107 protein-coding genes, 3 tRNA genes and 2 other RNA genes (2 of these 112 running past the window's edge) are annotated in these 113970 nt (G+C 67.5%); 73 read left to right on the top strand and 39 right to left on the bottom strand.

Annotated elements, in window-relative coordinates; genetic code table 11:
* On the top strand, positions 1-1504 hold the 3' portion of the coding sequence (gene secA / locus ACT009_RS03465) for a preprotein translocase subunit SecA (protein ID WP_445192985.1). It extends 1241 nt beyond the left edge of the window; only the last 1504 of its 2745 coding nucleotides appear in the window; its start codon lies off the left edge, out of view; the stop codon is at positions 1502-1504.
* A gap of 229 nt (positions 1505-1733) precedes the next feature.
* On the opposite strand, the gene ACT009_RS03460 is transcribed toward secA, so the two are convergent.
* The 5 genes from ACT009_RS03460 to moaA all read right to left on the bottom strand — a co-directional run bounded on the left by ACT009_RS03460 (position 1734) and on the right by moaA (position 4834).
* Positions 1734-2339: a CC0125/CC1285 family lipoprotein gene (locus ACT009_RS03460; RefSeq protein WP_445192984.1), complete on the bottom strand. Its 606-nt coding sequence runs from the start codon at positions 2337-2339 to the stop codon at positions 1734-1736.
* Between the two features lie 137 nt (positions 2340-2476).
* The gene (locus ACT009_RS03455; RefSeq protein WP_445192983.1) at positions 2477-2893 is read right to left on the bottom strand and encodes a secondary thiamine-phosphate synthase enzyme YjbQ; all 417 of its coding nucleotides are present in this window, start codon (positions 2891-2893) and stop codon (positions 2477-2479) included.
* A 28-nt stretch (positions 2894-2921) separates the two neighbouring features.
* Positions 2922-2996, bottom strand: a tRNA-Asn gene (locus tag ACT009_RS03450).
* 51 nt (positions 2997-3047) lie between these two features.
* Positions 3048-3824 (bottom strand): NAD kinase, encoded by a 777-nt coding sequence (locus tag ACT009_RS03445; RefSeq protein WP_445192982.1) that lies wholly within the window; start codon positions 3822-3824, stop codon positions 3048-3050.
* The gene (moaA, locus tag ACT009_RS03440) at positions 3821-4834 is read right to left on the bottom strand and encodes a GTP 3',8-cyclase MoaA (protein WP_445192981.1); all 1014 of its coding nucleotides are present in this window, start codon (positions 4832-4834) and stop codon (positions 3821-3823) included. Before moaA ends, ACT009_RS03445 begins: the two co-directional genes overlap by 4 nt.
* A gap of 79 nt (positions 4835-4913) precedes the next feature.
* Between moaA and ACT009_RS03435 the strand changes: the two genes are divergently transcribed.
* Both ACT009_RS03435 and ACT009_RS03430 read left to right on the top strand, forming a co-directional pair.
* On the top strand, positions 4914-6602 hold the full coding sequence (locus ACT009_RS03435; protein WP_445192980.1) for an EAL domain-containing protein: 1689 nt from the start codon (positions 4914-4916) through the stop codon (positions 6600-6602).
* Positions 6599-7030 carry a YybH family protein gene (locus ACT009_RS03430; protein WP_445192979.1) on the top strand — a complete coding sequence of 144 codons (432 nt, stop codon included), beginning with the start codon at positions 6599-6601 and terminating at the stop codon, positions 7028-7030. The genes ACT009_RS03435 and ACT009_RS03430 overlap by 4 nt, the downstream gene beginning before the upstream one ends.
* A 126-nt stretch (positions 7031-7156) precedes the next feature.
* On the opposite strand, the gene ACT009_RS03425 is transcribed toward ACT009_RS03430, so the two are convergent.
* Both ACT009_RS03425 and ald read right to left on the bottom strand, forming a co-directional pair.
* Entirely contained in the window at positions 7157-7381 is a 225-nt protein-coding gene (locus tag ACT009_RS03425; RefSeq protein WP_445192978.1) for a DUF3072 domain-containing protein, read from the bottom strand.
* 51 nt (positions 7382-7432) lie between these two features.
* Positions 7433-8539, bottom strand: a complete 1107-nt coding sequence (gene ald / locus ACT009_RS03420) for an alanine dehydrogenase (RefSeq protein WP_445192977.1) — start codon at positions 8537-8539, stop codon at positions 7433-7435.
* 191 nt (positions 8540-8730) lie between these two features.
* Here ald and ACT009_RS03415 point away from each other — a divergent pair, with 191 nt between their 5' ends.
* The 4 genes from ACT009_RS03415 (at position 8731) to trxB (ending at position 12391) form a co-directional block, all read left to right on the top strand.
* Entirely contained in the window at positions 8731-10677 is a 1947-nt protein-coding gene (locus ACT009_RS03415; RefSeq protein WP_445192976.1) for a potassium transporter Kup, read from the top strand.
* Positions 10674-11192, top strand: a complete 519-nt coding sequence (locus tag ACT009_RS03410) for a 2'-5' RNA ligase family protein (RefSeq protein ID WP_445192975.1) — start codon at positions 10674-10676, stop codon at positions 11190-11192. Before ACT009_RS03415 ends, ACT009_RS03410 begins: the two co-directional genes overlap by 4 nt.
* Before the next feature lie 57 nt (positions 11193-11249).
* A tRNA-Met gene (locus ACT009_RS03405) sits at positions 11250-11326 on the top strand.
* Positions 11327-11422: 96 nt separating this feature from the next.
* Positions 11423-12391, top strand: coding sequence for a thioredoxin-disulfide reductase (gene trxB / locus ACT009_RS03400; RefSeq protein ID WP_445192974.1), 969 nt, complete (start codon positions 11423-11425; stop codon positions 12389-12391).
* 71 nt (positions 12392-12462) lie between these two features.
* Here the strand turns inward: trxB and ACT009_RS03395 are convergent, their stop codons facing one another.
* Genes ACT009_RS03395 through ACT009_RS03385 form a run of 3 tightly spaced genes read right to left on the bottom strand, consistent with a single transcriptional unit; the run spans position 12463 to position 14216 of the window.
* Entirely contained in the window at positions 12463-13281 is an 819-nt protein-coding gene (locus ACT009_RS03395) for a hydrolase 1, exosortase A system-associated (RefSeq protein ID WP_445192973.1), read from the bottom strand.
* The gene (locus ACT009_RS03390) at positions 13257-13940 is read right to left on the bottom strand and encodes a hypothetical protein (protein WP_445192972.1); all 684 of its coding nucleotides are present in this window, start codon (positions 13938-13940) and stop codon (positions 13257-13259) included. The genes ACT009_RS03395 and ACT009_RS03390 overlap by 25 nt, the downstream gene beginning before the upstream one ends.
* A gap of 3 nt (positions 13941-13943) precedes the next feature.
* On the bottom strand, positions 13944-14216 hold the full coding sequence (locus ACT009_RS03385) for an acyl carrier protein (protein WP_445192971.1): 273 nt from the start codon (positions 14214-14216) through the stop codon (positions 13944-13946).
* An 85-nt stretch (positions 14217-14301) separates the two neighbouring features.
* On the opposite strand from ACT009_RS03385, the gene ACT009_RS03380 reads away from it, so the two are divergent.
* The 11 genes from ACT009_RS03380 to xrtA all read left to right on the top strand — a co-directional run bounded on the left by ACT009_RS03380 (position 14302) and on the right by xrtA (position 27535).
* Positions 14302-15813, top strand: coding sequence for an AMP-binding protein (locus ACT009_RS03380; protein WP_445192970.1), 1512 nt, complete (start codon positions 14302-14304; stop codon positions 15811-15813).
* On the top strand, positions 15810-17039 hold the full coding sequence (locus tag ACT009_RS03375) for a pyridoxal-dependent decarboxylase, exosortase A system-associated (RefSeq protein ID WP_445192969.1): 1230 nt from the start codon (positions 15810-15812) through the stop codon (positions 17037-17039). The genes ACT009_RS03380 and ACT009_RS03375 overlap by 4 nt, the downstream gene beginning before the upstream one ends.
* 85 nt (positions 17040-17124) lie before the next feature.
* The gene (locus ACT009_RS03370) at positions 17125-17769 is read left to right on the top strand and encodes an XrtA/PEP-CTERM system exopolysaccharide export protein (RefSeq protein WP_445192968.1); all 645 of its coding nucleotides are present in this window, start codon (positions 17125-17127) and stop codon (positions 17767-17769) included.
* 11 nt (positions 17770-17780) lie between these two features.
* Positions 17781-19298, top strand: coding sequence for an XrtA system polysaccharide chain length determinant (locus ACT009_RS03365; RefSeq protein ID WP_445192967.1), 1518 nt, complete (start codon positions 17781-17783; stop codon positions 19296-19298).
* Positions 19299-19309: 11 nt separating this feature from the next.
* The gene (locus ACT009_RS03360) at positions 19310-20287 is read left to right on the top strand and encodes an AAA family ATPase (protein WP_445192966.1); all 978 of its coding nucleotides are present in this window, start codon (positions 19310-19312) and stop codon (positions 20285-20287) included.
* Positions 20284-21882, top strand: coding sequence for a hypothetical protein (locus tag ACT009_RS03355; protein ID WP_445192965.1), 1599 nt, complete (start codon positions 20284-20286; stop codon positions 21880-21882). Before ACT009_RS03360 ends, ACT009_RS03355 begins: the two co-directional genes overlap by 4 nt.
* A gap of 15 nt (positions 21883-21897) precedes the next feature.
* The gene (locus ACT009_RS03350) at positions 21898-22914 is read left to right on the top strand and encodes an ExeA family protein (protein WP_445192964.1); all 1017 of its coding nucleotides are present in this window, start codon (positions 21898-21900) and stop codon (positions 22912-22914) included.
* Positions 22904-23761 (top strand): XrtA system polysaccharide deacetylase, encoded by an 858-nt coding sequence (locus ACT009_RS03345; protein ID WP_445192963.1) that lies wholly within the window; start codon positions 22904-22906, stop codon positions 23759-23761. Before ACT009_RS03350 ends, ACT009_RS03345 begins: the two co-directional genes overlap by 11 nt.
* Positions 23762-23763: 2 nt before the next feature.
* The gene (locus ACT009_RS03340; protein ID WP_445192962.1) at positions 23764-24798 is read left to right on the top strand and encodes a FemAB family XrtA/PEP-CTERM system-associated protein; all 1035 of its coding nucleotides are present in this window, start codon (positions 23764-23766) and stop codon (positions 24796-24798) included.
* Positions 24795-25961, top strand: coding sequence for a TIGR03087 family PEP-CTERM/XrtA system glycosyltransferase (locus ACT009_RS03335; protein ID WP_445192961.1), 1167 nt, complete (start codon positions 24795-24797; stop codon positions 25959-25961). Before ACT009_RS03340 ends, ACT009_RS03335 begins: the two co-directional genes overlap by 4 nt.
* On the top strand, positions 25958-27535 hold the full coding sequence (xrtA, locus tag ACT009_RS03330) for an exosortase A (protein ID WP_445192960.1): 1578 nt from the start codon (positions 25958-25960) through the stop codon (positions 27533-27535). The genes ACT009_RS03335 and xrtA overlap by 4 nt, the downstream gene beginning before the upstream one ends.
* On the opposite strand, the gene ACT009_RS03325 is transcribed toward xrtA, so the two are convergent.
* The 5 genes from ACT009_RS03325 to ACT009_RS03305 all read right to left on the bottom strand — a co-directional run bounded on the left by ACT009_RS03325 (position 27479) and on the right by ACT009_RS03305 (position 31654).
* Positions 27479-28471: an alpha/beta hydrolase gene (locus ACT009_RS03325; RefSeq protein ID WP_445192959.1), complete on the bottom strand. Its 993-nt coding sequence runs from the start codon at positions 28469-28471 to the stop codon at positions 27479-27481. The genes xrtA and ACT009_RS03325 overlap by 57 nt on opposite strands.
* Positions 28472-28532: 61 nt before the next feature.
* Positions 28533-28718: a hypothetical protein gene (locus ACT009_RS03320; protein ID WP_375420887.1), complete on the bottom strand. Its 186-nt coding sequence runs from the start codon at positions 28716-28718 to the stop codon at positions 28533-28535.
* Positions 28718-29143, bottom strand: a complete 426-nt coding sequence (locus ACT009_RS03315; RefSeq protein WP_445192958.1) for an MAPEG family protein — start codon at positions 29141-29143, stop codon at positions 28718-28720. Before ACT009_RS03315 ends, ACT009_RS03320 begins: the two co-directional genes overlap by 1 nt.
* A gap of 124 nt (positions 29144-29267) precedes the next feature.
* Positions 29268-30323: a 1,9-bis(guanidino)-5-aza-nonane synthase gene (locus tag ACT009_RS03310; RefSeq protein ID WP_445192957.1), complete on the bottom strand. Its 1056-nt coding sequence runs from the start codon at positions 30321-30323 to the stop codon at positions 29268-29270.
* A gap of 146 nt (positions 30324-30469) precedes the next feature.
* Positions 30470-31654, bottom strand: coding sequence for a type III PLP-dependent enzyme (locus ACT009_RS03305; RefSeq protein WP_445192956.1), 1185 nt, complete (start codon positions 31652-31654; stop codon positions 30470-30472).
* A gap of 136 nt (positions 31655-31790) precedes the next feature.
* On the opposite strand from ACT009_RS03305, the gene ACT009_RS03300 reads away from it, so the two are divergent.
* Both ACT009_RS03300 and ACT009_RS03295 read left to right on the top strand, forming a co-directional pair.
* Positions 31791-32753 carry a threonine ammonia-lyase gene (locus tag ACT009_RS03300; RefSeq protein WP_445192955.1) on the top strand — a complete coding sequence of 321 codons (963 nt, stop codon included), beginning with the start codon at positions 31791-31793 and terminating at the stop codon, positions 32751-32753.
* Complete coding sequence (locus ACT009_RS03295; protein ID WP_445192954.1) at positions 32750-32929, top strand: hypothetical protein; 180 nt, start codon at positions 32750-32752, stop codon at positions 32927-32929. Before ACT009_RS03300 ends, ACT009_RS03295 begins: the two co-directional genes overlap by 4 nt.
* Positions 32930-33128: 199 nt before the next feature.
* Here ACT009_RS03295 and ACT009_RS03290 read toward each other — a convergent pair whose 3' ends face one another.
* Positions 33129-33785, bottom strand: coding sequence for an alpha/beta hydrolase (locus ACT009_RS03290; RefSeq protein WP_445192953.1), 657 nt, complete (start codon positions 33783-33785; stop codon positions 33129-33131).
* An 81-nt stretch (positions 33786-33866) separates the two neighbouring features.
* On the opposite strand from ACT009_RS03290, the gene ACT009_RS03285 reads away from it, so the two are divergent.
* The 6 genes from ACT009_RS03285 (at position 33867) to ACT009_RS03260 (ending at position 38596) form a co-directional block, all read left to right on the top strand.
* On the top strand, positions 33867-34958 hold the full coding sequence (locus tag ACT009_RS03285) for a cysteine desulfurase family protein (RefSeq protein WP_445192952.1): 1092 nt from the start codon (positions 33867-33869) through the stop codon (positions 34956-34958).
* Positions 34955-36037, top strand: a complete 1083-nt coding sequence (locus ACT009_RS03280) for a cysteine desulfurase family protein (protein WP_445192951.1) — start codon at positions 34955-34957, stop codon at positions 36035-36037. The genes ACT009_RS03285 and ACT009_RS03280 overlap by 4 nt, the downstream gene beginning before the upstream one ends.
* Positions 36034-36348, top strand: coding sequence for a 2Fe-2S iron-sulfur cluster-binding protein (locus ACT009_RS03275; protein ID WP_445192950.1), 315 nt, complete (start codon positions 36034-36036; stop codon positions 36346-36348). The genes ACT009_RS03280 and ACT009_RS03275 overlap by 4 nt, the downstream gene beginning before the upstream one ends.
* A 39-nt stretch (positions 36349-36387) precedes the next feature.
* Positions 36388-36485, top strand: an RNA gene (ffs, locus tag ACT009_RS03270) — signal recognition particle sRNA small type.
* Between the two features lie 150 nt (positions 36486-36635).
* Entirely contained in the window at positions 36636-38276 is a 1641-nt protein-coding gene (locus ACT009_RS03265) for a DNA polymerase III subunit gamma/tau (RefSeq protein ID WP_445192949.1), read from the top strand.
* Complete coding sequence (locus ACT009_RS03260; RefSeq protein WP_445192948.1) at positions 38273-38596, top strand: YbaB/EbfC family nucleoid-associated protein; 324 nt, start codon at positions 38273-38275, stop codon at positions 38594-38596. The genes ACT009_RS03265 and ACT009_RS03260 overlap by 4 nt, the downstream gene beginning before the upstream one ends.
* A 434-nt stretch (positions 38597-39030) precedes the next feature.
* Here the strand turns inward: ACT009_RS03260 and mtgA are convergent, their stop codons facing one another.
* The 3 genes from mtgA to ACT009_RS03245 form a co-directional block, all read right to left on the bottom strand.
* The gene (gene mtgA / locus ACT009_RS03255) at positions 39031-39708 is read right to left on the bottom strand and encodes a monofunctional biosynthetic peptidoglycan transglycosylase (protein ID WP_445192947.1); all 678 of its coding nucleotides are present in this window, start codon (positions 39706-39708) and stop codon (positions 39031-39033) included.
* A gap of 42 nt (positions 39709-39750) precedes the next feature.
* A complete protein-coding gene (gene rpoH, locus ACT009_RS03250) occupies positions 39751-40656 on the bottom strand; it encodes an RNA polymerase sigma factor RpoH (protein ID WP_445192946.1) in 906 nt (301 codons plus the stop codon).
* Between the two features lie 61 nt (positions 40657-40717).
* Positions 40718-41665 carry an RluA family pseudouridine synthase gene (locus ACT009_RS03245; protein WP_445192945.1) on the bottom strand — a complete coding sequence of 316 codons (948 nt, stop codon included), beginning with the start codon at positions 41663-41665 and terminating at the stop codon, positions 40718-40720.
* Positions 41666-41682: 17 nt separating this feature from the next.
* Here ACT009_RS03245 and ACT009_RS03240 point away from each other — a divergent pair, with 17 nt between their 5' ends.
* The 10 genes from ACT009_RS03240 to rnpB all read left to right on the top strand — a co-directional run bounded on the left by ACT009_RS03240 (position 41683) and on the right by rnpB (position 49925).
* A complete protein-coding gene (locus ACT009_RS03240; RefSeq protein ID WP_445193999.1) occupies positions 41683-42087 on the top strand; it encodes a M67 family metallopeptidase in 405 nt (134 codons plus the stop codon).
* A gap of 75 nt (positions 42088-42162) precedes the next feature.
* A complete protein-coding gene (locus tag ACT009_RS03235) occupies positions 42163-42807 on the top strand; it encodes a histidine phosphotransferase family protein (RefSeq protein WP_445192944.1) in 645 nt (214 codons plus the stop codon).
* Between the two features lie 53 nt (positions 42808-42860).
* On the top strand, positions 42861-45155 hold the full coding sequence (locus tag ACT009_RS03230) for a chemotaxis protein CheA (protein ID WP_445192943.1): 2295 nt from the start codon (positions 42861-42863) through the stop codon (positions 45153-45155).
* Positions 45155-45580 carry a chemotaxis protein CheW gene (locus tag ACT009_RS03225; protein ID WP_445192942.1) on the top strand — a complete coding sequence of 142 codons (426 nt, stop codon included), beginning with the start codon at positions 45155-45157 and terminating at the stop codon, positions 45578-45580. The genes ACT009_RS03230 and ACT009_RS03225 overlap by 1 nt, the downstream gene beginning before the upstream one ends.
* Positions 45581-45665: 85 nt before the next feature.
* A complete protein-coding gene (locus ACT009_RS03220) occupies positions 45666-46031 on the top strand; it encodes a response regulator (protein ID WP_445192941.1) in 366 nt (121 codons plus the stop codon).
* Between the two features lie 16 nt (positions 46032-46047).
* The gene (locus tag ACT009_RS03215) at positions 46048-47151 is read left to right on the top strand and encodes a chemotaxis protein CheB (protein ID WP_445192940.1); all 1104 of its coding nucleotides are present in this window, start codon (positions 46048-46050) and stop codon (positions 47149-47151) included.
* Complete coding sequence (locus ACT009_RS03210; protein ID WP_445192939.1) at positions 47148-47993, top strand: CheR family methyltransferase; 846 nt, start codon at positions 47148-47150, stop codon at positions 47991-47993. The genes ACT009_RS03215 and ACT009_RS03210 overlap by 4 nt, the downstream gene beginning before the upstream one ends.
* Before the next feature lie 86 nt (positions 47994-48079).
* The gene (locus tag ACT009_RS03205) at positions 48080-48772 is read left to right on the top strand and encodes an N-acetylmuramoyl-L-alanine amidase (RefSeq protein ID WP_445192938.1); all 693 of its coding nucleotides are present in this window, start codon (positions 48080-48082) and stop codon (positions 48770-48772) included.
* A 138-nt stretch (positions 48773-48910) separates the two neighbouring features.
* Entirely contained in the window at positions 48911-49426 is a 516-nt protein-coding gene (locus ACT009_RS03200; protein WP_445192937.1) for a hypothetical protein, read from the top strand.
* 93 nt (positions 49427-49519) lie between these two features.
* Positions 49520-49925, top strand: an RNA gene (rnpB, locus tag ACT009_RS03195) — RNase P RNA component class A.
* A 457-nt stretch (positions 49926-50382) separates the two neighbouring features.
* On the opposite strand, the gene ACT009_RS03190 is transcribed toward rnpB, so the two are convergent.
* Both ACT009_RS03190 and ACT009_RS03185 read right to left on the bottom strand, forming a co-directional pair.
* Entirely contained in the window at positions 50383-51021 is a 639-nt protein-coding gene (locus ACT009_RS03190) for a carbonic anhydrase (RefSeq protein ID WP_445192936.1), read from the bottom strand.
* Complete coding sequence (locus ACT009_RS03185; protein ID WP_445192935.1) at positions 51018-52598, bottom strand: SulP family inorganic anion transporter; 1581 nt, start codon at positions 52596-52598, stop codon at positions 51018-51020. Before ACT009_RS03185 ends, ACT009_RS03190 begins: the two co-directional genes overlap by 4 nt.
* Positions 52599-52793: 195 nt before the next feature.
* On the opposite strand from ACT009_RS03185, the gene ACT009_RS03180 reads away from it, so the two are divergent.
* Together ACT009_RS03180 and ACT009_RS03175 are read left to right on the top strand one after the other, a co-directional pair.
* A complete protein-coding gene (locus ACT009_RS03180; protein ID WP_445192934.1) occupies positions 52794-53333 on the top strand; it encodes a J domain-containing protein in 540 nt (179 codons plus the stop codon).
* Positions 53330-53692 (top strand): (2Fe-2S) ferredoxin domain-containing protein, encoded by a 363-nt coding sequence (locus ACT009_RS03175; protein WP_445192933.1) that lies wholly within the window; start codon positions 53330-53332, stop codon positions 53690-53692. The genes ACT009_RS03180 and ACT009_RS03175 overlap by 4 nt, the downstream gene beginning before the upstream one ends.
* Here ACT009_RS03175 and ACT009_RS03170 read toward each other — a convergent pair.
* The 6 genes from ACT009_RS03170 to ACT009_RS03145 all read right to left on the bottom strand — a co-directional run bounded on the left by ACT009_RS03170 (position 53635) and on the right by ACT009_RS03145 (position 59712).
* Positions 53635-53835, bottom strand: a complete 201-nt coding sequence (locus tag ACT009_RS03170) for a hypothetical protein (RefSeq protein WP_445192932.1) — start codon at positions 53833-53835, stop codon at positions 53635-53637. The genes ACT009_RS03175 and ACT009_RS03170 overlap by 58 nt on opposite strands.
* Before the next feature lie 22 nt (positions 53836-53857).
* Entirely contained in the window at positions 53858-54928 is a 1071-nt protein-coding gene (locus tag ACT009_RS03165; protein WP_445192931.1) for a PA0069 family radical SAM protein, read from the bottom strand.
* Positions 54929-55073: 145 nt separating this feature from the next.
* Positions 55074-56507, bottom strand: coding sequence for a phospholipase D-like domain-containing protein (locus ACT009_RS03160; protein WP_445192930.1), 1434 nt, complete (start codon positions 56505-56507; stop codon positions 55074-55076).
* A 262-nt stretch (positions 56508-56769) separates the two neighbouring features.
* Positions 56770-57297 (bottom strand): molybdenum cofactor biosynthesis protein B, encoded by a 528-nt coding sequence (gene moaB / locus ACT009_RS03155; RefSeq protein WP_445192929.1) that lies wholly within the window; start codon positions 57295-57297, stop codon positions 56770-56772.
* Positions 57287-59071, bottom strand: a complete 1785-nt coding sequence (locus ACT009_RS03150; RefSeq protein ID WP_445193998.1) for a lytic transglycosylase domain-containing protein — start codon at positions 59069-59071, stop codon at positions 57287-57289. Before ACT009_RS03150 ends, moaB begins: the two co-directional genes overlap by 11 nt.
* A 38-nt stretch (positions 59072-59109) precedes the next feature.
* A complete protein-coding gene (locus ACT009_RS03145; protein ID WP_445192928.1) occupies positions 59110-59712 on the bottom strand; it encodes a uracil-DNA glycosylase in 603 nt (200 codons plus the stop codon).
* Between the two features lie 273 nt (positions 59713-59985).
* Here ACT009_RS03145 and ACT009_RS03140 point away from each other — a divergent pair, with 273 nt between their 5' ends.
* From ACT009_RS03140 to ACT009_RS03115, 6 genes are all read left to right on the top strand, one after another.
* A complete protein-coding gene (locus tag ACT009_RS03140) occupies positions 59986-61641 on the top strand; it encodes an electron transfer flavoprotein-ubiquinone oxidoreductase (protein ID WP_445192927.1) in 1656 nt (551 codons plus the stop codon).
* Positions 61642-61666: 25 nt separating this feature from the next.
* Positions 61667-63250: a tetratricopeptide repeat protein gene (locus ACT009_RS03135; RefSeq protein WP_445192926.1), complete on the top strand. Its 1584-nt coding sequence runs from the start codon at positions 61667-61669 to the stop codon at positions 63248-63250.
* Positions 63247-64086 carry a 4-(cytidine 5'-diphospho)-2-C-methyl-D-erythritol kinase gene (locus tag ACT009_RS03130; protein ID WP_445192925.1) on the top strand — a complete coding sequence of 280 codons (840 nt, stop codon included), beginning with the start codon at positions 63247-63249 and terminating at the stop codon, positions 64084-64086. Before ACT009_RS03135 ends, ACT009_RS03130 begins: the two co-directional genes overlap by 4 nt.
* 411 nt (positions 64087-64497) lie before the next feature.
* Positions 64498-65571: a recombinase RecA gene (gene recA / locus ACT009_RS03125; protein ID WP_445192924.1), complete on the top strand. Its 1074-nt coding sequence runs from the start codon at positions 64498-64500 to the stop codon at positions 65569-65571.
* Positions 65572-65978: 407 nt separating this feature from the next.
* Positions 65979-66809 carry a class I SAM-dependent methyltransferase gene (locus tag ACT009_RS03120; protein ID WP_445192923.1) on the top strand — a complete coding sequence of 277 codons (831 nt, stop codon included), beginning with the start codon at positions 65979-65981 and terminating at the stop codon, positions 66807-66809.
* A 22-nt stretch (positions 66810-66831) separates the two neighbouring features.
* Positions 66832-67455: a glutathione S-transferase family protein gene (locus tag ACT009_RS03115; RefSeq protein ID WP_445192922.1), complete on the top strand. Its 624-nt coding sequence runs from the start codon at positions 66832-66834 to the stop codon at positions 67453-67455.
* Here ACT009_RS03115 and ACT009_RS03110 read toward each other — a convergent pair.
* A complete protein-coding gene (locus tag ACT009_RS03110; protein WP_445192921.1) occupies positions 67452-68744 on the bottom strand; it encodes a dicarboxylate/amino acid:cation symporter in 1293 nt (430 codons plus the stop codon). The two genes, ACT009_RS03115 and ACT009_RS03110, sit on opposite strands and share 4 nt — an antisense overlap.
* Before the next feature lie 73 nt (positions 68745-68817).
* Between ACT009_RS03110 and ACT009_RS03105 the strand changes: the two genes are divergently transcribed.
* Together ACT009_RS03105 and alaS are read left to right on the top strand one after the other, a co-directional pair.
* A complete protein-coding gene (locus ACT009_RS03105) occupies positions 68818-70077 on the top strand; it encodes a M24 family metallopeptidase (protein WP_445192920.1) in 1260 nt (419 codons plus the stop codon).
* Positions 70078-70124: 47 nt separating this feature from the next.
* Complete coding sequence (alaS, locus tag ACT009_RS03100; RefSeq protein ID WP_445192919.1) at positions 70125-72767, top strand: alanine--tRNA ligase; 2643 nt, start codon at positions 70125-70127, stop codon at positions 72765-72767.
* 40 nt (positions 72768-72807) lie between these two features.
* On the opposite strand, the gene ACT009_RS03095 is transcribed toward alaS, so the two are convergent.
* The 3 genes from ACT009_RS03095 to ACT009_RS03085 form a co-directional block, all read right to left on the bottom strand.
* Entirely contained in the window at positions 72808-73425 is a 618-nt protein-coding gene (locus tag ACT009_RS03095; RefSeq protein WP_445192918.1) for a hypothetical protein, read from the bottom strand.
* 103 nt (positions 73426-73528) lie between these two features.
* Positions 73529-75310: a cation:proton antiporter domain-containing protein gene (locus ACT009_RS03090; RefSeq protein WP_445192917.1), complete on the bottom strand. Its 1782-nt coding sequence runs from the start codon at positions 75308-75310 to the stop codon at positions 73529-73531.
* Between the two features lie 66 nt (positions 75311-75376).
* Positions 75377-76591 carry an NADP-dependent isocitrate dehydrogenase gene (locus ACT009_RS03085; protein ID WP_445192916.1) on the bottom strand — a complete coding sequence of 405 codons (1215 nt, stop codon included), beginning with the start codon at positions 76589-76591 and terminating at the stop codon, positions 75377-75379.
* A 259-nt stretch (positions 76592-76850) separates the two neighbouring features.
* Between ACT009_RS03085 and ACT009_RS03080 the strand changes: the two genes are divergently transcribed.
* From ACT009_RS03080 to rpmE, 15 genes are all read left to right on the top strand, one after another.
* Positions 76851-77573, top strand: a complete 723-nt coding sequence (locus ACT009_RS03080) for a phosphatidylserine decarboxylase (protein ID WP_445193997.1) — start codon at positions 76851-76853, stop codon at positions 77571-77573.
* Between the two features lie 19 nt (positions 77574-77592).
* On the top strand, positions 77593-78411 hold the full coding sequence (locus ACT009_RS03075) for a CDP-alcohol phosphatidyltransferase family protein (protein ID WP_445192915.1): 819 nt from the start codon (positions 77593-77595) through the stop codon (positions 78409-78411).
* Between the two features lie 56 nt (positions 78412-78467).
* Complete coding sequence (locus ACT009_RS03070) at positions 78468-78644, top strand: hypothetical protein (protein ID WP_445192914.1); 177 nt, start codon at positions 78468-78470, stop codon at positions 78642-78644.
* A 258-nt stretch (positions 78645-78902) separates the two neighbouring features.
* A complete protein-coding gene (gene rpsB / locus ACT009_RS03065) occupies positions 78903-79769 on the top strand; it encodes a 30S ribosomal protein S2 (protein ID WP_445193996.1) in 867 nt (288 codons plus the stop codon).
* A gap of 85 nt (positions 79770-79854) precedes the next feature.
* On the top strand, positions 79855-80793 hold the full coding sequence (tsf, locus tag ACT009_RS03060) for a translation elongation factor Ts (RefSeq protein WP_445192913.1): 939 nt from the start codon (positions 79855-79857) through the stop codon (positions 80791-80793).
* Between the two features lie 199 nt (positions 80794-80992).
* On the top strand, positions 80993-81730 hold the full coding sequence (gene pyrH / locus ACT009_RS03055) for a UMP kinase (RefSeq protein ID WP_445192912.1): 738 nt from the start codon (positions 80993-80995) through the stop codon (positions 81728-81730).
* On the top strand, positions 81717-82274 hold the full coding sequence (gene frr, locus ACT009_RS03050; RefSeq protein WP_445192911.1) for a ribosome recycling factor: 558 nt from the start codon (positions 81717-81719) through the stop codon (positions 82272-82274). The genes pyrH and frr overlap by 14 nt, the downstream gene beginning before the upstream one ends.
* A 40-nt stretch (positions 82275-82314) precedes the next feature.
* Complete coding sequence (locus ACT009_RS03045) at positions 82315-83061, top strand: isoprenyl transferase (protein ID WP_445192910.1); 747 nt, start codon at positions 82315-82317, stop codon at positions 83059-83061.
* Between the two features lie 47 nt (positions 83062-83108).
* Positions 83109-83864 (top strand): phosphatidate cytidylyltransferase, encoded by a 756-nt coding sequence (locus tag ACT009_RS03040; protein WP_445193995.1) that lies wholly within the window; start codon positions 83109-83111, stop codon positions 83862-83864.
* Positions 83861-85018 carry a 1-deoxy-D-xylulose-5-phosphate reductoisomerase gene (locus ACT009_RS03035; protein ID WP_445192909.1) on the top strand — a complete coding sequence of 386 codons (1158 nt, stop codon included), beginning with the start codon at positions 83861-83863 and terminating at the stop codon, positions 85016-85018. The genes ACT009_RS03040 and ACT009_RS03035 overlap by 4 nt, the downstream gene beginning before the upstream one ends.
* The gene (locus ACT009_RS03030) at positions 85015-86148 is read left to right on the top strand and encodes a M50 family metallopeptidase (RefSeq protein WP_445192908.1); all 1134 of its coding nucleotides are present in this window, start codon (positions 85015-85017) and stop codon (positions 86146-86148) included. Before ACT009_RS03035 ends, ACT009_RS03030 begins: the two co-directional genes overlap by 4 nt.
* Before the next feature lie 61 nt (positions 86149-86209).
* Entirely contained in the window at positions 86210-89029 is a 2820-nt protein-coding gene (gene bamA / locus ACT009_RS03025) for an outer membrane protein assembly factor BamA (RefSeq protein ID WP_445193994.1), read from the top strand.
* Entirely contained in the window at positions 89029-89760 is a 732-nt protein-coding gene (locus tag ACT009_RS03020) for an OmpH family outer membrane protein (protein ID WP_445192907.1), read from the top strand. Before bamA ends, ACT009_RS03020 begins: the two co-directional genes overlap by 1 nt.
* A 23-nt stretch (positions 89761-89783) precedes the next feature.
* Positions 89784-90233 (top strand): 3-hydroxyacyl-ACP dehydratase FabZ, encoded by a 450-nt coding sequence (fabZ, locus tag ACT009_RS03015; protein WP_445193993.1) that lies wholly within the window; start codon positions 89784-89786, stop codon positions 90231-90233.
* Positions 90234-90346: 113 nt separating this feature from the next.
* Complete coding sequence (gene rpmE, locus ACT009_RS03010; protein WP_375420682.1) at positions 90347-90580, top strand: 50S ribosomal protein L31; 234 nt, start codon at positions 90347-90349, stop codon at positions 90578-90580.
* 87 nt (positions 90581-90667) lie between these two features.
* Here the strand turns inward: rpmE and ACT009_RS03005 are convergent.
* A tRNA-Ser gene (locus tag ACT009_RS03005) sits at positions 90668-90757 on the bottom strand.
* Between the two features lie 113 nt (positions 90758-90870).
* Here ACT009_RS03005 and ACT009_RS03000 point away from each other — a divergent pair.
* Genes ACT009_RS03000 through ACT009_RS02965 form a run of 8 tightly spaced genes read left to right on the top strand, consistent with a single transcriptional unit; the run spans position 90871 to position 98549 of the window.
* A complete protein-coding gene (locus ACT009_RS03000; protein WP_445192906.1) occupies positions 90871-91914 on the top strand; it encodes a lytic murein transglycosylase in 1044 nt (347 codons plus the stop codon).
* Positions 91898-92629 carry a septal ring lytic transglycosylase RlpA family protein gene (locus tag ACT009_RS02995; protein ID WP_445192905.1) on the top strand — a complete coding sequence of 244 codons (732 nt, stop codon included), beginning with the start codon at positions 91898-91900 and terminating at the stop codon, positions 92627-92629. Before ACT009_RS03000 ends, ACT009_RS02995 begins: the two co-directional genes overlap by 17 nt.
* A 56-nt stretch (positions 92630-92685) precedes the next feature.
* On the top strand, positions 92686-93849 hold the full coding sequence (locus tag ACT009_RS02990; RefSeq protein ID WP_445192904.1) for a D-alanyl-D-alanine carboxypeptidase family protein: 1164 nt from the start codon (positions 92686-92688) through the stop codon (positions 93847-93849).
* A 16-nt stretch (positions 93850-93865) separates the two neighbouring features.
* Positions 93866-94840 (top strand): DNA polymerase III subunit delta', encoded by a 975-nt coding sequence (locus tag ACT009_RS02985; protein ID WP_445192903.1) that lies wholly within the window; start codon positions 93866-93868, stop codon positions 94838-94840.
* A gap of 37 nt (positions 94841-94877) precedes the next feature.
* A complete protein-coding gene (gene metG / locus ACT009_RS02980; protein ID WP_445192902.1) occupies positions 94878-96428 on the top strand; it encodes a methionine--tRNA ligase in 1551 nt (516 codons plus the stop codon).
* Positions 96428-97204, top strand: a complete 777-nt coding sequence (locus ACT009_RS02975; RefSeq protein WP_445193992.1) for a TatD family hydrolase — start codon at positions 96428-96430, stop codon at positions 97202-97204. The genes metG and ACT009_RS02975 overlap by 1 nt, the downstream gene beginning before the upstream one ends.
* Positions 97201-97965, top strand: coding sequence for an MBL fold metallo-hydrolase (locus ACT009_RS02970; RefSeq protein WP_445192901.1), 765 nt, complete (start codon positions 97201-97203; stop codon positions 97963-97965). Before ACT009_RS02975 ends, ACT009_RS02970 begins: the two co-directional genes overlap by 4 nt.
* Complete coding sequence (locus tag ACT009_RS02965) at positions 97962-98549, top strand: retropepsin-like aspartic protease family protein (protein WP_445192900.1); 588 nt, start codon at positions 97962-97964, stop codon at positions 98547-98549. Before ACT009_RS02970 ends, ACT009_RS02965 begins: the two co-directional genes overlap by 4 nt.
* A 128-nt stretch (positions 98550-98677) precedes the next feature.
* Here the strand turns inward: ACT009_RS02965 and ACT009_RS02960 are convergent, their stop codons facing one another.
* The 6 genes from ACT009_RS02960 to ACT009_RS02935 all read right to left on the bottom strand — a co-directional run bounded on the left by ACT009_RS02960 (position 98678) and on the right by ACT009_RS02935 (position 108562).
* Complete coding sequence (locus ACT009_RS02960) at positions 98678-100225, bottom strand: alpha-L-fucosidase (RefSeq protein ID WP_445192899.1); 1548 nt, start codon at positions 100223-100225, stop codon at positions 98678-98680.
* 24 nt (positions 100226-100249) lie between these two features.
* On the bottom strand, positions 100250-101671 hold the full coding sequence (locus ACT009_RS02955) for a family 43 glycosylhydrolase (protein ID WP_445192898.1): 1422 nt from the start codon (positions 101669-101671) through the stop codon (positions 100250-100252).
* Between the two features lie 31 nt (positions 101672-101702).
* A complete protein-coding gene (locus ACT009_RS02950) occupies positions 101703-102686 on the bottom strand; it encodes an arabinan endo-1,5-alpha-L-arabinosidase (protein ID WP_445193991.1) in 984 nt (327 codons plus the stop codon).
* A gap of 84 nt (positions 102687-102770) precedes the next feature.
* The gene (locus ACT009_RS02945) at positions 102771-105464 is read right to left on the bottom strand and encodes a TonB-dependent receptor (protein ID WP_445192897.1); all 2694 of its coding nucleotides are present in this window, start codon (positions 105462-105464) and stop codon (positions 102771-102773) included.
* Between the two features lie 146 nt (positions 105465-105610).
* Positions 105611-107401, bottom strand: a complete 1791-nt coding sequence (locus ACT009_RS02940; RefSeq protein WP_445192896.1) for an IlvD/Edd family dehydratase — start codon at positions 107399-107401, stop codon at positions 105611-105613.
* 12 nt (positions 107402-107413) lie between these two features.
* A complete protein-coding gene (locus ACT009_RS02935) occupies positions 107414-108562 on the bottom strand; it encodes an aldose epimerase family protein (RefSeq protein ID WP_445192895.1) in 1149 nt (382 codons plus the stop codon).
* A 162-nt stretch (positions 108563-108724) separates the two neighbouring features.
* On the opposite strand from ACT009_RS02935, the gene ACT009_RS02930 reads away from it, so the two are divergent.
* Positions 108725-110038 (top strand): sugar MFS transporter, encoded by a 1314-nt coding sequence (locus tag ACT009_RS02930; protein ID WP_445193990.1) that lies wholly within the window; start codon positions 108725-108727, stop codon positions 110036-110038.
* Positions 110039-110230: 192 nt separating this feature from the next.
* Here ACT009_RS02930 and ACT009_RS02925 read toward each other — a convergent pair whose 3' ends face one another.
* Positions 110231-110989 carry a FadR/GntR family transcriptional regulator gene (locus ACT009_RS02925; protein ID WP_445193989.1) on the bottom strand — a complete coding sequence of 253 codons (759 nt, stop codon included), beginning with the start codon at positions 110987-110989 and terminating at the stop codon, positions 110231-110233.
* Positions 110990-111109: 120 nt separating this feature from the next.
* On the opposite strand from ACT009_RS02925, the gene ACT009_RS02920 reads away from it, so the two are divergent.
* The 3 genes in view from ACT009_RS02920 to ACT009_RS02910 are tightly spaced (at most 52 nt apart) and all read left to right on the top strand, a layout consistent with a single transcriptional unit that may run on beyond the window.
* Positions 111110-112627: an aldehyde dehydrogenase (NADP(+)) gene (locus ACT009_RS02920; RefSeq protein ID WP_445192894.1), complete on the top strand. Its 1518-nt coding sequence runs from the start codon at positions 111110-111112 to the stop codon at positions 112625-112627.
* A 52-nt stretch (positions 112628-112679) separates the two neighbouring features.
* Positions 112680-113672 carry an AraD1 family protein gene (gene araD1, locus ACT009_RS02915; protein ID WP_445192893.1) on the top strand — a complete coding sequence of 331 codons (993 nt, stop codon included), beginning with the start codon at positions 112680-112682 and terminating at the stop codon, positions 113670-113672.
* Positions 113669-113970 carry the start of a Gfo/Idh/MocA family protein gene (locus tag ACT009_RS02910; protein ID WP_445192892.1) on the top strand. Its footprint extends 631 nt past the window's final position, so only the first 302 of its 933 coding nucleotides appear in the window; its start codon is at positions 113669-113671; the stop codon falls past the right edge of the window. The genes araD1 and ACT009_RS02910 overlap by 4 nt, the downstream gene beginning before the upstream one ends.

Here is a 113970-nt window from a genome sequence, read left to right as displayed (position 1 = left end):
CTACAAGGACACGCAGGACAAGTTCCGCGCGATCGCCAAGAAGATCCGCCTGCATGCCGAACAGGGCCAGCCGGTGCTGGTCGGTACCGTGTCGATCGAGAAATCCGAGCTGCTGAGCGAGTTTCTCCAGGAGGAGAAGGTCGACCACAAGGTGCTGAACGCGCGCTATCACGAGATGGAGGCGCACATCGTCGCCCAGGCCGGGCGCAAGTCCGCGGTGACGATCGCGACAAACATGGCAGGGCGCGGCACCGACATCCAGCTCGGCGGCAATCTCGAATTCCGGATGCTCGACGAACATCCCGACCTCGTCGCCGGCACGCCCGACTACGAGGCGCGCGCGGCGACGATCCGGACCGAGATCCAGGCCGAAAAGGCCGCGGTGCTCGCATCGGGCGGGCTGTTCGTGCTCGGCACCGAGCGCCACGAGAGTCGGCGCATCGACAACCAGCTGCGTGGGCGTTCGGGGCGGCAGGGCGATCCCGGCCTGTCGCGCTTCTACCTCAGCCTCGACGACGATCTGCTGCGGATCTTCGGGCCGGACACGCTGTTCGCCAAGATGATGCGCAACAATATCGAGGACGGCGAGGCGATCGGCAGCAAGTGGCTGTCGAAGGCGATCGAGACCGCGCAGAAGAAGGTCGAGGCACGCAACTACGACATCCGCAAGCAGGTCGTCGAATATGACGACGTCATGAACGACCAGCGCAAGGTGATCTACGAACAGCGGGCCGACATCATGGATGCGGACGCGGTCGGCGACGTGGTCAGCGACATGCGCGCGGAGACGGTCAACGTCATCGTCGGCGAAGCGTGCCCGCCCAATTCCTATCCCGAGCAATGGGACGTGGCGGGGATGAAGACCCAGCTCGCCGAGATCCTGAACCTCGAGCCGCCGATCGACGACTGGCTGACCGAGGAGGCGATCGACCCCGAGCTGGTCGAGGAACGCGTCCGCACCCTGGCGGACGAGGCGATCGAGTCGAAGGCGTCGGATCTCGACACCGAGACCTGGACCCAGGTCGAGAAATCGATCCTGCTGCAGAATCTCGACCATCACTGGAAGGAGCATCTGGCGACGCTCGATGCGCTACGCCAGGTCGTCCACCTGCGCGCCTATGCGCAAAAGACCCCGATCAACGAATATAAGCAGGAGGCGTTCTCGCTGTTCCAGCGGATGCTCGACGCGATCCGGGTCGACGTGACCAAGACGATCGCGCACGCCCGGTTCCAGATGCAGATGCCGACCGACCTCCCCGAGCTGCCGGACTTCATCACCACGCATTTCGACCCGTTCACCGGCGAGGACAACTCCAACGATATCGACGGCGGAACGCGCGGCGTGGTGCGCAGCCAGCTGCCGCCGCTCCAGATCGCGCAGCCGCAGCCGATCGAGCTCGGGGTGGATCCGGCGGACTGGGAAGGGCGGGTGAACCGCAACGCACCGTGCCCGTGCGGCTCCGGCAACAAGTACAAGCATTGCCATGGGGCGGTAACCGCCTGACGTGAAAAGCCCTCCCCGTGGCGGCGGGGAGGGTCTTGTCGGGGCTGGTAGACTCGAGAGCTTCCGGAGCTACCTCCCCCTCCGTCAGTCCTGCGGACTGCCACCTCCCCCTGGCGGGGGAGGAATTAGATCCTCCCTCGCTTCAGCGGGGGAGGGGGACCGCTCGCGGTAGCGAGTAATGGAGGGGGCCTCTCCGCTGGGCGCAGCGCCCCCCTAAACTATGACCCGCTCAGCCCGCCTTCGGCAGCACCACCGAGGGGCCGATGCTGTCGACGACGGCCTTCGCGTTGAACGCACGGAGGTTGTCCTTCGGGATCGGACCCTTGCGCATCACGATTTCCGCGGTCGCTTCGAAGCGATCGATCGTGCGGACGTCGAAGTCGTTGCCCCAGGGGCCGAAGCCACCGCCGAACCACGGGTCGTAGCTGCGCCAGCCGAAGCCGCGGCCGCGATACCGCCACGCCGGGCCCCAATACCCGCCGAAGCCGCCATAGCCGAAACCGCCGCCGAACCCACCGAAACCGGGGGTCGTGTAGGTCTGGGTCTGGCGATCGGTGTCGCGATCGGCCATCACGAAATAGTCGAAACCGTTCTGCAGCGTCAGCTCGGCGGCGCGGAAGAACAGGTAGCGCTCGACTGTGTCGCGCGACGTGACGCTGTTGCCGGAGAAGCTGACCAGGAAGCGATTGGGCTCGATCTGGCGGTCGCTATATCCGGTACGGGCGAAGCCCTGGCCGGTGGCGGGTCGGTAGGTAGTCTCGGTCGCGCAACCCGCGACCATCAGCGTGCTCGCGGCGAGCGCCGCAACCACAGCCTTGCGGCCAAGATGCATCATCGATTGTCTCCATTCGCAGCGGATGCGGCGAACGTCCGCAGGAGTACCGCTCTTTCCTGGAACGAGCGATGAACAAAAACGCTCCGTCCACGAAAAAGCACGCGCCGACAGATAAGTACCGGACATCGCAAGCAGGTTCAGTCGCCGATCAGGTGCAGCGCCAGACTGCGGCGGTGCGGACGGCGGCGGTGTTCGAACAGGTAGATGCCCTGCCAGGTGCCGAGCGCGGGCATGCCGTCGATCACGGGGATCGTCAGCTGGACGCCGGTGAGCGCGGCGCGCAAGTGGGCGGGCATGTCGTCGGGGCCCTCGTCGTCGTGTTCGTACGCCGGATCCTCGGGCGCGATGCGGGCGAAATACGCCTCCATGTCGGTCCGCACCTCGGGCGCGGCATTCTCCTGGATCAGCAGCGATGCCGAGGTGTGGCGGCAGAAGATCGTCAACAGCCCTTGGTCGATCGCCTGCGTGCGCACCCAGTCGAGGATCGGGCGGGTGACGTCGAGCATGCCCTGGCGACGGGTGTCTACGGCAACGATGTGGGTGGATTGGCGCATGCACCGGACAATGCGCGGTGCGGCGGAATGGCTCCCTGAGTAGGATTCGAACCTACGGCCGCTCGATTAACAGTCGAGAGCTCTACCGCTGAGCTATCAGGGATCGTTGCCGAGGGCGGCTCTATAACTCGCCGGTCGGAGGATGCAAGCATGCTTAGGAGATGAACTGCTCCATGGTGATGCGGTCGTCGAGCGCGTGTTCGGGGTCGAACAACAGCGTGAGCTCGCGCGCGCGGTCCATCGCGATGTCGACCTGGGCGACGTCGCGGATCTCGTGCTGGTCGGCGACCGCGGATACCGGGCGCTTGTCGGGATCGAGCACGCGCCACTGGATGCGTGCCTTGTCGGGCAGGATCGCGCCGCGCCAGCGCCGCGGGCGGAACGGGCTGATCGGAGTCAGCGCGAGCAGGTTGGAGCCGAGCGGCAGGATCGGGCCGTGGGCGGAGAGATTGTACGCGGTCGAGCCGGCCGGGGTGGCGGCGAGGATGCCGTCGCAGGCGAGTTCGGGCAGCACCACCCGGTCGTTGACCATCACTTCGATCTTCGCCGTCTGGCGAGTCTCGCGGAGTACCGAGACCTCGTTGATCGCGGGCATCTGGTGGATACGGCCGTCGATGCCGGTGACCGTCACCAGCAGCGGGGTGACCTTGAACGCCTTGGCGCGCTCGAGCCGGTCCACAAGGCCGTGACGGCGCCATTCATTCATCAGAAAACCGACGGTGCCCAGATTCATGCCGAATACCGGCACCGGTCGGCGGCGGTCGAGCATGGTGTGGAGGGTCTGCAACAGGAAGCCGTCGCCGCCGAGCGCGATGACGACGTCGGCGTCGGCGGGATCGACCCAGTCGGCGGCGTCGGCGAGTTCGGCCGCTGCCGCCTGGGCGGGGGCGGTCGGCGACGCGACCAGCGCGCGCCGTTCGAACTGGCTCATCCGCCGGTGACGCTCATGTGTCGCGCGACCGCGGGGGCGCTGCCCGCCTCGATCCGGAAATCGTGCCGGGCGGGCTTGTTGAACAGCGCGAGATCGATCGCCTCGTCGAGCGCGGCGATGCCGCCGTCGCGCAGCGCGGTCTTGAGATCGACCTGATCGTCATGGCCGAGGCAGGAATAGAGCTTGCCCTCGGTGGTCAGGCGAACGCGATTGCACCCGTCGCAGAAATTGGCGGTGAGCGGAGAGATCAACCCGAGGCGCGTGGCCGTGCCCGCGACCCGCCAGTAGCGCGCCGGACCACCGCTGTCGTGCAGGTCGCGCTTCAGGTCGAACTGTCCGGTTAGCGCATCGAAGACGCGGTGTAGCGGCACGAAGCGATCTATGCGATCCTCGTCGATCGCGCCGAGCGGCATCGTCTCGATCAGCGACAGATCGTGGCCTTGGTCAACGCACCAGGCGAGCATCGGCGCGATCTCGTCCTCGTTAAGCCCACCCAGCGCCACCATGTTGATCTTGACCGCGAGGCCGGCATCCTTCGCCGCGGCGATCCCGCCGAGGACCTGGGCGACGTCACCGTGGCGGGTGATGAAGCGGAAGCGATCGGGGTCACGGCTGTCGAGGCTGACGTTGACCCGGCGAATGCCCGCGTCGGCCATCGCGGGTGCGTAATGCGCGAGCCGGGTGCCGTTGGTCGTCATGGTCAGTTCGTCGAGGCCGTTGCCGACCAGCCGGCCGAGCCGCGTCACCAGATCGCCGACATCGCGTCGGACCAGCGGCTCGCCCCCCGACAGCCGCAGCTTGGTGACCCCGCGCGCGACGAAGCGCTCGGCGATAATCGCGATCTCCTCCAGCGCGAGCAGGGCGGAGCGCGGCAGGAAGGTCATCTTCTCGGCCATGCAGTAGCGGCAGCGCAGGTCGCAGCGGTCGGTGACCGAAATCCGCAGATAGCGGATCGTACGGCCGTGCGAGTCGACCAGCGGCTGGTCCTGAGGAGTGGGTGCGGTGGCCATCGCGTCTGAGCTAGGGGTTGCGGCGCCTGCGAACAAGACCGGAGTGGTATGGCCCTGCCAACGCCGCTAGGCTGCGGTCATGGCAACCGACGTGAACGACATGGAAAACGGCATCGGCCCCCCGTTGCTGATCGTGTCGTTCCGCCAGCGCGACGAGCTGGCGCAGATCGCCGCGGGGGCGGGGTGGCACGCGTCGATCTATGGCGACAATGACGATCTGGAGAAGCGGCTGCTCGACAGCGATGCCGCGGTCGCGCTGGTCGATGCGCGCGGGGCGCTCGATCTCGGGCTCGATGCCGTGCGATCGCTGGGCGGGGTGGTTACGGCGACCGGCGGCGCGCTGCTGGTGATGGTGTCGCGTGGCGATGTCGGCACCATCGACGAGTTCTATCTGGCGGGCGCGACCCACTTCCTCGCCAGCCCGGCGGGGGAGGGCGAACTGATCGCCTCGCTGCGGTTCGCCGCCCGCCATGCCGCGCGGACCGGTGCGGCGATCGACCGCCGCGAGCCGCCCTCGGCCTGGCAGCACGACGGCAATGCGGGGACCGCGCGGCGCTGGTTGGCGACCGCGCTTGCCGATCCCGATCGCCCGGTCTCGGTCCTGCTGCTGGCGCTGTCGCGGCTCGATCTCGTCAACGCGGCCTATGGCCGTCCCGCGGTCGACGCGCTGATCGACGCGGCGGGGCGGCGGCTGCGGATAGCGGTCGAAAGCCGGATCGAGGGGCGTCCGCTGGCGGTGCGCATCAGCGGATCGGAATTCATCGTTGCGGTGGAGGCGGATGCCGAGGAGATCGAGGCGATCTCGGCGGCGATCGACGAGGCGCTGGCACGGCCGTTCCCGGTGGAACAGATGCTCGCGGTGCTCGGCAGCCGGGTCGGCATCGCGACGCGCTCGCCGGCCGACGATGCCGCGGCATTGCTGCACCGCGCGAGCGAGGCGCTGGCCGCCGCACGGGCGAGCGACGGAATGGTGCGAACCGCGACCAAGGCGGGCGTCGCGCCGCTCGATACGTTGGCGATCGACCTCCATCACGCGATCGATCGCGGCGAGATCGACCTGCGCTTCCAGCCGCAGGTGGAGATCGCATCGGGGCGGATCACCGGGGTCGAGGCGCTGGCGCGCTGGGATCATGCGACGCTGGGGCCGCTGGGCGCGGAGACGCTGTTCGCGGCGGCGGACCGCGCCGATCTGGGCATCGCGCTGTCGGATCACATCCAGCGGCTCGCGCTGGCGCGGGCGGCGGCATGGCCGAGGGCGCTGCAGATGCTGCGGCTGTCGCTGAACCTGACCGCGAGCGACGTGACCCGGCCGGGGTTCGCCGCGCTGTTCCTCGGGCGGGTCGACGAGAGCGGCTTTCCGCGTGGTCGGCTGACGGTGGAGATCACCGAGACCGGGCTGATCGAGGATCTGCCCGCCGCCGCGGCTCTGTTCGCGACCTTGCGCGGGGGCGGGTGCCGGGTGGCGATCGACGATTTCGGAACGGGCTATTCGAGCCTGGCCTATCTGAAGGCGTTGCCGCTCGATTACCTGAAGATCGACAAGACGCTCGCCAGCGAGATCGATCAGTCGCCGCGCGACCGCATCGTCGTTCGCGGGGTGATCGAGATGGCGCAGTCGCTGGGGCTGCCGGTGATCGCCGAGGGGGTGGAGACCGACGCGCAGCTGGAGCTGCTCGCGGCGGCAGGCTGCGCTTTCTACCAGGGTTTCCTGCGCGCGCATCCGCTCGACGAGGCGGCGTTGATCGCATTGATGGAGGAAGAGGCATGATCCGCAGCAGCTTGATGATCGCGGCGCTGGTGGCGGCGCCGGTGGCCGCACAGACCACGGCGCCCCAGGCCGCGGTGCAGGCGGCGATGGCGGCGAGCACCGCAGGGTGGAACGCGGGCGATCTCGACCGGTTCGTCGCGGCGTACGCCAACGATGCGATGTACGTGACCAGCAAGGGCGTGGTTCGCGGCAAGGCGGCGATCGCGGAACGCTACCGGCCGAGCTTCACGGCGGGCGGGAACAGCCGCGGCGTTCTAAGTATGCAGATGCTGGCGTTCCGGCGGCTGAGCGACGTGCATCAACTGTTGGTGGCACGCTGGACGCTGACGCCGCCGGGCGCTGGCACGAAGCCGGAGACGGGGCTGACGACGCTGGTGTTCGAGCGTCAGCCTGCGGGCTGGAAGATCATTTCGGATCATAGTTCCTGAGGGCGCTCAAGCTGCTGCCGGCATCGGTGCCTTCGTTTCGACGCGGACCTAGATACGACCACGTCCGTCATCCCCGCCGGCGCGGGGATGACGGTTGTTGTCGGGAAGGCCGAAGCCCTCCCAATCTCAATCGGTCTTCCCGCGCCCGGTCTTCGATTGCAGCTCGTCGATCCGCTTCGAGGCGTCCGCCTTCGATAGCGAGTCGTCGAACTCCTCGTGCGCTTCTTCGCTCAGGGTCTTGAGGTAGCTCGCCTGGGCGCCGGTCATCGCTTCCCCGCCGGTGGTCCAGTCGTCGGGGTCCTTCTCCGCGTTCGAGAAGGGTTCGGTCTTGGGGTTGGCTTGATCGGTCATGTGGCTTTCCTTCGTTCGAGACCACCAACCCCCATGTTCCGTTTGTGTTCCCTAGGCCGCCCAAGCTTCGTACGGCAGGTCGAGATCGTCGGCGACCGCCTTGAAGGCGATCTTGCCCTTGTAGACGTTGAGACCCGCGGCGAGATGCGGGTCGGCGCGCATCGCCGCCTCGGCGCCGAGATTGGCGAGCCGCAGTGCGAAGGGCAGCGTCGCGTTGTTGAGCGCGAAGGCGGAGGTGCGGGCGACCGCGCCGGGCATGTTGGCGACGCAATAATGGATCACGCCATCGACCTCGAACACCGGGTCCTCGTGGGTGGTGGCGTGGCTGGTCTCGAAACAGCCGCCCTGGTCGATCGCGATGTCGACCAGCACCGATCCGCGCTTCATCGTCTTCAGCATCTCGCGCGTGACCAGCTTGGGCGCCGCGGCGCCCGGCACCAGCACCGCGCCGATCACCAGATGCGCGTTCTTCACCGCCGCGGCGATCGCCGCCTTGCTGGCATAGGCGGTCTTGATCTGGCTCGAGAAAAACATGTCGAGCTCGGCCAGCCGATCGTTCGAGATGTCGTAGATGGTGACGTCGGCGCGCATGCCGACTGCCATCTGTGCGGCGTTGACCCCCGAGACGCCCCCGCCGAGGATCGCGACCTTGGCGGGGGCGACGCCGGGAACGCCGCCCAGCAACACGCCGCGGCCACCCTGCTCCTTTTCCAGATAATGCGCCCCGACCTGGATCGACATCCGGCCCGCGACCTCCGACATCGGCTTCAGCAGCGGCAGTCCGCGGCGGTTGTCGGTGACGGTTTCGTACGCGATGCAGGTCGCGCCCGACTTCATCAGCCCCTCCGCCTGCGGCTTGTCCGCGGCGAGGTGGAGATAGGTGAACAGCAGGTGGCGCGATTCGAGCATCGCGATCTCGGCGGCCTGCGGCTCCTTCACCTTCACGATCATGTCCGCCGCGGCGAACACCGCCTTCGCATCGGGCAGGATCGTCGCGCCGGCCGCGACATAGTCGCTATCCTCGAAGTCGATGCCGGCACCCGCCATCGTCTCGACGACGACCTCGTTTCCGGCCGCGACTAGCTCGGCCACCGACGGCGGGGTCAGCCCGACGCGGTATTCGTGGTTCTTGATTTCCTTGGGGACACCGACTCGCATCAATTCTCTCCTCTTGGCTCCCCTGTAATTTCCCGCGGCCCGGCTCGATACCCCCCGGTGCCGACGATGATCGGCCGAGCGGAGCATGCCGTTGCCGGTGGTTTGGGTGCGTGCTAAGGGCGGCGGCTTGGCATGGAACAGGTTGTGAACATGGGGCTTCCCGTCGATCCGTCGGGCCGATCGCGCTACCGATGAGCGAGCCCGTGTTCGGCGCCGAACCAGCGGCGCGTGGCGAGGTCGATACGGCGGCGGCGGACGAGGGGCACGGTCACGGCCACGGGTCCGAGGGGATGGTCAAGCTGGCGGTCGGCGCGATCGGCATCGTCTTCGGCGACATCGGCACCAGCCCGCTCTACGCATTCCGCGAAACCTTTGCCGGGCACCACAAGCTCGCGCTCGATCCCGCCCACATCATGGGCGTAATCAGCCTGATGTTCTGGTCGATGATGATCGTCGTGACGATCAAGTACGTCGTCATCATCATGCGCGCCGACAACAAGGGCGAGGGCGGCAGCCTGGCGCTGCTCGCCCTGGTATCGGGACGCACCAAGACCAAGCGCTGGTCGACCGGGATCATCCTGCTCGGGGTGTTCGCCACCGCCTTGTTCTATGGCGACAGCATGATCACCCCCGCGGTGTCGGTGCTGTCCGCGGTCGAGGGGCTCGCGGTCGCCGCGCCGGCGTTCGCGGGGCTGGTGCTGCCGATCTCGGTGGCGATCCTCGTCTTCCTGTTCACGATCCAGAAGAGCGGCACCGCGCGGGTAGGGCTGTTTTTCGGGCCGATCATGCTGGTGTATTTCGCGACGATCGCGGTGCTCGGCATCCACAGCGTCGTGCAGACGCCCGCGGTGCTGTGGGCGCTGTCACCGCATTTCGCGATCGAGTTCTTCCTCATCGATCCGCGCGCGGCGTTCCTCGCGTTGGGATCGGTGGTCCTCGCGGTGACCGGCGCGGAAGCGCTCTACGCCGACATGGGGCATTTCGGGCGCAAGCCGATCGGCCTGTCCTGGCTGGTGTTCGTGCTGCCGGCGCTGATGTGCAACTATATGGGGCAGGGCGCGCTGCTGTTCCGCGAAGGCACCGCGGCACTGCGCAGCCCCTTCTACATGCTGGCGCCCGAGGGCCTGCAGCTGCCGCTGGTGATCCTGGCGACGATGGCGGCGATCATCGCCAGCCAGGCGGTGATCTCCGGCGCCTTCTCGGTCACCCAGCAGGGCATCCAGCTGGGCTTCATCCCGCGGCTGCGGATCGAACATACCAGCGCCGCGACCGCCGGGCAGATCTACATCCCGTTGGTGAACTGGGCGCTGATGACGATGGTCATCGTGCTGGTGTTGTTCTTCCGCACCTCGTCGAACCTCACCAGCGCCTACGGCATCGCGGTGACCGGCGCGATGTTGATCGACACCTGCCTGCTTGGGGTCGCGCTGATCCGGCTGTGGCATTGGCCGCGCTATGCGGCGTTCCCGCTGCTCGCGGTATTCTTCCTGGTCGACGGCGCATACTTCACCGCGAACATGACCAAGGTGCCCGATGGCGGCTGGTTCCCGCTGCTGGTCGGGCTGATCGTGTTCACGCTGCTCACCACCTGGTCGAAGGGGCGCAAGCTGATGATCGACCGGATGCGCGAGGCGGCGATGCCGATCAAGGTGTTCATCAGCTCCGCCGCCAGCTCGGCGACGCGGGTGCCCGGCACCGCGGTGTTCATGACCTCGACCCCCGAGGGCGTGCCGCACGCGCTGCTCCACAATCTGAAGCACAACCGCGTGCTCCATGAACGCATCATCCTGCTGACCGTGAAGATCGTCGACCAGCCCTATTGGCCCGATCACGACCGTGCGGTGCGCGACAGCATGGGCGAGGGGTTCCACCGGCTGGTGCTGCGCTACGGCTTCATGGAAGAGGTCGATGTTCCCGCGGCGCTGAAGCACGTCCACGAATGCGGTGCCGAGTTCAAGATGATGGACACCAGCTTCTTCCTGTCGCGGCAGACCTTGCTGGCGTCCGACAAGCCGGGGATGATGATCTGGCGCGAGAAGCTGTTCGCGTGGATGCTCCGCAACGCCGAAAGCGCGATGGAGTTCTTCCGCCTGCCGACCAACCGCGTCGTCGAACTCGGCAGCCAGGTCGAGATTTGAGCGCGAACACCGTTCCCGCGCCGATCATCGTGACCGCGCTGTTCGGGCGGCGCGACCAGGGCTGGTTCGATGCGATGCGCAGCGAACATTTCCCGCCCGAGCGCAACCAGCTCGACGCGCATTTGACGCTGTTCCACCACCTTCCGCCGTCGAGCGTCGACGAGCTCAAGCACCGGTTGAGTGGAGAGACCCGCCAGGTCCGTGCGCCGACCGCGCGGATCGCCGGGCTGATGTCGCTGGGTCGCGGCGTCGCCTACCGGATCGACGCGCCCGAGCTGGTGGCGATCCGCGCGCGCCTCGCCGATGCCTTTGCGGGACTGCTGACGCCGCAGGACGCGGGCGGCTGGCGCGCGCACGTCACCATCCAGAACAAGGTCACACCCGGCGTCGCGAAGCTGCTGCTGGAGAGCCTGTCGCGCGATTTCGTGCCGCGCGAGGTCGAGATCGCGGGGCTCGCGACCTGGTGGTATCGCGGTGGCCCGTGGGAGCCGCTGTCGCGCCACATGTTCGCTTGACCGCCACCGGGCCGCTACCTATAGCCCGCGCCTCGCGAGTGAGAGCGCCCGAAACGGGGCGGAGTAGCTCAGCTGGTTAGAGCACGGGAATCATAATCCTGGGGTCGGGGGTTCAAGTCCCTCCTCCGCTACCACTCGCGATATCGCCGCTTGGCGCCGGTGCTGTTCTTGTTGGTTCAAATCCGGGGCCGGACCTCCTAGATCGGTCCCGACTCTCCAGGACACGCGCCATGACCACCCACACCACCCGCATGCTCATCCTCGGCTCCGGCCCCGCCGGTCTGTCGGCCGCGATCTACGGCGCGCGGGCGGGCATGGCGCCGATCGTGGTGCAGGGCATCCAGCCGGGCGGGCAGCTGACCACGACGACCGACGTCGAGAATTATCCCGGCTTCAAGGATGTCATCCAGGGCCCGTGGCTCATGGAGCAGATGCAGGCGCAGGCCGAGCATGTCGGCACCCGGCTGATGTGGGACACGATCGTCGAGGTCGACCTCACCCGCCGGCCGTTCCGGCTGATCGGCGACGGCGGCGATATCTACGAGGGCGACGTGCTGGTGATCGCGACCGGCGCGCAGGCCAAATGGCTCGGGATCGACAGCGAGGAGCCGATGAAGGGCAAGGGCGTCAGCGCCTGCGCGACCTGCGACGGGTTCTTCTACCGCGGCAAGAAGGTCGCGGTGATCGGTGGCGGCAATACCGCGGTCGAGGAAGCGCTCTACCTCACCAACCACAGCCCCGACGTGACGCTGATCCACCGCCGCGATTCCCTGCGCGCCGAGAAGATCCTCCAGGACCGGCTGTTCGCGCACAAGGGCATTACCGTCCTGTGGAACAAGGAAGTCCGCACCTTCGTCGATGGCGGCGGCACCGCAGGGCTGGTGGCGCTCGAGCTCGAGGATACCGTGACCGGCGAGCATACGCAGCTGGCGACCGACGGCGGCTTCGTCGCGATCGGGCACCATCCGGCGACCGAGTTGTTCCGCGGGCATCTCGATCTCGACGACGACGGCTATATCAAGGTCGAGATCGGTTCGACCCGGACCAGCGTCGCGGGCGTGTTCGCGTGCGGCGACGTGCAGGACAAGATCTACCGGCAGGCGGTGACCGCCGCGGGCACGGGCTGCATGGCCGCGCTGGATGCGGAACGCTTCCTGGCGGAGGCGGAATTCGCGGAGCTGGCCGAAGCGGCGGAGTAGGATGGTAGCGGCCTCGCGGTGATCCGCGCCCCCTGCTGTCCGTAATCCCCGCCTTCGCGGGAATGACGAAGCTAGGTGGGGGAGCGGACGCCGATCAAAGCCGTGGACGCCAGTTCCTCTTCGACGATCCGGCGGAGCATCGCGGCGTCATCCACCCGCGCAAAGCTGTGCGAATCGCTGTCGACCGCCTCGATCATGAACCGACGGCGTGCCCGTCGACTGGCCTCGGCGAACGCGATCGCGGTGGCGTCGCCTCGCGCCAGCACGATGCGGGCGCGGTCGCCCCATGCATCGATCCCGTTCAGCACGGTGCCTGCCAATTCACCATCGTGCGGTCCGGCCAGCAGCTTGGCAACGCCGCGGCGAAGCTTCGCCAGATCGACCTGCCCGCGGATCAGCCGCCGCCACTCGCCCGGCTGCCGGAGGCGCTCGGCGTAGCGCTGCCGGATCGCGGCAGCGGGAGGGAGGTCGTCGCTCGGTTCGACGATCCATGGGTTGGCCAGTACGACGCGATCGAGCCCGGCATCGTGTCCGAACAACGCCAGGGTGCTGGCAGCGTCGCAATTGCCGAACCCGACGATGCGCTTGAGCTGTGGCATCGCCCGTCGGAACGCCGCCACCGCGGCGTGCAGATCCTCGCGAGCATGCAGGAAGCCACGGTTGCTGCCGGTCGAGTCACCGATGCCGCGACGATCGTAGCGGAACACCGGCGATCCCACCGCGGCAATCCCGGCCGCGAGCAGCGCCATGCCACGGTGCGCGCCGCAGCGGATCTCGTTGCCGCCCGATACGATCAGCAACCCGCTCTCGCCCACGGCAGGATCGAGCGTCGCGATCATCGTGTCGCCCTCGCACGCGACCGGCATCATCCAGCGCAGCGTGCGATCCATTCTGCGATATCGTCGGCAAGCTGTTGTACCAGCGTAAAATCCTCGCCCGGCTCCTGTCGCCGCCACAACGGTACGGCGTCGATCTTGCGATCGGCAGGGCGCGGGTCGCTCGCCAGCCTGACCACCCGCAGGCGACGGTCGTCGTCGAGCGTCGCGGGCACCGCCTCCGCCAATTCGGCGAGGAATGCGCGCGAGATCAGGTTGCCTGCGATCTCGACCGGATCGTCCTCGCCACCCAGGCTCGCGGTCTTGCCCAGTTCGCGGACGAGGTCGCTGCCGAGCACGGGCGAGAGGTGCCAGCGGCCCGCGACCAGCGGCAGCGTGTCGAGCAGGCAGCCGCTGCGGATGCCGAGCGCGAAGACGCGGCGCGCAGACCACACATGCTCCACCGCCGCCTCGAACGCGGCACGCAGGGGGAAGAGCGAGAGGTCGCGGGTCGGCACGATGCTCTCGCCGGTCGCGGGCAGATCGGGCAGGGCACCCGCGATCCCGCGATCGGCGAGCGCCCGCAGCAGCGCCACCGCGAAACCGCGGGTGCGATTGGCTTCCTCGAACAGCGGCAAGGCGAGGACGACGATCGGCCCGTCGTCGGGCCCGAACCGCAGGATCGCCTCCGCACCGCCCGACCACGTATAGCTGTCGATGCGCGGGGCGGTCATCGGCTAGGTGAGCGCCTTGCGTACCGCGAAGCCGACCAGCGCGCCGAAGGTCTCGAGCATCTCACCATCGACCTCGTCATCTTCGATCAGGATGCCGAGCCGATCCTCGATCTCGGTCAGCACCCCCGCCACCGCCATCGAGTCGAGTTCGGGCAGTGCGCCGAACAGCGGCGTGTCGCTGGTGAACGCGGCGGCGCGTTCGGGCGACAGGCCGAGAACGTCAACGAGCACCGCGCGGACCGTGGTTTCGACTTGGTGGGAACCTTCGGGAAGCAAATCGTCTGCCCTGATCGTTGGCGAGGTTGCGCCGCGTTAAAGCGGAAGGGTGATTTCGGCAACGCCCCCGCGCTATGGAGGCATCATGGCGCTGCCCGACCCTGTTCCGAGACCAATCGATCACGTCCTGCGCGGCGCTCCCGATGCGCCAGCGTTGCTCGATCGGGCGGGCGGCTGGTCGTTTGCCGATCTCGAGCGGGCGGTCGCCTCGGTGGCGGGGTGGCTGGTGCGGCAGGGTCTGGCACCCGGCGATCGGGTGGCGACGTGGCTTCCCAAGACCCGGCTTGCCTGCGTGATGCCGCTCGCCGCGCCGCGTGCCGGGCTGGTCCATGTGCCGGTCAACCCGCTGCTCCGCCGCGCGCAGGTCGCGCATATCCTGGCGGACAGCGGCGCCGCGCTGCTGGTCACCCAGCCGGCGCGAGCCGCGACGTTCGAGGATGGCGACGTTCCCGCCTCCTGCCGCGTGGTCGACGAGACCCAGATCGGTTTCGATGCCGAGGGCCCCGGCCCGTCGACCGCCGACCCGCAGGCGCTGGCGGCGATCCTCTACACCTCGGGGTCGACCGGGCGCGCCAAGGGCGTGATGCTCAGCCACGCCAATCTCTGGCTTGGGGCGGTCTCCGTCGCGCACTACCTTCATCTTGCGGCTACCGACCGAGTGCTAGCGGTGCTGCCGCTGTCGTTCGACTATGGGCAGAACCAGCTGTTTTCGACTTGGTTCGCAGGTGGGCTGGTGGCGCCGCTCGATTACCTGACCGCGCGCGATGTCGTACGTGCGGTGGAGCGATGCGAGGCGACGACGCTCGCGGGGGTGCCGCCCTTGTGGGTCCAGCTGCTCGAGGCGGATTGGCCCGCGGCGACGGCTGCCCGCCTGAAGCGGCTGACCAACTCCGGCGGCGCGCTGACGCCGCGCTTGGTGCGCGGGTTGCGGGAGCGGTTCGCGACGGCGGAGATCGTCGCGATGTACGGGCTTACCGAGGCGTTCCGCTCGACCTTCCTCGATCCGGCAGCGATCGACGCCAATCCCGACGCGATCGGGCGCGCGATCCCGTTCGCCGATGTGATGACCGTCCGTGCCGATGGCGAGCGTGCCGCACCGGGGGAGCCGGGCGAACTGGTGCATGCGGGACCGCTGGTCGCGCAGGGCTATTGGCGTGACGCCGAGCGCACGGCGGCGCGGTTCCGTCAGGCGCCGGCGTTCGCGGCGCATGGCGGCTTGGCGGTGTGGTCGGGGGACACCGTCGTCGAGGACGAAGACGGGCTGTTCCGCTTCGTCGGGCGCGACGACGAGATGATCAAGGTCGCGGGCAACCGCATCAGCCCCGGCGAGATCGAGGAAGCCGTGTTGAAGGGCGACGAGGCGCGCGAGGCGGTCGCGATCGGGGTGCCCGACGATCGCAACGGGCAGGCGATCGTCGTCGTGCTGGCGGGCGACGCGACCGGCGAGGAGCGGTTGCGGTCGCGGCTGAAGACGGCGCTGCCGTCGTTCATGCAACCCGCGCGCTATCTGTGGCGCGACGCGCTGCCGCGCAACGCCAATGGCAAGCTCGACCGCGCGAGGCTGCGCGCCGAGCTTCTGGACGGAGTGACGTCATGAAGCCGATGGGTGCGCTGCCCCCCGAATTCGCGGACCAGCAAGGCATGCTGACGATCGCGGGGCGCTCCGCCGAGGAATGGGCTGCGGAGGCGGGGGACACGCCGGTGTTCGTCTACGACGGCGCGATCGTCGCCGCGCGCATCGCGCGGTTTCGCGCGGCGTTTTCGGACGTCGATCTCCATTATGCGATCAAGGCCAACCCGCTGCCGGCCTTGCTCGCTGCGATTGCGCCGCTGGTCGACGGGCTCGACATCGCCTCGGCAGGCGAGCTGCACCGGGCGATCGCGGTCAAGCCGGCGGTGGCGATCACCTTCGCCGGGCCGGGCAAGCGCGACGACGAACTCACCGTCGCGATCGGTGCAGGGGTGACGCTCAACGTTGAATCGGAAGGCGAGGCGGCAAGGGCGATCGCGATCGGTGAACGGCTCGGCATCCGCCCGCGGCTGGCGGTGCGGGTCAACCCGGACATCGAGCTGCGCGGGTCGGGCATGAGGATGGGCGGGCGCCCGTCGCCGTTCGGGGTCGATGCGGTGCGCGCCGCCGCGCTGGTGAGGGCGATCGTGGAGGCCGGAGCCGACTGGCGCGGCTTCCACCTCTATGCCGGCAGCCAGGCGCTCGACGCGCAGGCGATCGTCGAGACGCAGGCGGCGACGATCGCGCTGGCGGCGCGGCTGGCGGAGGAGGCGGGCGCATCGCCGCCGCTGGTCAATCTCGGCGGCGGGTTCGGCATCCCCTATTTCGCGGGCGACAGGAGCCTCGCGGTCGAGGAGATCGGTGCGGCGTTGCGCATCGCGCTCGCCGATCGGCCACCGGTCCTGCGCGACACCCGCTTCGCGATCGAACTGGGTCGCTGGCTGGTCGCGGAGGCGGGGATCTATCTGACCCGCATCGTCGATCGCAAGGAGAGCGGGGGCGAGGTCTTCCTGGTGGTCGACGGCGGGCTGAACCACCAGCTTGCCGCCAGCGGCAATTTCGGCACCGTCGTCCGTCGCAACTACCCGCTCGCGCTGGCGCGTGCGATCGACGGCGCTGCGATCGAGACGGTCTCCGTCGTCGGCCCGCTCTGCACCCCGCTCGACCGGCTCGGCGACCGTATTTCGCTGCCGCCGGCCCAGGTAGGCGACCTGATCGCGATCTTCCTCGCGGGCGCCTATGGCGCCTCCGCGAGCCCGGCAGATTTCCTCGGCCATCCGCCCGCCGCCGAGCTGCTAGCGAACAGTCACTAACGCAATCTTCACCCCTCCCTTGCATAGCCGTTCATGAAGTTTGCGCTCGCCCGGACCCGGCGTGCGCCGGCTGCAGGAGATTTGCATGCGTTCCGGGATCACCTCTCGTTGCTGGTTGTTGGCTGCGCTGGCGGCATCGTCGCTGGGCGCGGTCGCAGACGCCAAGGAGCGTCGGGTCCTGCCGCCGGCCGCCTACGTCGCCAGCAAGGAGCAGCCCGGCGAGGAATATGTGATCGGGCCGCTCGATCAGCTCAACATCTTCGTGTGGCGCAATCCCGAGCTGTCGTCGAAGGTGCAGGTGCGCCCCGACGGCCGGATCACGACGCCGCTGGTCAACGACATGCCCGCGGTCGGCAAGACTCCCGCGCTGCTCGCCGCCGACATGAAGAAGGCGCTCGGCGAATACGTGAAGGACCCGATCGTCTCGGTGATCGTCGAGAATTTCTCCGGCACCTATAGCCAGCAGGTGCGCGTCGTCGGCGCGACCGAAAAGCCGGCGTCGATCCCGTATCGCGCCAACATGACCCTGCTCGACGCGATGATCTCGGTCGGCGGGCTCAGCCAATATGCCGCGGGAAACAAGGCCAAGCTGGTCCGCTACGACCGGGATACCGGCAAGAGCCAGGAATACGGCCTCCAGATCTCCAGCCTGCTCAAAAAGGGTGACTCGCGAGCGAATGTCCGGCTCGAGCCCGGCGACGTGATCATCATCCCAGAGTCGATGTTCTAAGGACGATCTGGGTGACCGGTCTCTACGACGAAGCGCGGTTGGCGCTGCATGCGGTGTGGACGCGGCGCTGGCTGGCGCTCGCGGTCGCCTGGGGCGTGTGCGTCCTCGGCTGGCTGGTCGTGTCGCAGATGCCGAGCCGCTATGAATCGCATGCGCGGGTCTTCGTGCAGCTGGGTTCGATCCTGCCCGACAGCGTCGGCCAGCCCGCGACCGCACCCGCGGTCGACGTCGATACGATCCGGCAGACCCTGACCTCCGCGGTGAACCTCGAAAAGGTGGTCCGCGGCAGCGACCTCGCCGGCACGGTGTCGAGCGATCGGGACGTCGCCGATCGGGTCGCGAGCCTCGCGCAGAACATCAAGATCGTGTCGCAGCAGGACAATCTGTTCGAGATCACCACCACCGCGGCGAGCCCCGGGCTGGCGCGATCGATCACCCGGACGCTGATCGACATCTTCGTTGCGGACAATCTCGCCGGCGATCGTACCCAGACCAGCACCAGCCTCGGCTTCCTCGACAAGCAACTCGACGGTTTGCAGAAGCAGCTGCAGGACGCCGAAACCAAGCGTGCCGACTTCCAGAACCGCTATCTCGGCTCGCTGCCGGGCACCGGCTCGGTGTCGGACCGGATCGGCGCGGCGCGCAACCAATTGGCGCAGGTCGAGGGCGATCTCGCCGCGGCGCAATCGAGCCTTGCGGTCGTGCAGGGGCAGATGGGCGGGACGCCGCAATCGATCCCCGGCGCCGGCGGCGGTGGTGGCGCCGGCCCGGCGCGCGCGCGGTTGAACGCGATCCAGGGCCAGCTCGCCGATGCGCGGGCGCGCGGCTATACCGAGAACCATCCCGACGTGATCGCACTGAAGAGCCAGCTGGCGGCGGCGCAGGCCGCGGCGCGCAGCGAGCCGCTGGTCGGCGGCGGGGCGGGCGGATCGGTCAATCCGCTCTACCTGTCGCTGCAGTCGATGTCGGCAGAGAAGCAATCCGCGGTCGCCGCCTTGCGGATGCGCCGCGCGCAGCTCCAGGGCGATCTCGACCAGTTGAACGAGAAGCTCGCCGCCGATCCCGAAGCCGCTGCCGAGCAGGGCGGGATCGATCGCAGCTACGAGGTGCTGAAGACCCAATATGATCAGCTGCTGACCCAGCGCCAGCAGATCGCGCTGCGTGGCGACGCGCAGAGCCAGAGCGACGATCTCCGCTTCAAGGTGATCGATCCGCCGACCGCACCGCGCGCGCCCAGCGCGCCCAACCGCATGCTGCTGTTGACCGGCGTGCTGGTCGTCGGGCTCTGCGCCGGGATCGGCGCGGCGTTCGCGATGGGCCAGCTGCGCGCCACCTTCACCACGGCGACGAAGCTGGAGCGTGCGACCGGCATGCCGGTGATCGGTTCGATCGGCGAGGTCGTCACTCGCGCGCAGGCCGACCATCGCGCCCGGCGGCTGAAGCATTTCGCCGGCGGCGCGGGCGCGCTGGCGGCGGCCTATGTGCTGCTGCTCGCGGTCGAGATCGTCCAGCGGGGGATGGCGGCATGAGGGAGGCTGCCATGATCAGGCCGGTACACGGATCGTCGCTGCTCGAACGAGCTGCGGCCGCCTATGACCTCGCGCCCACGATCCGCCGGCCCGCGCCGGTCGTGCCAATCCACCCGGAGACGGCGCCTGTCGCTGTCGAGCCGGAGCCCATGCCGGCCGCGGATAACGACGACACGTTCCTCGCCATCCCGGAGGCGCTGCGCGTGCCGGTCGGCCAGGAGCTGCCCGAGGCGTTCTTCACCGGGGTCGATGCCGGCGACGTGGCGACGATCGATCGCGGCATGCTCGCGGAGAACGGGATGATCGTGCCCGGCGCGCCGGTCGGTCCGCTCGCCGAGGAGTTCCGGCTGCTCAAGCGCCAGTTGCTGATCACCCGCGAGCGCGTTGCCGAGGGTCCAACGCCCGAAAAGGCGCGGACGGTATTGATCTGTTCGGCACGGCCCGAAGACGGCAAGACCTTCTGCGCGGTCAATCTCGCGCTATCGATGGCCGCCGAGCGCGACACCGACGTGCTGCTGGTCGACGCCGACGTCGCCAAGCCCGACGTGATGAAGCGGCTCGGGCTCGACGACGGTCCCGGGCTGCTCGATGCGCTCGCCGACGCCCGGATCGACGTCGAGACGCTGGTCCGCGAAACCGACATCGCCGGGCTGTCCGTGCTGCCCGCGGGGACCGGCACCGCGACCGATACCGAGCTGCTCGCCAGCGCACGCACCCGCGCGGTGATCGCGCGGCTGCTCGACGCCAATCCGCGCCGCATCGTCATCTTCGACTCGCCACCTGCGCTCGCGGCGTCGCCGGCGGCGGTGCTGGCGATGCTGGTCGGGCAGACGATGCTGATCGTCCGTGCCGATCGCACGCCCGAGAGCGAGCTGCGCGAGGCGGTGGCGCTGCTCGACGGCTGCGACCATATCGCGCTCGCGCTGAACGCGGTGTCGTTCGTGGCGGGCGGGCACCGGTTCGGCAGCTATTACGGGGCGGGCGAATGATGCGCCGTCCCTTGCTCATCCTGCTCGCGGTGTCGGCACCGGCCGCGGCCCAGCGCGCGCCGAGCGGCCGTATCGCGATCACGCCCTATGTCGAGGTCGGGCAGATCGTCGATGCCGATCTCACCAACGACGACGTGCTCACCTATACCTCGATCGCGGGCGGCGTCGACGCCGCGGCGGACACCGCGCGGCTCTCGGCGCAACTCAGCTATCGCTACGAGCGGCGGATCTCGTGGAGCGATCGGATCGGCGACAGCGACGTCCATGCCGGGCTGGCACGCGCCGCCGCGCAGGTCGGGCGCGGTCTGACGATCGAGGCGGGCGGGATCGCGACGCGGACCCGCGCGGACATCCGCGGCGCCGCGCCGGGGGTGATCGTCGGCGACGGCGACAATGTCAGCCAGGTCTACGCGGTGTATGCGGGGCCGCGCTATTCGGGTGCCGCCGGGCCGATCGCGCTCGCGGCGAGCTACCAGGCGGCCTATACCAAGGTGAGCACGCCGCGGATCATCGGCCTCGCCGGGCAGCCACGGCTCGATCGCTACGACGACAGCGTCGGCCAGATCGCCGCGATCAGTGCGGGCACCGCCCCCAACACGCTGCTGCCGATCGGATTGACCGCGTCGGCGGGCTACGAGCGCGAGGATGCTGGGCAACTCAGCGCCCGCTACGAAGGGCTGCACCTGCGCGGCGACGCGCTCGCGCCGATGTCGGCCAATGTGGCGCTGGTCGCGGGCGTCGGCTACGAGAAGATCAAGACCAGCCAGAGGGATGCGCTGCGCGACGCATCGGGCGCGCCGGTCGTCGATCGCGACGGCCGCTTCGTCACCGACGACGTCTCGCCGCGGCGGATCGCCTACCGCACCGACGGGGTCTATTATGACGCGGGCGTGGTCTGGCGGCCCAATCGCCGGACCGCGGTGGAGGGCCGGATCGGCCGTCGCTACGGATCGACCAGCTATACCGGCACGATCGCCTATCAGGCATCCGCCGGGGTTGGGTTCGCGGCCAAGCTTTACGACAGCGTCACGACCTTCGGGCAGCAGCTTCGCGGCGGGCTCGGCAATCTGCCGACCAGTTTCGTCGCGGCGCGCGACAGCTTCACCCAGCAATATAATGGCTGCGTCTACGGGACCAGCGGCGCGACCCCGGGCGGGTGCCTGAACAGCGTGTTCCAGTCGATCTCTACCGCAAGCTACCGCGCACGCGGCGCCGATGCGGTGATCGCCGCGACGCAGGGGCGGACCAGCTTCGGTGGCGGTGTCGGCTACGCCAGCCGCAAGCTGTACGCGCCGGTCGCGACCGCCGGCATCACCGTGTCGGGCTATGACGACGAGAGCTATTACGCGCAGTTGTTCCTGCGCCGTGCGATCAGCGCCGACACCGCGCTCGATGCAACCGTCTTCGTCAACTATTTCGATCCCGGCCTGGCGGGGTCGGACGGCGTGGTCTCCTACGGCGCAACCGCGAGCGTCGGCCGCGCCTTCGGCCGGTTGACCACCACCGCGTCGATCGGCGTCTATGCCTTCGACACCGCGACGGTCGACACCCAGATCTCCGCGCAGGCCCTCGCCGCCGCGCGCTATTCCTTCTAACGCCGGAGCCCTGTCATGTACGACGCGCATTATGGATTGAGCGGCCGGCCGTTCCAGCTGACCCCCGATCCGCGCTTCTGGTTCGAAACCGCGACCCACCGCAAGGCGATGGCGTATCTCGGTTACGGGCTGGCACAGGGGGAGGGGTTCATCGTCATCACCGGCGATATCGGCGCGGGCAAGACCACGCTGGTCGGGCATCTGCTCGACACGATCGACGACCAGATGATCAAGATCGTCAATCTGGTGTCGAGCGCGATCGAGGCGGACGACCTGTTGCGGATCGTCGCCACCGCGCTCGGCGTCGATCCTGCCGGACTGACCAAGGCGCAACTGCTGACGGTGATCGAGCGCGGGCTGCACGCGGTGGCACGGACCGGACGCCGGACGCTGCTGATCGTCGACGAGGCGCAGGCGCTGTCGGTGTCGGCGCTGGAAGAGCTGCGGATGCTGTCGAACTTCCAGGCCGCGGGCGGGCAGGCGCTGCTCCAGATCCTGCTGCTCGGCCAGCCCGAGTTCCGCGACCGGCTCCACGGGTCGGAGCGGCTCGAACAGCTCCGCCAGCGGATCATCGCGATCCACCATCTCGATCCGATGGAGGAGCATGAGATCGCCGACTATGTCGCGCATCGCCTGGCGGTGGTCGACTGGCAGGGGCGCCCCGACTTCTCCGCCGATGCCTTCGCGGCGCTGTATCGCGGGTCTGCCGGGGTGCCGCGGCGGCTGAACCTGCTTGCTGGGCGGGTGATGCTGTACGCCGCGATCGAAGAGCGCGAGATGATCGACGCCGCGACCGTCGAGGCGGTGGTCGGCGACCTTCAGGCGGATCTGCCGACCGCCCGCATGACCCCGGTCGAGGAATACGAGGCCGCGCCCAGACCGATCGCGCCCGACCGTCTCGCCGTGCTGGAAGCCCGGATCGAGGAACAGGACGCTGCGCTCCGCCGCGTGCTGAACCTGCTCGTCGAATGGGTCGAGGACCGCCCGGTACGCGCCGAAGGTCATAACCGGCGGTGGAACGATGCTGCCTGATCCGGCGCCGAAGCCGTCGATTGTCAATGGCTTGTCGGTCGATGTCGAGGAATGGTTTCAGGTCGGCGCCTTCGAAAAGGTGATCGCCAAGGCCGATTGGGCGAGCCTCGCCAGCCGCGTCGAAGCCAACACCGCCGCCGTGCTCGATCTGTTCGCGGAGACCGGCGCCAAGGCGACCTTCTTCACGCTCGGCTGGGTCGCCGAGCGTCATCCCGCTCTCGTTCGTCGCATCGCCGAGGCGGGCCACGAGATCGCGAGTCATGGCTGGGATCACCAGCGCGTGTTCACGATGGACGCGTCGAGCTTCCGCGCCGACCTGTTGCGCACCCGCACCGCGCTCGAGGACGCGAGCGGCACTGCGGTGACGGGATATCGCGCGCCGAGCTTCTCGATCGACAATCGCACCCCCTGGGCGCACCGCGTACTCGCCGAGGAGAGCTACCTTTACTCGTCGAGCGTCGCGCCGATCCGCCACGATCATTATGGTTGGCGCGAGGCGCCCCGTTTCGCCTTCAACCCGGTCGCGGGAAGCGGCTTCATCGAATTGCCGGTGACCGTCGCCGAGTTCGGCAGCCGGCGGCTGGCGACGGGGGGCGGCTTCTTCCGGTTGCTGCCCGCCAAGCTCACCGACTTCGCGGTCCGCCAGGTGAACGCGCAAGGGGAACCCGCGATCTTCTATTTCCATCCGTGGGAGGTCGATCCCGGCCAGCCGCGGGTGAGGGCGCCGATCCGGTCGCGGCTCCGCCACTATTCGCGGCTCGATGCGATGGCGGGCAAGCTGCGCGGGCTCGTCGGTCGCCACGCCTGGGGACGGATCGACGCGATCGTCGGCAAGCCGGCGGCGTGACAATGATCGAGCTGCACCCGCCGGTCGGGATCCGCGAAGCCGATCGCGCGGATCATGTCCGGGTCGACGCCTTCGTTCGCGAGCAACGCGGCGCGACCCCATTCCACCTGCCGGCGTGGAGCGAGGCGGTGGCGCTCGGCTGCGGGCAGCGCGCACGCTACCTGATCGCCGAGCGGGCGAACGGCGATATCGCCGGTGTGTTGCCCCTGACCGACGTCCGTTCCCCCCTGTTCGGACGTGCGCTGGTTTCGACCGGGTTCGGGGTCGGCGGCGGTGTCCTCGGCGACGCGACCGACGCGCTGGCGGCGGGTGCGATCGACCTTGCACGCCGGATCGGCACCGCTTCGGTCGAGCTGCGCGGCGGCGCGTTGCCGGCGGAGTGGGCGATAGACGACGGTAGCTATCTGGGCTTCGTCAAGGACTTGGCAGCTGATGATGAGGCCGAGCTGAAAGCGGTGCCGCGCAAGCAGCGCGCGGAGATCAGGCGGGCGGCGACGCTCGACCTCTCCGTCTCGATCGGACGCGGCGAGTGCGATCTGGCGGATCATTACCGCGTTTATGCGGAGTCGGTACGTAACCTCGGCACGCCGGTCTTTCCGCGGGCGCTGTTCCGGCAGGTGCTGGCGACGATGGACGCCGACATCCTCACCGTCCGGTCGCAGGGCGCTGCGGTTGCGAGCGTACTCAGCCTGTACCTGAACGGCACCGTCTACCCCTATTGGGGCGGCGGGACCGCGGCGTCGCGGTCGGTACGGGCGCACGAACATCTCTACTTCTCGCTGATGCGCCATGCGCGCGAGCGCGGTTGCACGCGGTTCGATTTCGGTCGGTCGAAGACCGGGACCGGCGCGGCGGCGTTCAAGAAGAATTGGGGCTTCACCGCGACACCGCTGACCTATGCCCGCCACAGCGACGGGCCGGCGCGGACGGTCAATCCGCTCGATCCCAAATACGCCTTGATGGTGGCGACGTGGAAGCGGCTGCCGCTCTGGCTCGCCAACCGACTTGGGCCGCCGATCGCACGGGGCCTGGGGTGAGCGACATCCTGTTTCTCGCGCACCGGGTGCCGTTTCCACCCGATCGCGGCGACAAGATCCGTGGGTTCAACATCTTGCGGCATCTTGCTGCCAGCCATTCCGTTCATCTGGTCGCGTTCGCGGACGAGGTCGCGGATCGCGATCCGGCGCCCGAGTTTCGCCGGCTGCTCGCGAGCTGCACCGTCGTGCCACGGACCAAGGCGAACGCGGTCGCCGCGATCCAGGCACTCGCGACGCGGCGCCCGGTGTCACTGGCCGCGTTCAAACACCCCGCGATGACCGCCGCGGTCGACGAGGTCCGCGCGACGGCGACGATCGACCGGGTTCACTGCTATTCGGGTCAGATGGCACAATATTGCCCAACCGACTTGCCGGTCGTGATGGACTTCGCCGATGTAGATTCACTGAAGTTCGAGCAGCTTGCGGCGAATGCTCGCCAACCCATCGCATGGATGCTCCGTCGCGAGGCAAGGTTGCTGGGTGCCTATGAATGCGCGGTCGCGGCGCGATCGAGCGCCAGCCTGTTCGTCACCGATGCCGAGGCGCAGCTGTTCCGCGGCGGCGGCGGTACCGGTCGGATCGTCGCGGTCGAGAACGGCATCGACGCCGACTTCTTCGATCCCGATGTCGACTTCGCCCGCGTCGCGACGGCGGCGCCACTGATCGTGTTTACCGGTCAGATGGATTACCGCCCCAACATCGACGCGGCGTCGTGGTTCGCGTCGAGCGTGCTGCCGGGCCTGCGGCGCGATTTTCCGGGCGTGAGATTCGCGATCGTCGGGCGAGCCCCAAACGCGGCAGTCAGGGCGCTGGCCGGCGACGACGTGATCGTCACCGGCGCGGTCCCCGACATTCGCGGCTGGCTCGCGGCGGCGTCGGTCTGCGTCGCGCCGTTGCAGATCGCCCGCGGCATCCAGAACAAGGTGCTCGAAGCGATGGCAATGGCGCGGCCGGTGGTGGCGTCCGCCGCCGCAGCGGAGGGTATCGACCATGAAGGCACCGTCCGCGTCGCGGCCGATGCGGACGCGCAGCTCGAGGCGATCGGCGCGCTGCTGGCCGATCGTGCCGCTGCCGACCGCCTGGGCGTGGAGGCACGCGCCCAGGTCCTGCGGCGCTATTCCTGGCCATCCCGGCTCGCCGCGCTCGACGCGCTGATGACGTGACCAGCGTCGCGCAGCAACGCGCGCTCGCCGGTGGCACGATCACGCCCTGGCAGCAGCACGGCATCGCACTCGCGATCGCCGCGGCGGGCATCCTGCTGCTCTTCCGCGCCGATGCGACGCGGCTCGCCACGATGTGGTGGAGCAGCGGCGCCTATGGTCACTGCCTGCTGATCCCGCCGTTGGTCGCGTGGCTGGTGTGGACGCGGCGTGCACTTCTCGCCCGGCTCGATCCGGTCGCCTGGTGGCCGGGGTTGGCGCTCGTCGTGATCGGAGGTACTGGCTGGCTGATGGGCGATGCTGGCGGCGTCACCTTCGCGCGGCAATGGGGCCTGGTGCTGATGCTGCAGGGCGCGGTGGTCACGATCCTCGGCGCGCAGGTGGCACGGGGGCTGGCCTTCCCGCTTGCTTACGCCTCGTTCGCGGTGCCGGTCGGCGCGAGCCTCGAGCCCCTGCTACAGCGGGCGACCGTGGCGCTGGTGATGCCGCTGCTGGCGGTGGCGGGGATCCCTGCGGGCGTCGATGGCGTGATGATCCATGCCGGGCCTTATCTGTTCGAGGTCGCCGAAGCCTGTTCGGGCGCCAAGTTCGTGCTGGCGATGATCGCGTTCTCGACCCTGGTGGCGCATCTCTGCTTCACGTCGTGGCGACGGCGTGCAGCGTTCATGGCGGCGTCGATCGTCGTCCCGATCCTCGCCAACGGGGTGCGCGCGTTCGCGACGATCTATGCCGCGCAGGTGACATCGATCGGCATCGCGACCGGGTTCGACCATATCGTGTTCGGCTGGATCTTCTTCGCGCTCGTGATGGCGATGCTGCTCGCGCTCGGCTGGCGCTGGTTCGATCGCCAGCCGAGCGCCGCCGCCTTCGATCCCGCTCAGGTGCCGCCGACCCGTGGCGGGCGTCTGGGCCTGGTCGCCGCGACCGCGCTGGTGCTCGGAACCGCAGCCGTCTTCGCCGGCTGGAGCGCCGCCACCGCGGGCGTGGACGCTGCACTTCCCGCACGCATCCAGCTGCCGTCGATCGCCGGCTGGCACCGCGTGCCGATCGAGCGCGCGCGGCCGTGGCAGCCCTGGTATCCGGGCGCCGATCATTTTCTCTTCGGGCGCTACGCCGATGCCGCGGGGGAAGAGGTCGACCTCGCCATCGCGGTCTATGGCCGCCAGCGCGAGGGGGCCAAGCTCGGCGCGTTCGGCACCGGCGTGCTGCGCGAGGACGGGCCATGGCTGCGGGTCGCGGACCTGCCCCCGATCGCGGGAGGCGAGGCCGTGCGGATCGCCGCACCGGGCCCAATCGGCCGCGTCGTCGCGAGCTGGTACAGGGTGGGCGACGTGCTGTCGGGCGACCTGCGCGCGGTGAAACTGGCAACTATGCGCGCCAGGGTATTCGGTCACTCGCAGACCGCAGTCGCGCTCCACCTGTCGGCGGTGTCGCGCCCGAAGCATGACCCGCGCCGAGCGATCGAGCACATGGTCGCCAGCCTCGGCCCCCTCGCCATACTGGCGGATCGCGCCGCTGGGCTAGCGAGTGCGCGCGACGATTCCGCCGACCCAGCGATCGAACAGATCCGGCCATAAAGATCCCGGCATGGACCGCGGCAGCCGCGTTCCGAACCCGTGCCCGCCCCGCTGGAGGATATGCGTCTCGACCGACACCCCGGCGACCCGCGCGGCGGCGAGCATGTCGAGGCTGTTGAGCACCGGCACCACGTCGTCGTCTTCGGCATGGACGATGAACAACGGCGGGGTCGCGGCGGTGAGCCGCCGGTCGATCGCGAAGCGCCGCTCCATCGCGCGGTCGGGAGCCGGGCCGAGCAGATTGGCGCGCGATCCGCCATGGCTGCGGCCGGGATCGACGTTGGACACGGCGTACATCAGGCCGCTGAACGCCGGCCGCGCGGACTGCCGATCCGCGACGTCGATCGGGCGGTACACCTCGGTCGCATGCAGCGCGGTCAGCGAGGCGGCGAGGTGCCCGCCGGCGGAGAAGCCGATGACGCCCAGTCTGGTGGGGTCGATGGCATAGCGGCGTGCTTCCGTCCGGATCAGCCGCATCGCTCGCTGCGCGTCCTGTAGCGGCACGTTGGCGCGATCGGTCCATCCCTCCGCGGGCAAGCGGTAGTTGAGCACGAAGCAGGTGATCCCGCGCGCGTTCAGCGCCCGCGCGACGTCGATCCCCTCGCCGCGGAGCGACACGAAGGAATAGCCGCCGCCGGGGATGACCAGCACCGCGCGCCCGTCGGGGCGGGGGGCGCGGAAGATGCCGAGATCGGGGCGGCTGGTGCCGCGCATCCAGATGTCGCGATACTCGCCCGGGCGCCCGGTGATCTCGGGCGTCGGTCGCGGCAGCGTCGCGCCTGCGCCCGGCGGCAGCCCGGGCCACAGCGCGATCGCCTCCGCCGGGGGCCAGCGCGGGACGTTCGTCGGCAGAGGGGGCGACTGGGCGGCGATCGCCGGTGCCGCCGCGGCGCCGAGCGACAAGGCGAGCATCTCACGTCGTGCGATATCGGTCATGCGGCGAGCCATAATCGCGCGCGGCGGGCGGGGAAACAGCGGATCGCGTCCGCGTTCGGGATCAGCGCAGCTTCGCGATCGCGAGCCCGTCCTCCTTGGCGCGGTCCTTGGTAGATTCCTCGCTGCGTTTCAGCGCCTTGGCGATCGCCTTCAGCGCCATGCCCTTCTTGGCGAGCAGATGCAGCTTCTGGATCTCGTCCTGCGTCCAGGGCTGGCGGTGCCGTTCGAAGACCTCTCCCTTGGCCATCAGAACACCGTCATCGCGGCGTGGAGCGTCAGCGCGACGAGCGCGAGGGTCGATAGTGCAAACAACGCGAAGCGGAAGCGGATCACGTTGCTGGTCGCCTGGACGATGCTGTGCAGGATGCGCAACACCACATAGGCCCAGGCGATCACCGCATTGACCCCATCGCCCGCGCCCGCGAACGCCAGCACCAGCGCCACCGCATAGAACAGCGTCGGCTGCTCCATCAGGTGGTTGTAGTTGTGGATCTTCCACTGGATCCGCGGCGGCAGCGCGCCGTCGGCGTCCGACCCCTTGGTGCCGACCAGCGTGCCGAGATCGATCCCCGCCGCCTTCATCGCCGGCAGTCGCGTCGCGAGCGACCACACCAGCATCACCAGCGACCAGGCGATCAGCGCGACCACCGGTTGCAGTATCTCACTATGCATTGGCATCCCCCCTTGTCGCGAGACGCTGCCTCATGGGTGAGACGAGTGCAACGTTTGTCGGCGATTGGGTGTCGCGACGGACGGGGTAAGCGGTGCTCCTTTCAGAGAAGCACCGCCCGATGCCTCACTTGTCGAAGATCGCCCCCCAGCGGCGCTTCACCCGGTCCTTCCAATGGCCGCGGTGATACGCGTCGGACGCCAGCAGCGGCATCACGCTGCCGGCTTCGGCGAACACCATCTGCTCGATGCCGGTATTCACCTTGCCCCAGCTCGCCGCTTCCTGAAGCGTCGACGACGAGCAGGCGCCGTCGCGGACGTCGGCGACGGTGATCTGCACCGCGTACTTGTGGACCTGGACGTCGTCGTGGCCGAGGATCTCGGCGCACACCACGGTATCCTGGATGAAGTTCTTCGGCACGCCACCGCCGATCATCAGCAGGCCAGTGGTGCCCGCCTTGATCTTGATGTCGGTCAGCTCGCGGAAGTCGGCGATCGCGTCGAGCACCATATACGGCTTGCCCGCCTTCATGCTGTCGACCTGATGCTTGACCAGCCCGAAGCCAGCCGAGCTGTCGACGAATGCCGGGCAGAAGATCGGCACGTCATGCTCGTAGGCGAGCTTGACGAGGCTGTTCCCCTTCTTACCATGCTCGACGAGATACTTGCCCATCTCGCGAATGAATTCGCGGCTCGAATAGGGGCGCGGTTCCAACGTCTCCGCGATCTCGAAAATCGTGTGGTCGACGTGCTGGAGCTGCTCCTCGTCGATATACGTGTCGTAGATGCGGTCGATCAGCAGCGAGCGCAGCGTGTCGTCGTCGGGAACGTCGAGCGCCTGGTAATGCTTGTGGCCGAGCCCCTCGAAGAAATCCATGTCGACGATGCTGGCGCCGGTCGCGACGATGCCGTCGATCATGTTGTTGCGCAGCAGCTCGGCATAGAGATCCATGCACCCGCCAGCCGAGGTCGACCCCGCGATGACGAGGAAGATGGTGCAGTCCTTGTCCGCCAGCATCTGGTTGTAGATGCTCGTCGCGCGGCCGAGATCGCGGCTGGTGAAGCTCATGTCGGCCATCGCATCGACGATCGGGCGCGCGTCGAAGCTGGTGATGTCGATGTGCTTGACCTGCTTGGACAGCAGCTCCGCCTTGCGGGTGTCGTTGATGGTCTGGTCGGTCATTGGTGAACTCCGGTTCCTGTACTCCCCTCCCGCCTGCGGGAGGGGTTGGGGGAGGGCCTGTTAATTTGCTCCAGCCTTCGACAAGCCCTCCCCCGACCCCTCCCGCAAGCGGGAGGGGGGACGAATGCTAGCGTAACGGCGGTGGGTTACAGCGTGACGACGTTCGACGCGACCCGTTCGGGTTCGTCGAGGTAGAGCGACGCCATCGGTTCGTCGGTGACGATCACGGTCTGGTCGGAGCCGAAGCCGTTGAACGCGGTCCGCATCGCCGATCCGTACGCGCCGAGCATGCCGATCTCGATATAATCGCCGGCCTGGACATCGGCCGGCAGCAGGAACGGGCCCGCCATATGGTCCATGTCGTCGCAGGTCGGGCCGTAGAACGAGAAGGGATGATCGCGCACTGTCGATTCGGGTTCGCGCAGCAGCGCCACTGGGAACCGCCAGCCGATGTGCGCCGCATCGAACAGCGCGCCGTACGCTCCGTCGTTGATGTACAGCTCGTTACCGCGGCGACGCTCGACGCGCACCAGGACCGAGCTGTACTCGGCGCACAGCGCGCGGCCGGGTTCCGCCCACAGCTCCGCCGAATAGGAAATCGGCAGGCTTTCGAACGCGCGGTGGATCGTCTCGAAGAACCGCTCCAGCGGCGGCGGCTCCATCCCCGGATAGACGCTCGGGAAACCGCCACCTACGTCGATGACGTCGACCGTCACGGCCGCGTCGACGATCGCCGCACGAACCCGCTCCATCGCGTTCGCATAGGCTTCGGGCGTCATCGCCTGGCTGCCGACGTGGAAGCAGATGCCGAGCGCGTCCGCCGCCTGGCGGGCCGCGAACAGCAGCGGCTTCGCCTCGTGCGGCGCGACCCCGAACTTGGACGCCAGGCTGAGCTTCGAATGCTCCGACGAGACCCGCAGCCGGACGCACAGCGTCAGGTCCGCCGCATGCCGGGTGGCACGCGTGATCTTGTCGAGCTCCTCGAGCGAATCGAGGCTGAACACGCGGACGCCGTGCGTGAAATACGCCTCACGGATCGCTTCCTCCGCCTTTACCGGGTGCATGAAGCACAGCACGGCACCGGGCAGCGTCCGCGCGACGAGCCGCACCTCGGCGATCGACGCGACGTCGTAATGCGTGATTCCGTTGTCCCACAGGATCTGCAGGAGGTCGGGAGAGGGATTCGCCTTGACCGCATACATCGAGCGGCCCGGAAACTTCTCCACGAAGAATCGGGCGGCGCGTGCGGCCGCGTGCGGGCGAATGATCGTGACCGGCTCAACCGGACGAAGGGTCGTCGCTAACCCCAGCGCGCTATGATGCTTGTGCAACTCAAGGGACCTCCAAGTGTCTTTCGACGAGCGAGAAAAGCTGCCTTGCGGTTGGAAGTCCCATGGGGCAGCGGAGGCGCGAAATAGGGTCGCGATTTCCGAATGTAAAGCGGATCGTGACGAACGGAGACGGATAGTGACGATTCTGAGACAGCCGACCCGCGCGGGGGTTCGCGACGCTGCCGAAAAGGTCGCGCGGATCCTGCCGCCGACGCCGCTCTTCGTACAGGATATCAGGGGCATAGCGGTGGCGTTCAAAGCCGAATCGCTGCAGCCGGTCGGCGCATTCAAGGTCCGCGGCGCATGGCATCGGCTGACCGCCCTCGACGACGCCGCCCGCCGCCGCGGGGTGGTCGCGTTCTCGTCGGGCAACCACGCGCAGGGGATCGCCTGGGCGGCGAAGCGGCTGGGGATCTCGGCGACGATCGTGATGCCCACCGATGCACCCGCGGCGAAGCTGGAGGGGACGCTGGCGCTCGGCGCCGAGGTCGTCCGCTACGATCGCGCGACCGAGAGCCGCGAAGCGATCGCCGGCCAGTTGGCGGAGGCACGCGGCGCGACGCTGGTGCCGAGCTTCGACGATGCCTGGATCATCGAGGGGCAGGGCAGCGCGGCGCTGGAGGCGGCGACGCAGATGGCGGCGACCGATCTCGGCGCGCCGACCCATGCGGTGATCCCCTGCGGCGGCGGTGGCCTGGCCGCCGGCACCGCGCTGGCGCTGCCCGATGCGCGGATCACCGTGGTCGAGCCGGAAGGCTGGGACGACATGCGCCGCAGCCTCGACGCGTCGTGGATCGAGCCGGTCGGCGCCAACCCGCCCGTAACCGCGTGCGATTCGCTGATGACCACGCGAGTGTCGCCGCTGACCTTCGACGTGTTGTCCCGGCGCGATGCGCGCGGCGTCGCGGTCAGCGAGGAGGAGACCGCGGCGGCGCAGCGCTGGGCGGCGGAAAAGCTGCGGCTGGTGATCGAGCCCGGCGGCGCGGTGGGGCTGGCGGCGCTGCTGTCGGGCAAGGTCGCGCCCGAAAGCGGCATGCTGGTGATCCTGTCGGGCGGCAACGTCGACATCGCCGCCTATGCGCGGGCGATGGCGGCATGAACGGCGCCTTCGGCGGTATCGCATCGGCCGCACCCGCGATCGCGATGCTGGGCGCGTTCGCGTGCCTGATCGGCGGCGGCGTGCTGATCGCGAAACGGCGCGATCGCAAGCGCGGCGTGCTGATGCTGGTGATGGCGGCGGTGCTGGTGGTGAACGTGGCGATCTGGACGCTGTAGGGGGCGTCGCCAGTAATACCGCTCCGACGGAGCCGTAGTGGTGAACGTGCCTGCGCTCGCCCCATCTAACTTGTGCTCCCGCGAAGGCGGGAGCCCAGTACTGGGTCCCCGCCTTCGCGGGGACACAAGGAGGAGTCAAATCCGTGGATCGAAGGATCGATCCGGATCAGCGGGTACGACTCAGCGCCACACTCCGCACTCACCGGATCGGCGAGTTCGGATCCAGCCGCATGTCGAGATACTTGTCCACGCTGCCCATCAGCTCGGGCATCTCGTGTTCGAAGAAGTGGTTCGCCTTCGGAATCGTATCGTGATGGATGGTGATGTGGCGCTGGGTGCGAAGCTTGTCGACGAGCTTCTGGGTCGCACCGGGGGTGACGACCTCGTCGGCCTCGCCCTGGATGATGATCCCCGACGACGGGCACGGCGCCAGGAAGGTGAAGTCGTACATGTTCGCGGGCGGCGCGATCGAGATGAAGCCGCGGATCTCGGGCCGGCGCATCAGCAGCTGCATGCCGATCCACGCGCCGAAGCTGACGCCAGCGATCCAGGTGGTCGACGCCTCGGGATGGAAGCTTTGCACCCAGTCGAGCGCGCTCGCCGCGTCGGAGAGTTCGCCGACGCCGTTGTCGAACGTCCCCTGGCTCTTGCCGACCCCGCGGAAGTTGAAGCGCAACGTTGCGAAGCCGCGGCGCTGGAAGGTCTTGTAGAGTTCCTGGACGATGCGGTTGTTCATCGTCCCGCCCGACGAGGGATGCGGGTGAAGGATCATCGCGACGGGTGCGCGGGGACGGGGAGCGGGGGCGAAGCGGCCTTCGAGGCGGCCTTCGGGACCGGGGAAAATGACTTCGGGCATGGGTCTCGCGGATCGGTTCTGGGCGCGCTGGTGCAGCACGCTCGGTTGCGCGCTATATAGGCGCGGCACGATTTCACGCAAATGGACGCTGATCCCCTGACCGACCGCCTCTATCTGGACCACGCCGCGACCACCCCGATGATCCCCGCCGCACGCGCCGCGGTGGTGGAGGGGATGGCGATCTGGGCCAACCCGTCGTCGCCGCACGCCGAGGGCCGCGCCGCGCGGGCAGCGCTCGAACGCGCGCGCCGGGCGATCGCCGGCGCCTATGTCTGGGGCGGCGAGACGATCCTCACCAGTGGTGCCAGCGAATCGCTCGCGATCGCACTGGGGCGGTCGGTGGCGGCGCGGCGGTTCGTCAGTGCGGTCGAGCATGACGCGGTGTTTCGCGCCGCGCCGGATGCGACGACGATGGCGGTCGCGCAGGACGGGCTGGTCGACCTCGCGCTGCTGGAACGATCGCTCGCCGGCGACGAACGCGCGATCGTCGCGGTGCAATGGGCAAATAGCGAGACCGGGGTTTGCCAGCCGATCGTCGAGGTAGCGAAGGTCGTCCACGCCGCGGGCGGGCTGCTGCTCGTCGATGCCGCGCAGATGCCCGCGGGTCGCGACGACGATGTTGCCGCGCACGCCGACTTCGTCGCGCTATCGGCGCACAAGCGCGGCGGGCCACCCGGCATCGGTGCGCTGCTGGTCCGCGATCTCGCGACGCTGGCACCGAGCGGCGGGCAGGAGCGCGGCTATCGTCCCGGCACCGAGAATTTGCCCGCGGCGCTCGGCTATGCGGCGGCGCTCGCCGAGCCGGAGGATATCGCGACGATGGCCGCGCTACGACGCCGGCTCGACGATGCGGTCGAGCGGTCGGGCGGGGTGGTCGTCGCCGGCGACCGGGCGCGGCACCCTGCGATCGGGAGCTACCGGTTGCCCGGCGTGGCGGCGACGACTCAGTTGATCCGGCTCGACATGGCGGGCTTCGCGGTGTCGGCGGGGAGCGCGTGCAGTTCGGGCAGCATGAAGCCGAGCCACGTGCTTGCGGCGATGGGCTGGGCCAAGAGCGCCGGTCGCGAGGTGATCCGGGTCAGCTTCGGACGCACCACGAACGAGGCGGAGATCGACGCCTTCATCGCCGCCTGGCGGACGATGGCGCGGGCGCTGCGGACCTTCGCGGCATGACCTATCTCGATTATCAGGCGACCACGCCGCTCGCTCCGGAAGCGCTCGCGGCAATGATGCCGTGGCTCGAACGCCAGCATGCCAACCCGCATTCCGCGCATCGCGAGGGCCGGGCGGCGAAGGCGGCGGTGGAGGTGGCACGCGATTCCGTCGCGACGCTGCTGCCGGCGAACCACGACCTGTTCTTCACCAGCGGCGCGACCGAAGCGCTGAACTGGGCGATCAAAGGCGTCGAGGGGCCGATCGTCACGATCGCGACGGAACATGCAGCCGTGCTCGACACCGCCCGCGCCACCGGGCGGCCGGTGACGGTGCTGCCGGTTGGGGCCGACGGACTGATCGACCTGGACGCGGCGCGCGCGGCGATCGCGCCGGGCACCGGGCTGGTCGCGGCGATGCTGGTCAACAACGAGATCGGCGTGATCCAGCCGATCGCCGCCCTTGCCGAGATAGCGCACGAGGCGGGCGCGCTGATGCTGTGCGACGCTGTGCAGGGGTATGGCCGGGTGCCGATCCCGGAGGCTTGCGATCTGGTCGCGCTGTCCGCGCACAAGGTCCATGGGCCGAAGGGCGTCGGCGCACTGTCGATCGCGAAAGGGGTATCGCTGACCCCGCTGCTCGACGGCGGTGCGCAGGAGAGCGCCGGGCGATCCGGCACCCTCTCGCCCGCGCTCTGTGCCGGCTTCGGCGTCGCCGCCGCCCTGATGCGCGACCGCGTTTCGGCAGACGGCGCGCATGTCGAGTCGCTGTGGAACGCCGCGGTCGCGCGGCTCGGCGCGGACTGGCGGATCAACGGATCGGTCGAGGCGCGCTACCGCGGCAATCTCAATATCCGGCACGACCGGCTCGACGTCGCGCGGCTGATGTCGACGTTGCGCGACATCGCCTTTTCGGCGGGATCGGCGTGCGCGAGCGGGTCGGGGCGGATCAGCCACGTGCTGCGTGCGATCGGCCTCGGCGATGCGGAGGCGAAGGGATCGATCCGGCTCGGCTTCGGGCGCTACACCCATGAGTCGGAGCTGATCGCGGCGCTCGACGCGATCGTCGATGCGGCGGCGCGCCAGCGGATCGCGGCATGATCGCGCTTCGGTTCATCGCGCGCGACGGCACCGTGCACGACTCACACGCCGTGGAGGGCACGACGCTGCTCGCCGCCGCGCAAGCGGCGGATCAGCCGCTGGAGGGCACCTGCGACGGCGACATGGCCTGCGCCACCTGTCACGTCCTGATCGATCCGGAGGATTTCGATCGCCTGCCGCGTGCGTCGGCGGCGGAGGAGGACATGCTCGACCTTGCCTATGCGACCACGCGGACCAGCCGGCTGGCTTGCCAGATCACGCTCACCGCCGCGCTCGACGGCCTGACCGTTCGGATGCCGCCCGGACACTAGACGCGTCTTGATCGACCCGCGCAGGTCGGCCATAGGGCGCGCGGGAGTCGGGCGGACGTGGTCGTCGCCAACCCGGTCAGGTCCGGAAGGAAGCAGCCGCAACGATTTCGCCGCGGGTCGTTCCGGCTCCCACCGCGAGCATCGGCTGCGCCGACGCGAGCGCGGCCGGTGGCGCCAAGGCGCCGTCCGACGACGCGGCTTAGCCGCGGCGCCCCCCCAACGAACCTCCTCAACCCGACGTAGGCGAAGGAATGACATCGCCGCCACCGCCGCCTATATCGGCTGCGATGTCCGACTCCTTCGATCTTGGCGAACCGCCGCAGCCTGCCGCGAAGGCCGATGCCTATCGCGTGCTCGCGCGCAAATATCGCCCGCAGACCTTTTCGGAGCTGATCGGTCAGGACGCGATGGTTCAGACGCTGGGCAATGCGATCAAGCGCGACCGCCTCGCGCATGCGTTCCTGATGACCGGGGTCCGCGGGGTCGGCAAGACGTCGACCGCGCGGCTGATCGCGAAGGCGCTCAACTGCATCGGCGCGGACGGGCGGGGCGGGCCGACGATCGACCCGTGCGGGGTGTGCGAGCCGTGCCGCGCGATCGCCGAGGGTCGGCACATCGACGTGATCGAAATGGACGCCGCAAGTCATACCGGGGTCGACGACGTTCGCGAGATCATCGACGCGTCGCGCTATGCGGCGGTCACCGCGCGGTTCAAGATCTACATCGTGGACGAGGTCCACATGCTCTCCAAGAACGCCTTCAACGCGCTGTTGAAGACGCTCGAGGAGCCGCCCGCGCACGTCAAGTTCCTGTTCGCGACGACCGAGGTCAACAAGGTGCCGGTGACGGTGCTGTCGCGGTGCCAGCGCTTCGATCTGCGCCGGATCACCGCGGAGAAGCTGGCGGAGCATTTCGCGGCCGTGTCCGCGAACGAAGGCGTGATCGCCGAGCCCGAGGCGCTGATGCTGATCGCGCGCGCGGCCGAAGGATCGGCACGCGACGGCTTGTCGATCCTCGATCAGGCGATCGCGCATGCCGGGCTGGAGGGCGGCGGCGTGACCGCCGACGCGGTGCGGCAGATGCTCGGCCTGTCGGACCGCGGCGCGGTTCGCGATCTGCTCGCGACGATCCTCGCGGGCGACGGCGCGGGGACGCTGGCGTCGCTGCGGCGGCAATACGACTATGGCGTCGATCCGCTGTCGGTATTCCGGTCGCTGCTGGAAACGATCCACGGGATCACGCTGGCGAAGGTCGGCACCCCGCCCGACGTCGCGCAGCCGGCGGAGGAGCGCGCCGCGCGCGACGAGTGGGCGGCGTCGCTGTCGTTTCCCGCGCTTCACCGGCTATGGCAGCTGTTCCTGAAAGGCCATGACGAGGTTGCCCGCGCGACCTTGCCGATCGAGGCAGCCGAAATGGCGCTGCTCCGCGCGATCCACGCGTCGACGCTACCCGATCCGGGCGAGCTGGCGCGGCAGATCGCGACGGGCAAGGTCACCGCGCCCGCGCCCGCGGTGTCGGCGCCACAGCCGGCGCTCGCCCCTGCCGCCGAACGCGCGTTCGCGCCGGCCGATTTCGCCGGGCTGGTCGCGCTGTTGGAGGACAACGGCCATTTCGCGGTCGCGGCGCAGCTCGCGAATGCCGCGCGGGTGGTGCGCTATGCCCCGCCCGATCTGGTGCTGAGCGGCTCGCGCCCGCTGTCCGCGGACACCCTGCGCGACATCGGCGATGCGCTGAAGCGCACGACCGAACAGCCGTGGAAGATCACCCTGTCCGACGATCCCGGCGCGCCGACGATGCGCGAGGCCGCCCGCGCGGCGGAGGAAGCGGCCCGGCAGGCAATCCTCGACACCCCCATGATCAAGGCCGCGATGGCCGCATTTCCCGATGCGGAACTCGAAGACTGGCCAGGCAAACGGAGCAACGCATGAAGAACCTCGATGAAATCCTCGCGATGGCGCAGAACGTCCAGAGCGAGCTGGAAAAGGCGCAGGCCAATCTCGACACGATCGAGGTCGAGGGCGCGTCGGGCGGCGGGCTGGTGAAGGTCACCGCCAGCGCGAAGGGACGGATCATCGCGATCGCCATCGACGATTCGCTGATGCAATTGTCCGAAAAGCAGATGCTCGAGGACCTGCTCGCAGCCGCGTTCAACGACGCGCGGGCGAAGGCCGATGCGGTGTCGGGGCAGGAGATGTCCAAGATGACCAGTGGGCTTCCGTTGCCGCCGGGGTTCAAGCTGCCCTTCTGAGGTTGGTGTTGGCCGCTTTAGAGCAGCCGCACGCAAGAGAACGCAGCATCAGCCCGGCGAGATTACCGTCCCAGGCTTTCCTCCCTCGTCATCCCGGACCCTTCGACTTCGCTCAGGAGAGCCTTGTTCCGGGATCCACCGTGCCGCGCATCATTGGCTTGCGAGCGTGCGGAGCGGTGGGCTCCGGAACAAGTGGAATGACGGAAGAAGGTGAAATGGCGCGCTATAGAACGCTGATCGACTGGCGGACCTAAGAAGTCGGGATCACGCGGAGGCGCGGAGGCGCGGAGACGCGGAGTTGTTGCGTTTGTGGAAGCGTTACCTTTTCTTCGGACGTCCCGCGACCGGACCCGATTGATCGAGAGCCACAGTCGCGGCGAAGCCGACCTCCTCCACGTCTCCGCGTCTCCGCGCGAACCCCCTTCTTACTCAGGCTATCGCAAACAGGCATCCAGCCCCTCGTTGCGTACCACCTTGGCGTGCCGCGCCAGGGTATTCCCATGCCGCCGCACGAAGCCTCGCGGGTCGATCGCCGCGCGCTTCTTCGGCAATGGGAGGACCGCGGCGATGCGGCCGGCCTCGGTCGGGCTCAGCTTGTCGGCGTCGTGGTGGAAGTAGCGGACCGCCGCCGCGTCGACGCCGTAGGTGCCGATCCCGGTCTCGGCGACGTTGAGATACACCTCCATGATCCGGCGCTTGCCCCAGATCGTCTCTATCAGGACGGTGAAATACGCCTCGAACGCCTTGCGCAGATACCCGCCCCCCTGGAACAGGAACACGTTCTTCGCGGTCTGCTGGCTGATCGTCGAGCCGCCGCGGATCCGCCCGCCCTGGGCGTTGCGATAGGCCGCGCCGGCCATCGCCTTGAAATCGAACCCGTGATGCGTGCAGAACCTTGAGTCCTCGCCCGCGATCGCGGCGCGGGGCATGTCGGGGTCGATTTCGGACAGCGGCATCCAGCGCTTGGTGACGCCGTGGCCGTTCAGCACGTCGCCCATCATCGTCCAGGTGAAGGGCGGCGGGACGAGGCGGTAGATCGCGGTCATCGCGATGCTGAGGACGACGAAGCCGCCGCCGATCCGTAACAACCAACGCAGTGCGAACCGGGCCATGCCCCGCTCCTAGCGGCGGCAGGGCCTCGACCGCAACAATCCTCAGGCCGCGACGAGCAGTCGCTTCTCGCCCGCGATCCGCATCATCGCCTTTTGCAGCTTCTCGAACGCCCGCACCTCGATCTGGCGAACGCGCTCGCGCGACACGCCGTAGACCTGGCTTAGCTCCTCCAGCGTCTTGGGATCGTCGGTCAGCCGGCGCTCGGTCAGGATGTGCTTCTCGCGGTCGTTGAGGTCGTCCATCGCCGACACCAGCATCGAATGGCGGACATCCGCCTCCTGCGCATCGGCGACGATCTTGTCCTGCAGCGGCGCGTCGTCCTGCAGCCAATCCTGCCACTGGCCCTCGCCATCTTCGCGCATCGGCACGTTCAGCGACGTGTCGCCGCCCATCGCCATCCGCCGGTTCATGCTGACGACGTCATGCTCGGCAACGCCCAGGTCGGTCGCGATCTTGGTGACGTCCTCTGGCTTCAGGTCGCCGTCCTCGAATGCGTCGAGCTTGGACTTCATCCGCCGCAGGTTGAAGAACAGCTTCTTCTGCGCGGCGGTGGTGCCCATCTTGACCAGGCTCCACGACCGCAGGATATATTCCTGGATCGAGGCGCGGATCCACCACATCGCATAGGTCGCCAGGCGGAAGCCGCGATCGGGCTCGAACTTCTTCACGCCCTGCATCAGGCCAATATTGCCCTCCGAGATCAACTCGGACGTCGGCAGGCCGTAGCCACGATATCCCATCGCAATCTTGGCGACGAGACGGAGATGCGAGGTGACCAACTGCGCCGCCGCATCGGTGTCGCCATGTTCCTGAAAACGCTTGGCGAGCATATATTCCTGCTCGGGCTGCAGGATCGGGAATTTCTTGATCTCCGCCAGATAGCGGTTCAGCCCAGCTTCGCTGCCGAGCGTCGGGATCGTCGCGGGGACGTTGCTGCGGGCTGCCATGATCGATCTTCCCTTTCCTGAAGGCGTGGGTGCCGCGTTGCAGCAACCCTCGTCCATCTACTTATACGTGAAGCTGACTGAACAGTTCCTGCATGTCCGCAGGCATTGCGCTTTGGAACGACAAAGCGGTGCTATCTATCGGGTGGATGAACCCGAGATGCGCCGCATGCAACGCCTGCCGCCTGAAACCGAGAGTTTCCAGCAGCCCTTTGCGGCCACCCTTTGTTCTACCATAGACCGGGTCGCCCAGCAAGGGATGCCCGATCGACGCCATGTGCACCCGGACCTGATGCGTGCGACCGGTTTCCAGGCGGCATTCGATCAGCGCGGCGTCGCGCAGCGGCTGCACGGTCGAGAAATGCGTCACCGCGCGCTTGCCGCCCGCGACGATCGCGATCTTCTTGCGGTTCTGCGGGCTGCGCGCGAGCGGCGCATCGACCTTGCCGGCGGCCGGGCGCGGGATGCCGTCGACGATCGCCCGGTAGCGGCGATCGATGCTGTGATCGTGGAACTGCCGGGCGAGCCCTTCGTGCGCCCGGTCGGTCTTCGCCGCGACCATCAGTCCCGAGGTGTCCTTGTCGATGCGGTGGACGATGCCCGGGCGCGCGACCCCACCTATTCCCGACAGTGAACCGCCGCAGTGATGGAGCAGCGCATTGACCAGCGTGCCGTCGAAATTGCCCGCCGCCGGGTGGACCACCAACCCGGCGGGCTTGTCGACGACGATCAGGTGCTCGTCCTCATAGGCGACGACCAGCGGGATATCCTGCGCCTCGTTATGCGCGGGTGTCGGATCGGGCACCGCGATCGTGAACACGTCGCCTGCCGCGGCGCGCTTCGCGGGATCGCGAAATGCCGCACCGTCGCGCAGCACCGCGCCCGCCGAGATCAGCGACTTCAACCGTTCGCGCGAGAAGCGCGGCGCGGCGTCGGCGAGCGCACGATCGAGCCGCCAGCCATCCGCGGTCGGCGCGATCGTCGCTTCGATGATGGAAACCCCCCGGTTCATGTCCTACCCAGATGGCCATGGTGTTGGAGATTTCAAGCAGGGTCGTGGCGCACGTCCACGCCGTCGCCGCGGCGTCGCCCGACCGGGAGGTCTGCGGCCTGCTGTTCGGCACCGATCGCCGGATCGACACGGCGCAGGCTTGCCGTAACGTGGCGGCGGATCCGACGCGACGCTTCGAGCTCGATCCCGCCGCGCTGCTGGCCGCCCACCGCGGCGCGAGGGCAGGCGGCGCAACGATCGTCGGCCACTATCACTCGCATCCCTTGGGATCGGCGAAGCCGTCGACCTGCGACGCCGACGCCGCGGCGGCGGACGGCGCGATCTGGCTGATCGTCGCCGGCGGCGACATGCGCGCGTGGCGGGCCGTCGCCGGCGGCGCGCTGCACGGCCGGTTCGATTCGGTGACCTTGCGCACTTCCTGATCGGCCGCGCCCGTACGTGGGTTGCACGCGCCGTCCGGCTCGGTCAGAGAGGCGCGCGTTAACCAGGGGATTACCATGCCTGTCAGCCCGGTCGAATTTGCGAGCCTGTTGTGCTCGCGGCTGTGCCACGACCTTCTCTCGCCGGTAGGCGCGCTCAACAACGGGCTGGAGCTGCTCGCCGACGAGACCGATCCCGAGATGCGGCAGCGCGTGCTCGACCTGCTGAGCGAAAGCGCGCGGGCGTCGGCCAACAAGCTGAAGTTCTTCCGGCTGGCGTTCGGCGCGGCGGGCGGCTTCGGGGAGCACGTCGATTCGCGCGAAGCAAAGACCGCGATCGAAGGGCTGCTGATCGACAACAAGCGGACCGAGCTCGGCTGGATGGTCGAAGCGGCGACGCTGCCCAAGCCCGCGATCAAGGTGCTGCTCAACCTGGCGATGATCGCCAGCGAGGCGCTGGTGCGTGGCGGCAAGCTCGACGTCGGCGGCGAGGAGACCGGCGGGCAGCTGGAGATCGTCGTCAAGATCGAAGGACCGCGGATCATCCTCGATCCCGAACTGCGCGCGACGCTGGTCAGCGGCGAGGGCGAGGGCGGGGTCACCCCCCGCGCTGCCGCGGCGTACCTCGTCCATACCCTCGCGACCGGGGCCGGCGGGGCGGTGCTGGTCAGCGAGCCCGCGGACAACGTCATGGTCTTCGGCGCCGTCTTCAACGCGCGGTAAACGCGCCCTTAACTTTCCTCCGCCATGACCGTCGCTGGAATCGACGGGGACCCATGGACGACCTGCTTCAGGAATTTATCGCCGAAACGCGCGAAACGCTCGAGGCGCTTTCGGGCGAGATCGTCGCATGGGAGGCCGATCCGACCGATCGTGCGCGTCTCGACGCGATCTTTCGCTTCGTGCACACCGTGAAGGGTAGCTGCGGCTTCCTCGATCTGCCGCGGCTCGCCGAGCTCAGCCATGCCGCGGAGGACGTGCTCGCCGCGGTCCGCGAGGGCAAGCGCGCACCCGACACCCCGCTGGTCACCGCGGTGCTCGCAATCGTCGACCGGATCGGCGAGATCGTCGAGGCGATCGATTCGGGCAATTCGCTCGACGATGCGACCGAAGGCATGCTGATCAGCGCGCTCTCCGAAGACGCGGCACCCGTCGTCCAGGCCGCGCCGGCGACGATCCAGCGCACCAACGCGCGATCGGTGCGGCTGAACGTCGAGCTGCTCGACCGGATGATGAGCGGCATGTCCGAGATGGTGCTGGCGCGCAACGAGCTCGCCCGGCGCCTGCGCGACGAACAGGTCGATCCGCGGATCGAAGCATCGCTCGAGCGGCTCTCGCTGACCGTCGCCGAGATGCGCGACACCGTCACCCGCACCCGCATGCAGAAGATCGAGGCACTGTTCTCCGCACTCCCGCGGATGGTGCGCGATACCGCCGCCGAAGTCGGCAAGGCGGTCAGCCTGACGCTGGACGGCGCCGACGTCGAGCTCGACCGCGAGATGATCGAGCTGATGCGCGATCCGCTGGTCCACATCATCCGCAACGCGGTCGATCACGGCATCGAGGCGCCTGCCGATCGCAAGCGGCTCGGCAAGCCGATCACCGGCAAGCTCACCGTGTCGGCCCGGCAATCGGGCAACCAGATCCTCATCGAAGTCGCCGACGACGGCGCCGGGATCGATACCGACCGGCTGGTCGCCAAGGCGCGCAGCCAGCGGCTGCTGTCGGAAAGCGAGATCGCCGCGCTCGACCCTGCGGGCAGGCTCGACCTGATCTTCCACGCCGGCCTGTCGAGCCGCGACACCGTGACCGCGATCTCGGGCCGCGGCGTCGGCATGGACGTGGTCCGCGCCAACATCGAACAGATCGGCGGCCGCATCGTCCTGCTCAACCAGCCCGGCAAGGGGCTGACGATCGTCATCCACGTGCCGCTGACGTTGTCGATCATCTCGACGATCGTCGTCGCGGTCGGCGATCAGCGCTTCGCGCTCCCGCGGCAGTCGGTCGAGGAGATCGTCACGGTTCGCGGCGAAGCGGTGCGGATCGACATGGTCGGCGACACCGCGGTGGTCGCGGTGCGCGGGCGGCGGCTGCCGCTGGTCAGGCTCGGTGCATTGCTGGGGCTGGCGGATCATCCGCCCACCACGCTCGCAATCGTGTCGACCCGCGACGGCGACTATGCGCTCGCGATCGACGAGGTGCTCGATACCGAGGAACTGGTGGTGAAGCCCGCCGCGCCGCTGGTGATGGCGACCGGGCTGTATGCGGGCCAGACCCTGCCCGACAGCGGGCTGCCGATGCTGCTGCTCGACGGATCGGGTATCGCGACGGTCGCGGGGCTGCGCTTCAACCGCATCGCCCAGGCCAGCGAAGCCGAGGTCGCGGACGCCGCGCCCGGCATCCCGGCGCTGCTGTTCGACGATCTCGACGGGCGTCGTCGCGCGCTCGCGCTCGCGGTCATCGACCGGGTCGAAACCGTGCCGATCGCCGCGATCCGCCTCTCGGGCGGCCGGTTGCGGCTGACAATCGGCGGCGGCACCGTGCCGCTATACTGCGCCGCGGATCTCGACGATCGCCGCCACGTCCCCGTGCTTCGTCTCACCGACGGCGAGATCGAGGTCGCCTATGCGATCGCCGAACCGATCGAGATCGTCACCCTGCCGACCGAGATCGCCGCGGCGAGCGGGGCCGGGCCGATCGCGGGGGTCGCGATCATCGGCGACGAGCAGGTCGAGTTGATCGACGCACACATGCTGTTCGCGGGCGAGGCCGCACCGATCGCGGCGCAACCGGTCTGCCTGCTTCACTGCGACGGATCGGGGTGGATGGAATCGTTCCTCAAGCCGACGCTCGAAGCTGCCGGCTATCGCTGCGTCACCGGGCTCGGCGACGGCGAGAACGCCGCGGTCGCCCTCGCGATGGACGGATCGCCGCTCGTTACCACTGCCGTCGCCACGCCCGTCGTGCGGCTGCGTCGCGACCGCGCCGGCCGCAAGGACGACGGCAGCGTCTATCGCTACGACCGTCCGGCACTGATCGCCGCGCTCGCCGCAAGCCTTGGAGGCCGCTGATGGAATTGTTCCTGATCGCCCATATCGCCGGCCGGGGGGTCGCGATCGAGACCGCCCAGGTCGAATCGGTCGTCGACATCGCCGAGATCGTCGCGGTGCCGCGCGCCGAGAGCAACGTCCGCGGGCTGGTCGCGCTGCGCAGCCGGGTGGTGACGGTGATCGACACCGGCACCGCGCTCGGCCTTGATCCCACGCCCGACCAGAGCCGCCGCGCGGTGATCACGCGGATCGACGGGCATCATTACGCCATTCTGGTCGATTCGCTCGAGGACGTCGCGCCGTTCGAGCGGCTGCCGCTGTCGCCGGGCCTCGCGCTCGACAATGGCTGGGCGACCGCGGGGACGGGGATCGTCGAGCGCAGCGGCGAACCGATGCTGATCCTCGATCTGTCGGCGCTGATCCCCGCGCACGCCTTCGCCGCCTGACCTCGATTTCGCGGCACCGTTTAACCCGCCGCTTACGCTTTGCTGCCACAAGGATGGCGGCGCTTCCGCTCGCAAAGGCCCATCCATGAAGACCTGTCTTGTCGTCGATGATTCGAAGGTGATCCGCAAGGTCGCCCGCCACATATTGGAAACGCTGAACTTCGAGGTGAGCGAAGCCTGCGACGGCCGCGAGGCGCTCGACGCCTGCATGGCGAAGGCGCCCGACGTGATCCTGCTCGACTGGAACATGCCGGTGATGAGCGGGATGGATTTCCTCCGCGCGCTACGTGAATCGAGCATCGCCTCGCGCCCCAAGGTGGTGTTCTGCACCACCGAGAACGGCATGGCCTATATCCGCGCCGCGATCGAAGCCGGCGCCGACGAATATGTCATGAAGCCGTTCGACCGCGACACACTGGAATCGAAGCTGCAAATCGTCGGCATGGCCTGAACCGCTTGCCGGCCCGATGTCCAGTTTCGATTCTGCCCTGGCCGTCCTCAGTGTCGATCATTCCCGCGTCCTGATCGTCGACGATTCGGCGGTCGCGCGGGCGGTGATGGCGCGGATGATCGACGCCAACGACGATTTCGTCGTCGCCCGCACCGTCGCCAACGTCCGTGCGGCGCTCGATTTCCTGGCCGTCGAACGCGTCGAATTCATCCTGCTCGATATCCAGATGCCGGGGATCGACGGCATCACCGCGCTGCCCGACATCATCGCCGCCGGGCGCGGCGCGCGGGTCCTGATCGTCTCGTCGTCCGCCAGCGAAGGCGCCGCCAGTACCGTCCAGGCGCTCGCGATGGGCGCCGCCGACACCCTGGTGAAGCCCGGGACGGGCGGCCTGTCGTCACGCTTTGCCGTGGCACTGATCGACAAGCTGCGCCGGCTGACCGGGACGATCCCCGCCAGCGCGCCCGCGATCTCGCTGGCAGTGCCGCCCACGACCAGCCCGGCAGTCGCACCGCCCGCGGCCGACCCGCGCCCGGTCGGCGACAGCTATGACATCGTCGCGATCGGCGCCTCGACCGGCGGCATCCACGCGCTCAGCCAGATGCTGCGCGCGATCCCGACCAGCTTCACGCTGCCGATCCTCGTCACCCAGCATCTGCCCGCGTCGTTCATGCCCTATTTCGCCGCGCAGCTCGCGGTGCTCGCGGGGCGCCCGGCGGAGGTCGCGGCGGATCGGCTGCGGATCAGGCCCGGCCGGATCATCGTTGCGCCCGGCGACGCGCATGTCCGCTGCGTCTCCTTGGGTGACGGCAGCGCCGCGATCCGCTTGACGCACGAGGCGGCGCCGAGCGGCTGCATGCCCTCGGTCGATCCGATGCTGGCGTCGATGGCGGAGATCTATGGCCCGCGCATGCTCGCGGTGATCCTCAGCGGCATGGGCCGCGACGGCGCCGACGGCGCCCGGCTGGTCCATGCGGCGGGTGGCTGCGTCGTCGTGCAGGACCAGGCGAGTTCGGTGATCTGGGGCATGCCCGGCGCGGTCGCGACCGCGGGCAATGCCGATGCGATCATGGATCCCGACGCGATCGGCCGCATGGCGGCATCCCGGCGGCGGCCATGATGCACCAGCCGATCGGCACGCTGCCGGGTGTCTCGCAGGTCGCGCTCAACGTGCTCAGCGCGCTGCTGGAGGCGCGTACCGGGCAGCAGATCGCCGCCTATCGATCCTGGCGGATCGACACCGCGCTGAAACCACTCCTCCGCGAGCGGGGGTTCGACACGCTCGACCGGCTCGTAACCCACCTGCTCGAAGGCCATGATACCATGATCGGTGACCAGATCGTCGACGCGCTCGTCAATCAGGAGAGCTCGTTCTTCCGCGATGCCCCGGTGTTCGACATGATCGTCGAAGCGGTCCAAGCCGCGGAGGCGGAGGGTCGCCGCGCGCGGATCTGGTGCGCGGGCTGTTCGACCGGGCAGGAGCCGTTGTCGCTCGCGATGATCTTCGCCGAACGCGGCACCGCGATGCCGGAGATCGTCGCCACCGACGTGTCCGAGGCCGCGATCGCGCGGGCGCGGGCAGGACGCTACACGCAGTTCGAGATCCAGCGCGGCCTGCCGATCCGGCGGATGATGCGCTGGTTCGACGCTGCGGGCAGCGACTGGGTTGCCAAGCCCGAGCTGGTGAAGGCGGTGGCGTTCAAGCGCCACAATCTGGTCGCGGACCGCGCGCCGTCGGGCCCGTTCGACGTCGTGCTCTGCCGCAACGTGCTGCTGTACCTCGCGACTCCCACCAAGCTCGACGTGTTCGACCGCATCGCCGCATCGCTCAACCCCGGCGGCATGCTGGTGCTCGGTGCCGGCGAGACCGTGATCGGGCAGACCCGTCTGTTCGAACCCAGCAAGCGCTTCCGCGGCTTCTACGAACTCGCTACCGCCCACCGCGTCCGCGCCGCCGCCTGACCCTCGCCCGCCCGTACGAACCCCGTACGAACCCCCTGGGCGACACCCCCTGTACGACGCCGACCTTTGTCGGCTAGGAGCGGGGCATGACGATCATCGACACGCCCTCGCCGAACTTCGACGAGCGGACGCTGCCGATCAGCATGATCGTGCTCCATTATACCGGCATGCAGGACGGCCCGTCGGCGATCGCGCGGCTATGCGATGCCGCGGCGAAGGTCTCCTCGCACTATGTCGTCGAGGAGGACGGCACCGTCCTGCGGCTGGTGGCCGAGGACAAGCGCGCCTGGCACGCCGGGCGGTCGCACTGGCGCGGCACCACCGACATCAATTCGGCGAGCATCGGCATCGAGATCGTCAATCCCGGTCATGAATTCGGCTATCGCCCGTTCACCGAACCGCAGATCGATGCGGTCGTCCGGCTGGTCGCCGCGATCAAGCAGCGCCACGCGATCACCCGCGGCAACGTCGTCGGCCATTCCGACATCGCGCCGACCCGGAAGCGCGATCCGGGCGAGCTGTTCCCGTGGAGCAAGCTCGCCAAGCTCCGCCTCGCCCTGCCGCGCCCGACCCGCAACCTGATGGACCCGATGTGGACCGAGGGCGGGTTTCTGCTCGCGCTCGAACGCTTCGGCTACGACGTCACCGAATCGATGGCTGCGATCATGGCGTTCCAGCGAAGGTTTCGCCCCGAACTGATCGACGGCGAGATCGATGCGGAATGCCGGATGATCCTGCTCGCGCTGTTGCTGCCGAAGCCGCAGGGCGATGACGACTAGGGTCCGGCTTACCTACACCCGAACTCCGGCCATCCTCAACTATGCTATTTGCGCGTAATGAAGTACTTGACTGCTCGTTGATTAGGATGCTCATCATACCTGGGGCGACCATAAGGATGGTTGTTGAGGGGAGCATATATGATAGGCATTCGTGGTGTTTTAGCGGGCGCTATGTTGTTTGTAGCATCGACGGCGACGGCGACGGCTGAGCCGATCTGGGGGAAAGTAGAGTTTGGGATGACACGTGCAACCGTGGAATCGCTTTATCCGAAGGGCGGGAATGTAGATTACCAGTCCAATAACATCGAGATCAGCCACGTTGCCATAACTGCAAAATGTGAGGCTGAGGCAAACATTCGGTTTAATGACAGCGGGGTCGTTGACAGCATCATGATAGCTGGCAACCCCAGCATGGGCGGTCGTTGCAGCAACGAAGTCATGACTAATCTTGCGGGCAAGTACGGACAACCGGCCAATTGGGATGGAAGCGGAGGTAGCTTCTTAGCCCGCCAAGGAAAAATCGCTATCTGGAGCAGGCCAGATGGCGTCGCCATGCGTTTTAAAAAATATGAAAACGGGATCCTCGGCGGAGGAGGATTACTGAAGGCGTCGTGGGAGCTGACTTACACGAAGACAGATGGATTCGCGTTGTAAATATGAGGGCTGCGCCTTTACGGTGCTCGGCTTCTTTATTAGCCACGTCGGCGACGTTGCCGACGTGGCGTTTTGCGCCTAGAGCGACGCTCGCCAGAGGGTCGGGCGACCGCGTCGTGCGCAAGCACGCCGAGGAAAGTCCGGGCTCCATGTAACAACGGTGCCGGGTAACGCCCGGCGGGGGCGACCCCAGGGAAAGTGCCACAGAGAGCAGACGACGTGCGGCTCGGGCCTCGGCCCGGGTACAATGCTTCGGCAGCGTCATGGTGAAAGGGTGCGGCAAGAGCGCACCGCGCGCCTGGCAACAGGGGCGGCACGGCAAACCCCACCGGGAGCAAGACCGAATAGGGGCGGCATGGGGCTTCACGTCCCGGGGCTCGTTGCAGCTCGCCGCCCGGGTTGGTTGCTTGAGGCGGCGCGCAAGCGTCGCCCTAGAGGAATGGTCGCACAGTCCCCGCAAGGGGACGGACAGAACCCGGCTTACAGACCCTCTGGCGCATTGATCGTTTTGGTTGGCTGATGCCATCATCCCTTGCTCGCACCCCGGCGAAGGCCGGGGCCCAGTTGCTGGCACCTGGGAGGCTGGCGCTGTCCTCCAACCAAATGACCTCCAGAGCTGGGCCCCGGCCTTCGCCGAGGTACGGAGAGGGTGACCTGACGTTATCACCCGACGCGAGCCAAACATCCTCCGGCACTATCGTCGCCACCAAGCGCCCATTGTGTCCCCGCGAAGGCGGGGACACAGTACTGGGCTCCCGCCTTCGCGGGAGCACAATGTTGAATGTCGGTTTACCTGCCACTCGTCCGAAGGTTCTGCTCCCGCGCGCGATAGAACAGGAATCAAGCGACTTGGCTGCCGGACAGTCATCAGCAGGCGACCGCAGGCAAGCCTCACAGCACCAGCAGCCAATTGAAAACCGCGAAGTAGCCCAACCGCGCCTCTCCGCTCGGCACTCCTAGACCAGCACCTTCTCCGGCCGCCCGACCTCGTCCAGCGTCGTGTCGCGATCGATCTCCATGAGCGGTTTGATGTGCCCGTCGCGGATGTCGTACACCCACCCGTGCAGCCACAGCTCCTGATTACGCGCGAACGCCGCCTGGACGGTCGCCGTCCGGGCAAGCCGCACCAGCTGGTCGCGCACGTTGACCTCGACCAGCCGGTTGACCTTGGCGTCGTCGGTCGGCTGTGCGTCGATCTCGTCGGCATGTTCGGCCAGCACGTCGCGCGCGGTGTCGAGCCAGCGGTCGACCGGTCCCTCGGTGCCGCCATGCAACGTCGCCTTGATCCCGCCGCAGCTATGATGGCCGCACACCACGATATGCCGCACCCCGAGCACGTCGACCGCATATTGCAGCACCGACATCAGGTTGAGATCGTCGTGGTTCACCAGATTGGCGATGTTGCGGTGGATGAACATGCCGCCGGGCTGGGTCATCGTCATCTGCTCGGGGTTCACCCTGCTGTCCGAACACCCGATCCACAGGAATTCCGGCTTCTGGCCGACGGTCTGGCGGCTGAAGAAGTCGGGATTCTCGTCGGTTAACTCGGCTGCCCATGCCTTGTTGGCGAGCAGGAGCTGCTTGTACTGCCTCATGCGTAGCGTACCTCGGTCGATGGAGCGTTGATCAGTTGCGCGCGCTTGCCGGCGATGTCGCCGCGCACGAACAGCTTGATGCCGCGGTAATGCGCGCCCTTGATGAAGGCGTTGATGATGTCGACATTGTCGAGATCGACATAGTTGGTCGACGACAGGTCGATCAGCAGGTTGGCGTCGTCCGGCACCCGCATCAGCGACTTCTGCAGCTCGTACTTGTGGATGAAGTAGAGGTTGCGGCGGGCGCGGATCAGGCAGTCTCCCTCGTCGCACGCGAAGGTGATCGCAGGGCGGAAGTTGCGCGCGATCACGAAGACGAAGCCGACGACGAGGCCGATCACGATGCCCTCGAGCAGATCGGTGAACAGGATCGCGACGACCGTCACGACGAACGGCACGAACTGGGTCCAGCCCTGCTTGTAGCGATCGGTGAACAGCTTCGGCTTGGTCAGCTTGTACCCGGTCGCGATCAGCACCGCGGCGAGCGCGGAGAGCGGGATAAGGTTGAGCACCGCGGGGATCAGCGCGACGCTCAGCAGCAGCCAGAAGCCGTGCATGATCGTCGACAGCTTGCTCTCGGCGCCCGAATCGACGTTGGCGGAGGAGCGCACGATCACCGACGTCACCGGCAAGCCGCCGATCAGGCCCGAGACGATGTTGCCGCCGCCCTGCGCCATCAGCTCCCAATTCTTGTCGGTGGTCCGCCGGCGCGGGTCGATCTCGTCGACCGCCTTCACGCTCAATAGCGATTCGAGGCTGGCGACGATCGCGAGCGTCGCCGCGGTGGTCCATACCGCGGCCTGGCCGATTGCGGAGAAATCGGGGAAGGTGAAGAGCGACGGGAATTTGGCGAGGCTGTCGACCACCGGCACCTGCACCAGATGCTGCGCGCCGAGCTGCCACTCGGGTTTCAGCATGCCGAGCAGCAGGTTGCCGACCACGCCGATCACCACGACGACGAGCGGGCCGGGGACGAAGCGGAGAAAGCCTTCCTTCGGCCGGGCGCCGTCCCACCAGAACAAAAAGGTCAGGCTGACCAGCGCGATCAGCACCGCGCCCGGCGTCAGGCTGCCGGTCAGGCTGTCCCACACCCGCGAGAAGGTGTTGATGCCGTCCGCGGTGGTGAACTGGAAGATGCCCTCCGATTCGCGATCATAGCCGACCGCGTGGGGGATCTGCTTGAGGATCAGGATCAACCCGATCGCGGCCAGCATGCCGGTGATCACCGACGACGGCACAAATTCGCTGAGGATGCCGGCCTTGGTGAAGGAGAAGGCCAGCTGCATGACGCCGGCGAGCACCACCGCGAGCAGGAAGATCGGATATTCCTTCAGCCCCTCGATCGCGGCGAGCACGATCACGGTCAGGCCCGCGGCGGGGCCGCTCACCGACAGCGGCGATTTCGACAGCAGGCCGATGACGATCCCGCCGACCATTCCCGATATCACCCCGGCGAACAGCGGCGCGCCCGACGCCAGCGCGACGCCGAGGCACAGGGGAAGCGCGACCAGGAAGACGACGATCGAGGCGGGCAGATCGGCCCGCCACGTAGAGAAGATTGATCGTGGTGTCGGCACCGGAGCTCCTGTCGGTCGGGTATGCATAGATATAGGATCGGTAGCAGTCCGCTCTCGGTTGCAGTGCGTCATTTTGTTGCTGGAGGCCCGCAACCCGGCCCGCTGGTTTCGTTTCCATTACATATCGTTGCTGGCGATTGCGGCGATGCGGCGAAGGCGGGTTGCGCTGGCGGGTCGGCGGCCTATGTCGCAGCGATGGCGCGAACATCGTCTCGATCGAACGACTGGGGTTTCCCGCGGTGGCGCGGCTATGGGTCGGGCCGCGAGACGACGACGGTGCGGTTGTGCGACCGGCACGGCTGCGAGGAGCCGGGCAACTGCCCCGCGCCGAAATCGCCCAACAGCCCCGACCGCTGGTATTTCTGCGAGACGCACGCCGGCGAATACAATCGCGGCTACAATTATTTTGAAGGCTTGTCCGCCGAGGAGGCCGCGGCGCGCGAGAGCGACGAGACCCGCGACGCGTCGGGCTTCGCCAACGCCAAGCATTATGCCTGGGGTGGGCCCGGCGACGGCACCCGATCGCGCGACGAGCTTCACGCACTCGAGGCACTGGGGGTCGACAGCGACGCCGATCTCGAGACGATCAAGTCGGCCTGGCGCAGGCTCGCCAAGGAAAACCACCCTGACGTCCGTCCCGGCGATGCCGATGCGGCGGTGAAGTTCCAGGCGGTCCAGGCCGCCTACGAGGTGCTTCGCCGCGCCGACGAACAGCGTGAGTGGCGCCCGCGGTGAAGACCGTGCACAGCGACTGGCAGGGCGCGGTGCTGGTCTGCGGCAAATGTACCAAGAAGGTCGGCGGCGGGTTCGGCGCGAAAGGGAAGCTGCCGCTCGCCAAGGCGCTACGGCGCCTGCTGGGGCTGAAGAAGGGGCGTCGCGCCGCACTCGGCATCGTCGAGACCCGCTGCCTCGGCGTGTGCCCGAAGAACGCCGTCGTCATGGTCGATACGCGTACCCACGGCGGATGGCTGGTGGTGCCCGCCGGGGTGGCGCTCGACCGGGTGGCGGCGCGGCTGGCGCCACCACCGCAGCAGCCTCAGTCCGCGTCGTCCTTCGCCACCTCGGCGTCGTCGTCGGCCTCCGCCTCGCCCTGATAGCCGGCATTGTTGCCGTAGCCCGCACCCGATTCCTCGGGGCCGCCGGTGCCGTCCTGTTCGACCGTCTCCGGCTTGCTCGCGTCGTTCTCGCCCATCATCGTCTCCTGTCGCGACACCGCGGTCGCGTCTCGGACCAACACCCGACGCGCGCCGACGATCCCCTCAGAACAACTCTCCCTGCGGCCCCTTGGGCGCCCGGAACAGGTCGGTGCGCAGATCCATCCGCATCCCGTCGAAGCCATGTTTGCGGCATGCGATCCGGAACCGCGTCTTCAGCAGCTCCGCCCAGGGCCCGCTGCCGCGCATCCGCGTGAAGAAGTCGGAATCGTTGTCGCGCCCGCCGCGCAGCGATCGGATGATCGCCATCACCTTGCCCGCGCGATCGGGAAAATGCTCGTCGAGCCACGCCCTGAACAGCGGCGCGACCTCGTGCGGCAAGCGCACCGGAATGTAGAACACCCCCCGCGCACCCGCCGCCGCGGCGCGATCGACCAGCGCCTCCAGCTCGTGATCGGTGATCGCCGGGATCACCGGCGCGATCGAGACGAAGGTCGGCACCCCCGCGTCGGCCAGCCGCCGGACCGCTGCAAGCCGCTTTTCGGGGTGCGGCGCACGCGGCTCGATCGTGCGCGCGACCAGCGGATCGAGCGAGGTGATCGACATCGCCACCGCCGCCAGCCCCTGCGCCGCCATCGGTGCGAGCAGGTCGATATCGCGGACCACCCGATCGGACTTGGTGGTGATCGTCAGCGGATGGCCGACCTCCGCCAGCACCTCGACGATCGACCGAGTGATCTTCCAGTCGCGCTCTATCGGCTGATACGGATCGGTATTGGTGCCGAGCGCGATCGGCCGCACCGAATAGCCGGGCTTGGCGAGTTCCGCGCGTAGCAGCGCCGCCGCGGTCGGCTTGGCGAAGAGCTTGCTCTCGAAATCCAGCCCCGGCGACAGGTCGAGATAGGCATGGGTCGGGCGCGCGAAGCAATAGATGCAGCCATGCTCGCAGCCGCGATAGGGATTGATCGACCGGTCGAAGCCGATGTCGGGGGAGGCGTTGCGGCTGATGATCGTCCGCGGCGTCTCGGTCGTCACCATCGTCCGCAGCCGCGGCGCCGCGCCGTCGATCAGCTCGCGCGCGTCGAGCCAGTCGCCATCGGCCTCGTCGTGCGGCAAGCCGAACCGCGCACTCGCAAGGTTGATCGTCGCGCCGCGGACGGGACGGTTGGTCGCCATGGTTCGGCTTAACCAACGTTCTGGAACAAAGCAAGAACGTTACTGAAAATTGCCGCCTATCACGGGTGCTCCCGTGGAGGCGGGAGCCCAGTACTCGGTCCCCGCCTCCGCGGGGACACAAAGCACCAGACGCAACGCCCTAGCCTCAGTCCTTCCGATGCCGCTTCAATCGCCCTCGGAACAGCCCGCGCTTGCTAAGCCCCTCGAACATTTCCTCGGGCCCCTCCGGATCGAGCACCTCGTTGTCCGCCAGCCACTTCTCGATGCTCGCCAGATCCTTCGGCTCGTATGGCCGCAGCGACCGCCCGTCGCCGCGCAGCCGCTCGACCGCCCCGATCAGCGAGCCCTCCTCGGCGATCGTCGCCGCCACGATCCCGGGCGCCACGCCGAGATGCTCGCCGAGCAGCCGGTTGCGGACATCGAGGATCGTCGCCGCGGTCGCCTCGTCATCGGCCACCACGATCAGGTCGCATTCGGTGTCGAGTCGAAGCGACCGGTTGTTCATGTTGGCCGATCCGACCCGCAACTGCCGGTCGTCGACGAAGGTCAGCTTGGCGTGGACATAGATCGGCGTCCCGCCCGCGGTATAGGGATGGTACATCCGCAGCCGACCGTGCTTGTCGCGCCGCTTCAGCGCCTCCATCAACCGCGCCCGCGCGGTGTCCATCGCCAGCGGCTCGAGCCAGCCCTGCGCGGTCACCGGGTTGACGATCACGAACTCGGGCCCGTCGGGTTCGTCCAGACGCCGCGCGATCGCCTCCGCGATCCGACGCGACGCGAAATACTGGCTCTCGCAATAGACGTGGCGCCTGGCCGAGGCGATCTGGTCGAGAAACAGCGCCTCGATCTGCAGCAACCCGATCTCGGTCGGCATCTCCGGCCGGGTCTGCGCGATGCCGATCTCGATATTTTCAAACATCGGCTCGAGCGCCGCCGGCCAGCAATTGCGCCGCGCCTCGACCGGCGCGAGCGTCTCGCCGGTGCCGAGCAGCCAGCGCTCGCGGCAGATCTCGGCGAGCGCGGACGCCGCCGGTCCGGATACCGCCGTGGTCGCATCGTGCCACGGCTTGTGCGGCTTGCCGCTCGCGCTCAGCCGGCGCGGGTCGTGATCGCGGTGATCGCAGGTGTCCCAACGTTCGTCGGTCATGTCGATACCGCCGCAGAACGCCAGGCAGTCGTCGATGCACACGATCTTCTGGTGGTGCGAGGCGCCGGTCGGGTGATGCCCGTCGAGCCGGACGTGGATGCGCGGATGCCGCATCAGCTTCAGCAACGAGAACAAGGTCGTCCCGCGGAACAGCGACTTGATCGCGCCCAAGTCCCAGCGCAGCAGATAGAGGTTCAGCGCCGGGTTGCGATCGACCAGCCACAGCAGGAACTCGCCGACCTTGGCGGGCCCCTCGGTCGCGTCGGCGTCGAGCACGATCCGCGCGTCGAAGTCCCACCCGATCAGCATGATCCGCTGCTGCGCCTCGATCAGCGCCTGTCGCGCGACTGCGAAATAGCGCGCCGCATCCACGATCACGGTCAGCTTATCGGCACGCGCAACGGCCCGGCAGTTCTGGTCGATACGCAGCATCGCCCGATCCCCTAACCCGGCGCAACGATTATGGCGAGCCGACAATCGCGGCGATACGGGACAGATGTGGGATGGAGATGGGTAGGGGGCTACCTACGCCGGTTGGCTGGCCCCGATACTTCCCTTTGACCTCCCGTCATCCCTGACTTGATCCGGGATGCCGCTTCTTCTTCAGCAGTCGACAAAATTAGCGGGACCCCGGATCAAGTCCGGGGTGACGGGGGTGGTCCGGTGGTCATTCAGCCCGGCACATGCCCAACCCTCAACGCTCCAGCAACCGCGGCATCAACTCCACGAAGTTGCACGGACGATGCCGGCTATCCAGCTGTTCGCGCAGGATCCCGTCCCATCCGTCCTTCACCGCCCCGGTCGAACCCGGCAGCGCGAACACATACGTCCCTTCCGCGACGCAGGCGCAGGCGCGCGACTGGACGGTAGAGGTGCCGATCTTGGCGTAGCTCAGATAGCGGAACAGCTCCCCGAACCCCGGGATCATCTTGGTCGCGACCTGTTCGATCGCCTCGGGGGTCACGTCGCGTCCCGTTACCCCGGTGCCGCCGGTGGTGATCACGCAGTCGATCGCCGGATCAGCGATCCACCCCCGCAACCGCGCCACGATCGCGGGAACGTCGTCGCGTTCGATCGCACGATCGGCAAGGATGTGGCCGGTTCCGGTCAGCCGCTCGATCAGCGTGTCGCCCGACCGGTCCTCGGCGAGCCCGCGGGTATCCGAAACCGTGAGCACCGCGATCCTGACCGGCAGGAACGCCGCGCCTGCGTCAATCGGCACGAACTGGAAGCGCCTGGACGGGGGAGGCGACGCTCGCGCTCGCGGCGGCACTGGGTCGCGCGTTCATCCGGATCGCGTTCGCGCCCGGCAGCCCGGGGAAGCGCGGCCACATGCCCTGCGCCAGCGCGGCACGGCTGGTGGACGCCTGCTTGCCGTTCTGCGCCTCGTACATCCAATAGTTGCGCAGCACCGTGGTGACGTAGCCGCGAGTCTCCCAATAGGGGATGCTCTCGATGTACAGCAGCGGGTCGCCGCCATCGCGAACGATCGCGTTCCATTCGCCGACCGGCTTCGGGCCCGCATTATAGGCCGCGATGACCTTGGGCAGCAGTCCGCCGGTCACGCCCGCCATGTCGCGCAACCGCTCCAGATGGCGCTGGCCGATGTCCATGTTGACCGACGGCTTGGTCAGCGCCGTCCGGTCCATCGATCCGATGCCGCGTTCGCGCGCGAAGTCGGTCGCCGCCGCAGGCATGATCTGCATCAGGCCATAGGCGCCTGCGGGGCTGACCACCTTGTTGCGGAAGCCGCTCTCCTGCAGCGTGTGCGCATAGACCAGCGACTTGTCGATCCGCCAGCCGCTGTCGGGCGTCCAGTTGGGGGTCGGATAGCGGGTCTCCGCCGCGGGGATCACGCCTTGCGGGCAATTATGCGCCAACCACACCGTCGTCGCGGGCAGGCTAAGCGCCTCGGCGACGCGGATCAGGCTCGCGAATTCACGCGGATCGCCGATCTTGGCCTGCTGGCGGATGACGGTCTCGGCAAGGTCGGTCTCCCCGACCTCGACCAGCGCCGCCGCGACGCGGACGTTGGGCCGCTTGTCGATCGCTGCCCAGTCGCCCGCGACGACCACGCCGCCGCGACGCGGCTTCTCGCGCATCGCCAGCGTCTGGCGCGCCAATTGGCCGTAAAAGCTCTCGGAGAACTGCGCCGCCGCCTGCAGCCGCGCCTGGATCTTGTCGGGCCGCGCGCACGCCATGTCCGCCCGCGCCGCCCAGTACAGCGCCGCCGCGCGCAGATCGACATCGCCCGCACGCGCCGCGACGCCCTCGAACCCGTTCTCCGACGCCGCACAGTCGTTTTGCCGCCATGCCGACAAGGCCGTCGTCCATCGCCCCTGGATCGCCCAGTCGCCCGCGCCCTCCGCGGCGCGCATGCCGAGCGACCGCGCGCTCGCATCGTCGCCGGTCAGGAAATAGATCCACGCGATCTTCGCCTGCCACTCGGTCAGCACCTCGGGCGACAGGTCCGGCGTCGCGTCGAGCAGCGCCTGCGCCTCGATGGCGAGGTCGGCCTTCACCAACGGCTGCATCTTCGCCGCCAGATCGGCCGCGACCAGATCGCTCTTGATGCTCTTGGCGCGCACCCGGCGTGGTGCGCCGTCCTGCCAGATCAGGCGCTGCGCCACCGGCAGCGGCGGCAGGTCGATCGCACCGCGGCTCGCGGCGAGGCGGCTGAGCTGTTCAGCCTCAGGCAGCTCGGGCGCTTCGTTGATCAGCTGGACCAGCGGTTCGAGCTCGACCTTGGGCGATCCCTTGGCGGTGAACAACTCGGCGCGCGCGATCGCGTGGAGCGGGCCGGGCTTCATCGCCGCCAGCCCGATCTGCGCATCGGTCCATGCCCCGGTGCGGATCGCCTGGAATACCGCGCGATAGCCGTCGCGCTGCGCGGGCTCGAGCTGGTCGGGGATGCGGTCGCTCTTGGTCGCGGGCGCGGCCTCGGCGGTCGGCGCGGCGGCTGGCTCGTCGATCGCCGGCGCCGCGAAGGCGGGCATCGGCAGCGTCAGCAGCAGGAGCGAAGCCAGTGTGCGGGTCACGCAGAAATTCCTTCCGTCGGCGCTTGGCCTTCGATCAGCAATTGCAGGTCCTTCCAGGCCTCTGCCTTCGCCGCGGGCTTCTCGATCAGGAAGCGCGGATGAAAGCTCGCGACCACGTCGGTTTGTCCGCCTTTATGGTTAAGTCGGTGCAAACGACCACGAAGACCGGCGGCATCCGCCCCGAGGATGGCACGGCTCGCCGCATTGCCCATCAGCAGCAGCCGCTTGGGCGCGACCAGGGCGACGTGATGCTGCGCGATCTCGGCCAGCCGCGCCTCGACCTCGCCGGGCATCCGCCCCGCCACCGGCCGCTTCGCGCAAACGGCTGCAAGGTGCACCGCCGACCGATCGACCCCGATCGCCGCCAGCATCCGGTCGAACAATCGCCCCACCTGTCCGCTCATCAGCATGCCGCCGGCTTCGTCGTCGCGATCCGGGCAGTCGACAAGCACCATGACCGTAGCGTCATCCGGGCCCGTCGCGATGATCGAACCGCCGCGCCACGCCGCCTCGGGCGCCGCATCGCCGCACCGCCAGGCGAGGAATTCAGCCAGCGATACCGGCATTTCCGCTGCAACCGCGGCCGGTGCAGGCGCCATGATCGACGGATCGGGCGCCCGAAGCGGCACCGCGAACCAGTTGCGCGGGGCGTCCTCGACGAGCGTGTCGACGCCCGCATCGTGCCACCAGTCGAGCGCGCTGGCCGCTGCCGCACTCCAATCGATTTGTTGATCCGCCCCCACGATGCCGGTGTCCGCGCAGTTGACGTGGCGGTCAACTTGTCGGATCGGCTTTCAAGACAAGACGTTGCCGGCCTGCGCCCGTCCGATCGCACCCGCGAATCGCGCCCCGCCACCGGCTCGGGAGGATGTATGAGCGAACGTGAGTCGATGCCCTATGACGTGGTGATCGTCGGCGCCGGACCGGCCGGCCTGTCGGCGGCTATCCGCCTGAAACAGGTCGCTGCGGAAAAGGGCGCCGAGATCGCGGTCTGCGTGCTCGAAAAGGGCTCCGAGGTCGGCGCGCACATCCTGTCGGGCGCGGTGATCGATCCGCGCGCGCTCGACGAGCTGCTGCCCGACTGGCGCACCGACGGCTGCCCGATGGCGGAGGTTCCGGTCACCGAGAACCTGCACTGGGTGCTCACCGCCAGGAAGAAGATGACGCTCCCGCATCTGTGGACGCCTCCGTTCCTCCACAACAAGAACACTTACACCGGCAGCCTCGGCAATCTCTGCCGCTGGCTCGCCGGCAAGGCGGAGGAATTGGGCGTCGAGATCTTCCCCGGCTTCGCCGCCGCCGAGATCCTGTTCGACGAGGCCGGCAATGTGAAGGGCGTCGCGACCGGCGACATGGGCGTCGCGCGCGACGGCACCCACAAGCCCGATTACACGCCCGGGCTGGAGATTCACGCCAAATACACCTTCTTCGCAGAGGGCGTCCGCGGCCATTTGACCAAGGAGGTGATCCGCACCTTCGATCTCGCGAAGGACAGCCAGCCCCAGGTCTATGGCATCGGCATCAAGGAATTGTGGGACATCGATCCCGCGCTCCATCACCCCGGCCGCGTCATCCACACCCAGGGCTGGCCGCTCACCGACGAGGCGAACGGCGGCAGCTGGCTCTATCACCAGGCGAACGGCCAGGTCAGCCTCGGCTTCGTCACCTGGCTGAACTATTCCAACCCCTATCTCTCGCCGTTCCACGAGATGCAGCGCTGGAAGACCCATCCCGAGATCGCCGCGATCCTGAAGGGCGGCAAGCGCGTCAGCTACGGGGCGCGCGCGATCAACGACGGCGGGTTGCAGTCGATCCCGAAGCTGGTGTTCCCCGGCGGGGCGCTGATCGGCTGTTCCGCTGGCTTCCTCAACGTGCCGCGGATCAAGGGCACCCACACCGCGATGAAGTCCGGCATGATGGCCGCGGAAGCCGCGGTCGACGCGATCCTGTCGCAGCGCAGCCATGACGAGCTCGCCGCCTATCCCGCGGCGTTCGAGACGAGCTGGGTCAAGAAGGAGCTGTCGATCGTCCGCAACGTCGTGCCGCTGGTCAAGAAGTTCGGCGACTTCGCCGGCTCCGCGCTCGCGGGCGTGACGATGTGGCTCGAGTATCTTGGGCTCAAGATGCCGTTCACGATGAAGCACCACCCCGATCACGCGACCTTGTGGCGCAAGGATCTGGTCAAGCCGATCGTCTATCCCAAGCCCGACGGCGTGCTCACCTTCGACCGGCTGTCCTCGGTGTTCCTGTCGAACACCAATCACGAGGAGGATCAGCCCGTCCACCTGACGTTGCGCGATCCCGACATTCCGATCGGCTACGATCTGCCGATGTACGACGAACCCGCGCAGCGTTACTGCCCCGCCGGCGTCTACGAGGTGGTCGGCGAGGAAACCGGCGACCCGAAGTTCGTGATCAACGCGCAGAATTGCGTCCACTGCAAGACGTGCGACATCAAGGATCCGACCCAGAACATCAACTGGGTGGTGCCCGAAGGCGGCGGAGGCCCGAACTATCCGAACATGTAGCGCCCCGATCGCCGCCGCGCTCGCCGTGGCGCTGCTGGTGCCGGCCGCCGCCGGTGGCGACGTGCGGGCAGGGGGCGGGGATCTCGCCGCCTATCTGCGCGCGCGTGCCGCCGATGCCGACGGGCGCGTCGACATCGCGGTCGCCGACTATGCCCGTGCGCTCGCCGCCGCGCCGGCAAGCACCGCGATCGCCGAGCCAGCCTATCGCGAGGCGCTGGCCGCCGGCGACGACGCGCTCGCGACCCGCGCCGCCGCGGTGCTGCGCGCCAGCGGCCAGGCGCCGTCGGACCTGCCGCTGCTCGCCATCTCCGCCGCCGCGCGCCGCAACGATCACCAGGCCGCCGACGCTGCGATCGCGACGCTGGCGGGCACCCCGCTCGCGGTCCTGATGCCGTCGCTCCGCGCGTGGAGCGCCTATGCCGCCGGCCGCAACCCCTTCGCTCCGCTCGCCGCGGTCAATGCCACCGCCGATCCGATCGCGGCGCGGTTCGCGGGCGAGACCCGCGCACTGCTGCTGATCGCGCGCGGCGATACCGCCGCCGGGCTGGCGATGGTCGAGGCGGTGCGCACCAACGGCGCCCCGATCGACCTCCGCCTCGCCGCCGCGCAGCTGCTGTTCGCCGCCGATCGGCCCGCGGAGGCGCGCGCGCTGCTCACCGGCGACGATCCGGTGCTCGCCGGGCTGCGCGAAGGCGCGCCGGCGAAGGCGTCGCTCGGCTTCGGCGTGTCGCGGCTGCTCGCCCGCGTCGCCGCCGATCTCGCCGCGCAGCAAGGTCCGTTGCCGCTCTCGATCGCGCTCGCCAGCGCCGCACTGCGAGCCGAACCCGGCAACGACCGTGCCCGGCTGCTGCTCGCCGACGCGCTCTCCCGCGATCGCGCCGCCGATCGCGCGCTGGCGGTGCTCGATGGGGTCGACGCGAAGAGCCCGTTCGCCGCCGCCGCCGCCGCCGCGCGAATCACGGTGCTCGCGAGCGCCGGCCGTACCGACGATGCGCTCGCGCTCGCCAAGTCACGTGCCGAACGCGCCGATGCCTCCACCGGCGACTGGCAGCGCTACGCCGATCGTCTCGCCACCGCCGGACGCCCCGCCGACGCCGCGCCCTGGTATCGCCGGATCATCGACTCCGACGGCATGGCGTCGGACTGGGCCGCCTGGCTGCAATATGGCGGCGCACTCGATCAGGCAGGCGACTGGCCCGGTGCCGAGCGCGCGCTCGAAAAGGCGCTGGCGCTGGCGCCCGCCGAGCCGCTCGCGCTCAACTATCTCGGCTATGCCCGTGCCGAACGGGGCGAGGACCTGCCCGGTGCGACCCGGCTGCTTGAACGCGCCAATGCGCTGCGCCCGCTGGACGGCTCGATCGTCGATTCGCTCGGCTGGGCCTATCACCTCTCGGGCGAAACCCGGCGCGCGCTGCCGCTGCTCGAGCGCGCCGCCGCGGGTGATCCGACCAACGCCGAGATCGGCGACCATCTCGGCGACGCCTATTGGACGCTCGGCCGCCGCTACGAGGCGCGTTACGCCTGGCGCGCCGCGGCGCTGACCGCGACCACTGCCGACGCCGCGCGCATCGCCGCCAAGCTGACCGACGGCCTGCCGCCACGGCGATGATCGTCGAGACCGCGCCCGCGAAGATCAACCTCGCGCTCCACGTCCGCCGTCGGCGCGCGGACGGGTACCACGAGATCGAGACGCTGTTCGCCTTCGCCAGCCACGGCGACACCGTGTCGCTCGACCGGGCGGCGGCGGACAGCTTCACCGTGACCGGCCCGTTCGCCGACGACCTCCGCCCGCAGCCGGGGCAGGGGAGCGACGGCAATCTCGTGACCCGCGCCGCCGCCGCCTTCGCCGCCGCCTTCGGGATTTCGGATCGCCATGCGATCGTCCTCAACAAGCATCTCCCGATCGCCTCGGGCATCGGTGGCGGATCGGCCGATGCCGCGGCGACGCTGCGCGGCTTCGGCCGGCTCCACGATGTCGACCGTGCCGATCCCCGGCTGATCGAGATCGCCGCTTCGCTTGGTGCCGACGTGCCCGCCTGCCTGTTGGGGCGCACGGCCTTTGGCACGGGCAGAGGCGATTTGCTGACGCCGCTGGACGGCGTGGCCGGGACTCCGTTGCTGCTCGTCAACCCGGGCGTCGCGGTGTCGACCGCCGCTGTGTTCGCCAGCTGGGACGGCATCGACCGCGGCCCGATCCCCGACGGCGACCTCTTCGCCCGCGCCGCCGCCGCCCGCAACGACCTCGAACCACCCGCGCTACGCATCGCGCCCGAAATCGCCAAGGTCCTGGCGAGGCTGAACGCGGCGACCGGCGTGCGTCTCGCGCGCATGTCCGGCTCCGGCGCCACCTGCCTGGCGTTGTTCGGCACCGAGGCCGACCGAGCGGCCGCGGCCCGCGACGCGGCTGCCACCGACTATTGGCACCTGGAAACGACGATCGCCTGATCGAGCCGCCCCCCATCGTTCGTCACCCCGGACTTGATCCGGGGTGACGGAAAAAATCAGAGGCCCCGCCCACATAGGGCAAGATCGACGCTGCAGATTCCCGCATCGACACATCCGGTCCCACGACGGTACGCACTACGCAAACATACGGGGTGGTCCGACTAACGTCGCGCGGGCAAGGCACGCGGATCACGGATCCGCTGCGTCCCGGGGGGCGCGTCCGGCGATGGTCCCGTATGGCGCCATCGGAGATCGAGAGGCGGTCGTCGCAAGGCGGCCGCCTTTTTCGTCGCCTTTTCCGCTCTCCTGAAAACATCAATGTTCCACCCTTGTTCCTATAGAACAAATGCGATACGACGCATCCAACGCGTTGAATGGTCCACGCACTTGCTCTAGCGAGGGAAGCTTCTGATGGCCGCCAATCTGAAAGTGATCGACACCGGCATGGCTACCGCAACCACGGACCGGCAAAAGGCGCTCGACGCCGCCCTGGCGCAGATCGACCGCGCCTTCGGCAAGGGCTCGGCAATGAAGCTGGGCTCCAAGGAGACGATGCAGGTCGAGGCGATCTCGACCGGCAGCCTAGGGCTCGATATCGCGCTCGGCGTCGGCGGCTTGCCGCGCGGCCGGGTGATCGAGATCTACGGTCCCGAATCGTCGGGCAAGACCACGCTCGCGCTCCACGTCATCGCCGAAGCGCAGAAGACAGGCGGCACCGCCGCCTTCGTCGACGCCGAACATGCGCTCGATCCGGTCTATGCCAAGAAGCTCGGGGTCGACATCGACGAACTGATCGTATCCCAGCCCGATACCGGCGAACAGGCGCTTGAGATCGTCGATACGCTGGTGCGCTCGAACGCAATCGACGTGCTGGTGATCGATTCGGTCGCCGCCCTCGTTCCGCGCGCGGAGATCGAGGGCGAGATGGGTGACAGCCATGTCGGTCTCCAGGCGCGGCTGATGTCGCAATCGCTGCGCAAGCTGACCGGCTCGATCAGCCGCTCGCGCTGCATGGTGATCTTCATCAACCAGCTGCGCATGAAGATCGGCGTGATGTACGGTAACCCGGAGACCACGACCGGCGGCAATGCGCTGAAATTCTACGCCAGCGTCCGCCTCGACATTCGCCGCACCGGCCAGATCAAGGACCGCGAGGAGATCATCGGCAACACCACCCGCGTGAAGGTGGTGAAGAACAAGGTGGCGCCGCCGTTCAAGCAGGTCGAATTCGACATTATGTACGGGCAGGGCGTGTCCAAGCTCGGCGAGATCCTCGATCTCGGCGTAAAGGCCGGGATCGTCGAGAAGTCGGGCGCCTGGTTCAGCTACGACAGCGTCCGCCTCGGCCAGGGTCGCGAGAATTCGAAGACCTTCCTGAAGGACAATCCCGACATGGCCGACCGCCTCGAAAAGGCGATCCGCGCGCGCACCGACAAGGTCGCCGAGGAGATGATGGCCGGCCCGGACGCGGACGACGATCTCTGATCGCGCAGCCGTCTTGCGAAAACGAAGGGCCCGCCAGCAATGGCGGGCCTTTTGCGTTTAGCTCCTCGCGCACGCGTGTAGGTGCGACTTTTGTGACTTTTGGTCCTCTAGCGCCCCCTCCGAATGTCACAACCGCGCCGCTCCTCGTGTCCCCGCGAAAGCGGGGACCCAGTATTGGACTCCCGCCTTCATGAGACCTCTGCGAAAGTCACTCCGTCATCCCGGACTCGTTCCGGGATCCACTGTTCCGCACGGCATAAGCCGTTAATTTTGCGGGACGGTGGACCCCGGAACGAGTCCGGGGTGACGAACTGATTTGGTGAAGTTGGAGACTTTCGCAGAGGTCCCACCTTAGCGGGAGCACAATAGCGACGTCAGCCTCAAGCAATCGGCATCGGAGAACCTGAATGACCAACGCCGCTGAATGGTCCGGCTCCGTCGGCGACGCATGGGCGCAAGAATGGCAGCGTACCGACCGGATGTTCTCCGGTCTCGCGCCCCATCTCGACGCTGCCGTCCTCGCCGCCGCGCCGGCCGGCCCGGGCACCGCGCTCGATATCGGCTGCGGCGCCGGCAGCACTAGCCTCGCCCTCGCTGCGGCTCGCGCCGATCTCGCCGTCACCGGTGTCGACGTCTCGCCCGATCTTGTCACCGTCGCCGAGGTCCGCGCAGGGTCGATGCCCAACTGCCTGTTCCAAACCGCCGACCTCAACCAAGAAGTCGCCATTGCCGCACCGGGCTCGGTCGATCTGTTGCTATCGCGCCACGGCGTCATGTTTTTCGACGACCCCACCGCCACGTTCGCGCGCCTCCACGCCGTATCCGCCCCGGAGGCGCCGCTGATCTTCTCCTGCTTCCGTCCGGCCGCGCTCAACCCGTGGGCATCGACCCTGATCGCCGAGGTCACCGGCACCAGTCCCATGACGATGACCGGCTACGCCCCGGGCCCGTTTGGGTTCGCCGATCCCGCGATCCCGGCCGCGTTCCTCGACCGCGCCGGCTGGCGCGCCCGATCACCCGAGCCCATCGACTTCACCTACATCGCCGGCGACGGTGCCGATCCACTCGGCGAGGCGGTGGCGTTGCTGCGCCGGATCGGCCCGATCGCCAGCGCGATCCGCACCGCCACCGATCCGCACGCGATGGTCGATCGGCTTGCTACCGTGCTGGAGCGCTATAGGACGGGTGGCCTGATCGCCTTTCCCGCCGCCGCTTGGCTCTGGCGGGCGAATGCCTAGGCGACGGCAGGAGAGCGTCCCGATGATCACCGTCCACCACCTCGAAAACTCGCGGTCGCAGCGCATCCTCTGGATGCTCGAGGAACTCGGCCTGCCCTACGAGATCAAGCGCTACGAGCGCGACAAGGCGACGATGCTCGCGCCGCCCGAGCTGCGCCGCGTCCACCCGCTCGGCAAATCGCCGGTGATCGACGACGACGGTCTGGTGATCGCGGAGACCGGCGCGATCGTCGAATATCTCGTCGAAAAGGCCGACGGCCGGCTGGGCGCGCCCGCACACCGCGAGGCGGCGCTGCGCTACCGGTTCTGGCTCCATTATGCCGAAGGATCGATGATGCCGCCGCTCGTCCTGAAGCTGATCCTCGGCCGCATTCCGCTGCTCGGCAAATCGTCTCAAAAGCGGATCCAACCGATGATCGACAACCATCTGAACTATGTCGAGGCCGAACTCACGACCCGCCCCTGGTTCGCGGGCGACGAGATGACCGCTGCCGATATCATGATGAGCTTCCCCCTGGAGGCCGCGCGCAGCCGCGCCGGCCTCGACTCGTCGCGCCCCGCGACGATCGCGTGGCTCGCCAAGGTCCATGCTCGCCCAGCCTATCGCACCGCGCTCGAGAAAGGCGGTCCCTACGCCTATGCCTAGGCGACCCCCCGGCTCGGCGCGTGCGGCGGTTCGATATCGATCGGCTCGACCGGGTCGAGCGTGCCTTCCCACCGCGCCACCACGCTCGCTGCGACCGCGTTGCCGATCACGTTGGTCGCCGATCGTCCCATGTCCAGAAAGTGGTCGACTGCCAGGATCAGCAACAGGCCAGCCTCGGGGATCTTGAACAGCGGTAGCGTCGCCGCGATCACCACCAAGCTGGCGCGCGGCACGCCGGCGATGCCCTTGGACGTGACCATGAGCACCAGCAGCATGATCACCATCTGCCCCAGCGACAGGTCGATCCCGTAGGCCTGGGCGATGAACAGCGACGCGAAGGTCATATAGATCATCGAGCCGTCGAGATTGAACGAATAGCCGAGCGGCAGGACGAAGCTGGAAATCTTGGGCGGCACCCCGAACCGGTCGAGCGCCTCCAACGTCCGCGGATATGCCGCCTCCGACGATGCGGTAGTGAAGGCGAGCAGCAACGGTTCGCGGATGTATTTGACCAGCAACCCCATCCGCTTGCCGATGAACAGGAAGCCGATCCCGATCAGCATCGCCCACAAGGTCGCCAACCCGATATAAAAGGTAAGCATGAAATAGCCGAGGTCGCCGATCACCCCGGGCCCGCGCTCCGCTAGCGTGCTGGTCACCGCCGCGAACACCGCGATCGGTGCGAACCGCATGACGTAGTTGGTGATCTGCAGCATCACCGCCGCCAGCGCCTCGGTCGCCTTCACCAACGGCGCCGCCTTGTCGCCGACCGCGGTGATCGCGACGCCGACGAACAGCGAGAAGATCACGATCTGCAGGATCTCGTTCTGCGCCATCGCATCGATCATCGATGCCGGCACGACATGGGTGACGAACTTGGCGATGTCGAACGCCGCCTGGTCGACCCCGCTGGTCGCGGTGACCGGCGGCAGCGGCAGGTTGAGCCCGACGCCGGGGTGAAACAGATTGACCAGGATCAGCCCCAGCGTCAGCGACAGCAAACTGGCCGACAGAAACCACCCGACCGCCCGCAACCCGACCCGGCCCAGCGCACCGGTGTCGCCCATATGCGCGATGCCGACGACCAGCGTGGAGAACACCAGCGGCGCGATGATCATCTTGATCAGCCGCAGGAACAGCGTCGTCAGGATCGAGAAATAGCCCGCGATCTTCGTCAGCGCCGCAGCCGACGCCGGCGTGCCGTCGTCGATCGCGAGATGCAGCCCCCAACCGACGATCAGCCCGAGCACCAACCCGATGATGATGAAGAAGGTCAGCCGCTTGGCCATTCAGTCGCTCCCGATACAGAGCCGCCTAGGGAGGGGATTGCGGCCTCGGGGTCAAGGACCGTATCGCTGCGGCATGACCATCCCGATGTCGCGCCGCGACCTGATCCGCACCGCCGCGGCGCTCCCGCTGCTATCGACCGCCGCGATCCTCCGCGCCGCCGAACCCGATCTGTCGGCGCTGTCGCCGATCACCGGCGCCGCCCGCCCGATCGGCAAGGCGGAGATCGCCGCCCGTCTCGCCCGGGCCCAGGCGGCGATGGCGGCGCAGGGGATCGGCTGCATCGTCGTCGAACCGGGATCGTCGCTGACCTACTTCACCGGCGTGCGCTGGTGGCGCAGCGAACGCACTACCGTCGCGGTCATCCCCGCAGAGGGCGAACCGTGCATCGTCACGCCGTTCTTCGAGGAACCCTCGGTCCGCCAGACGCTGGCGATCCCCGCCGATGTCCGCGTCTGGCAGGAAGACGAGAGCCCCTTCGCGGTCGTTGCCGGCTTCGTCCGCGACCGTGGCCTCGCCAAGCGTCCGATCGGCATTGAGGAAACCGTCCGCTTCTTCATCGAGGATGGGGTCGCCCGTGTCCTGCCCAACGCAAGGATGGTGAAGGCCGATCCCGTCGTTCGCGGCGTCCGGATGATCAAGACCGCGCCCGAACTGGCGCTGATGCAACTCGCCACCGACGTGACGATCGCCGCCTATCGCTGGACCCACCAGCGCGTCGAGGTCGGCATGACCGGTGCCGAGATCGGTGCGCTGATGAGCGCTGCGACCACCAAGCTCGGTGGCGCTCCGGAATTCTCGATGGCGCTGATCGGCCCTGCCGCGGCGCTGCCCCATGGCAGCCGCGCGGTCTCACGGATCGCCAAGGGCGACATCCTGCTGATGGATTGCGGTTGCACGGTGGAGGGCTACCAGTCCGACGTGTCGCGGACGTGGGTGCACGGCGGGCAGGCTTCGAAACAACAGCGCACGGTCTGGAATCATGTCGCCGAGGGACAGCGGATCGCCTTTGCGGCCGCGCGGATCGGCGCGTCAGCGGGCAGCATCGACGATGCGGTGCGGCGCCGGTATGCGGCATCAGGCTACGGCCCGGGTTACCGGCTGCCCGGCCTGTCGCACCGAACCGGGCATGGCATCGGCATGGATGGCCACGAACCCGTCAACCTGGTCCACGGCGAAGCCACACCGCTGGCCGCAGGGATGTGCTTCTCCAACGAACCCGGCCTGTACCTGCCCGGCAAGTTCGGGGTGCGGCTGGAGGATTGCTTCCACATGACCGATACGGGACCGCGCTGGTTCAGCGAGCCGCCCCGATCGATCGACCGGCCGGTCTGATCGGTCGGGCTTGAGGGCGGTGATCCTCTCGCCTAAGTCGCTCTCCCATGACCTCTACCAACGACATCCGCCGCGGCTTCCTCGATTACTTCGCGTCGCAGGGCCATCAGATCGTACCATCGTCGCCGCTGGTGCCGCAGAACGACCCGACGCTGATGTTCGTCAACGCCGGGATGGTTCCGTTCAAGAACGTGTTCACGGGGCTAGAATCTCGGCCCTATTCGACCGCCACGTCGAGCCAGAAGTGCGTGCGCGCCGGTGGTAAGCACAACGACCTCGACAATGTCGGCTATACCGCGCGGCATCACACCTTCTTCGAGATGCTCGGCAATTTCTCATTCGGGGATTACTTCAAGGAACAGGCGATCCTCAATGCCTGGACGCTGCTGACCCGCGAATGGGGCCTGTCGCCGGACCGGCTGACCGTCACCGTCTACCATAACGACGATCAGGCGTTCGACCTGTGGCGCAAGATCGCCGGGCTACCCGACGAGCGCATTATCCGCATCGCGACCAAGGACAATTTCTGGGCGATGGGCGCGGACGGCCCTTGCGGACCCTGCTCGGAAATCTTCTTCGATCATGGCGATCACATCCCCGGCGGCCCGCCAGGATCGCCCGACGAGGACGGCGATCGCTTCGTCGAAATCTGGAACCTCGTCTTCATGCAGTTCCTGCAGGAGGCCGACTCGATCGTCGGCGATCTGCCCAAGCCGAGCATCGACACCGGCATGGGGTTGGAGCGCGTCGCGGCGGTGATGCAGGGCGTACCCGACAATTACGATACCGATACATTCAAGGCGCTGATCGCCGCCTCGACCGCGTTGACGCATACCGCCGCCGAGGGCGCGACCAAGGCGAGTCACCGCGTAATCGCCGACCATCTCCGCTCCGCCGGTTTCCTGGTCGCCGACGGCGTCCTTCCCGCCAACGAAGGCCGCGGATACGTGCTGCGGCGGATCATGCGCCGCGCGATGCGCCACGCTCATCTGCTGGGTGCCAAGGAGCCGTTGATGCACCGCCTGGTGCCCGCGCTGGTTGCGGAGATGGGCGCGGCCTATCCCGAACTGGTCCGCGCCCAGCCGCTGATCGAGGCGACGCTGCAGCAGGAGGAGACCCGCTTCCGCCAGACGCTGGACAAGGGATTGAAGCTGCTCGACGAGGCGACCGCCGCGATGCGCCCGGGCGACACGCTGGCGGGCGAGACCGCGTTCAAGCTCTACGATACGTTCGGCTTCCCCTACGACCTCACCGAGGACGCGCTGCGGGCGCAGGATCTCCATGTCGATCGCGCCGGCTTCGACACCGCGATGGCCGAGCAGAAGCGGGCCGCGCGTGCTGCGTGGAAGGGATCGGGGGCCAAGGCGTCCGACGATCTCTGGTTCGACATCGCCGAGGAAAGCGGCTCGACCGAATTCACCGGCTATGCCGCCGACACCGGAGAGGGCGAGGTCGTTGCGCTGGTCCATGATGGCGTCCGGGTGACCGAGGCAGGCGCGGGCGACACCGTCTCGATCGTCGTCAATCAGACGCCGTTCTACGGCGAAAGTGGCGGCCAGGTTGGCGATGCGGGATCGATCACGAACGATGCCGGGCTGGCGGCGACGGTCACCGACACGTCCAAGCAGCTGGGCAGGGTGTTCGTGCATCATGCGACGATCGACGCGGGGACGCTGAAGGTGGGCGATGCGGTCAAGCTGCGGATAGACGTCGAGCGCCGCTCGCAGATCCGCGCCAACCACTCGGCGACGCATCTGCTGCACGAAGCACTACGCCAGCGGCTCGGCACCCATGTCGCGCAGAAGGGATCGCTGGTCGCCCCCGATCGCCTCCGCTTCGACGTGTCGCACCCCGTCGCGATGAGCGCGGCCGAGCTCGCCGACGCGGAGCTGGCGGTCAATGCGCAGATTCGCGGCAACGGGCCGGTCGTCACTCGCCTGATGACGCCGGACGAGGCGATCGAGATGGGCGCCATGGCGCTGTTCGGCGAAAAATATGGTGACGAGGTCCGGGTCGTATCGATGGGCGCAGATGCGGACGGCACTTACTCGATCGAGCTTTGCGGGGGGACCCATGTCGGTGCCCTAGGCGACATCGGGTTGTTCAAGGTCGTCGGCGAGGGCGCGGTGTCGTCGGGAATCCGCCGGGTCGAGGCGCTGACGGGGGAGGCGGCGCGGAGCTATCTGACCGCGCGTGACGACAAGCTGCGCGAAGCCGCCGCGACGTTGAAGTCGTCGCCCGACGAGGTGCCCGCGCGGGTCGCCGCGCTGATCGAGGATCGGCGGCGGCTGGAACGTGAGCTTGCCGAGGCCAAGAAGGCGCTGGCGCTGGGCGGCAGCGGCGGTGCGCAGGCGGGGCCGGAGGATGTCGGCGGCGTCGCGTTCGTCGGTCAGGTGCTGAACGATTTCGAGGCCAAGGGACTGCGCGGCGCGGTCGACGAGGCGAAGCAGCGGATCGGATCGGGGATCGCGGCGATGGTCGCGGTAAACGACGGGCGCGCATCGGTCGCAGTCGGCGTCAGTGAGGATCTGGTCGGCCGCTACGATGCGGTCGGTCTGCTGCGTCGTGCGGTGGCCGTGCTGGGCGGGCAGGGCGGGGGTGGACGCCCGGACATGGCGCAAGGCGGAGGTCCGGACGGCGACAAGGCCGACGAGGCGGTTGCCGCGATCCGCGCCGCTATCGCCGGATGAACTGACCCCTCCCCCGATCGAGGGAGGAGGGGTCGATGGATCATCGGGGTGCTGCCGCCGGCTTGGTAGCGGCGGCAGGAGCGGTTCCTGCTGCTGCGGGCGCGGCAGGCGCCGCACCGCCCAAGGCGGTATCGAACTGTGCCTGCGTCATGCCCATGATGACGTTGCCCGACGGACCTGCGGCAAAACCTGCAACCGGCAGCTTCACGTCGCCCTTGGCGGTCGTCAACGTCACGAACTGCGCATCGGCGGACTTGATCGTGCCGAGCGTCGCGGCGCCGTCCACACTGCCGACCGGCGTGCCGGGGACGAGCTTGCTCGTCAACTCACCGGTCGCGGCGGTTTTGGCCTGCGCGGCAGCGGCGTCGAGATCGGCCTTGGTCATCGCGATCGCGAGACCCTTGGTGCCCTGACCGATCGAGGTCGCGGGCAGGCTCAGCTTACCGGTCGGCGATGCGACTACGACTGCCCCGTTGGCGACGCTCTCGACCTTGCCGATTTCGACCCCGGCGGAATCGAACACCGACGCGCCGACCGTTGGCGTCACGGCGGCTGCAGGGGCGCCTGCCGGAGCGGCGGCGGGTGCAGCCTGCTGCGCCTGGAGCGAAGCGGGCAACAGCGCCATCGCGGCGATCGTCAGGATTGATGTACGGGTCATGGATAGGGTTCTCCTAGAATTGCGGTTGGTCAACGAGGATACCGTGCCCGTGGTTCCTTCACGCTCCGCAATCCGCCCCTCATACGGGGCGCCCGATCCCGCCTCAAAGCGACGCGGCGCCCGACCGGCGAATGCGCCGGATCCTTGGTTCACGGTTCAGATCGGCTTCGCGCCGGATGGTCTGGCGGAGTTCGTCACGCTTGTCGTGGATCGAGGCGATCACCGGTCCCATCGCGACGCCGAGGTCGACGAGCACCGCCTCCGACAGCTGCAGCGAACTCTCCAGCGTCTCGGGCACTGCATCGGTCACGCCCGCACGGTACAGCTCGATCGCGTGCTTGGGATCGCGGGCGCGGGCGATGATCGGCAGCTCGGCCGACAGGGCACGAAGCCGGCGCGTCACCCGCACGGTGAGCACCGGATCGTCCATCGTCAGAATAACGGCTCTGGCGTTGGCGAGATCGAGCCGGTCGTCCATCTCGGCCCGCGCGATGTCGCCGAACAGCACCGGATAGCCTGCCCGACGCGCCGCCCCGACCGCGTCGATGTCCGCTTCGACCGCGACGAAGCGCTGGTCGTGCACCGTCAGCATGTCGGCGACCATCCGCCCGACACGGCCGAAGCCGATCACGACGGTGCCGGGCGACTGCACCTTGTCGATCGCGCCGCTGTCCTCATGGCTGCTCGCAGCCTCGATCCGGCGCGATGCGACGCGGCCGAGCTTGGCGAGCAGCGGTGTTATCGTCAACCCGATCGCGGTCACCGTCTGCCAGAACGCCGCGGTCGACGGCAGGATCAGCTGTGCCTGCGCCGCGGTGCCGAGCACGATCAGCGTCGTTTCCGACGGACTACCCATCAGCAGCCCGGTCTCGGCCGCGGGACCACGCCGGGTCTGCGCGACGCGCAGGAGCAGATAGGTGACGATCGCCTTCACCGCGACCACGCCGGCCACCGCGCCGAGCAACGCCGGCCAGTTCGCCAAGATCGATCGCACGTCGAGGCTCATGCCGACCGTGATCAGGAAGACGCCGAGGGCGAGCCCCTTGAACGGCGCGGTGATCAGTTCGACCTCGCTGTGATATTCGGTCTCCGCGATCAACAACCCGGCAAGCAGCGCGCCGACGATCGGCGACAGCCCCGCCGCGGTGGTGGCGACGCTGGCGACGATCACCACCAGCAGCGACGCCGCCAGGAACAACTCGGGGCTCTTGGTCCGCGCCGCCTGCGCGAACAGCCGCGGCAGGACGACCCGGCCGCCGATATACATCACCACCACGGTGAGGGCGCCGTTCAGCGCCACGCCCGCGAGATTGCCCCAGCCGCTCGCACTTGCGGTCGGCGCCATTGCGCCGAGCGCGAAGATGATCGGGACGAGCGCCAGATCCTCGAACAACAGCATCGCGAAGGCGCCGCGCCCGACCGGGCTGGTCGTGCCCACCAGTGGCAGCACCAACGCGGTCGACGACAACGCCAGCGCCAGGCCGAGCCCGGCGGCGCCGGACCAATCCTGTCCGACCCAATGGAGCGCCACCGCGATCAGCGTTGCGGATCCGATCAGCTCCGCCGCACCGGTGCCGAACACCAGCCTTCGCATCGACCAGATCCGCCGGAACGAGAGTTCCAGACCGATCGAGAACAACAGCAGAATAATGCCGAATTCGGCGAAGGGCTCGATCGCCCCGGGATCGGTGATGGTGACGTAATAGAGCCAGGGTAGCTGCGGGGAGAGCGAGCCGAGACCCGCGGGGCCCACCAGCAGCCCAACCAGGATGAACCCGATCACCGGGGTGACGCGGAACCGCGCGAACGCCGGAATGACGAGCCCGGCTGCACCCAGGATCACCAGGGTGTCGCTGAAACCCGCATTGTCGAGATGAAGAGCCATCCGGTCACGTTAGCCATGTCGGACGCGATCCGTCACCCGTTTCGCGCACGACATGGCCGAGTGTATTCAGCCCGCCATCGCGGTCTCTAGGTTGAGGCGAACCTGCTCGAAGAACTGTTCGGTCGTCATCCAGGGCTGGTCCGGGCCGATCAGGATCGCGAGATCCTTGGTCATGTGGCCGTTCTCGACGGTCTGGACGCAGACCCGCTCCAGCGTCTCGGCGAAGCGGGTGACGTCGGGCGTATCGTCGAACTTGCCGCGATACTTCAATCCGCCGGTCCAGGCGAAGATCGACGCGATCGGGTTGGTCGAGGTCGCCTTGCCCTGCTGGTGCTGGCGGTAATGCCGGGTGACCGTGCCGTGCGCGGCTTCGGCTTCGACGGTCTTGCCGTCGGGCGTCAGCAGCACCGACGTCATCAGCCCGAGCGACCCGAAGCCCTGCGCGACCTGGTCCGACTGGACGTCGCCGTCATAGTTCTTGCAGGCCCAGACGAACTCGCCGTTCCACTTCAGCGCCGATGCGACCATGTCGTCGATCAGGCGATGTTCGTAGACGATGCCGGCTTCCTTGAACTTGTCCTTGAATTCGGCGTCGAAAATCTCGGCGAACAGATCCTTGAAGCGGCCGTCATAGGCCTTCAGAATCGTGTTCTTGGTCGACAGATACACCGGCCATTTGAGGTTGAGACCGTAGTGCATCGATGCGCGCGCGAAGTCGCGGATCGAGTCGTCGAGATTGTACATCGCCATCGCGACGCCGGCGGCGGGGAACTGGAACACCTCGCGGTCGATCACCTGGCCGTCGTCGCCCTCGAACACCAGCCGCAGCTTGCCCGCACTGGGAACGAGGAAGTCGGTGGCGCGATACTGGTCGCCGAACGCATGGCGGCCGACCACGATCGGGTGGGTCCAGCCGGGGATCAGGCGGGGCACGTTCTTGATCACGATCGGCTCGCGGAAGATCGTGCCGCCAAGGATGTTGCGGATCGTTCCGTTGGGCGACTTCCACATCTTCTTGAGCTTGAATTCCTCGACGCGCTGTTCGTCGGGGGTAATCGTCGCGCACTTTACCGCGACGCCATACTTCTGGGTCGCCCGGGCGGAATCGACGGTGACCTTGTCGTCGGTCGCATCCCGATGCTCGATGCCGAGATCATAATAATCCAGGTCGATCTCGAGATACGGCTTGATCAGGCGTTCGCGGATCCATTCCCAGATGATCCGCGTCATCTCGTCGCCGTCGATTTCCACGACGGGCGTCTTTACCTTGATCTTCGCCATTCTCACATCCTTGGGGGAGGGGGTTTGGCGATGCGTCTAAGGAAGAGCGTGCGCGGATTCAACCGGGCGCGGTGCCCGGCGGCCGGCGTCGTCCGCCGTTGTAACCATCTGCGCGGGCGGTTAGACCGACGCCATGTCATCCTTCGATAACGTGCCGACGCCGCCGACTCGCCCGATTCCGCCGACGCCGAACCCCACACCAATCGTGGGCACCGAGCCGGCCCCCGTCGCGCCGACGTCGGTGGCGCCGCAGGGCGCGCTGCCGATCGACACCACGACGCCGGTGTCGACCACCACGATCAAGTGGCGATTTCCCGCGGTTCATCCGGAAGGCTATAAATACGTCGCGATCGCGCTCGGGATCACGCTGATCGCGACGATCCTGACCAAGGTGCTGTTCTGGCCGTTCCTGGCGGTGGCGGCGTGGGTGGCGGTGTTCTTCCGCGATCCGGTCCGCACCACGCCTCAGGGCGAGGGGCTGATCGTTGCGCCCGCCGATGGGCTGGTGACAATGGTGCAGCGCGTGCCGGTCCCGCGCGAGCTGGTCGGCGAGCTGGGCGATACGCCGATGATCCGGGTGTCGATCTTCATGTCGGTGTTCGACGTGCACATCAATCGTACCCCGATCGCGGGCACGATCCGGCAGGTGATCTATATCTCGGGCAAGTTCCTCAATGCCGATCTCGACAAGGCGTCGGAGGAGAACGAACGCCAGCACATCGTGGTCGAGGGCCGCGACGGCCGCCGGATCGGTTTCACCCAGATTGCGGGCCTGGTCGCGCGGCGGATCGTCGGCTTCGTCAAGCCTGGGGACATGGTCGCGACCGGTCAGCGCGTCGGCCTGATCCGCTTCGGCAGCCGTGTCGACGTCTTCCTGCCCGACGACATCATGCCGCAGGTCATTCCGGGCCAGCGCAGCATCGCGGGGGAGACCGTGATCGGCCGGATCGGCGGTTCGCCGATGAAGGGTCTATCGCAATGACACCACGGATCCACCGCGCGTGATCGAACCCGTGGAGCGTCCGCTACGCCGGATCCGCCGCAGCCCGCGCGGCCTGCCGTTGCGTGCGGTGGCGCCGAACGCGGTCACGGCGCTGGCGCTGTGTTCCGGGTTGAGCGGGGTGCGTTTCGCGATCGGTGGCGATTGGCATAGCGCCGCGACGATGATCATGGTCGCGGGTGTTCTCGACGGCCTAGACGGGCGGATCGCGCGGATGCTGCACGGCGAAAGCCGGTTCGGCGCCGAACTCGACTCGCTGTCCGACGCGATCTCCTTCGGAGTCGCGCCCGCGCTGATCATGTATCTCTGGTCGCTGGCGGCGCTGCCGCGGGTCGGCTGGATCGCGGCGTTGATGCTCGCGGTATTCTGCGCGCTTCGTCTCGCCCGCTTCAACGCGCAGATCGATACCACAGAGCAGCCACACAAATCGGCGGGGTTCCTCACCGGCATCCCCGCGCCCGCGGGGGCGGGGCTGGCGATGCTGCCGCTCTATCTGTGGTTCTGCACCGACGAGCCGCTGCTGGCCTCGCCCTATCTGGTGGCGCCTTGGGTCGCGTTCATCGCGGTGCTGATGGTGTCGAGCGTCGCTACCTTCTCGTGGAGCTCGCTGCGATTGCGCCGCACCGTGCGGTTCGAGGCGATCGCCGGCGTCGTGCTGTTGGGCGCTGCGCTGGTCTCGGCACCCTGGCACACCCTCAGCGCGATCTGCGTCGTCTACCTGCTGACGATACCGTTCAGCATCGCCAGCTACACGCGGGTCAAGCGGCTTCGCGCAGCCGGCGCAGCGGGGCGGGAACCGGTGCCGACGCCCAACGCCTGACCGCGATCCGCTGTTCGGCGGTCGCAAGCTGGGCAAGCGGCGAGAAACCCTGTTCGATGTTGCCCGCTGCGAGCGAGATGATCCGCTGCCACTGCGGCGCGATCGATGATGCGATGACCGCTACTGCGGCTACAAACGCGCCGCCGAAGATCATCAAGCTGAGAACTGCAACCATGTTCTTTCCCCTTGCCAGGCATCCGCTGACGCCTGTGGATAACTTTGCAAACCCGTGACTTCTCAACCGGTTCCCCGAATTGCGCCTGCGCAGTAGCCCGAGGACAGCTTGCACAGGGTAGATCACCGTATGAACATCTTATGTTCCAGCTATGTTCCTCCTGTCAAGCGACATCATCAGGTTGCAATCCGTTCCCGCTTCCGGTAAGGGCGCCGCCTCAAACCCGCATGGGAAGCATCATAGCCCGGTGCGTGACGGTCCGAGGGACCCGAGCGTCATCCGCTTCCCAGAGGCTCAACCGGAAGGAGTTATCCCTATGGCGGCACCCGTCGTCACCATGCAGCAGCTCATCGAGACTGGTGCACATTTCGGACACCAGACCCATCGCTGGAACCCGAAGATGAAGCCTTACATCTTCGGCGACCGCAACGGCGTCCACATCCTCGATCTGTCGCAGACCGTGCCGCTGTTCGCACGTGCGCTCGAATTCATCAGCTCCTCGGTTGCCTCGGGTGGCAAGGTCCTGTTCGTCGGCACCAAGCGCCAAGCGCAGGAAGCTGTCGCCGACGCCGCGCGCCGATCGGGCCAGCATTTCGTCAACCATCGCTGGCTTGGCGGCATGCTCACCAACTGGAAGACGATCAGCAACTCGATCAAGCGCCTCAAGACGCTCGAAGAGCAGCTGACCGGCGAGGTCGTCGGCCTCACCAAGAAGGAAGTGCTCCAGCTCACCCGTGAGAAGGACAAGCTCGAGCTGTCGCTCGGCGGCATCCGCGACATGGGTGGCATTCCGGACGTGATGTTCGTGATCGATGCCAACAAGGAAGAGCTGGCGATCAAGGAAGCCAACACGCTGGGTATCCCGGTCGTCGCGATCCTCGATTCGAACGTCTCGCCCGACGGCATCGCCTTTCCGGTCCCCGCCAACGACGACGCGAGCCGGGCGATCCGCCTGTACTGCGAAGCCATCGCGATCGCCGCCACCCGCGGCAACCAGGAGCAGCAGCGCCGCAGCGGTGCCGATATCGGCGCGATGATGGAGCCGCCGAAGGAAGAGGCGCTCGGCACCGATCCGGTCGTCGAGACTCCGGTCGAGACCGCCGGCGACAGCGACGTTCCGGCTGCTGACCCCGCGGTCGAAGCCGAGCTGGCCGCCGAGGGCGAGCGCCAGATCGACGCCTGACCCGTCGCATAACAGTCATGCGGGCGGGGTAGGGCATGGGCCCTCTCCCGCCCGCAGCCATATTCAGAGTAGAAGGATCAAAACGATGGCCGATATCACGGCAGCGATGGTCAAGGACCTGCGCGAGAAGAGCGGCGCGGGCATGATGGATTGCAAGAAGGCGCTGAGCGAGACCGCGGGCGAGATGGACGCGGCGATGGATTGGCTCCGCACCAAGGGCCTCGCCGCCGCCGCCAAGAAGTCGAGCCGCACCGCGGCCGAGGGGCTGGTCGGCGTCGCGGTAGCAGGGACCAAGGGTGCCGCGGTCGAGGTAAATTCGGAAACCGATTTCGTCGCCAAGAACGAGCAGTTCCAGCAGTTCGTCCGCGAAGTGACCCAGCTCGCGCTGGCCACCGGGGGCGACGTCGACGCGCTGAAGCGCGAAGCGATGCCGTCGGGGACCACCGTCGAGGAGGTGTTGACCAACAACATCGCCACGATCGGCGAGAACCAGTCGCTGCGTCGCGCCAAGCGCCTCGAAGTGTCGCAGGGCGCGGTGGTCGCCTATGTGCACAATCAGGCGTCGCCGGGCCTCGGCAAGATCGGCGTGCTCGTCGCGCTCGAATCCGATGCAGCCGACGACGTGCTCCAGGGCCTCGGCCGTCAGCTCGCGATGCACATCGCCGCGGCGTTCCCGAAGGCGCTGAACGAGGCCGACCTCGACGAGGCGGAGATCGAGCGCGAGCGCGCGATCGCGACCGAAAAGGCCGCCGATTCGGGCAAGCCCGCCGACATCATCGCCAAGATGGTCGAGGGCGGCATCGCCAAGTACCGCAAGGAAAACGCGCTGGTCAGCCAGCTGTTCGTAATCGACGGCAAGACCAAGATCTCGGATGTGGTCGCCAAGGCCGCCAAGGACGCCGGCGCCTCGATCGTGCTGAAGGACTATGTCCGCTTCCAGCTCGGCGAAGGTATCGAGCGCGAGCAGTCCGACTTCGCCGCCGAGGTTGCCGCCGCCTCGGGCGTGCCGCAGCCGACAGCCTGACCTTCGGCGGGCTCATGCCGGGCCCGCCGGACATCTCTCCGTCACCCCGGACCTATTCGGGGTGACGGATTGGCTCGCGACCTTGCTGCCCCGGTCGGCGACGATTGCGGCGGCATGCTGACTGTCTCCGGCAACATGGTTGCCCCGCTCGGCTGCCCCGCCTAAGGTCCGCGCCGTCCCCCGCAGACCACCGAGAACCATGCCGCGCTTCAAACGAATTCTGCTGAAACTTTCCGGCGAAGTCCTGATGGGCGAGGGCGGGCTGGCGATCGATCCCGCGGTCACCGCACGCGTCGCCGGGGAGATCGCGGACGCCAAGGCCAAGGGCTATGAACTCTGTGTCGTCGTCGGCGGCGGCAACATCTTCCGCGGGCTGGCAGCGGCCGCCAAGGGCTTCGAACGCGCGACCGCCGATTACATGGGCATGCTGGCGACCGTGATGAACGCGCTCGCGGTGCAGAATGCGCTCGAACAGATCGGCATCGACACCCGCGTGCAGTCCGCAATCCCGATGGCGAGCGTCTGCGAGCCGTTCATCCGCCGCCGCGCCGAGCGCCATCTGGAAAAAGGCCGCGTCGTGATCTTCGCCGCGGGGGTCGGCAGCCCGTTCTTCACCACCGACAGCGGCGCCGCGTTGCGCGCCGCCGAGCTGAAATGCGATGCGCTGTTCAAGGGCACCTCGGTCGACGGCGTCTACGATGCCGATCCGAAGAAGGTGCCGGGCGCCAAGCGTTACGAATCAATCAGTTACGACCGCGTCCTCGCCGACAATCTGAAAGTGATGGATGCGAGTGCGATCGCGCTTTGCCGCGAAAACGATATCCCGATCGTCGTCTTCAACATCCGCGAGCCCGGCAATCTAGCCGCGGTGCTTGCGGGTGAAGGGGTCTCGACGACCGTCCGCAACGAACAGGAGACCGTCAATGCCGGCCTATGACAAGGCAGATCTCGAGCGCCGGATGGCCGGTGCGGTCGAATCGCTGAAGCACGATCTTGGTGGCCTACGCACCGGGCGCGCGTCGACGACGCTGCTCGATCCGGTCACGGTCGAGGTCTATGGCAGTCATATGCCGCTGAACCAGGTCGCCACTGTTTCGGCACCCGAACCGCGGATGCTGTCGGTGCAGGTCTGGGACAAGTCGAACGTCGGCTCGGTCGAAAAGGCGATCCGATCGGCAGGGCTGGGGCTCAACCCGATCAATGACGGCAATACGCTGCGGCTGCCGATCCCCGACTTGACCGAGGAGCGCCGCAAGGAGCTCGCCAAAATCGCCAACCAGTACGCCGAGAAGGCGAGGATCGCGGTGCGCAACGTCCGCCGCGACGGCATGGACAGCCTGAAGATCGACGAGAAGAAGGGCGTGTTCGGCGAGGACGAGCGCAAGCGCCACGAGACCGAGGTGCAGAAGCTGACCGACGCGACGGTCGCGGACGTCGATGCCGCGGCATCGGGCAAGGAAAAAGAGATCCTCGGCAAGTGAGCCGCGCGTCGTCCGTGATTGGCGACGCGCGCCACCGGGGATGCGGACGGTGAGTTCCGCCCCGATCCTGTCGGCGGTGCCCGGCGGAGGCGCGATCCCGCGCCACGTCGCGATCATTATGGACGGCAACGGCCGCTGGGCAAAACAGCGCCACCTGCCGCGCCTCGCCGGTCATAAGGCCGGCGTCGACGCAGTGCGGAAGGTCACCCGCGCCGCGCGCGCTATGGGGATCGAGGCGCTGACGCTCTACGCCTTCTCGTCGGAGAATTGGCGCCGCCCCGAAGAAGAAGTCAGCGACCTCATGGGGCTGTTGCGGATCTTCATCCGCAGCGATCTCGACGAACTCGCGCGCGAGAATGTGCGGCTGCGCGTAATCGGCGACTATCGCCGCTTCGCGCCCGATCTGGTCGCAATGGTCGACGGCGCTATCGCGCGGACTGCGGGTAATGACGGCCCGATCCTCGCGATCGCGCTCAACTACGGCGCGCAGGCCGAACTCGTCGGCGCCGCACGGCAACTCGCCGAGGATGTCCGCGCCGGACGCATGGACCCGTCCGCGATCGACGCCGGCGCGATCGAGGCGCGGCTCGACACCCACGACCTTCCCCCGCTCGACCTGCTGATCCGCACCTCGGGCGAGCACCGCCTGTCGAACTTCCTGCTCTGGCAGGCCGCTTATGCCGAGTTGCTGTTCGTCGAGACGTTGTGGCCCGATTTCTCGCCTGCCGAGCTGGCCGAAGCGGTCGCGGCGTTCGGGCGGCGCCAACGGCGTTACGGAGGCTTGTGAACAGACCCGACCGGGCGGCACGTACGCCGTCGAATCTCCGCCTGCGGATGATCGCGAGCGTTGCCATGATCGCGGTGGCGACGGGCGCACTCTTCCTCGGCGGGATCGCGCTGTGGGTACTGGCGGTCGTCATCGCCATCGTGATGATGGGCGAATGGGCCGATCTTGAGAAGGTGCCGCCGAAGACGCGGCGGATGACGCAATTCGCACTCTCCGTGCCGCTGGCGCTGATGGCGCCGGCATCGCTGATCCTGGAGACGCGCGAGTTCTTCACGCTCGGCCTGGTCGCAGGCGCGGCGTTCTTCGTCGCGATCGTCACACGGCGGGGGCAGCTGGCGCTCGGCGTGGTATATTGCGCGATCCCGGTGATGGCGCTGGTGTTCGTGCGGCGTCAGGACGATGGGCTGCTGTTCGCCTTTTGGATGCTCGCGATCGTCTGGGCCTGCGACATCGGCGCGTTCTTTGCGGGGCGGAGCATCGGCGGGCCGAAACTGGCGCCACGGCTCAGCCCGAACAAGACCTGGGCCGGGCTGATCGGCGGCATCCTTCTGTCCACCGCGCTCGCGGCGATCCTCTACACCAATCACGGGCTGCCGTGGCGGTTGATGCTGGCGACGCCGCTGCTCGCCGCGCTCGCGCAGGGTGGTGACCTGTACGAAAGCTGGCTGAAACGCCGCGCCGGGGTGAAGGACAGCGGCAATATCCTGCCCGGCCATGGCGGCGTGCTCGACCGGCTCGACGGGCTTGTCCCGGTCGCGCCGATCGCTGCGCTGCTGGTCGTCGCGCCGCAGTTGTTCCGATGAGGACCGTCACCATCCTCGGCGCGACCGGATCGATCGGGACGTCGACGCTCGATCTCGTCGAGCGCGAGCCAGACCGTTTCCGCGTCCGCGCGCTCACCGCCAACACCGACGTCGCCGGCCTAGCCGCCGCCGCGATCCGCACCCACGCCGAGCGAGCGGTAATCGCCGACGAGGCGTGTTTCGACGCGTTGCGCGCCGCGCTGTTGGGATCCGGGGTCGAGGCGGCGGCGGGACGCGAGGCGATCATCGACGCCGCGGCGACCGGCGCGGACTGGACGATGGCCGCGATCGTCGGCTGCGCGGGGTTGGAGCCGGTGATGGCGGCGATCGCGACCGGCGGCGTCGTCGTGCTCGCCAACAAGGAGCCGCTGGTCTCCGCGGGCGAGGTGATCCTCGCCGCCGCGCGGGAAAGCGGCGCGACACTGCTGCCAGCGGACTCCGAACACAACGCGATCTTCCAATGCTTCGACTTCGCACGACCGGAAGGCGTGCGGCGGATCATCCTTACCGCGAGCGGCGGCCCGTTCCGGGACTATACGATCGAACAGATGCGCGGCGTCACGCGCGAACAGGCGGTGGCCCACCCGAACTGGGCGATGGGCGCCAAGATCTCGATCGATTCGGCGACGATGATGAACAAGGGGCTGGAACTGATCGAAGCGGCACGGCTGTTCCCGGTTCCCGCCGATCGCATCGAAATCGTGCTCCACCGCCAGTCGGTGATCCACTCAATGGTCGATTATGTCGACGGATCGATGCTCGCCCAGCTCGGGCCGTCCGACATGCGGGTGCCGATCGCGCACACGCTGGCATGGCCGGCGCGGATGACGACACCAATGGCGCCGCTCGATCTCGTCGCGATCGGCAAGCTCGAATTCGAGGCACCTGATCCAGTACGCTTTCCGGCGCTGCGGCTGGCGCGCGAGGCGCTGCAGGCGGGGGGCGCACGCCCCGCGATCCTCAACGCCGCCAACGAGATTGCGGTCGAGGCGTTTCTGCAGCGGCGGATCGGCTTCCTCGAAATTGCCGCAATCGTCGACGATACGCTTGCGCGCTACGATCCGGCCGCGCCGACCGATCTGGCGGCGGTACTCGCCGTCGATTCCGAGGCGAGGGCATTGGCGATCGAGCGTGTAGAGGATTGCGTGGCTTGATCGAAGCACCCGGTATTCTGCTGACCGTCGTCGCGTTCGTCTGCGTGATCGGCCCGCTCGTCTTCGTCCACGAGATGGGTCATTATCTCGCCGGTCGCGTGTTCGGGGTGAAAGCAGATGCCTTCGCGATCGGCTTCGGTCGCGAAATCGCGGGCTTCACCGATCGCCGCGGCACCCGCTGGAAGTTCGGCTGGCTGCCGCTCGGCGGCTACGTGAAGTTCGCGGGCGACATGAACCCGGCCGGGCAACCCTCGGCGGACTGGCTCGCGCTGCCGGCCGAGGAACGCAGCCGGACCTTCCAGGCGAAGACCGTATGGCAGCGCGCGATCATCGTCGCCGCAGGACCGGTGGTGAACTTCCTGGTTGCGATCCTGATCCTCGGCGGGTTCGCGCTGGCTTATGGCGACGCGCGCATTCCGCCGGTCGTCGGTGGGGTAAGCCCCGGCAGCGCCGCGGCGGTCGCTGGCATCCGCGAGGGCGATACGATCGTCGCGCTCGGCGGGCGCCAGGTCGATACCTTCGATGACATGGTGCGCTATGTCCGTATCCGGGCCGGCGAGCGGGTCCGTATCGACCTGCGTCGGGGCGGAGCGCCGCTGTCGCGCGATGCGATCATCGCGACCGACGTGCAGCGCGACCGGTTCGGCAACGAATACCGGATGGGTCGCCTCGGGGTCGCCGCCGGATCGATGGTGATCGAGCCGGTCGGCCTGCTCGACGCCCCGGGCATCGCGGTGCGGCGTACCGGTGAGATCGTCCAGATGATGGTCGAGACGATGGGTCAGGTGATCTCCGGCCGGCGATCGGTGAAGGAACTCGGCGGGCCGCTCAGCATCGCTCGGGTGTCGGGCGAGCAGCTGTCGCTCGGCCCACAAGCCTTTGTTTTCCTGATTGCGCTGGTTTCGATCAATCTGGGGTTCATCAATCTGCTGCCAGTACCGATGCTGGATGGTGGCCATTTGCTCTTCTACGGGATCGAGGCGGTGCGCCGTCGGCCGGTCGAGCCGCAGGTCCAGGAATGGGCGTATCGCGGCGGTCTGGCGGCGATCCTCGCGCTGATGCTGATCGTGACGTTCAACGATCTGGGCAGTTTCGGTCTTTGGGCAAAGCTCGCCGGGTTGATTGGCTGACCGGGTTAGGGCAGGGCGGCGGCCGATGTGGCGCCGCGCATTTCTAGGCGGCTTGGGGTGAATAGTGACAGCGAACGACGGTAACAATTTCGGTGCGCGCGCGGTCGCCCTGCTGCTCGCGGGCACCATGCTGGCAAGCGTCGCCACGCCGGCCCTTGCGCAGGGCCGGCCGGCTCGTGGTGCGCGGCCTGCCGCCGCGCCGGCGGGCCCCACCGGGCCCGCGATCGTTCCGCGCGGCACCGCCACGCCCGCCGTCGATTCCACCGATCCCAACGCACTGACGATCAAAACGCTCCGCGTTGAAGGATCGCAGCGGATCGAACCCGAGACGGTGCTGTCCTACACCAAGCTGCGGGTCGGCCTGCGCTACACGAACGAGACGCTCGACCAGGCGCTGAAGGACCTGCAAGCGAGCGACCTCTTCGTCGAGTTCTCGATCAGCGGCGTCGAAAGCGGCGACATCGTCGTGCGGATCCGCGAGAACCCGATCATCAACCGGGTGATCCTGGAGGGCAACAAGGCGCTGAAGGCCGACAAGATCACCAAGGAGATCAAGCTGTCGCCGCGGCAGATCTTCACCCGCACCGCGGTTCGCCAGGACGTCGCGCGGATCATCGAACTGTACCGCCGCCAGGGCCGCTTCGCCGCGGTGGTGTCGCCGAAGATGGTCAGCCTCGATCAGAACCGCGTCGACGTGGTGTTCGAGATCACCGAAGGCCCGAAATCCAAGGTCCGCCAGATCAATATCCTGGGGAACGAGATCTTCTCCGACGACAAGCTGCGTGGCGAGATGGCGACCAAGCAGTCGCGCTGGTTCCGGCTGCTGTCGTCGAACACCTCCTACGATCAGGATCGCCTGAACTACGATCAGCAAAAGCTGCGCCAATATTATCTGACCGAGGGCTATGCCGATTTCCGCGTGACTTCTGCGGTGGCGGAGCTGACCCCGGACAAGCGCGATTTCATCATCACCTACGTCGTCGAGGAAGGTAAGCGCTACAAGTTCGGCGACGTCACCGTGGACAGCGAGATCCGCGATTTCGACAACAAGCGGCTCGCCGCGGCGCTGCCGGTCAAGAAGGACGCGTGGTACAACGCCAAGCTCGTCGAGAATTCGGTCGATCAGCTGAACGAGGCCGCGGGCCTGTTCGGCTATGCATTCACCGACGTCAATCCGGAGTTCCAGAAGGACGCCGAGACGCTGACGATGTCGATGAACTTCCACATCGCGCAGGCGCAGCGCTCCTATGTCGAGCGGGTGGAGATCAACGGCAACACTCAGACCCAGGACAAGGTGGTACGCCGCGAGATGCGCCTGGCGGAGGGCGATGCGTTCAACAGCTTCCAGATGAAGCGTAGCCAGGATCGCATCAATTCGCTCGGCTATTTCCAGGACAAGATGGAGATCAAGCCGACCCCGGGCTCGTCGCCCGACCGGGTGATCCTGGAGACCAACCTCGAAGAGAAATCGACCGGCGAGCTGCAGCTGTCGGCGGGCTATTCGAGCCTCGAGCGCTTCATCATCCAGGCGAACATCACCCAGCGCAACTTCCGCGGCAAAGGCCAGGAATTGCGCGCCGGCGTCAATTATTCGAGCTATTCGAAGTCGATCGAGCTCGGCTTTACCGAGCCGTATCTGTTCGACAAGAACGTCGCGGTAGGGCTCGACCTGTTCCGCCGCGACTATAACTCGTTCAACTATAATGGCGACGATCGCCAGACCACCTATTCGCAGGTTTCGACCGGCTTCCAGCTGCGCACCGGCGTGCCGCTGACCGAATATTGGTCGCTATCGGGGCGCTACGGCCTGTCGTACGACGAGGTGAAGCTCGATCGCGGGCTCTATTACACCGACATCAACGGCGACGGCGTTCGCGGCAATTCGCCCGGGGATACCTGTTCGAACCTTCAAGCGGGCCGTTATCTCTGCGAGGCGATCGGCAATCGCTGGACCTCGTCGGTCGGCGCTTCGCTGCTCTACGACAGCCTCAACAGCCGGCTGCGTCCGACCGCGGGCCAGCGACTGTCGCTTAGCGCCGACTTCGCCGGCCTCGGCGGCGACGTGAAGTACGCCCGCGCGCGGTTCGAGGGCTCCAAGTTCATGAGTCTGGGTAGCGGGTTCATCTTTTCGCTGACCGGAGAGGGCGGCGTCATCAAGTCGCTCGAGAAGGATCGCGGCCCCGGCGTCGACAGCGTCAGGATCACCGACCGCTTCTATCTGGGCGAGCCGCAGTTCCGCGGCTTCAACATTCGCGGCGTCGGCCCGCGCGTGCTCCGCCAGCAGTTCACGACCGACGCTAACGGCAAGCAGATCCTGATCACGGATCGCAATCAGACGATCGACGACGCGCTCGGTGGCCGTGCCTATTACCTGGCACGTGCCGAGATCGAGATCCCGTTGGGTGCGGGTGCGCGCGAACTCGGGCTGCGGCCGACCGTCTATGCGCAGATGGGTAGCCTGTTCGGGATCAAGCGGCCGCTGCCGACCGCGACCTTCCCGACGATCACCGATGCGCAAGGCAACGTGACGGTGCTGCCGATTACGACGCTGTTGCGCGATAGCGCGGGGCGGCAGCTCTACAACGTGCCGTCGGGCAACGCGACCAACGCCGGCGCCTTTACGACCTGCCAGATCGGGTATTCGGCAACGGCCGGCGGCGTCTGCGCTGGTGATTCCACCAACCTGATCGCATCGAACTCGACCCCGCCATTCCAGGAAACCTTCCTCGGTAATTCGCCCAAGCCGCGCGTTACCGTCGGCTTCGGCGTCAACTGGACGTCGCCGTTCGGCCCGCTTCGTATCGACATCGCCAAGGCTCTCGTCAGCCAAAAGGGCGACGATGAAAAACTCGTGACCTTCAACGTAGGAACCCAGTTCTGATGACCAACACCATGACCATGCTGACGCGCGCCGTCGCCACCGCCGCGATCGTCGCGGCCGCTCCCGCCGTCGCACAGGTAGGCGGCATCGCCACCGCCGCGCCCGACAGCGCGATCCTCAGCGCGAAAGCGTTCGGCGCCGCGAATACCCAGATCTCGACCACCTACAAGGCGCAGCTCGACCAGGCGTCCACCAAGCAGACCGCGCTCACCGCGCAGATCCGCACGCTGCTCGACACCAACAAGGACGGCCAGATCTCGCAGGAGGAATATCAGGCGAGCCAGGTCGCGACCAATCCGATCAGCGGCCGCGTGAAGGCCGCCGAGACCGCGGGCCAGCCCGCGATCGACCAGCTCCGCGCGCCCGCGGTGAAGGCGCAGGCCTATGCGATCGAGCAGGTCGCGCTGAAGTACGACGCCGCGCTCCAGGCGGTGGTCCGCGCCAAGAACATCAACATCGTGCTGTCGCCCAACGCGATCCAGTACGCGCCGCCGACGGTCGACGTCACCAAGGACGTGATCGCCGAGCTCGATCGCCAGACCCCGACCGTGCCGATCACCGCCCCCGCCAACTGGCAGCCGAGCCAGGACACGGTGACGTTGCTCCAGCAGTACCGCCAGGCGGTGTACATGCAGGAAATGCGTCGCGCGCAGGGCGCACAGCAGGGCCCAGCCCCCGCAGCGGGCACCACGCCGCCAGCCGCCGCGCCCAAGGCGCCCACCGGCCGGTGAGCGAGGCCGACGCCCGGCCCGCGATGACCGCGCTCGATATCGGGCGGGTCATGGCGGCGCTGCCCCACCGCTACCCGATGCTCCTGGTCGATCGTGTCGAGGATATCGTCCTCGACACGTCGATCGTGGCGGTGAAGGCGGTCACGATCAACGAAGGCTTCTTCCAGGGCCATTTCCCCGGCCGGCCGATCATGCCAGGCGTCCTCATCGTCGAGGCGTTGGCGCAGGCGGCGGGGATCCTCGCGGTCGAAAGCCTGGGTCTCGCCGGCTCGGGCAAGCTCGTCTATTTCATGGCGATCGATGGCGCCAAGTTCCGCAAGCCGGTCGAGCCCGGCGTGCTGATGCGGCTGGAGGCCGAGTTCGTCCAGAAACGCGCGAGCGTCTGCAAGTTCGCCGGCCGCGCGAAGATCGATGGGCAGGTCGTCGCCGAGGCGAACTTCACCGCGATGATCGCCGATCCGCCGAAGGCGTAACGGCGCCGGCCCATCGGCACGGCGCCGGCACCTTTGACTTGAACCCCGCGCTCGGCTACGGGCGCGCCTTCCTTTTGGCTGGTCGGTAACCAGCCGCCCCAGGAGCAGATATCATGAAGCAAGACACCCATCCCGACTATCACATGATCAAGGTCCAGATGACCGACGGCACCGTGTTCGAGACCCGCTCCACCTGGGGCAAGGAAGGCGACACGATGCAGCTCGACATCGACCCGCTGGCGCATCCGGCCTGGACCGGCGGTCGCGGCACGATGCTCGACGCAGGCGGCCAGGTGGCGCGCTTCAACAAGCGCTTCGGCGGTGGGCTGACCCTCCGCAAGAGCTGAGGGCCGGGGGCAGGCGCCCCCTCATCAGCAAACGTTCAGGACCGGCGCCGCGACCTGCGCGCGCCGGTCTTTTCGTGCCGTCGGGGTTGGCGGAGAGAGTGGGATTCGAACCCACGGTGGGCTTGCACCCACGGCGGTTTTCAAGACCGCTGCCTTAAACCACTCGGCCATCTCTCCGTGCCGCGCGCAGATAGAGCCAGCGCGCCCGTTCGTGCAAGTGCCGCGACGGTGCGAGGTTCCGGGTGCACGTTCGCTGTGCCACTGTCGGCCGCAGTAGAGGGGCAGCTTAGATGATGACGCAGGGAGCCGGCTGGTGGCGCCGCGCGGTGGCGCTTACACTGGCGGTGGTCGCGACGCCGGCCGCCGCGCAGGACGATGCGGCATTCCAGACCTATCTGGCGACGCTCCGCCAGCAGGCGGTCGCGCAGGGCGTGACCGCGCGTACCGCCGACGCGGTGTTTCCGACGCTGACGCTCAACCAGCGGGTGATCGATCTCGATCGCGGGCAGCCCGGCGGCGGCGCCAACACCGGCCAAGCGGTGTCGAGCCCGCCCTTCGCCCCCTACAAGGCACAGCATGTCGATGCCGCGCGGATCGCGCGCGGGCGGCAGGCCTATCAGGCGCAGCGCTCACGGTTGCAGAGCATCGAGCGCGAGACCGGGGTGCCGGAGGCGATCATGGTCGCGATCTGGGGGCACGAGACCAATTACGGCGCCTATACCGGCAATTTCGACCTGCTGCGCTCGCTCGCCAGCCTTGCGTACGAAGGGCGGCGGCGGGAGCTGTTCGCGGGCGAGTTCATCGCCGGGCTGAAGATGCTCGACCGCGGCGTCACCCGCGATCAGCTGAAGGGCAGCTGGGCGGGGGCGACCGGCAACCCGCAATTTCTGCCCTCGATCTACCTGCGGCTGGCGCGCGACGGCGACGGGGACGGCCGTGCCGACATCTGGAACAGCGAGGCGGACACGCTCGCGTCGATCGCCAACTATTTCACCGACGCCGGCTGGCGTCCCGGCCAGCCCTGGGGCGTCGCGGTGACGGTACCGGCGGGGCTCGACCGCGATGGGATCACCAACAAGCTGGTGTCGCCGCGCTGCCCGAGGGTGTTCGCGCGGCACAGCCGCTGGCGGACGATCGCGGAATGGCGCGCGCTGGGGATCTCGCCGCAGGGGCGCTGGCCCGCGGACGACGTGCAAGCGACGTTGATCGAGCCCGACGGCCCCGGCGCCACAGCCTATCTGCTGACCGGCAACTACCGCGTCATCCTCGATTACAATTGCTCTAATTTTTACGCTTTGTCGGTAGGGCTGCTCGCCGATGCCGTCGAAAGCTGAAGCCCTCTTCGCCGCGTTGCTGCTCGCCGCCTGCACCGGCGGCAACGGCCGCGCGGTCGCCGCGCCCGCGGGCGCGTTCGTCGCCTATGACGCGAGTGGCCTCGCCAGCTGGTATGGTGACGAGCTTGCGGGCAGCCGCACCGCATCGGGCGCGCGGTTCGATCCCGCGGGCGTGACGGCGGCGCATAGGTCGCTGCCACTTGGATCGTTCGTCGAGGTCACCTCGGCTGCCACCGGGCGATCGATCATCGTCCTGATCAACGATCGCGGACCCGGTCGAAAGGACCGGCTGATCGATCTTTCGCGCGGTGCGGCGCAGCAGCTCGGCTTCGGCGGGCGCTCGACCGCCAGCGTCCGCGTCCGCGCGGTGACGCCGTCGCCCGAGATCGCACGCGCGTTGCGGGCAGGGCGATCCGCCGCGGCGACCAGCGAGGCCCGCGTCGAGCGGGTCCTCAGCGACGATCTCCACCTGCTAACGCCGCGCGCCCTTCCGGCAATCGGCGAGAACCGCGCCTACTTCGTTCAAATAGCGACCTTTTCGAACAAGGAACGTGCCGAATCGCTAGCGCGCGCCGCCGGTGCGACGGTCTCCGCTGCGGGCAATCTGTGGCGCGTGCGGATCGGTCCGCTGGTCGGTGCGAAAGCGGTGCAACGCGCGCGTGACGCGGTCGCGAACCGGGGCTATGGCGACGCCAGGATCCTACCCGCGGACTGATCGTCCGCCACATTCTAGCCCGCGGACCGAGGTCCGCCACAGTCTGGACGTTGATGATGAAGAAGCTGATCGTCGCCCCGCTTGCCGTCTCGTTGCTGGTCTATCCATCGATGGCCGCGGCGCCGCAGTTCCAGACCAACGCCCCGATCGCGTATATGGAGGATCTCTCGTCGGGCGCGGTGCTGTTCCAGCGCGACGCCGAGCGCCGCATGCCCCCCGCGTCGATGGCGAAGATGATGACGGTCTACGTCGCGTTCGACATGATCAAGAAGGGCGAGCTGAAGCTCAACCAGATGATCACCGTGCGTCCGGAGACCTGGGCGAAATGGCACGGCCCGGCAGCGGGTTCGACGATGTTCCTGTCCGCGGGCGAGAGCGTCAGCGTCGCCAATCTGCTCTACGGGATCGTCACCCTGTCGGGCAACGACGCCTGCGTCGTGCTTGCAGAGGGCATCTCGGGATCCGAAGAGGCGTTCGCCGAGCGGATGAACCGCGTCGCGGGCGAAATCGGGCTGAAGAACAGCCATTTCGGTAATTCCAACGGTTGGCCCGACAATGGCGTCACCTATGTCACCGCGCACGATCTGGCCGATCTTGCCGGCGCGACGATCACCAATCATCCCAAGCTCTACAAGCAATTCTATTCGCGGCGCGATTTCACCTGGGGCAAGACAATGGGCGGCAGCGCCATCACCCAGGCGAACCGCGATCCGCTGCTCGGCCGCGTCGCCGGCGCCGACGGGCTGAAGACCGGGCACACCGACGAGGCGGGCTATGGCTTCACAGGATCGGCGGAGCAGAACGGCCGGCGGCTGGTGATGGTTGTCGCAGGGTTGTCGAGCTTCAACCAGCGGATCGAGGAATCGGTGCGCTTCATGGATTGGGGCTTTCGCGCGTGGCAGGCCAAGCCGATCGTCGCAAAGGGCAAGCTCGTTGAGACCGCAGCGGTGCAGTTGGGAGACTCCAGCACGGTCGGTCTCGTCGCGCCCAAGGCGCTGACGGTCGCGCTGCCCGCCGGTGCCACCCCGGTGCTCCGCGCCAAGGTGGTCTATGATGGCCCGATCAAGGCGCCGATCAAGGCTGGACAGCACATTGCCGACCTGGTCGTGACCTCGGCGGACATGCCCGAACAGCGGCTGCCGCTGGTCGCCGACAAGGACGTCGGCGTGGCGGGTTTCTTCGGTCGTGCCTGGGCCGGCCTGACCTCGATCTTCGGGTGATGCGCCGGGTGACGCGATGACGTCACTGATCGGCAACACCGCCGCACAGGCCGCGTTCGGCGCGGCGATGCAAGGCAGGTCGCTGCATCACGCCTGGCTGCTGGTCGGTCCGGAGGGCGTCGGCAAGGCGAGCTTCGCGCGCGCCGCGGCGTTGCGCATGCTCGCCGAGGGCGCCTTTCCGGGCGGCTTGGCGCCGGGTGCCGAGGTGCCGACCGGGCATCCGACGCGCGCGCTGGTCGACGCGGGGTCGCACCCCGACTTCAAGACGCTGGCGCGCCTGCCCAAGGATTCGGACAAGCCCGACCAGGATCTCGCACGCAGCATCACGATCGCGCAGGTCCGCAGCCTGCAGCCGATGTTCGCGACGATGCCGTCGATGAGCGCGCGGCGGGTGGTGGTGATCGACGCCGCCGACGATCTCGAGCGCGGCGGGGCCAATGCGCTGCTGAAGAACCTCGAGGAACCGCCTGCAGGCACGATCTTCCTGCTGGTGAGCCACGCGCCCGGACGGCTGCTGCCGACGATCCGCTCGCGCTGCCGGCTGTTGCGGTTCGAGGCGCTGGCGGAGGATCAGGTCGCGAGCGTGTTGCACGGCCAATTGCCCGCTGCGGCGCCCGAAGACATCGCCGCGTTGGCCCGGACCGCCGACGGCGCGCCGGGTCGCGCGTTGCGTCATGCCGGGCTGGACGTGCTCGGCATGCAGCGCGCGCTGACCACGATCGCCACGAGCGGCGATCCCGACAATCGCGAGCGGGTGAAGCTGGCGCGGGCGCTCGCGGGCAAGGCTGCGGCACCTCGCTACGCCGCCTTCCTCGATCTCGCACCGTCGTTCATCGCCCGCGCTGCGCGGGCGCGGAGCGGGCCGCCGCTGAAGGTCGCGCTCGACGCGCATGCCGCGGCGCGCGATCTCGCCGGCGCGGCGCTCGGGCTTTCGCTCGATCCACAGGCGACGGTGTTCGAGATGGCAGGGATGGTCGCGCGGCTTCGATAGGCTTCACCTCGCCGAGGCGATCGACTACGAGCCGGGCATGGCCGAACCCTATTACATCACGACCGCGATTCACTATCCCAACGGGCGCCCGCATATCGGCCACGCCTATGAGATGATCGCAGCCGACGCGATCGCGCGTTTCCAGCGCCAGGCCGGGCGCGACGTGCTGTTCCAGACCGGCACCGACGAACACGGGCTGAAGATGGCGCAAGCGGCGCGCGACCGCGGTGTGCCCGTTCGCGCGTTCGCCGACGAGATGTCGTCGCATTTCAGCAGCATGGCCGATCGTCTTGGCATCTCCTACGATCGGTTCATCCGCACCGTCGATGACGATCACTATGCCGCGAGCAAGGCGATCTGGCAGGCGATGGCGGATGCGGGCGACCTGTACCTCGATCGTTACGAGGGCTGGTACTCGGTCCGCGATGAAGCCTTTTACGACGAGGCCGAGCTGACCGGGGAAGGGGATGATCGCCGCTCTCCGCAGGGCACGCCGGTGGAATGGACGGCGGAGGAGACCTGGTTCTTCCGGCTTTCCAAATACCAGCAGCCGCTGCTCGATTACTACGCCGCCAATCCCGACTTCATCCGCCCCGACAGCCGCCGCAACGAGGTGCTCCGCTTCGTCGAGGGTGGTTTGTCCGACCTGTCGGTATCGCGCACCAGCTTCGACTGGGGCGTACCGGTGCCGGGCAGCCCCGGTCATGTCATGTATGTCTGGGTCGACGCGTTGACCAACTACATCACCGGCACCGGCTATCCCGATGCGGGGGCGGAAGGCGCGCGCCACTGGCCGGCCGATCTGCACCTGATCGGCAAGGATATCGTGCGTTTTCACGCGGTTTACTGGCCAGCTTTCCTGATGTCAGCGAGGATTGCTCTGCCGAAAAGCGTGTTCGGGCACGGCTTCCTGCTCAGCCGCGGCGAGAAGATGTCCAAGTCGGTCGGCAACGTCGTCGATCCGATCGCGCTCGCCGATGCCTTCGGGGTCGATGCGCTGCGCTATTTCTTCCTGCGCGAAGTGAGCTTCGGACAGGACGGCTCCTATTCGCCCGAGGCGATCGTCACCCGCGTCAACGCCGAACTCGCCAACAGCTTCGGCAACCTGGCCCAACGCACCTTGTCGTTCATCGCCAAGAATCTGGAAGGCGCGTTTCCCGACGCGGGAGAGGCGGCGGACGCCGACGCCTTGTTGATCGAGGAGGTCGTCGTCGCCTGTGCGGGGCTCAACACCGCGTTCGCCGATCTGATGCTGTCGCAGGGGATCGAGGCGTGGATGCGCGGTGTCTTCGCCTGCAACCAATATATCGATGCGCAGGCGCCCTGGGCGCTCCGGAAGACCGATCCCGCTCGCATGCACGCGGTGTTGCGGACGCTGGTACGCGCGATCCGCATGCTCGCGATTGCGATCCTCCCGGTCGTGCCGGAGGCGGCGGGCAAGGTGCTCGACCAGATCGGCGCCGACGAGCGCGATCATGCCGCGATCGACGACGATGGATGGTACGACCGGGTCGCCGCGTCGGGGTTCAGGATTGCGCCGCCGACCCCGATCTTCCCGCGACTGGAGATGCCGGCGGAGGTGGCGTGATGCTCGCCGACAGCCATTGCCACCTCAACTACAAGGGCGTGTTCGAACAGCAGGGCGAGATCCTCGCGCGCGCTCGGGCAAGCGGGGTCGGCGCGATGCTCAACATCTCGACCCGCGAAAGCGAATGGGACGCGGTGGTGGCGACCGCCGAGCGCGAGCCAGACGTCTGGGCGGCGATCGGCATTCACCCTCACGATGCCGACGCACATGCCGATCTCGGCACAGCAACGCTTGTCGAGCGGGCGTCACACCCGCGCGTCGTCGCGATCGGCGAGAGCGGGCTCGACTATCATTACGACCGGTCGGATCGCGAGCGCCAGCAGGCCAATTTCCGTACCCATCTTGCCGCCTGTCGCGAGACCGGCCTGCCGATTATCGTCCACACCCGCGATGCCGAGGCGGACACGCTGGCGATCCTGGCCGACGAACTGGGGAAGGGGGCCTATCGCGGGGTGATCCACTGCTTCACCGCCAGTGGAGACTTCGCGGATCAGGCGCTCGCGATGGGATTTTACATCTCTATCTCGGGCATCGTCACCTTCAAGAACGCCCGCGAGATCCAGGAGACCGCCGCCCGCATCCCGGCGGATCGGCTATTGATCGAGACCGACGCGCCGTTCCTCGCTCCCGTTCCCCACCGCGGCAAGTCTGGCGAGCCCGCCTATGTCGCGGACACGGCGCGCTTCCTTGCCGGCCTGCGCGGGGTGAGCGCGGAGGAGCTGGCCGAAACCACCGCCGCCAATTTCTTCACGCTGTTCGGAAAAGCCAAAGGGTGAGGGTCCGTATCCTCGGTTCCGGAACCTCGTCGGGCGTCCCGCGGATCGGCAACGACTGGGGCGTCTGCGATCCCGCCGAACCGCGCAATCGCCGCTTGCGATCATCGATCCTGGTCGAACATGGCGATACCCGGATCCTGATCGACACCAGTCCGGACATGCGCGAGCAATTGCTCGCCGCCAACGTCGCCGCGCTCGACGCAGTGATCTGGACCCATGATCATGCCGACCACTGCCACGGGATCGACGACCTGCGGCAGGTGTTCCACGCGATCGGCCGGCCGGTGGTCGGCTATGCGCGGCCTGCGACGCTAGCGGTGTTGGAGGAGCGCTTCACTTATGCATTTCGCGGGCGCAGCGGCTATCCCTCGACCGTCGCGGCGTCGATCCTGCCGGACCGGACTACGATTGGCGGCATCGACATCACCGTCGTCGATCAGCCGCACGGATCGATCCTGTCGGCTGGCTTGCGGTTCGATGCGGATGGTGTTTCAATCGGATATGCGACCGATTTCAACATCATGACGGATGATATGGCTGCAACCTATCAAGATCTCGACGTCTGGATCGTCGATGCGTTGCGCGAGGCACCGCACCCGACGCATCCCGACCTTGCGACCGCGCTCGGCTGGATCGAGGCGCTTCGCCCGAAACAGGCCGCGCTGGTTCATATGGATCACAGCATGGATTATGAGTCGCTGCGTCGCATCCTGCCCGCCGGTGTCGAGCCCGGTTACGACGGCATGGTCTTGCCGCAATGAGCGCCGACCGTAGCGCCGACGCGCTGCTGTTCGTGCTGCTGCTGATCCTGCCGCTGTCGGCCCTGATCGCGCGGCGGGTTCCGCTTAAGCGCACCGGTGCCATGGCGCTTGCGTGGGCTGCGATCTTTGCGGTCGGGCTGCTGATTGCGAGCCAGCGCCACCGCTTCGTGGGTATTACGAGCCTGTTCAGCGACCAGCAGGTCGAGGGCGCCGAGACCCGTATCGCGATGGCGGAGGACGGGCATTTCTGGGCCGAGGTGACGATCAACGGCGTTCGGCGGCGAATGTTGATCGACAGCGGCGCAACCACAACGGCCTTGTCCGCGGCAACCGCGGCCGCCGCCAAGCTCGATATGGAGCAGAGTCCGTTTCCGGCGATCCTTAACACCGCGAACGGCTCCATCGCCGCCCGAACCGCAACCGTCGCGGTCCTGACCGTGGGTAATGTCACTGCGCGCGACTTCGGCGTCGTCGTGTCGCCGGCGTTCGGCGACACCGACGTGCTGGGGATGAACTTCCTGTCGCGTCTGCAATCGTGGCGCGTCGAGGGGCAGACGCTGGTGCTGGTGCCGAACGGGACATAGATTTTACATAATGTGGATTATCGGCTTTTTCGATATGTTCTGGGGCTTTGTCGGCACGTTCGGGCACCTGCCCCTGCAAACGTCAGATCGGCCGACCCAGCCTGAACTACGACGGCGCAGTCTGCTCTCTAGAACTCGATCCTAAACGCACAGGCCGACCGCGGCACCGATACATCCAGCTCGATTCGTAACGCGCCATCGGTCTGCGCGAACCTCGACGCCGCAGACGCACCCAGCATCCGCACCCGACGTACCGGCCGCCGCTCATGCCCGGCATTGCGCCCGAGCGCCTCGATCACCACCGCGCCATCCGGTGTCGCCAACGTGATCGCATATACCACATCCGCCTTCGTCGTGAACCGGATGTCCTGCGCGGTGTAGCCGGCGCTTTCCTTGAAAGCGCCGGCCGCGACTTGCGTCGGTCCTTCGCCGAACACCTTCCACGGCCGCGTGCCATGGATCGCCTCACCGTTGACCGCCATCCACCCCGTCATCTCGGCAAGGAATTTCCGCGATTCCGGCGGCAGCGCGCCGTCGGGATATTGCACGACGTTGATCAGCAGATTGCCGTTCTTGCTGACCACGTCGGCGAGCATCGCGATCACCTCGCCGGTGGCCTTGTAGGTGTATCCGTCGCTATAGAACCAGTCGCCGATCGAGGTGTCGGTCTGCCACGGCAGCGGGTTGATGCCGCTGAATACCCCGCGCTCGACATCCTCGACCCCGGCCTCCTTGTAGAACTCACCGGTGCCGAGATCCTTGTACGCGTAGACCGCTTCAAGCCTGCCGCCGTGTCGCGCGCGGTTTGCGTTATAGAAATTGGCGAGCATTGTCCGCCCGACCACCCCGAACGGCAGGCCGCCATCGGTGTAGAGATAATCGGGCTGATAGTTGTCGAGCAGATCGGTGATGCGGTCGAACCAGCGCTGGTGCCACGCGGGATCGTTGGCGTACCAGGAGCGACCCCAGCGGAACGGCTCGTCATGCGCCGGGTGATAGAGCGCGGCATAGGCCGGGTCGGCACCGTCATAGGCGACCCCGCCGAGCGGAGCGACCTGATCATATTGGTGGCTGGTGACGAACCACGCGTAGCTCGGCCCGAGATGTTCGGACACGCCGAACCGCAGCCCGCGCTTGCGCGCCGCGGTTCGCCAGGCGCCGACGATGTCGCGCTTCGGCCCCATCGCGACCGCGTTCCAGCGATGATGCTTCGAATTCCAAAGATCGAAATTGTCGTGGTGCACGCCCATCGTGACGAAATACTTTACCCCCGCCCCGGCATAGAGCGACATCAGCGCATCGGGGTCGAACTGTTCCGCTTTCCATAGCGGTATCAAATCTTTGTAGCCATGTTTGGAGGGATGACCGTAGGTCTTCAGATGATGGTCGTAATGGGGATGGCCATAAATATACATGTTCCGCGCATACCAGTCGCCCTGCCGCGGCACAGATTGCGGGCCCCAATGCGACCAGATTCCGAATTTTGCATCCCTGAACCAGTCGGGAGTCGAATAGGTCTTGAGCGAGGCCGGTGTCGGCTGGAACGGCCCCGCCGTGGTCGACAACCGGTAGTCGACCAGTGCCGGTGCGGCGGGGAATGTCGCCTTCGCGGTGCCAGCAGCAAGCGGCAGAACGAGAGAGGCACCGAGTAACGAACGTCTGCTCTGGTCGATCATCGTGCCTACCCTTCCCCTACCCGCTCAGCTCAACATGAAACTCGCATCCTGCAAGCCCCGCGCGATGCGCACTTCGTCGCCTGCCGCCTGGAGGTACAGGCCACCCGCGCCGACCAGCCGAAACGCCCGGCGATCGCGGCCCTGTTCGACCGGCACGAAGCTGCTGCGTGCCGCGATCCCCGCGCTGCCGTCGTCGCGCGCGAGCACCACCCGCCCGGCGCCGTCGTGGCACAGCCGCTCACCGCGCCGCTCGATCGGTTCGAAGGCGATGCTGCCCCCCTTCCCCGCCACCTGGCGGATCTGGGTCGAGGCAAGCGAGCCGGTACCGATCTCGAACCGGTCGCCGCGCAGGCGAAGGAAGGCGCCGGAACGGTTCGTGGGCGCCATGCGGTACGGCAGCGGGCCGTTGCCAACGGGAATGCCGAAATCGGGTGTGCCGTCCGCATTATAGTAGATCCGCTGGATGCGGGTGTCTCGGTTGGGGTCGAACAGCGGGTCGCCCTTGATCGCCTTGTAGTCGCGGCCGTGATAGACCAGCACGTCGCGGCCGTGTTCATCGACGGTGAAGCTGTTGTGGCCGGGGCCGTAGACGCTGGTCGCTTCCGAACTGACGAACACCGGCTTTGGCGACTTGGTCCAGTTCGATGGCTGCATGATGTCGGCATCGTCAGCGCAGGTCAGCAGCCCCAGGCAATAGCGGTCGTCGGTAGCGCTGGCCGAATAGCTCAGGAACAGTTGGCCGTTGCGCGGCAGCACCGTCGGTCCTTCGGCGACCTTGTACCCGCGCACTTCCCAATCGAGCGTCGGCACGGTCAGCCGCGCGGGCTTGGCCGCCAGCGTGATCGGGGTCTTCAGCGGCGCCAGATAGAGGTTGCTGTTGGTGTCGATCCCCGGCTCCCTCTGCGCCCATAGTAGGTAGCGGACGCCGCGGTGGACGAACGAGGTCGAATCCAGCGTGAAGCTGTCCCACGGCGTCGTCAGCTGGCCGAGCAGCGACCAGCGCCCGGTTATCGGATCGGCATCGTCGCAGACCAGCGCATAGGTGCGGATGCGGAACACGTCCTCGCCGCCGCCGCTCGGCCCGGCAGCGAAATACATGATCCAGCGTCCGTCGATCAGGTGGAGCTCGGGCGCCCAGATGAACCCCGACAGCGGCCCGCTCGACAGGTGCCGCCACAACACGGTCTCGCGCGCGGTGGCGAGACCCGCCAGCGTCCGCGACCGGCGCAGCACCAGTCGGTCGTATTCGGGCACTGACGCGGTCATGTAATAGTTGCCGTCGGTATGGCGGAAAATCTGCGTATCCGCGCGCTGCCGCACCAGCGGGTTGGCCGGAGCGGCGGGCGCCACCCCGTGCCTCACCCGTTGCGCGGTTGCCGCGGTGGCAGCGGCGGCACCGCTCGCGGCGAGGAAGGTGCGGCGCGTCAGCGAAAGCGGGTCGGTCATCTTCTCTCCATTGGTTCGCACCGGTCGCGGCTCATGGCTGCGCGACCGGCCAGCCGTCCTTCGTCCAGCCGAGCCGCTGAATCCGCAGCGTCGGCCGGCCTTTTTCGCTCGCATCGTAGGCGTGATAGACGATGTAGTCGTTCGCGCCGTCATGCAGCACCGCGGCATGCCCGGGGCCGCGCCAACGGTTGGTCGGGTCCAGCCTTGCGTGGAGCACGACCTGCGCATAGCCGTCCATCATCGGCTTGCCGTCATAGTCGAGATAGGGCCCGGCGACCGCCCTGGCGCGGCCGACCACGGTATAGTAGCTGCTATTCGCGCCCCGGCAGCAGAAGTCGTTCGAGGCGAACAGATAATAGAAGTCGCCGTGGCGGACGAGGAAGGGCGCCTCGATCGCGCCCGGCGCCGGTCGCCGGGCGAGCGCGCGGACGGTGTCGTCCCCGGCGAGGCGCTTGCCGGTGGCGGGGTCGATCGCGATCAGCTTCAGCCCCGTCCAGAAGCTGCCGAAGACCAGCCAGCTCTTGCCGTCGGCATCGGTGAAGGCGTTGGGATCGATCGCGTTGTAATCGCCGCCGCGCGGCGAGACGATCACCGGACCCTGATCGGTCCAGCCATAGCCAGGCGCGGCCGGATCTAGGGTCGGCGAGGTGGCGAGCCCGATCGCCGAGTGGTTGCTGCCGAAGGTCGAGACTGAATAATAAAGCCGGTACCGGCCGTTGGCATAGGAGATGTCGGGCGCCCACAGCCCGGTCGTCCCCTTGATCTCGCGCTTCGTCCATTCCGGCATCGCCGCGAACACCGCGCCGCTCTTCGTCCACGTCACGAGGTCCTTGGAGGTGCGGATGTGGATCAGCCCGGGCGGCTGATCCTCCCTGCTCGTGGTGACGAACAGATAATAGGTGTCGCCCTGCTTGATGATCGACGGATCGTGCACCGGGGTGAGATCCCCCGCGAGACGATCGTTTAGCGACGCGGGCGCTTGCGCGGCAATGAAGGCCGGCACCCCGAACAGCATCAGGCCCGATAGCAACGCCGCCGATATCCTCACGTCACGCGCCTTTCCCGAAAAAGCGGAGGCGGGAACCCCGCCCCCATCGTGTCAGAACTTGAACCGGACGCCGCCGCCGAAGGTGCGGTCATACTGGCGCGTATCGCGCGGCTCGTAGCTCGTCGTGCCGAAATTGTCGTGGTAGGTCTCGTTGAGCAGGTTGGTCGCATCGACGGTGAGCGTGATGTTGTCGCTGACCGCGTAGCTCGCGGAGAAATCCAGGAACGCGATCGGCTGGACGACGATCTTGCCGCCGGCGAAAGCGTCCGAATAGCTGTCGGTGAACTTGCTCCGCCAGTTATATGCCAGCCGCGCCGAGAAGCCGTATTTCTCGTAGATGCCGACGAGGTTGTACGAATAGCGTGATACCGGGGTGATGTTCTGACGCTGGCCGGGACGCAGCGGATCGTCGACCTTGCCGTCCGACAGCGTGAAGCTCGCCTGCAGACCAAAGCCGCCGAGCGGCCCCGGCAGGAAATCGTAGAACTGGGTATAGGACGCCTCGAGGCCCTTCAGTTCGCCGTTCTTGGTGTTCTGCGGACCGGTGAAGAGATAGTTGCCGGCAACGCCCGCCGAATTTAGCCCCGCGATAGGCGACGAGTAGTTCTGGATATAACCGTCGAGCTTCTTGTAGAAACCGGCCAGCGTCAGCGATCCCGTGGTCGAGAAATACCATTCGGCCGACAGATCGGCGTTGGTCGACTTGACCTGGCGCAGGTCGGGATTGCCCCCTGATTGCGTGCCGATGAAGCCCTGATTGCCGGTAGCCCCTGTCTCCACGGTCGCCACCGCCGGGTTCAGCGACGCATATTGCGGACGCAGGATCGCCTTGCCGACGACGCCGCGGATCAGGAACCGCTCGGTCGGATGGATCTTGAGCGTCAGGCTCGGCAGCAGATCGAGCGTGTTGCGGCTGCTCGAGATCGGCAGCAACTGGGTCGTGCCGTTCGCGGTCAGCACCTCGATCGCGTTCAGATCGGTAGCGGTATTCACCGCGCGCATCCCGAGCGTCCCGTCGATCGGGATGCTCCCGGCATCGAAGCCGAACGCGGTCTGCCCGTAGAAGGCGAATACCCGCTCCTTCAGGCTGAACACCTGCGCCGGATCGAACGGGGGATCCCCTGCCGGCCGGTTCGCCAGCGCCCGCAACGTCGCGATGTTGCTGCGAATGAAATCGCTCGACGCCAGCGCGAACCGGTCGATGCCGACCCGCCCGCCGAGGATGTCGTCATAGGAATTGGTGGTCGCGTTCTGATAGCCCGAGATCGGCACCGAACCGAGCCCGTAGCCGCCTGTAGTGGTGCCGCCGGACGAACCCTTGCGAACCGCCCAGCGCGCGCCGATCTTGAAGTTCTTCAGAAAGCCGCCGTCAAAATCATGCTGGACGTCGGCGTGCGCGGCATATTGCGTGCTGTCCGCCGCGTTGCGATTGTCGAACAAGGTGAAGAGGTTGAGGGCCGCACCGTTGGTAATGTCGTAGCCGTTGAAGTCGACCGCCGGTGTCCGTCCGGCGTTGAAGTTGTAGTCGATCTGCGGCACCGTGAAGGCGGTATCGAGCACGTACTGTCGACTGCGCACCGTGCTCTTGTTGTAGGTGATCTCGGCGGTGATAGTTTCCTTGCCGGGGGTCCAGCGAGTGCCGAAGTTCGCCTGATAGCCGTCGGTCTTCTGGTGGAAGGTCTGCTTGCTGGTGATCGTGAAGTTGTTGCGCGTCGTGATCGTGCCGGCGACCGGGCGATTGCCGGTCTCGCTCGACTGGGCCGATCCGTCCTGCGTCGTGTTCACGGTGACAGTGCCTGCCTTGGGCAGTCCGACGAAGAAGTCGACGTCGTAATCCTGGCGATAACCGGTGAACAGGCCATCGGCGTAGAACTCCAGGTCCGAGGACGGACGCCATTGCAGCGCGACGTTGACCGAGGGGCGGGTGCGGTCACCATCGGTGACCAGCCCGCCGACCGTGTCGGGGATCAGCGTATTGTCGCCGGCCGCCGCATTAAGCGGGTTGAAGCCGAAGTTGAACGCGGTCTGGTCGCGATATCTGCGTTTATTGTACGATCCCGCGATCAGGATGCCGAACTCCTGACCGCTCGCGGTGGTCCAGCGATTGCTGATCAGGCCGCTGCCGACATAGCTCCACTTGTCGCGCTTGTCGGAATAGATCCCGCGCGCGCCGCCCGCGATCTGCAACCCGTCGAAGTCGAACGGCCGGCGCAGGCGGATGTCGATCGTCCCCGACACGCTGCCTTCGATCTGTTCGGGCAGGTTGGTCTTGTAGACGTCTACCCCTGCGACGAGTTCGGCGGGGATGTCCTGTAGCGCGACGCCGCGGCCGGTGCCGGTGAAAGCTTCGCGGCCGTTGATCAGCGTCTCGATATCGGGAAGCCCGCGCACCAGCACGGTGCCAACCTCGCCGCCGCCGCGCGCCACCTGGATACCGGTCACCCGCTGGAGCGCGTCTGAAACTGTATTGTCCGGGAACTTGCCGATGTCCTCGGCAACGATCGAATCGACGACCTGGGCCGAATTGCGCTTGATCGCCTGTGCGCCCTGAAGGCTGGCGCGGACACCGGTGACGACGATATCGTCATCCGCCGGCGCCTGGGTGGTGTCTTCCGCCGCGACGGTGCCTGCGGGGGCGGCAGCCTGATCACCGGTGGCGGCTTGCGCCTGCGCCTGAGTACCGATCCCTGCTGCGAGCGCCCCTGCCGATACGGTCCACAGGATGCGAGTTGCCAGCGTCTTCATGCGTCTTCTCCCCTAGCAGAACACCCGGTCGCAACTCGCGCCGGATTTTATTTGTCCTACTAGTAACACGGAGTAATTCGCTGGCAAATGAAAAATCGAATGCGTTATTGAAAACGCTGCCTTTGGAAGACGCTCCCTGACGGGCATCAGTGATTGTCGCGCGGCAGCCCCATGGTCTGAGCAATACGCTGGTAGCGTTCGGCGCCTTCGAGGATCGCGCCGGCCGACAATTGGCCCACCGTCTGGCGCTGGATCGCCTGCCACGGGGTCTGCGATGCCGGATAATCATAGCCGCCCGCCTCGGTCAGCGCGCGGCGGCGTTCGGCGAGTTCGTCATCGGCGATCAACACGTCGGCAGTGCCTTTGCCCAGGTCGATCCGCACGCGGTCGCCGGTGCGGATCAGCGCCAGACCGCCCATCGCCGCGGCTTCGGGGCTGGCGTTCAGGATCGACGGCGATCCCGACGTGCCCGATTGGCGCCCGTCGCCGATGCACGGCAGCGCCTGCACGCCTTCGCGGATCAGATAGGCTGGCGGACGCATGTTGACGACTTCGGCGGCGCCCGGATAGCCGATCGGCCCGGCGCCGCGCATGAACAGCAAGGTGCGATCGGTGATGCCGAGCGACGGATCGTCGATGCGGTGGTGATAATCCTCCGGCCCGTCGAACACCACCGCCGGCCCTTCGAACGCCTCGGGATCGTCGGGGTTGGACAGATAGCGCGCGCGGAAATCGGGGCTTATCACGCTGGTCTTCATGATCGCGCTGTCGAACAGGTTGCCGCGCAGCACGATGAACCCGGCATCCTCGATCAGCGGCGTCGCGAACGGGCGGATGACGCGCTCGTCTTCGATCACCGCGTCGCGGCAGTTGTCGCCGATCGCCTTGCCGTTGGCGGTGATCGCGTCTTCGTGGATCAGCCCCTGTTTCATCAGTTCGGCGACCACCGCGGGCACGCCGCCCGCGTGATAATAATCCTCGCCCAGATACTCGCCGGCGGGTTGCAAGTTGACCATCAGCGGCACGTGGTGGCCGAACGTCTGCCAGTCGTCGATCGGCAGGTCGACGCCGATATGGCGCGCGATCGCAGCAAGATGGATCGGCGCGTTGGTCGATCCGCCGATCGCCGAATTGACCACGATCGCGTTCAGGAACGCCTCACGCGTCAGGATGTCGGAGGGTTTCAGGTCCTCGGCGACCATGTCGACGATGCGCTTGCCGGTGTGATAGGCAACTTCCTGGCGGTCGCGATACGGCGCCGGGATCGCCGCCGATCCGGGCAGCTGCATGCCGAGCGCCTCGGCCAGCGAATTCATCGTCGTCGCGGTGCCCATCGTGTTGCAATAGCCGGTCGACGGCGCCGACGACGCGACCAGCCTGATGAACCCGGCATCGTCGATCGCCCCGGTCGCGAGCAGTTCGCGCGCCTTCCACACGATCGTGCCCGATCCGGTGCGCTCGCCCTTGTGCCAGCCGTTGAGCATCGGCCCGACCGACAGTGCGATCGCCGGGATGTTGACCGTCGCCGCCGCCATCAGGCACGCCGGCGTAGTCTTGTCGCAGCCGATCGTCAGCACCACGCCGTCGAGCGGATAGCCGTACAGCACCTCGACCAGGGCCAGATAGGCCAGGTTGCGGTCCAGCCCCGCGGTCGGGCGCTTGCCGGTTTCCTGGATCGGATGGACCGGAAATTCCAGCGCGATGCCGCCGGCCTCGCGGATGCCCTCGCGCAGCCGTTCGGCCAGCACCAGATGGTGGCGGTTGCACGGGGAAAGGTCGCTGCCGGTCTGCGCGATGCCGATGATCGGCTTGCCCGACCGCAATTCCTCCAGGCTCAGGCCGAAGTTCAGATACCGTTCCAGATACAGCGCGGTCATGTCGATGTTCGCAGGATTATCGAACCAGGCGCGGCTACGCAGCTTCGGTGTGTCTGTCATGGGGAGGTTCCGTCAGCGAGCGGTTGAAAGGCGGTAGATCATGATATGGCGATACGGCTTGCCCGGATCGACCCGCGCCGACACGAAATTCGGCTTGTTGGGCGAATCCGGAAACTTCTGCGGCTCCAGCGCGATGCCGTCACCCATCCGGTAGAGATGGCCGTGTTTGCCGACATAGGTGCCGTCGAGAAAGTTGGCGGAGTAGAATTGTACACCCGGTTCGGTCGTCAGGACCTCGAGCACCCGACCCGATACGGGGTCCTCCAGCCGGGCCGCGAGCTGCGGCGTCGCGGTCAGCCCCTTGTCGAGCGCGAAATTATGGTCGTAGCCCTGGCCGTAGCGGATCTGCTGGTCGTTGCCGTCGCGGATCCCCTCCGCGACCACGCGCGGCTTGCGGAAGTCGAACACCGTGCCCTCGACCGGCTGCAATGCGCCGGTCGGCACCAGGCGCCCATCGACCGGGGTGATCGCCCGCGCCGGGATCGTCAGTCGGTGCCCGGTCGCGCCCATCGGCGACCCCTCCCCCGCCAGATCGAAGATCGCATGGTTGGTCATGTTGACCACGGTCGGCTTGTCGGTCTTCGCGTCGAACACGATGCCGAGATCGCCCTTGTCATCGAGCGTGTAGGTGACGGTGACGTCGAGATTGCCGGGATAGCCGGCATCGCCGTCGAGGCTGCGATGGCTCAGCACCACGCTCGCCTGCGGGCCGCTCTTGATCGCCACGATCTTCCACACCGTCTTGTCGAACGCCTTGCCGCCGCCGTGGAGCGAATTGGTCTTGTCGTTGAGCGGCAGCTGGTAGGTCTTGCCGTCGAGCGTGAACTTGCCGCCGCCGATGCGGTTGGCATAGCGGCCGACGGTCACACCAAAATAATTGGGATGGTCGACATAGGAGGCGAGATCGTCATAGCCGAGCAGCACGTCGGCGATCTTGCCGGCGCGATCGGGCGCGCTCAGCGACTGCAAAGTCGCGCCGTACGCCAAGATGCGCGCGCTGACGCCGCGGGCGTTGCTGAGCGTGATCGCCTCCACCGACGTGCCGTCCTTCAGCGTGCCGGCCGCGCTCCGCTTGGCATCCGCGGCGATCGCGGTGCCCGGCAACGACAGCAAAATCACGGCCGTAGCCGCCAACGAACCGTAATTTCCTGTCGCGCGCATGGGGTCCGCTCCTATAGAGTTGTTTCGCACCGGCGCCGTTGACGCGCCCTCGCAGTATTTATAGTCTGACAAGATCAATCAGGGCAAGCCGGGCGGCCACGCTTTTCGCACCGACACGGGCTCCCAGAAGGAAGAGGGTTTAGCATGGCCACGCCAATCCAGATGCCGACCGACGCGTCCGATCCACCCGACGCTACCGGCACCAACTATCGGTCTGCGCTGACGTTGCTCGCAAGCCTGTTCTTCATGTGGGGCTTCATCACCGTCATCAACAACACGCTGCTGCCACATCTGAAGAGCGTGTTCGAACTCAACTATACGCAGACGACGCTGATCGAAAGCGTGTGGTTCATCGCCTATTTCTTCGCGTCGATCCCGTCGGCCAAGTTGATCGAACGGATCGGCTACCAGAAGTCGCTGGTGATCGGGCTACTGATCATGGCGGCAGGCGCGCTCGGCATGGTCCTCGCCGCCACCTTGCCGTCCTATGGCGTGACGCTGGTCATGCTGTTCGTGATCGCGAGCGGTATCACCCTGCTCCAGGTCGCCGCCAATCCGTACGTCGCGGTGGTTGGCCCCGCCGCTACCGCATCGTCGCGGCTCAACCTCGTCCAGGCGCTCAACTCCGCGGGCACGATGCTGGCGCCGCTGTTCGGCGCGTATCTAATCCTCGGCCGGTCGAAGGGCGGCACATCCGAAGTCGGCACCGTGCTCACCGAAGCCGAGCGCCTCGCCGACGCGCAATCGGTGGTGCTTCCCTATGTCCTCGTCGCGATCGTTCTGGTCGTGCTCGCGGTCGTCATCGCGCGCTTTCCGCTCCCCGCGATGGGGCAGGCGACAAGCCGCATGGCGAAGGAAGAGCGTCGCCACCACAGCCTCTGGAAGCATCGCAACCTGGTGTTCGGCATTCCGGCGATCTTCATCTACCTGATCGCGGAAATCGGCGTCGCCAACCTGTTCGTCAATTTCGTCAGCCAGCCGAACATCGCCAACCTGACCAACGAGCAAGCCGGCCGCTACCTCACCTTCCTGTGGGGCGGGATGATGATCGGCCGTTTCGCGGGTTCCGCGATCATGCAGAAGATCCCCGCAGAAAAGGTGCTCGCCGCCTTCTCGATCGGCGCGTTCATCGTCATGATCGTCACCGTGCTCGCGGACGGTCCGCTCGCGATGTGGTCGTTGATTCTGGTCGGGTTGTTCCACTCGATCATGTTCCCGACGATCTTCACGCTCGGTATCAAGGGCCTGGGGCCGCTGACCGAGGAAGGATCGGGGCTGCTGATCATGGCGATCGCCGGCGGCGCGCTGGTGGTGGTGCAGGGCCGCATCGCCGACGCATATGGCTTGCAGACCTCGTTCCTGCTGACCGCGGCGTGCGAGCTCTACATCCTGTTCTACGCACTGTGGGGCGCGAAGACGACGGATGCGCTGCCCCCGCCCGAGGTGGTGGCGCCAGCGGATGCTGTCCGAAGTTGACAGTGCGCGCGGTTCTCGAAAACAACGTGTCCGCTATTGTGTCCCCGCGAAGGCGGGGACCCAGTACTGGGCTCCGCCTTCGCGGGGACACAATGAGCGACAGGCTGGCGACCGCATCGTCTGATATGTCGGCTTAGAATGGACGAAGGGCCCGGTAGCGAGCCGGGGCCACAAATAGTCGACGCACGCCCCCTACTGCACCATCGCCGCCCGCGTATCGTCCAGCGCCATATCCACCAGCACCCGCATCGCCTCGTTCGCCGCGGCGGCATCGCCGGCCACGATCGCGTCGAGTACCCGGCGATGGTCCGGGATCGGGTTGCGCGGCAACGCGCGCTGGCGCTGCTTGAACTGCGTCGTCCAGCTCACCGCCGCGCCGATGCTCGCGCTCAGCACGACCAGCGCGTCATTACGGGTCGCACGCAGGATCGCGTCGTGGAAATCGCGATCGGCGGCGCGGCCAGCCTCGCTCGCCAGCGTATAGCGGGTCATCGCAGCCAGCGCGTCCTTCATCGTCTTCATGTCGGCACGGTCGCGGCGCTCCGCCGCCAACGCCGCCGCCGCGGGCTCGACGATCGCGCGCAGCTCGAACAGGCCGCGAACGAACTGGATGTCCGGCTCTCCCGCGAAGGCCCAAGCAAGTACGTCGGGATCGAGTAGGTTCCAGCGATTGCGCGGCAGCACCCGCGTCCCGGCCTTGGGGCGGCTCTCCACCAGCCCCTTTGCGGTCAGCACCTGCACCGCCTCACGGTACGCACTGCGCGACACGTCGAGCGCCTCCGAAAACGCGACCTCGCCAGACAGCACGTCACCCGGCGCATATTCGCCCGACAGGATCGCGACCCCCAGCTTGTGCGCGATCGCACCGTGCAGCCGCCGCCCAGTGCCGCGCGGAATACGAACGCCTGCGACCTTTTCCGGCTCGGCGTCGGCGGTCGGATCGGATATGATGTCGGTCAACTGGATCTCCCGCGGATTTGGTATCAGGCGCTAGGCGAACGTCAAACGACAAACATTGCCAAGCGCAATCACTGGCCATATGTCGGAGTAGAACATGGAGCATCAGCAGCGATGAGCGATAACAGCAGCCAAGTGATCGAGCGCGCCGCCGCGACCGACACCGCTACCAACCACGGCCCGGCCGACGTCGATGCCGCCTGCGCCGCCGCCGAGGCCGCGTTTGATACCTACCGCGAGACCGATGCCGAGGCTCGCGCCGCCTTCCTCGAGCGGATCGGCGACGAGATCGTCGCGATCGGCGACGTGCTGATCGAGACCGCGATGCGCGAGAGCGGCCTGCCCCGCGCTCGATTGGAGGGCGAGCGCGGCCGCACCGTTGGCCAGCTCAAGCTGTTCGCCGGCGTGGTCCGCCGCGGCGCCTGGATGGGCCTTCGGATCGATCCCGCGCTGCCCGATCGCGCGCCGCTGCCGCGCCCCGACCTGCGGCTGCGGATGATCCCGCTCGGCCCGGTCGCGGTGTTCGGTGCATCGAACTTCCCGCTCGCCTTCTCGACCGCAGGCGGCGACACCGCCTCCGCATTAGCCGCCGGTGCGCCGGTGGTGGTCAAGGGCCACCCCGCGCATCCCGAAACCGGCGCGCTGGTCGCCGACGCCATCCGTCGCGCGGTCTCCGCCTGCGGCTTGCCCGAGGGCGTGTTCTCGCACCTCGTCGGCCCCGGCATCGAACTCGGCACCGCGCTGGTGCAAGATCCTCGCATCGCCGCGGTCGGCTTCACCGGGTCGCGCGGCGGCGGGCTCGCGCTGGTCAAGCTGGCCCAGTCGCGCCCGGTACCGATCCCGGTCTATGCCGAGATGTCGAGCATCAACCCAGTTGTGCTCCTGCCCCAAGCGTTGAAGGCGCGCGCCGCCGCGCTCGGCGCCGCGTTCGTCGGGTCGCTGACGATGGGCGCGGGCCAGTTCTGCACCAATCCCGGCCTGGTCCTCGCGATCGAGGGCGACGGGCTCGACACGTTCGTCCAGGCGGCGGGCGAAGCACTCGCCGACGCCGCCGCGGCACCGATGCTCACCAGCGGCATCCACGCCGCCTATGAACAGGCGACCGCCGCGCTGTCGTCGCACGACGCGGTCGAGACGGTCGCGCGCGGCCAGGTCGGTGAAGGCGTCGCCCACGGCCAAGCGGCGTTCTTCTCGACCACTGCGGCGCAGTTCCTCGCCGACGAGGCGCTCGGCCACGAGGTGTTCGGCGCGTCGTCGCTGCTGGTCCGCTGCCGTGACGAGGCCGAGCTGGTCGCGGTCCTGACCGCCGCGGAGGGCCAGCTGACCGCGACGCTGCACATGGACGACGACGACACCGCCCTCGGCGCGCGTCTCGTCCCGGTGCTCGAGCGCAAGGCAGGGCGCATCCTGGCGAATGGCTGGCCCACGGGCGTCGAGGTCGCACACGCGATGGTGCATGGCGGTCCGTTCCCCGCGACGTCGGACTCGCGGACGACCTCGGTCGGCAGCCTCGCGATCAATCGCTTCCTGCGGCCGGTGTCCTACCAGAACCTCGGTACCGCGTTGCTGCCGACAGTGCTGCACGACGACAGCGGCCTGCCTCGGCTGGTCGACGGCGTCGCCACCAACTGACGATAACAATCGGGTGACCGTCGCACGACGGCGTCCTGCGGGAGAGAGATGGATGACCCTGCGCCTGTTGCAGCATCGCGGCGACGACGGCACGCGATCGGTGATCGCCGCCACCGATGACGACGCCCGGATCGTGCCGGGCGTCGCCAGCGTCCGCGCGCTGGCGGAACGGGCGATCGCCGCCGGCACCGATCTCGCCGCAGCGGTCGCGGCCTGCGGCAAAGGCGACCGGGTCGATCTCGCCGCCGCGCTGGCGGCGGGGCGGCTGATCGCGCCGATCGATCATGACGACCCCGCGCATCTTGCCATGACCGGCACCGGGCTCACCCATCTCGGCTCGGCCGAGGGGCGCGACAAGATGCACCGCGATGCCGCCGCCGCGGCGACCCAGACCGATTCGATGCGGATGTTCCTCGAAGGCGTCGAGGGGGGGAAGCCCGGCGCCGGGCAGACCGGCCAGCAGCCCGAATGGTTCTACAAGGGCGACGGTTCGGGGCTGGTCGGTCCGGGCGAGCCGCTGACGATGCCCGATTTCGCGCAGGACGGCGGCGAGGAACCCGAACTTGCCGGCATCTACCTGATCGGCCCGGACGGCACGCCGTTCCGGCTCGGCCTGTGCCTCGCCAACGAATTTAGCGACCACGTCACCGAACGCCACAACTACCTGTGGCTGGCGCATTCCAAGCTGCGTCAGGCGGCGCTCGGTCCCGAGCTGCTGGTCGGCACCCCGCCCGATCATATCGCGGGCGCCAGCCGTATCCACCGGGACGGCGCGTTGCTGTGGGAAAAGCCGTTCCTCAGCGGCGAGGCGAACATGTCGCACAGCCTCACCAATCTTGAGGCGCATCACTTCAAATACGATCTGTTCCGCCGCCCGGGCGACATCCACGTCCACTTCTTCGGGACCGCGACGCTGTCGTTCAGCGACGGCATCAAGACCCAGCCGGGCGACGTGTTCGAGATCGAGGCTGCGCCGTTCACGCTGCCGCTGCGCAACCCGCTCGGGCGCGCCACCGCTGCCACCGTCGCAGTGCGCTCGCTATGAGCGCCGCCCCGATCCGCATCGCGATCATCGGCGTCGGCAAGATCGCGGTCGATCAACACCTGCCCGCGATCGCCGAAAATTCCGACTATGCGCTCGCCGCCACCGTCAGCCCCAACCATCCGGGCTTTCCCGACACCCCGCACTTCAAGACGCTGGGCGACTTGCTGGCCGCCGACGTGGCGGTCGACGCGGTCGCGCTCTGCACCCCGCCGCAGGTCCGCTACGATCTCGCCGCGCAGGCGCTGGCATCCGGCAAGCACGTGTTTCTCGAAAAGCCGCCCGGCGCGACGCTTTCCGA

The sequence above is a fragment of the Sphingomonas sp. Tas61C01 genome (assembly GCF_052567495.1).
The sequence above is the reverse complement of the archived record's forward strand: the minus strand, read 5'-3'. Positions and strand labels throughout refer to the sequence as shown.

Coding starts and splice junctions, on each gene's coding strand:
- ACT009_RS03460 (WP_445192984.1), bottom strand. CDS start 2,339: ATGATGCATCTTGGCCGCAAGGCTGTGGTTGCGGCGCTCGCCGCGAGC.
- ACT009_RS03455 (WP_445192983.1), bottom strand. CDS start 2,893: ATGCGCCAATCCACCCACATCGTTGCCGTAGACACCCGTCGCCAGGGC.
- ACT009_RS03445 (WP_445192982.1), bottom strand. CDS start 3,824: ATGAGCCAGTTCGAACGGCGCGCGCTGGTCGCGTCGCCGACCGCCCCC.
- moaA (WP_445192981.1), bottom strand. CDS start 4,834: ATGGCCACCGCACCCACTCCTCAGGACCAGCCGCTGGTCGACTCGCAC.
- ACT009_RS03435 (WP_445192980.1), top strand. CDS start 4,914: ATGGCAACCGACGTGAACGACATGGAAAACGGCATCGGCCCCCCGTTG.
- ACT009_RS03430 (WP_445192979.1), top strand. CDS start 6,599: ATGATCCGCAGCAGCTTGATGATCGCGGCGCTGGTGGCGGCGCCGGTG.
- ACT009_RS03425 (WP_445192978.1), bottom strand. CDS start 7,381: ATGACCGATCAAGCCAACCCCAAGACCGAACCCTTCTCGAACGCGGAG.
- ald (WP_445192977.1), bottom strand. CDS start 8,539: ATGCGAGTCGGTGTCCCCAAGGAAATCAAGAACCACGAATACCGCGTC.
- ACT009_RS03415 (WP_445192976.1), top strand. CDS start 8,731: ATGAGCGAGCCCGTGTTCGGCGCCGAACCAGCGGCGCGTGGCGAGGTC.
- trxB (WP_445192974.1), top strand. CDS start 11,423: ATGACCACCCACACCACCCGCATGCTCATCCTCGGCTCCGGCCCCGCC.
- ACT009_RS03395 (WP_445192973.1), bottom strand. CDS start 13,281: ATGGATCGCACGCTGCGCTGGATGATGCCGGTCGCGTGCGAGGGCGAC.
- ACT009_RS03390 (WP_445192972.1), bottom strand. CDS start 13,940: ATGACCGCCCCGCGCATCGACAGCTATACGTGGTCGGGCGGTGCGGAG.
- ACT009_RS03380 (WP_445192970.1), top strand. CDS start 14,302: ATGGCGCTGCCCGACCCTGTTCCGAGACCAATCGATCACGTCCTGCGC.
- ACT009_RS03375 (WP_445192969.1), top strand. CDS start 15,810: ATGAAGCCGATGGGTGCGCTGCCCCCCGAATTCGCGGACCAGCAAGGC.
- ACT009_RS03370 (WP_445192968.1), top strand. CDS start 17,125: ATGCGTTCCGGGATCACCTCTCGTTGCTGGTTGTTGGCTGCGCTGGCG.
- ACT009_RS03360 (WP_445192966.1), top strand. CDS start 19,310: ATGATCAGGCCGGTACACGGATCGTCGCTGCTCGAACGAGCTGCGGCC.
- ACT009_RS03355 (WP_445192965.1), top strand. CDS start 20,284: ATGATGCGCCGTCCCTTGCTCATCCTGCTCGCGGTGTCGGCACCGGCC.
- ACT009_RS03350 (WP_445192964.1), top strand. CDS start 21,898: ATGTACGACGCGCATTATGGATTGAGCGGCCGGCCGTTCCAGCTGACC.
- ACT009_RS03345 (WP_445192963.1), top strand. CDS start 22,904: ATGCTGCCTGATCCGGCGCCGAAGCCGTCGATTGTCAATGGCTTGTCG.
- ACT009_RS03340 (WP_445192962.1), top strand. CDS start 23,764: ATGATCGAGCTGCACCCGCCGGTCGGGATCCGCGAAGCCGATCGCGCG.
- ACT009_RS03325 (WP_445192959.1), bottom strand. CDS start 28,471: ATGACCGATATCGCACGACGTGAGATGCTCGCCTTGTCGCTCGGCGCC.
- ACT009_RS03320 (WP_375420887.1), bottom strand. CDS start 28,718: ATGGCCAAGGGAGAGGTCTTCGAACGGCACCGCCAGCCCTGGACGCAG.
- ACT009_RS03315 (WP_445192958.1), bottom strand. CDS start 29,143: ATGCATAGTGAGATACTGCAACCGGTGGTCGCGCTGATCGCCTGGTCG.
- ACT009_RS03310 (WP_445192957.1), bottom strand. CDS start 30,323: ATGACCGACCAGACCATCAACGACACCCGCAAGGCGGAGCTGCTGTCC.
- ACT009_RS03295 (WP_445192954.1), top strand. CDS start 32,750: ATGAACGGCGCCTTCGGCGGTATCGCATCGGCCGCACCCGCGATCGCG.
- ACT009_RS03290 (WP_445192953.1), bottom strand. CDS start 33,785: ATGCCCGAAGTCATTTTCCCCGGTCCCGAAGGCCGCCTCGAAGGCCGC.
- ACT009_RS03285 (WP_445192952.1), top strand. CDS start 33,867: ATGGACGCTGATCCCCTGACCGACCGCCTCTATCTGGACCACGCCGCG.
- ACT009_RS03280 (WP_445192951.1), top strand. CDS start 34,955: ATGACCTATCTCGATTATCAGGCGACCACGCCGCTCGCTCCGGAAGCG.
- ACT009_RS03275 (WP_445192950.1), top strand. CDS start 36,034: ATGATCGCGCTTCGGTTCATCGCGCGCGACGGCACCGTGCACGACTCA.
- ACT009_RS03265 (WP_445192949.1), top strand. CDS start 36,636: ATGTCCGACTCCTTCGATCTTGGCGAACCGCCGCAGCCTGCCGCGAAG.
- ACT009_RS03260 (WP_445192948.1), top strand. CDS start 38,273: ATGAAGAACCTCGATGAAATCCTCGCGATGGCGCAGAACGTCCAGAGC.
- mtgA (WP_445192947.1), bottom strand. CDS start 39,708: ATGGCCCGGTTCGCACTGCGTTGGTTGTTACGGATCGGCGGCGGCTTC.
- rpoH (WP_445192946.1), bottom strand. CDS start 40,656: ATGGCAGCCCGCAGCAACGTCCCCGCGACGATCCCGACGCTCGGCAGC.
- ACT009_RS03245 (WP_445192945.1), bottom strand. CDS start 41,665: ATGAACCGGGGGGTTTCCATCATCGAAGCGACGATCGCGCCGACCGCG.
- ACT009_RS03240 (WP_445193999.1), top strand. CDS start 41,683: ATGGTGTTGGAGATTTCAAGCAGGGTCGTGGCGCACGTCCACGCCGTC.
- ACT009_RS03235 (WP_445192944.1), top strand. CDS start 42,163: ATGCCTGTCAGCCCGGTCGAATTTGCGAGCCTGTTGTGCTCGCGGCTG.
- ACT009_RS03230 (WP_445192943.1), top strand. CDS start 42,861: ATGGACGACCTGCTTCAGGAATTTATCGCCGAAACGCGCGAAACGCTC.
- ACT009_RS03225 (WP_445192942.1), top strand. CDS start 45,155: ATGGAATTGTTCCTGATCGCCCATATCGCCGGCCGGGGGGTCGCGATC.
- ACT009_RS03220 (WP_445192941.1), top strand. CDS start 45,666: ATGAAGACCTGTCTTGTCGTCGATGATTCGAAGGTGATCCGCAAGGTC.
- ACT009_RS03215 (WP_445192940.1), top strand. CDS start 46,048: ATGTCCAGTTTCGATTCTGCCCTGGCCGTCCTCAGTGTCGATCATTCC.
- ACT009_RS03210 (WP_445192939.1), top strand. CDS start 47,148: ATGATGCACCAGCCGATCGGCACGCTGCCGGGTGTCTCGCAGGTCGCG.
- ACT009_RS03205 (WP_445192938.1), top strand. CDS start 48,080: ATGACGATCATCGACACGCCCTCGCCGAACTTCGACGAGCGGACGCTG.
- ACT009_RS03200 (WP_445192937.1), top strand. CDS start 48,911: ATGATAGGCATTCGTGGTGTTTTAGCGGGCGCTATGTTGTTTGTAGCA.
- ACT009_RS03190 (WP_445192936.1), bottom strand. CDS start 51,021: ATGAGGCAGTACAAGCAGCTCCTGCTCGCCAACAAGGCATGGGCAGCC.
- ACT009_RS03180 (WP_445192934.1), top strand. CDS start 52,794: ATGGCGCGAACATCGTCTCGATCGAACGACTGGGGTTTCCCGCGGTGG.
- ACT009_RS03165 (WP_445192931.1), bottom strand. CDS start 54,928: ATGGCGACCAACCGTCCCGTCCGCGGCGCGACGATCAACCTTGCGAGT.
- ACT009_RS03160 (WP_445192930.1), bottom strand. CDS start 56,507: ATGCTGCGTATCGACCAGAACTGCCGGGCCGTTGCGCGTGCCGATAAG.
- ACT009_RS03150 (WP_445193998.1), bottom strand. CDS start 59,071: ATGCCCGCCTTCGCGGCGCCGGCGATCGACGAGCCAGCCGCCGCGCCG.
- ACT009_RS03145 (WP_445192928.1), bottom strand. CDS start 59,712: ATGGCGCCTGCACCGGCCGCGGTTGCAGCGGAAATGCCGGTATCGCTG.
- ACT009_RS03140 (WP_445192927.1), top strand. CDS start 59,986: ATGAGCGAACGTGAGTCGATGCCCTATGACGTGGTGATCGTCGGCGCC.
- ACT009_RS03130 (WP_445192925.1), top strand. CDS start 63,247: ATGATCGTCGAGACCGCGCCCGCGAAGATCAACCTCGCGCTCCACGTC.
- recA (WP_445192924.1), top strand. CDS start 64,498: ATGGCCGCCAATCTGAAAGTGATCGACACCGGCATGGCTACCGCAACC.
- ACT009_RS03120 (WP_445192923.1), top strand. CDS start 65,979: ATGACCAACGCCGCTGAATGGTCCGGCTCCGTCGGCGACGCATGGGCG.
- ACT009_RS03115 (WP_445192922.1), top strand. CDS start 66,832: ATGATCACCGTCCACCACCTCGAAAACTCGCGGTCGCAGCGCATCCTC.
- ACT009_RS03110 (WP_445192921.1), bottom strand. CDS start 68,744: ATGGCCAAGCGGCTGACCTTCTTCATCATCATCGGGTTGGTGCTCGGG.
- ACT009_RS03105 (WP_445192920.1), top strand. CDS start 68,818: ATGACCATCCCGATGTCGCGCCGCGACCTGATCCGCACCGCCGCGGCG.
- alaS (WP_445192919.1), top strand. CDS start 70,125: ATGACCTCTACCAACGACATCCGCCGCGGCTTCCTCGATTACTTCGCG.
- ACT009_RS03095 (WP_445192918.1), bottom strand. CDS start 73,425: ATGACCCGTACATCAATCCTGACGATCGCCGCGATGGCGCTGTTGCCC.
- ACT009_RS03090 (WP_445192917.1), bottom strand. CDS start 75,310: ATGGCTCTTCATCTCGACAATGCGGGTTTCAGCGACACCCTGGTGATC.
- ACT009_RS03085 (WP_445192916.1), bottom strand. CDS start 76,591: ATGGCGAAGATCAAGGTAAAGACGCCCGTCGTGGAAATCGACGGCGAC.
- ACT009_RS03070 (WP_445192914.1), top strand. CDS start 78,468: ATGTTGCCCGCTGCGAGCGAGATGATCCGCTGCCACTGCGGCGCGATC.
- rpsB (WP_445193996.1), top strand. CDS start 78,903: ATGGCGGCACCCGTCGTCACCATGCAGCAGCTCATCGAGACTGGTGCA.
- tsf (WP_445192913.1), top strand. CDS start 79,855: ATGGCCGATATCACGGCAGCGATGGTCAAGGACCTGCGCGAGAAGAGC.
- pyrH (WP_445192912.1), top strand. CDS start 80,993: ATGCCGCGCTTCAAACGAATTCTGCTGAAACTTTCCGGCGAAGTCCTG.
- frr (WP_445192911.1), top strand. CDS start 81,717: ATGCCGGCCTATGACAAGGCAGATCTCGAGCGCCGGATGGCCGGTGCG.
- ACT009_RS03045 (WP_445192910.1), top strand. CDS start 82,315: ATGCGGACGGTGAGTTCCGCCCCGATCCTGTCGGCGGTGCCCGGCGGA.
- ACT009_RS03040 (WP_445193995.1), top strand. CDS start 83,109: ATGATCGCGAGCGTTGCCATGATCGCGGTGGCGACGGGCGCACTCTTC.
- ACT009_RS03035 (WP_445192909.1), top strand. CDS start 83,861: ATGAGGACCGTCACCATCCTCGGCGCGACCGGATCGATCGGGACGTCG.
- ACT009_RS03020 (WP_445192907.1), top strand. CDS start 89,029: ATGACCAACACCATGACCATGCTGACGCGCGCCGTCGCCACCGCCGCG.
- fabZ (WP_445193993.1), top strand. CDS start 89,784: ATGACCGCGCTCGATATCGGGCGGGTCATGGCGGCGCTGCCCCACCGC.
- rpmE (WP_375420682.1), top strand. CDS start 90,347: ATGAAGCAAGACACCCATCCCGACTATCACATGATCAAGGTCCAGATG.
- ACT009_RS03000 (WP_445192906.1), top strand. CDS start 90,871: ATGATGACGCAGGGAGCCGGCTGGTGGCGCCGCGCGGTGGCGCTTACA.
- ACT009_RS02995 (WP_445192905.1), top strand. CDS start 91,898: ATGCCGTCGAAAGCTGAAGCCCTCTTCGCCGCGTTGCTGCTCGCCGCC.
- ACT009_RS02990 (WP_445192904.1), top strand. CDS start 92,686: ATGAAGAAGCTGATCGTCGCCCCGCTTGCCGTCTCGTTGCTGGTCTAT.
- ACT009_RS02985 (WP_445192903.1), top strand. CDS start 93,866: ATGACGTCACTGATCGGCAACACCGCCGCACAGGCCGCGTTCGGCGCG.
- metG (WP_445192902.1), top strand. CDS start 94,878: ATGGCCGAACCCTATTACATCACGACCGCGATTCACTATCCCAACGGG.
- ACT009_RS02975 (WP_445193992.1), top strand. CDS start 96,428: ATGCTCGCCGACAGCCATTGCCACCTCAACTACAAGGGCGTGTTCGAA.
- ACT009_RS02965 (WP_445192900.1), top strand. CDS start 97,962: ATGAGCGCCGACCGTAGCGCCGACGCGCTGCTGTTCGTGCTGCTGCTG.
- ACT009_RS02960 (WP_445192899.1), bottom strand. CDS start 100,225: ATGATCGACCAGAGCAGACGTTCGTTACTCGGTGCCTCTCTCGTTCTG.
- ACT009_RS02955 (WP_445192898.1), bottom strand. CDS start 101,671: ATGACCGACCCGCTTTCGCTGACGCGCCGCACCTTCCTCGCCGCGAGC.
- ACT009_RS02950 (WP_445193991.1), bottom strand. CDS start 102,686: ATGCTGTTCGGGGTGCCGGCCTTCATTGCCGCGCAAGCGCCCGCGTCG.
- ACT009_RS02945 (WP_445192897.1), bottom strand. CDS start 105,464: ATGAAGACGCTGGCAACTCGCATCCTGTGGACCGTATCGGCAGGGGCG.
- ACT009_RS02940 (WP_445192896.1), bottom strand. CDS start 107,401: ATGACAGACACACCGAAGCTGCGTAGCCGCGCCTGGTTCGATAATCCT.
- ACT009_RS02935 (WP_445192895.1), bottom strand. CDS start 108,562: ATGCGCGCGACAGGAAATTACGGTTCGTTGGCGGCTACGGCCGTGATT.
- ACT009_RS02930 (WP_445193990.1), top strand. CDS start 108,725: ATGCCGACCGACGCGTCCGATCCACCCGACGCTACCGGCACCAACTAT.
- ACT009_RS02920 (WP_445192894.1), top strand. CDS start 111,110: ATGAGCGATAACAGCAGCCAAGTGATCGAGCGCGCCGCCGCGACCGAC.
- araD1 (WP_445192893.1), top strand. CDS start 112,680: ATGACCCTGCGCCTGTTGCAGCATCGCGGCGACGACGGCACGCGATCG.